General features: G+C 60.0%; 94 protein-coding genes and 1 pseudogene (2 of these 95 running past the window's edge). 65 read left to right on the top strand and 30 right to left on the bottom strand.

The genetic code is table 11. From position 1 onward, the window contains the following. The 3 genes from CXQ94_RS12195 to CXQ94_RS12180 form a co-directional block, all read left to right on the top strand. On the top strand, window positions 1-539 hold the 3' portion of the coding sequence (locus CXQ94_RS12195; protein ID WP_104090458.1) for a response regulator transcription factor. Its footprint begins 106 nt before the window's first position; only the last 539 of its 645 coding nucleotides appear in the window; its start codon lies off the left edge, out of view; the stop codon is at window positions 537-539. Between the two features lie 447 nt (window positions 540-986). Continuing rightward, window positions 987-1,676 carry an SDR family NAD(P)-dependent oxidoreductase gene (locus tag CXQ94_RS12190; RefSeq protein ID WP_104090455.1) on the top strand — a complete coding sequence of 230 codons (690 nt, stop codon included), beginning with the start codon at window positions 987-989 and terminating at the stop codon, window positions 1,674-1,676. A 532-nt stretch (window positions 1,677-2,208) separates the two neighbouring features. Beyond that, window positions 2,209-3,804 (top strand): fatty acyl-CoA synthetase, encoded by a 1,596-nt coding sequence (locus CXQ94_RS12180; RefSeq protein WP_258067049.1) that lies wholly within the window; start codon window positions 2,209-2,211, stop codon window positions 3,802-3,804. Between the two features lie 333 nt (window positions 3,805-4,137). Here the strand turns inward: CXQ94_RS12180 and CXQ94_RS12175 are convergent, their stop codons facing one another. Beyond that, window positions 4,138-5,121 (bottom strand): proline racemase family protein, encoded by a 984-nt coding sequence (locus CXQ94_RS12175; RefSeq protein WP_104090449.1) that lies wholly within the window; start codon window positions 5,119-5,121, stop codon window positions 4,138-4,140. 262 nt (window positions 5,122-5,383) lie between these two features. Between CXQ94_RS12175 and CXQ94_RS12170 the strand changes: the two genes are divergently transcribed. From CXQ94_RS12170 to CXQ94_RS12120, 11 genes are all read left to right on the top strand, one after another. Then, window positions 5,384-7,153: an ABC transporter substrate-binding protein gene (locus tag CXQ94_RS12170; RefSeq protein WP_104090447.1), complete on the top strand. Its 1,770-nt coding sequence runs from the start codon at window positions 5,384-5,386 to the stop codon at window positions 7,151-7,153. Window positions 7,154-7,223: 70 nt separating this feature from the next. Further along, the gene (locus CXQ94_RS12165; protein ID WP_104090444.1) at window positions 7,224-9,110 is read left to right on the top strand and encodes an ABC transporter ATP-binding protein; all 1,887 of its coding nucleotides are present in this window, start codon (window positions 7,224-7,226) and stop codon (window positions 9,108-9,110) included. Then, a complete protein-coding gene (locus tag CXQ94_RS12160; protein WP_104090441.1) occupies window positions 9,107-10,075 on the top strand; it encodes an ABC transporter permease in 969 nt (322 codons plus the stop codon). The genes CXQ94_RS12165 and CXQ94_RS12160 overlap by 4 nt, the downstream gene beginning before the upstream one ends. Continuing rightward, the gene (locus tag CXQ94_RS12155) at window positions 10,072-11,037 is read left to right on the top strand and encodes an ABC transporter permease (RefSeq protein WP_104090439.1); all 966 of its coding nucleotides are present in this window, start codon (window positions 10,072-10,074) and stop codon (window positions 11,035-11,037) included. The genes CXQ94_RS12160 and CXQ94_RS12155 overlap by 4 nt, the downstream gene beginning before the upstream one ends. Then, on the top strand, window positions 11,034-12,347 hold the full coding sequence (locus CXQ94_RS12150; protein WP_104090436.1) for an alpha/beta fold hydrolase: 1,314 nt from the start codon (window positions 11,034-11,036) through the stop codon (window positions 12,345-12,347). Before CXQ94_RS12155 ends, CXQ94_RS12150 begins: the two co-directional genes overlap by 4 nt. Before the next feature lie 143 nt (window positions 12,348-12,490). Beyond that, window positions 12,491-13,204, top strand: coding sequence for a GntR family transcriptional regulator (locus tag CXQ94_RS12145; RefSeq protein WP_258067048.1), 714 nt, complete (start codon window positions 12,491-12,493; stop codon window positions 13,202-13,204). Between the two features lie 715 nt (window positions 13,205-13,919). Continuing rightward, entirely contained in the window at window positions 13,920-14,924 is a 1,005-nt protein-coding gene (locus CXQ94_RS12140) for a LacI family DNA-binding transcriptional regulator (protein WP_104090430.1), read from the top strand. A gap of 206 nt (window positions 14,925-15,130) precedes the next feature. Continuing rightward, window positions 15,131-16,453, top strand: coding sequence for an extracellular solute-binding protein (locus CXQ94_RS12135; protein WP_104090427.1), 1,323 nt, complete (start codon window positions 15,131-15,133; stop codon window positions 16,451-16,453). A 74-nt stretch (window positions 16,454-16,527) separates the two neighbouring features. Further along, window positions 16,528-17,466 (top strand): carbohydrate ABC transporter permease, encoded by a 939-nt coding sequence (locus CXQ94_RS12130; protein ID WP_104090424.1) that lies wholly within the window; start codon window positions 16,528-16,530, stop codon window positions 17,464-17,466. A gap of 3 nt (window positions 17,467-17,469) precedes the next feature. Beyond that, window positions 17,470-18,372 carry a carbohydrate ABC transporter permease gene (locus tag CXQ94_RS12125; protein ID WP_104090421.1) on the top strand — a complete coding sequence of 301 codons (903 nt, stop codon included), beginning with the start codon at window positions 17,470-17,472 and terminating at the stop codon, window positions 18,370-18,372. A 51-nt stretch (window positions 18,373-18,423) separates the two neighbouring features. Further along, a complete protein-coding gene (locus CXQ94_RS12120) occupies window positions 18,424-19,962 on the top strand; it encodes an alpha-N-arabinofuranosidase (RefSeq protein WP_104090418.1) in 1,539 nt (512 codons plus the stop codon). A gap of 106 nt (window positions 19,963-20,068) precedes the next feature. Here the strand turns inward: CXQ94_RS12120 and CXQ94_RS12115 are convergent, their stop codons facing one another. Continuing rightward, on the bottom strand, window positions 20,069-21,319 hold the full coding sequence (locus CXQ94_RS12115) for a D-arabinono-1,4-lactone oxidase (protein ID WP_104090415.1): 1,251 nt from the start codon (window positions 21,317-21,319) through the stop codon (window positions 20,069-20,071). A 144-nt stretch (window positions 21,320-21,463) separates the two neighbouring features. Here CXQ94_RS12115 and CXQ94_RS12110 point away from each other — a divergent pair, with 144 nt between their 5' ends. From CXQ94_RS12110 to CXQ94_RS12090, 5 genes are all read left to right on the top strand, one after another. After that, on the top strand, window positions 21,464-22,447 hold the full coding sequence (locus CXQ94_RS12110; protein WP_104090625.1) for a LacI family DNA-binding transcriptional regulator: 984 nt from the start codon (window positions 21,464-21,466) through the stop codon (window positions 22,445-22,447). 161 nt (window positions 22,448-22,608) lie between these two features. Beyond that, the gene (gene araB, locus CXQ94_RS12105) at window positions 22,609-24,369 is read left to right on the top strand and encodes a ribulokinase (protein WP_104090622.1); all 1,761 of its coding nucleotides are present in this window, start codon (window positions 22,609-22,611) and stop codon (window positions 24,367-24,369) included. Continuing rightward, complete coding sequence (locus CXQ94_RS12100) at window positions 24,366-25,046, top strand: L-ribulose-5-phosphate 4-epimerase (RefSeq protein ID WP_104090412.1); 681 nt, start codon at window positions 24,366-24,368, stop codon at window positions 25,044-25,046. The genes araB and CXQ94_RS12100 overlap by 4 nt, the downstream gene beginning before the upstream one ends. Window positions 25,047-25,076: 30 nt before the next feature. Then, window positions 25,077-26,600 carry an L-arabinose isomerase gene (gene araA, locus CXQ94_RS12095; protein WP_104090619.1) on the top strand — a complete coding sequence of 508 codons (1,524 nt, stop codon included), beginning with the start codon at window positions 25,077-25,079 and terminating at the stop codon, window positions 26,598-26,600. Continuing rightward, window positions 26,597-27,487 carry an aldose 1-epimerase family protein gene (locus CXQ94_RS12090; RefSeq protein ID WP_104090410.1) on the top strand — a complete coding sequence of 297 codons (891 nt, stop codon included), beginning with the start codon at window positions 26,597-26,599 and terminating at the stop codon, window positions 27,485-27,487. The genes araA and CXQ94_RS12090 overlap by 4 nt, the downstream gene beginning before the upstream one ends. Window positions 27,488-27,921: 434 nt before the next feature. Here the strand turns inward: CXQ94_RS12090 and CXQ94_RS22190 are convergent, their stop codons facing one another. The 7 genes from CXQ94_RS22190 to CXQ94_RS12060 all read right to left on the bottom strand — a co-directional run bounded on the left by CXQ94_RS22190 (window position 27,922) and on the right by CXQ94_RS12060 (window position 35,524). Then, complete coding sequence (locus tag CXQ94_RS22190; RefSeq protein WP_146070295.1) at window positions 27,922-28,095, bottom strand: TetR/AcrR family transcriptional regulator; 174 nt, start codon at window positions 28,093-28,095, stop codon at window positions 27,922-27,924. 361 nt (window positions 28,096-28,456) lie between these two features. Continuing rightward, the gene (locus tag CXQ94_RS12085) at window positions 28,457-30,118 is read right to left on the bottom strand and encodes an ABC transporter ATP-binding protein (RefSeq protein WP_104090406.1); all 1,662 of its coding nucleotides are present in this window, start codon (window positions 30,116-30,118) and stop codon (window positions 28,457-28,459) included. Next, on the bottom strand, window positions 30,111-30,638 hold the full coding sequence (locus CXQ94_RS12080; RefSeq protein ID WP_104090405.1) for a GbsR/MarR family transcriptional regulator: 528 nt from the start codon (window positions 30,636-30,638) through the stop codon (window positions 30,111-30,113). Before CXQ94_RS12080 ends, CXQ94_RS12085 begins: the two co-directional genes overlap by 8 nt. Before the next feature lie 86 nt (window positions 30,639-30,724). Next, window positions 30,725-31,615 (bottom strand): ABC transporter permease, encoded by an 891-nt coding sequence (locus CXQ94_RS12075; RefSeq protein WP_104090402.1) that lies wholly within the window; start codon window positions 31,613-31,615, stop codon window positions 30,725-30,727. Next, window positions 31,615-32,541 (bottom strand): ABC transporter permease, encoded by a 927-nt coding sequence (locus CXQ94_RS12070; RefSeq protein ID WP_104090400.1) that lies wholly within the window; start codon window positions 32,539-32,541, stop codon window positions 31,615-31,617. Before CXQ94_RS12070 ends, CXQ94_RS12075 begins: the two co-directional genes overlap by 1 nt. Next, entirely contained in the window at window positions 32,538-33,950 is a 1,413-nt protein-coding gene (locus CXQ94_RS12065; RefSeq protein ID WP_104090398.1) for a M14 family zinc carboxypeptidase, read from the bottom strand. The genes CXQ94_RS12070 and CXQ94_RS12065 overlap by 4 nt, the downstream gene beginning before the upstream one ends. Next, on the bottom strand, window positions 33,947-35,524 hold the full coding sequence (locus CXQ94_RS12060; RefSeq protein WP_104090395.1) for an ABC transporter substrate-binding protein: 1,578 nt from the start codon (window positions 35,522-35,524) through the stop codon (window positions 33,947-33,949). Before CXQ94_RS12060 ends, CXQ94_RS12065 begins: the two co-directional genes overlap by 4 nt. A gap of 724 nt (window positions 35,525-36,248) precedes the next feature. On the opposite strand from CXQ94_RS12060, the gene CXQ94_RS23320 reads away from it, so the two are divergent. The 8 genes from CXQ94_RS23320 to CXQ94_RS12010 all read left to right on the top strand — a co-directional run bounded on the left by CXQ94_RS23320 (window position 36,249) and on the right by CXQ94_RS12010 (window position 46,895). Further along, window positions 36,249-36,695, top strand: a complete 447-nt coding sequence (locus CXQ94_RS23320) for a DDE-type integrase/transposase/recombinase (protein ID WP_104090392.1) — start codon at window positions 36,249-36,251, stop codon at window positions 36,693-36,695. A 1,227-nt stretch (window positions 36,696-37,922) separates the two neighbouring features. Next, window positions 37,923-39,542 carry a CdaR family transcriptional regulator gene (locus CXQ94_RS12040; protein WP_181034194.1) on the top strand — a complete coding sequence of 540 codons (1,620 nt, stop codon included), beginning with the start codon at window positions 37,923-37,925 and terminating at the stop codon, window positions 39,540-39,542. Window positions 39,543-40,804: 1,262 nt separating this feature from the next. Beyond that, window positions 40,805-41,650 (top strand): M55 family metallopeptidase, encoded by an 846-nt coding sequence (locus tag CXQ94_RS12035; RefSeq protein WP_104090386.1) that lies wholly within the window; start codon window positions 40,805-40,807, stop codon window positions 41,648-41,650. Window positions 41,651-41,712: 62 nt separating this feature from the next. After that, window positions 41,713-43,275 (top strand): ABC transporter substrate-binding protein, encoded by a 1,563-nt coding sequence (locus tag CXQ94_RS12030; RefSeq protein ID WP_104090383.1) that lies wholly within the window; start codon window positions 41,713-41,715, stop codon window positions 43,273-43,275. Between the two features lie 52 nt (window positions 43,276-43,327). After that, on the top strand, window positions 43,328-44,263 hold the full coding sequence (locus CXQ94_RS12025) for an ABC transporter permease (protein WP_104090380.1): 936 nt from the start codon (window positions 43,328-43,330) through the stop codon (window positions 44,261-44,263). Further along, window positions 44,260-45,156, top strand: coding sequence for an ABC transporter permease (locus CXQ94_RS12020; RefSeq protein WP_104090377.1), 897 nt, complete (start codon window positions 44,260-44,262; stop codon window positions 45,154-45,156). The genes CXQ94_RS12025 and CXQ94_RS12020 overlap by 4 nt, the downstream gene beginning before the upstream one ends. A gap of 53 nt (window positions 45,157-45,209) precedes the next feature. Continuing rightward, on the top strand, window positions 45,210-46,088 hold the full coding sequence (locus CXQ94_RS12015) for an ABC transporter ATP-binding protein (RefSeq protein ID WP_181034192.1): 879 nt from the start codon (window positions 45,210-45,212) through the stop codon (window positions 46,086-46,088). 3 nt (window positions 46,089-46,091) lie between these two features. After that, a complete protein-coding gene (locus tag CXQ94_RS12010) occupies window positions 46,092-46,895 on the top strand; it encodes an ATP-binding cassette domain-containing protein (RefSeq protein WP_104090371.1) in 804 nt (267 codons plus the stop codon). Window positions 46,896-46,982: 87 nt separating this feature from the next. Here CXQ94_RS12010 and CXQ94_RS12005 read toward each other — a convergent pair whose 3' ends face one another. The 5 genes from CXQ94_RS12005 to CXQ94_RS11985 all read right to left on the bottom strand — a co-directional run bounded on the left by CXQ94_RS12005 (window position 46,983) and on the right by CXQ94_RS11985 (window position 52,941). After that, window positions 46,983-47,828, bottom strand: coding sequence for a M55 family metallopeptidase (locus CXQ94_RS12005; protein ID WP_104090368.1), 846 nt, complete (start codon window positions 47,826-47,828; stop codon window positions 46,983-46,985). Window positions 47,829-47,910: 82 nt separating this feature from the next. Continuing rightward, window positions 47,911-48,780, bottom strand: a complete 870-nt coding sequence (locus CXQ94_RS12000; RefSeq protein ID WP_104090365.1) for a hypothetical protein — start codon at window positions 48,778-48,780, stop codon at window positions 47,911-47,913. A gap of 146 nt (window positions 48,781-48,926) precedes the next feature. Beyond that, window positions 48,927-50,531, bottom strand: a complete 1,605-nt coding sequence (locus tag CXQ94_RS11995) for an ABC transporter substrate-binding protein (RefSeq protein ID WP_219817038.1) — start codon at window positions 50,529-50,531, stop codon at window positions 48,927-48,929. 125 nt (window positions 50,532-50,656) lie between these two features. Beyond that, entirely contained in the window at window positions 50,657-51,556 is a 900-nt protein-coding gene (locus CXQ94_RS11990; protein ID WP_104090363.1) for a serine hydrolase, read from the bottom strand. After that, a complete protein-coding gene (locus tag CXQ94_RS11985) occupies window positions 51,553-52,941 on the bottom strand; it encodes a serine hydrolase (protein ID WP_104090361.1) in 1,389 nt (462 codons plus the stop codon). Before CXQ94_RS11985 ends, CXQ94_RS11990 begins: the two co-directional genes overlap by 4 nt. A gap of 251 nt (window positions 52,942-53,192) precedes the next feature. On the opposite strand from CXQ94_RS11985, the gene CXQ94_RS11980 reads away from it, so the two are divergent. The 5 genes from CXQ94_RS11980 to CXQ94_RS11960 all read left to right on the top strand — a co-directional run bounded on the left by CXQ94_RS11980 (window position 53,193) and on the right by CXQ94_RS11960 (window position 60,349). Then, complete coding sequence (locus tag CXQ94_RS11980; RefSeq protein WP_219817037.1) at window positions 53,193-54,176, top strand: ABC transporter permease; 984 nt, start codon at window positions 53,193-53,195, stop codon at window positions 54,174-54,176. A gap of 3 nt (window positions 54,177-54,179) precedes the next feature. Continuing rightward, entirely contained in the window at window positions 54,180-56,168 is a 1,989-nt protein-coding gene (locus tag CXQ94_RS11975) for a dipeptide/oligopeptide/nickel ABC transporter permease/ATP-binding protein (protein ID WP_219817036.1), read from the top strand. Beyond that, window positions 56,165-57,154: an ABC transporter ATP-binding protein gene (locus CXQ94_RS11970; protein ID WP_104090357.1), complete on the top strand. Its 990-nt coding sequence runs from the start codon at window positions 56,165-56,167 to the stop codon at window positions 57,152-57,154. The genes CXQ94_RS11975 and CXQ94_RS11970 overlap by 4 nt, the downstream gene beginning before the upstream one ends. Further along, the gene (locus tag CXQ94_RS11965; protein WP_104090354.1) at window positions 57,151-59,151 is read left to right on the top strand and encodes a S9 family peptidase; all 2,001 of its coding nucleotides are present in this window, start codon (window positions 57,151-57,153) and stop codon (window positions 59,149-59,151) included. Before CXQ94_RS11970 ends, CXQ94_RS11965 begins: the two co-directional genes overlap by 4 nt. Before the next feature lie 85 nt (window positions 59,152-59,236). Then, complete coding sequence (locus tag CXQ94_RS11960; protein WP_104090352.1) at window positions 59,237-60,349, top strand: mandelate racemase/muconate lactonizing enzyme family protein; 1,113 nt, start codon at window positions 59,237-59,239, stop codon at window positions 60,347-60,349. Window positions 60,350-60,648: 299 nt separating this feature from the next. Here the strand turns inward: CXQ94_RS11960 and CXQ94_RS11955 are convergent, their stop codons facing one another. From CXQ94_RS11955 to CXQ94_RS11945, 3 genes are all read right to left on the bottom strand, one after another. Beyond that, a complete protein-coding gene (locus tag CXQ94_RS11955; protein ID WP_146070294.1) occupies window positions 60,649-61,470 on the bottom strand; it encodes a hypothetical protein in 822 nt (273 codons plus the stop codon). Window positions 61,471-62,023: 553 nt separating this feature from the next. Next, window positions 62,024-63,700 (bottom strand): CdaR family transcriptional regulator, encoded by a 1,677-nt coding sequence (locus CXQ94_RS11950; RefSeq protein ID WP_104090347.1) that lies wholly within the window; start codon window positions 63,698-63,700, stop codon window positions 62,024-62,026. Window positions 63,701-63,799: 99 nt separating this feature from the next. Then, on the bottom strand, window positions 63,800-65,014 hold the full coding sequence (locus CXQ94_RS11945; RefSeq protein WP_181034191.1) for a serine hydrolase: 1,215 nt from the start codon (window positions 65,012-65,014) through the stop codon (window positions 63,800-63,802). A 631-nt stretch (window positions 65,015-65,645) separates the two neighbouring features. On the opposite strand from CXQ94_RS11945, the gene CXQ94_RS11940 reads away from it, so the two are divergent. From CXQ94_RS11940 to CXQ94_RS11920, 5 genes are all read left to right on the top strand, one after another. Then, window positions 65,646-67,739 (top strand): ABC transporter ATP-binding protein, encoded by a 2,094-nt coding sequence (locus tag CXQ94_RS11940; protein WP_104090341.1) that lies wholly within the window; start codon window positions 65,646-65,648, stop codon window positions 67,737-67,739. Window positions 67,740-67,886: 147 nt separating this feature from the next. Next, on the top strand, window positions 67,887-69,764 hold the full coding sequence (locus tag CXQ94_RS11935; protein WP_181034190.1) for an ABC transporter substrate-binding protein: 1,878 nt from the start codon (window positions 67,887-67,889) through the stop codon (window positions 69,762-69,764). A gap of 49 nt (window positions 69,765-69,813) precedes the next feature. Next, the gene (locus CXQ94_RS11930; protein WP_181034189.1) at window positions 69,814-70,764 is read left to right on the top strand and encodes an ABC transporter permease; all 951 of its coding nucleotides are present in this window, start codon (window positions 69,814-69,816) and stop codon (window positions 70,762-70,764) included. Further along, complete coding sequence (locus CXQ94_RS11925) at window positions 70,761-71,630, top strand: ABC transporter permease (RefSeq protein ID WP_104090334.1); 870 nt, start codon at window positions 70,761-70,763, stop codon at window positions 71,628-71,630. The genes CXQ94_RS11930 and CXQ94_RS11925 overlap by 4 nt, the downstream gene beginning before the upstream one ends. A 71-nt stretch (window positions 71,631-71,701) precedes the next feature. After that, window positions 71,702-73,303: an amidohydrolase family protein gene (locus CXQ94_RS11920; protein WP_104090332.1), complete on the top strand. Its 1,602-nt coding sequence runs from the start codon at window positions 71,702-71,704 to the stop codon at window positions 73,301-73,303. 235 nt (window positions 73,304-73,538) lie between these two features. Here the strand turns inward: CXQ94_RS11920 and CXQ94_RS11915 are convergent, their stop codons facing one another. The 4 genes from CXQ94_RS11915 to kynA form a co-directional block, all read right to left on the bottom strand. Further along, the gene (locus CXQ94_RS11915; RefSeq protein ID WP_181034188.1) at window positions 73,539-74,981 is read right to left on the bottom strand and encodes a serine hydrolase; all 1,443 of its coding nucleotides are present in this window, start codon (window positions 74,979-74,981) and stop codon (window positions 73,539-73,541) included. Between the two features lie 344 nt (window positions 74,982-75,325). Continuing rightward, on the bottom strand, window positions 75,326-76,126 hold the full coding sequence (locus tag CXQ94_RS11910; protein ID WP_258067047.1) for a PaaX family transcriptional regulator C-terminal domain-containing protein: 801 nt from the start codon (window positions 76,124-76,126) through the stop codon (window positions 75,326-75,328). A gap of 41 nt (window positions 76,127-76,167) precedes the next feature. After that, a complete protein-coding gene (locus CXQ94_RS11905; protein WP_104090611.1) occupies window positions 76,168-77,412 on the bottom strand; it encodes a kynureninase in 1,245 nt (414 codons plus the stop codon). 41 nt (window positions 77,413-77,453) lie between these two features. Beyond that, window positions 77,454-78,323 carry a tryptophan 2,3-dioxygenase gene (gene kynA / locus CXQ94_RS11900; RefSeq protein WP_104090326.1) on the bottom strand — a complete coding sequence of 290 codons (870 nt, stop codon included), beginning with the start codon at window positions 78,321-78,323 and terminating at the stop codon, window positions 77,454-77,456. Between the two features lie 673 nt (window positions 78,324-78,996). Here kynA and CXQ94_RS11895 point away from each other — a divergent pair. Continuing rightward, a complete protein-coding gene (locus CXQ94_RS11895) occupies window positions 78,997-80,094 on the top strand; it encodes a M20 family metallopeptidase (RefSeq protein WP_104090608.1) in 1,098 nt (365 codons plus the stop codon). Window positions 80,095-80,182: 88 nt separating this feature from the next. Here the strand turns inward: CXQ94_RS11895 and CXQ94_RS22620 are convergent, their stop codons facing one another. Then, window positions 80,183-80,410, bottom strand: coding sequence for a hypothetical protein (locus CXQ94_RS22620; protein ID WP_181034200.1), 228 nt, complete (start codon window positions 80,408-80,410; stop codon window positions 80,183-80,185). A gap of 208 nt (window positions 80,411-80,618) precedes the next feature. Here CXQ94_RS22620 and CXQ94_RS23315 point away from each other — a divergent pair, with 208 nt between their 5' ends. Further along, on the top strand, window positions 80,619-81,059 hold the full coding sequence (locus tag CXQ94_RS23315) for a response regulator (RefSeq protein ID WP_181034187.1): 441 nt from the start codon (window positions 80,619-80,621) through the stop codon (window positions 81,057-81,059). Between the two features lie 38 nt (window positions 81,060-81,097). On the opposite strand, the gene CXQ94_RS11880 is transcribed toward CXQ94_RS23315, so the two are convergent. Next, window positions 81,098-81,508 (bottom strand): VOC family protein, encoded by a 411-nt coding sequence (locus CXQ94_RS11880; RefSeq protein ID WP_104090318.1) that lies wholly within the window; start codon window positions 81,506-81,508, stop codon window positions 81,098-81,100. 59 nt (window positions 81,509-81,567) lie between these two features. On the opposite strand from CXQ94_RS11880, the pseudogene CXQ94_RS23050 reads away from it, so the two are divergent. The 6 genes and pseudogenes from CXQ94_RS23050 to CXQ94_RS11850 form a co-directional block, all read left to right on the top strand. After that, window positions 81,568-81,714, top strand: a pseudogene (locus CXQ94_RS23050) (IclR family transcriptional regulator); the annotation flags it as partial. Window positions 81,715-81,731: 17 nt separating this feature from the next. Continuing rightward, on the top strand, window positions 81,732-82,475 hold the full coding sequence (locus tag CXQ94_RS11870) for an MFS transporter (protein ID WP_104090315.1): 744 nt from the start codon (window positions 81,732-81,734) through the stop codon (window positions 82,473-82,475). After that, window positions 82,475-83,668: an alpha-hydroxy acid oxidase gene (locus tag CXQ94_RS11865; RefSeq protein ID WP_104090313.1), complete on the top strand. Its 1,194-nt coding sequence runs from the start codon at window positions 82,475-82,477 to the stop codon at window positions 83,666-83,668. The genes CXQ94_RS11870 and CXQ94_RS11865 overlap by 1 nt, the downstream gene beginning before the upstream one ends. Continuing rightward, complete coding sequence (locus CXQ94_RS11860) at window positions 83,665-84,123, top strand: thiamine pyrophosphate-binding protein (RefSeq protein ID WP_181034186.1); 459 nt, start codon at window positions 83,665-83,667, stop codon at window positions 84,121-84,123. Before CXQ94_RS11865 ends, CXQ94_RS11860 begins: the two co-directional genes overlap by 4 nt. A 63-nt stretch (window positions 84,124-84,186) precedes the next feature. Next, window positions 84,187-85,173 (top strand): thiamine pyrophosphate-dependent enzyme, encoded by a 987-nt coding sequence (locus tag CXQ94_RS11855; protein WP_146070293.1) that lies wholly within the window; start codon window positions 84,187-84,189, stop codon window positions 85,171-85,173. Window positions 85,174-85,575: 402 nt separating this feature from the next. Continuing rightward, window positions 85,576-86,130: an AAA family ATPase gene (locus CXQ94_RS11850; protein WP_104090305.1), complete on the top strand. Its 555-nt coding sequence runs from the start codon at window positions 85,576-85,578 to the stop codon at window positions 86,128-86,130. Window positions 86,131-86,591: 461 nt separating this feature from the next. On the opposite strand, the gene CXQ94_RS11845 is transcribed toward CXQ94_RS11850, so the two are convergent. The 3 genes from CXQ94_RS11845 to CXQ94_RS11835 all read right to left on the bottom strand — a co-directional run bounded on the left by CXQ94_RS11845 (window position 86,592) and on the right by CXQ94_RS11835 (window position 88,599). After that, window positions 86,592-87,143 (bottom strand): YdeI family protein, encoded by a 552-nt coding sequence (locus tag CXQ94_RS11845; protein ID WP_104090302.1) that lies wholly within the window; start codon window positions 87,141-87,143, stop codon window positions 86,592-86,594. Continuing rightward, on the bottom strand, window positions 87,140-87,508 hold the full coding sequence (locus CXQ94_RS11840) for a hypothetical protein (protein ID WP_219817034.1): 369 nt from the start codon (window positions 87,506-87,508) through the stop codon (window positions 87,140-87,142). The genes CXQ94_RS11845 and CXQ94_RS11840 overlap by 4 nt, the downstream gene beginning before the upstream one ends. A gap of 170 nt (window positions 87,509-87,678) precedes the next feature. Continuing rightward, entirely contained in the window at window positions 87,679-88,599 is a 921-nt protein-coding gene (locus tag CXQ94_RS11835) for a PaaX family transcriptional regulator C-terminal domain-containing protein (protein ID WP_146070292.1), read from the bottom strand. Window positions 88,600-88,677: 78 nt separating this feature from the next. On the opposite strand from CXQ94_RS11835, the gene CXQ94_RS11830 reads away from it, so the two are divergent. From CXQ94_RS11830 to CXQ94_RS11810, 5 genes are all read left to right on the top strand, one after another. Beyond that, on the top strand, window positions 88,678-89,451 hold the full coding sequence (locus CXQ94_RS11830) for a VC0807 family protein (RefSeq protein WP_104090296.1): 774 nt from the start codon (window positions 88,678-88,680) through the stop codon (window positions 89,449-89,451). A gap of 601 nt (window positions 89,452-90,052) precedes the next feature. Then, window positions 90,053-90,964, top strand: coding sequence for a LysR substrate-binding domain-containing protein (locus CXQ94_RS11820; protein WP_104090290.1), 912 nt, complete (start codon window positions 90,053-90,055; stop codon window positions 90,962-90,964). A gap of 100 nt (window positions 90,965-91,064) precedes the next feature. Beyond that, complete coding sequence (locus CXQ94_RS22615) at window positions 91,065-92,534, top strand: alpha/beta hydrolase domain-containing protein (protein ID WP_181034185.1); 1,470 nt, start codon at window positions 91,065-91,067, stop codon at window positions 92,532-92,534. Window positions 92,535-92,601: 67 nt separating this feature from the next. Then, a complete protein-coding gene (locus tag CXQ94_RS11815; RefSeq protein WP_181034184.1) occupies window positions 92,602-93,957 on the top strand; it encodes an MFS transporter in 1,356 nt (451 codons plus the stop codon). A 121-nt stretch (window positions 93,958-94,078) separates the two neighbouring features. Next, window positions 94,079-94,651, top strand: a complete 573-nt coding sequence (locus CXQ94_RS11810; RefSeq protein WP_181034183.1) for a carboxymuconolactone decarboxylase family protein — start codon at window positions 94,079-94,081, stop codon at window positions 94,649-94,651. Window positions 94,652-94,716: 65 nt separating this feature from the next. Here the strand turns inward: CXQ94_RS11810 and CXQ94_RS11805 are convergent, their stop codons facing one another. Continuing rightward, on the bottom strand, window positions 94,717-95,637 hold the full coding sequence (locus tag CXQ94_RS11805) for an alpha/beta hydrolase (RefSeq protein WP_104090283.1): 921 nt from the start codon (window positions 95,635-95,637) through the stop codon (window positions 94,717-94,719). 104 nt (window positions 95,638-95,741) lie between these two features. On the opposite strand from CXQ94_RS11805, the gene CXQ94_RS11800 reads away from it, so the two are divergent. The 11 genes from CXQ94_RS11800 to CXQ94_RS11750 all read left to right on the top strand — a co-directional run bounded on the left by CXQ94_RS11800 (window position 95,742) and on the right by CXQ94_RS11750 (window position 108,141). Further along, entirely contained in the window at window positions 95,742-97,331 is a 1,590-nt protein-coding gene (locus tag CXQ94_RS11800; protein ID WP_181034182.1) for an NAD(P)/FAD-dependent oxidoreductase, read from the top strand. 10 nt (window positions 97,332-97,341) lie between these two features. Beyond that, a complete protein-coding gene (locus CXQ94_RS11795) occupies window positions 97,342-98,013 on the top strand; it encodes a TetR/AcrR family transcriptional regulator (protein WP_104090279.1) in 672 nt (223 codons plus the stop codon). A 59-nt stretch (window positions 98,014-98,072) separates the two neighbouring features. Next, on the top strand, window positions 98,073-98,378 hold the full coding sequence (locus CXQ94_RS11790) for a putative quinol monooxygenase (RefSeq protein WP_104090276.1): 306 nt from the start codon (window positions 98,073-98,075) through the stop codon (window positions 98,376-98,378). A 370-nt stretch (window positions 98,379-98,748) separates the two neighbouring features. Further along, window positions 98,749-99,039, top strand: coding sequence for an MFS transporter (locus CXQ94_RS11785; RefSeq protein WP_146070291.1), 291 nt, complete (start codon window positions 98,749-98,751; stop codon window positions 99,037-99,039). A 505-nt stretch (window positions 99,040-99,544) separates the two neighbouring features. Then, complete coding sequence (locus CXQ94_RS11780; RefSeq protein ID WP_104090270.1) at window positions 99,545-100,645, top strand: LacI family DNA-binding transcriptional regulator; 1,101 nt, start codon at window positions 99,545-99,547, stop codon at window positions 100,643-100,645. Between the two features lie 151 nt (window positions 100,646-100,796). Then, a complete protein-coding gene (locus CXQ94_RS11775) occupies window positions 100,797-102,458 on the top strand; it encodes an ABC transporter substrate-binding protein (protein WP_104090267.1) in 1,662 nt (553 codons plus the stop codon). 3 nt (window positions 102,459-102,461) lie between these two features. Further along, window positions 102,462-103,442, top strand: a complete 981-nt coding sequence (locus CXQ94_RS11770; RefSeq protein ID WP_104090265.1) for an ABC transporter permease — start codon at window positions 102,462-102,464, stop codon at window positions 103,440-103,442. Further along, complete coding sequence (locus tag CXQ94_RS11765; protein WP_104090262.1) at window positions 103,439-104,356, top strand: ABC transporter permease; 918 nt, start codon at window positions 103,439-103,441, stop codon at window positions 104,354-104,356. The genes CXQ94_RS11770 and CXQ94_RS11765 overlap by 4 nt, the downstream gene beginning before the upstream one ends. Further along, window positions 104,353-106,056 carry an ABC transporter ATP-binding protein gene (locus CXQ94_RS11760; RefSeq protein WP_104090259.1) on the top strand — a complete coding sequence of 568 codons (1,704 nt, stop codon included), beginning with the start codon at window positions 104,353-104,355 and terminating at the stop codon, window positions 106,054-106,056. The genes CXQ94_RS11765 and CXQ94_RS11760 overlap by 4 nt, the downstream gene beginning before the upstream one ends. Further along, on the top strand, window positions 106,053-106,928 hold the full coding sequence (locus CXQ94_RS11755) for an alpha/beta fold hydrolase (protein ID WP_104090256.1): 876 nt from the start codon (window positions 106,053-106,055) through the stop codon (window positions 106,926-106,928). Before CXQ94_RS11760 ends, CXQ94_RS11755 begins: the two co-directional genes overlap by 4 nt. Window positions 106,929-106,959: 31 nt before the next feature. Then, window positions 106,960-108,141: a glycoside hydrolase family 1 protein gene (locus tag CXQ94_RS11750; RefSeq protein WP_104090254.1), complete on the top strand. Its 1,182-nt coding sequence runs from the start codon at window positions 106,960-106,962 to the stop codon at window positions 108,139-108,141. A gap of 91 nt (window positions 108,142-108,232) precedes the next feature. Here the strand turns inward: CXQ94_RS11750 and CXQ94_RS11745 are convergent, their stop codons facing one another. Continuing rightward, window positions 108,233-110,167, bottom strand: a complete 1,935-nt coding sequence (locus CXQ94_RS11745; RefSeq protein WP_104090602.1) for a glycoside hydrolase family 5 protein — start codon at window positions 110,165-110,167, stop codon at window positions 108,233-108,235. 347 nt (window positions 110,168-110,514) lie between these two features. After that, window positions 110,515-111,855 carry an amidohydrolase family protein gene (locus CXQ94_RS11740; RefSeq protein ID WP_104090252.1) on the bottom strand — a complete coding sequence of 447 codons (1,341 nt, stop codon included), beginning with the start codon at window positions 111,853-111,855 and terminating at the stop codon, window positions 110,515-110,517. A 141-nt stretch (window positions 111,856-111,996) separates the two neighbouring features. Between CXQ94_RS11740 and CXQ94_RS11735 the strand changes: the two genes are divergently transcribed. Beyond that, window positions 111,997-112,812 carry a hypothetical protein gene (locus CXQ94_RS11735; RefSeq protein WP_104090250.1) on the top strand — a complete coding sequence of 272 codons (816 nt, stop codon included), beginning with the start codon at window positions 111,997-111,999 and terminating at the stop codon, window positions 112,810-112,812. Here CXQ94_RS11735 and CXQ94_RS11730 read toward each other — a convergent pair. Then, window positions 112,809-113,441 (bottom strand): hypothetical protein, encoded by a 633-nt coding sequence (locus CXQ94_RS11730; protein WP_146070290.1) that lies wholly within the window; start codon window positions 113,439-113,441, stop codon window positions 112,809-112,811. The two genes, CXQ94_RS11735 and CXQ94_RS11730, sit on opposite strands and share 4 nt — an antisense overlap. Window positions 113,442-113,713: 272 nt before the next feature. On the opposite strand from CXQ94_RS11730, the gene CXQ94_RS11725 reads away from it, so the two are divergent. The 3 genes in view from CXQ94_RS11725 to CXQ94_RS11715 are tightly spaced (at most 48 nt apart) and all read left to right on the top strand, a layout consistent with a single transcriptional unit that may run on beyond the window. Beyond that, complete coding sequence (locus tag CXQ94_RS11725) at window positions 113,714-114,127, top strand: SgcJ/EcaC family oxidoreductase (protein WP_104090246.1); 414 nt, start codon at window positions 113,714-113,716, stop codon at window positions 114,125-114,127. Between the two features lie 48 nt (window positions 114,128-114,175). Continuing rightward, complete coding sequence (locus tag CXQ94_RS11720) at window positions 114,176-114,511, top strand: YciI family protein (protein WP_104090244.1); 336 nt, start codon at window positions 114,176-114,178, stop codon at window positions 114,509-114,511. Further along, a protein-coding gene (locus CXQ94_RS11715) for an RNA polymerase sigma factor (protein ID WP_104090241.1) crosses the window boundary here: on the top strand, window positions 114,511-115,343 show its 5' portion. 418 nt of this gene lie beyond the right edge of the window; only the first 833 of its 1,251 coding nucleotides appear in the window; the start codon lies at window positions 114,511-114,513; its stop codon lies off the right edge, out of view. The genes CXQ94_RS11720 and CXQ94_RS11715 overlap by 1 nt, the downstream gene beginning before the upstream one ends.

The following is a 115,343-nucleotide window of genomic DNA, read 5'->3' as shown; positions in this document are numbered from 1 at the left end:
ACCTCAATCGTGATGTGGATACACCAGTCCATATCACGCTCTACGATACTTTTGCCGCGACCCCAGGAGACGGCACAGATGTACACGAACTGGCAAACAATCCACTGGCCGGCAAGGTAGTTGTCTATTCCTGGGACCTCGATGAAATGCGGGTCAAGGCGGCACTGGCCAACGGGGCCAGCGGATATCTTTCAAAAGGGTTGCCCGCAGCCCGACTGGTCGCTGCGCTCCACGAAATCCACCGGGGAGAAGGAGAGGTCTTCCAAGGATCCAGCAGCCAAGCGCAATCCAGCCTCGGCGATTGGCCCGGCCGTGAAGAAGGCCTCACTCAGCGGGAGGCAGAGATCCTCGCATTGATTACTCAAGGTTTAACTAATGCCGAGATCGCCGACAGGGCCCGGTTATCCATCAACACCGTCAAAACATTCATCCGGAGCTGCTATCGCCGCATCGGGGTAACTGATCGCTCCAACGCCATCCTCTGGGGCCTAGCGCACGGGTTCTTTCCTGACCACAAACGCGTCAAACCGCGCCAATGAGCGCCTGTCATTTCCCGAAGCTAAGTCCACAAATGTTAGACGTCGTCTTCACCCGTCTGAATCTTCACGTGTGCTCTGCTCGGAATTTCAGAACCCGGCAGCACCGCCCTCCCCATCCCGCAGCGGAAGCTCCTGCTGGACAGTGGGGCTTCACTTTGGGTCGGGCACCCTACGAAAGGCTGTAGTTCAACTAGACCGAGGACCATGGGGTGACGAAATAGAAAGTTCCACTTTCATCATGATCGGCGTCATCGTGACAATCGGATTGATTGGCGCGGGCTTCTTCGCGAAAAAGAAGAATCGAGACTAGTCAGTTCACTTGCACTTCCGTGGATGTGTTAACCCGAGCTTGGCAGAGGGGCCGGCGCCACGAATCAGAGTTCGCAGGGGAACGCTCTGCGGGAGGCGATTCGTCTAAATTCAACGTGGACGATTAGCCTCATGAGTATGAAGAGACTGGCTGTGGTCACGGGTGCGAGTCGAGGCTGGGGGAAGGCTCTTGTTGATGAGTTCTCAGCCTCTGGCTGGAACGTCATTGCGGTCAGTCGGGCGCAAGTCGGACTTCAGGTTTGGAGCGGGTCTGGCGTTGTTGAGGCCGTGGAGCACGACGTCCGGGGCAACGACTTCAACGAGCTCTTTGCCGTCATTGGCGAGCGTCCGGTTGACCTGCTGATCAATAATGCCGCCCAAGGTGCAAACCATCAACGGCTAGGCTCCATTTCCCCGGAGAGCGTGACAGACGCCGTCGAAGTCAATGTAGGAGGGCCGCTGCGCCTGGTGCAGGCGCTCCTGGCGAACCTATTGGCAGCCCCGGACCCGCTCATCATCAACGTGACCTCGCGGCTTGGCTCCGTTTCGGCCCAAGCAAGGGGAGATTTTTCTGATCTTTCAACCAGTTACGCCTACAAGATCTCCAAGGCGGCGCAGAACATGCTGACGGTCTCTCTCGCTCAGGACCTGCAGGGGCAGGTCAGGGCGTGGGCCGTCCACCCTGGGAAGCTGGCCACAGGCATGGGCCAGCCGGATGCATCCAAGGATCCTAGGCTTGCAGCTCGGCAGCTACGGGAGCTGGTCGACTCGGGCGATTCGACCTCGCCGCGATTCTGTTCACTAGGCGATGACGACCTCACCTGGTGATGCCCCCACACCGGCCCTACGACCTAGTGGCGGGTGACCCGGAACTATCAGGCGGGTGCGTTACCTTACGACGCGTTCCCCTTGGGGACCTTGCTTGACAGATTCAGCACCTTTTCGCCCGTGAGCCTGCCTGTCACCCTGACTTTGCTCACGCTACTTCTGAAGAGATTACAGAGGAGAATGGTCAGCAAATAGGTGTGATTGGAGATCGCTTATTCATGATTTGGTGGGTCGAAGGTGCACGTCGGTAATGTTCCAAAGGGGAACCCTAACGGGCAGTCACTTCTGAAGTTCAGCCCATCGCTCGTGTTGATGGACGACGGCCGCATTCTCGAATCTGGAAACCCGCGCGAGGTGCTCGCCAACCCCGGGCATGAAGCCGCTGGATCTAAGTTCGTAGCAAGTGTTGCGTTGATTTGGCTGTTGTTTGTGGCAGGTTGAAGGTATCAGATTGTTCAGGAACACTGTGCGGCTCATGATCGGAAGATTCCATGCCGCGGTCCATCGCATTGACGAAAGGAACATGAACACCATGAACGCAACACCTTCGAAGTCCGAAGCTTCAATCGATGGTTCGACCAATGTGGGCCGCGCCGACACGGTCGGAGCGCTCTTGCGCCGTACTGTCTCACGTAACGGTTCAACGGACGCCGTGCTGTTCGAAGACCGGCGATGGACCTATGACCAGCTAGAGATGGGTGTTGATCGGGTCGCACGCCGGCTCATGGGCCTTGGGCTTTCGAAGGGTGCCAGAATCGCTGCCTACGGCGCGAACTCCGATGCCTATCTCCTGCTGTTCCTTGCGTGTGCCAAGACCGGATTGGTCCACGTGCCCGTGAACTTCGCCCTGAAGGGAGACGAGCTCAGCTACCTGCTCAACGACTCGGGCGCGAGCCTGGTGGTGGCTGATCCCGAGCTGCTGCCGCTGGTTGGCGAGGTGGGCTCTTCGGGCCGGGCACCCGCCGTCGTACAGGTGTGGTCCATGTATCCGGGAAACGACTCAAGCGAAGCATCACTTTTGGAAACCGCCCTGAGTGACGACCTGGATACAGGCACGGCCGAAGTTGCGGTGGGGGAGCATGATCTCCTCCAGCTGCTCTATACCTCTGGCACAACCTCGGCCCCTAAGGGTGCGATGATGACCCACGCGGCATTGATCGCGGAGTACATCTCTTCCATCATCGCGCTGGACTTCACCGCCGACGACCGACCGCTCATCGCCATGCCGCTGTACCACTCGGCGGCCATGCATGTCTTCATGTTGCCCTACCTTTCACTCGGGGCCACCATCCGGTTGATCGCGCGCCCAGACGTCGGAAAGATCCTTGGCTTGGTCGAAGAGGAACACCTCGGCTCACTCTTCCTGGCACCCACGGTCTGGGTTCCGCTGAGCAATCATCCGGATCTGGCCACACGGGACCTGTCCTCCTTGTCCAAGGCGCAGTACGGGGCCTCCATCATGCCCGTCACGGTGCTGGCGCGCCTGCGCTCCCGCTACCCCAACATTGGCTTCTACAACTGCTTCGGCCAGTCCGAGCTCGGCCCGCTGTGCACAGTGCTTCGCCCCGAGGAACACGAAACCCGTCCGGCTTCTTGCGGCCGTCCCGTCTTCTTCGTCGAAGCACGCGTCGTCACCGCGGACGGCAGGATCGCAGCAATCGGGGAGCCGGGGGAAATCCAGTACCGCTCTCCGCAGCTACTTACCGGGTACTGGAACAAGCCTGAGGCAACGGCCGAGGCCTTCATTGATGGCTGGTTCCGCTCAGGCGATCAGGTCACCCAGGACTCGGAGGGCTTCATCGAAGTCGTGGACCGGATCAAAGACGTGATCAACACCGGGGGAGTGAACGTTGCGCCACGGGAGATCGAGGACTGCATTTACGAACTGCCCGAGGTTGCGGAGGTGGCCGTGGTTGGCATCGCCGACGATCGCTGGATCGAGGCCATCACTGCCGTTGTTGTCCTCAAGGACGGTGCGTCCTTGAGCGCCGAGACTGTGCGGACCCACGTCAAGAGCCGGCTCGCAGACTACAAGGCGCCCAAGCGCGTTGACTTCGTCGCAGAACTTCCCCGCAACCAGTCGGGCAAGCTGCTCAAACGAGAACTACGGGCAGAGCGGGCTGGCTAGACCGCGGAGGCGGATGTTGTTGCGGCCACGCCAACCGCGGTGATGGTGCCCCGGGTAAAGTCGCCTACGAAAAATGACAGGGGCTGAAGTTGCCCAGGGCATTTTCACCTTGGGCAAGCAATTTGAACCTGTGCACGGAATGAGCCTGGGGAACACCATGGGATTCCCTGTGGGTTGGATCGACCGGCCTTGGCCCTGAACTCATGTAGCTTGGCCCGCATTGGGCAGGCTCGTATGCGCCTGGTGCCCTGCGAAATTACGCTTTGGCTACTTGGCGGATCAGTGCCTACTGCGGGGGAGTCAGGGCTTCAGGCGGTCATCCTATGAGGTGAATCATCGCAGGCTGAATCCTGCTGACAGCGGATCGAGCGGGTCAAGTTCGAAGTTGCACGCCCCTACCCGGTACGCCTGGCCTGTGATTTCAGGAATGATGCCAATCTCAGTGGTCTCGGCCACACGAGCGAGGAAACGGGTTCCGATGATCGAGTCATGCGTTAGCGTATCCCCTTCTCGCAGCACTCCGCTCGCGGCCAGTTGAGCTATCCGCGCAGCCGTTCCGGACCCGCACGGGCTGCGGTCGACTTGGCCGTCGGCGAAGACGGTGACATTGCGTTGCCATGGCCCGGCATCATTTCGGCCGAGGTCGTCGTGCAGGATCGTGCCGTACACGCCTGAGAGACGGTTGTCCGCGAGCTGAGCCGCCGGATGCGCGTTGAGCGCCCATTTAATCTCTCGGCCCAACCGGATGAGCTCTGGCGTGCACTCTGGCGTTACCTCGAGTCCGAGTGCGCTAGCGTCCACGGTTGCGTAGACCGCGCCACCGAAGGCAAGGTCAACGTGGACTTCGCCGAGACTCGTGTGGACAGGAATACCGGTAGCCAACACACGCGATTCAACATTGTGGAACACAACGTTCGTGGTGTGACCGTGCTTACGTTGGACAGTTGCCCGGACCCGGCCGCTCGGTACGTCGATAGTGACCGTGACTTCCCCGTCGTCGGGTGCGGCTACTAGGCCTCGGTGCACGGCCCAGGCACCCAGGGCCATCGTGCCGTGTCCGCAAGCGGTAGAGAACCCGTCCTTGTGCCAGAACAGCACCCCGAAGTCGGCCCCATCGTCGTCGGGCGGTGTGATGAACCCGCCGTACATGTCGTCGTGGCCGCGTGGTTCCAGGCTTAGGAATCTCCGGACATTGTCAGGGGCGCCGGTCATCGCGTGCATGCGCCGCTCGCCGACAGTGCTGCCCTCGGTGGCGACATTCTCGACGATGCGGAAAGGTTCGCCTGCCACATGCCAGTCCTCAGTTATCCAATGCATGACTAGCGTCCTTACTGTCGTGGGTCCAAAAGCACTTCGTTGAGGGGCAAGCACGAGAACCTCATCCGAGATCGCTCTCTACAAAACGGGGTTTTTGGCGCGCGCCATGGGCGCTGACTAGCACCCCGGGATCTTCCGTCGTCGGAGATCCCAGGTGTGAAAATTCAGCACAAATGCAATGTTACCAATATTACAATGTGATGTGTACCATTGCACTCATGCCGTCGCGATGACGCATAGAAAACTACAGATGAGGTGACACATGAATCGCTCCCTCTTTAAAACAGCCGCGGTCCTCGGTGCCGTGACGGTCCTGGCCACGAGTGGATGCACAGCAACACCGTCAGCATCCAGCGGTGGGCCGAAGACCGGCGGCGTGCTCAAGGTACTGGCGAAAGGCGACGTCGACCATCTCGACCCGCAGCTAGTGGCATATGTCCCGACGTATGGCGTGATGCGCTCACTGTCGAGGTCGCTCCTTAGCTACGCCGCCAGCTACGCCGCCAGCAACGATGCCGGCGAACGCATCAAGCTACAGCCTGACCTCGCAACCGAGGTACCGACCCCTACCAACAACGGATTGACCTACACCATCACGCTCCGTGACGGCATCACCTGGGATGCCCCCGGTGGTGCGCGGCCGATCGTTTCAAGCGACGTTGCTCGCGGCATCAAGAGGCTTTGCAACCCGAAGATATCCGGTGCGCTGGCGGGCTACTTCACTGACCTCATCCAAGGTATGGGCGAGTTCTGCGACGGCTTCGCCAAGGTCGCACCCGAGGCGGCACCCATGAAAAGCTACCTCGAGAGCACCCCAATCCCGGGGATCGCGACTCCCGACAGCAAGACCGTGGTGTTCACCCTGACCTCCCCGGCCAGCGACTTCCCCTCCATGCTCTCCCTGGACGCCGCCGATCCAGCCCCGATTGAAGCCCTGGACTACATCCCGGACTCACCCGAATACCGGAAGGCATTCGTTTCCTCTGGCCCCTACAAGGTCAAGGACTACACGCCCGATGCGAAATTGGTCCTAGAGCGAAACCCGTCCTGGAAAGCAGACAGCGATCCGTTGCGCAAGGCCTATGTAGACGGCATAGAGATGACGATGGGCGTCGATGGCGATGCCGCGATGCAGCAGCTGCAAGCAGGCTCTGCGGACATGCTCTTCGACCTCACACCGAGCTCCACAAACATTCAGCAGCTCAAGGCACAGAACGACAAGAACCTCTCGACAATTGAGAACGGTGGCATCGACCAATTCATGTGGATGAACACCAAGTCATCCAACAACGGCGGGGCACTGCAAAAACTCGAAGTGCGCCAAGCGCTCCAGTATGCCGTGGACAAGGCTGCGGTGGTGCAAAGCATGGGCGGCACTCAGCTTGCCGGCGTCACAAACGGCATCTTCGGATCCGGCATCCTCGGGTACGAAAGCTACGATCCGTACCCCACTGACGGCTCCAAGGGCGATCCCGAAAAGGCTAAAGCGCTGCTGGCAAAGGCCGGCTACCCCAACGGGTTGACGCTGAAGATGCCCTACCGGAACGTCGGTTCCCAGCCGAACATCGCCCAGACAGTGCAGGCCAGCCTGCAGAAGGCCGGGATCACTGTTGAGATGACCCCGGTGCCGCCAACGGACTACTACGCGAACTTCATGACCAACCGCGACAACGCCGCTACCGGCAAGTGGGACATTGCCCTTGTCGGCTGGTCACCTGACTGGCAAGGCGGTGCCGCGCGCAGCGTGTTCCAGCCGCAGTTCACCTTCAATGGGACACCGCAGACGTATAACTACGTCGACTACAACAGCGATAAGGCCAACGAACTTGCCAAGCAGGCTCTCAACGCCCCGAACGCTGATGAGCAAGGCAAGCTTTGGCACCAGGTGGACCAGGCCGTCATGGCTGACTCGCCCATCGTCAGCATCGCCTACCGCCTGAAGACGAACTACCATTCCTCGCGAGTGGGAGGCTTCGCCACCTACGCGCAGAGCCAAAATGGCGACTGGACCAACGTCTACCTGACCAAATAGCACTTTCGGGACCGATGCGTATCCGGCGGCCGAGCCACTTCGGCCGCCGGATATTCAGAAGAGGAAACTGATGACCATTCTTGACGTAAGAAACCTCGTAGTAGACATCCCGAGCGGGGACGGGACGATACATGCGGTGCGAGACGTGTCCTTCCAAGTACGCGAAGGCGAATTCTTTGGGGTGGTGGGGGAGTCCGGCTCCGGAAAGTCCGTCATGGTGCAGTCGATCATGGGACTGGTACCCCGTGCTCGAATTAGCGGCAGTGTAAAATTCCGCGATCGCGAGCTGCTGGGCATCTCCCCAGCCGAGCTCCGCGGGGTGCGTGGCCGCCACATCAGCATGATCTTCCAGGATCCGCTGTCCAGCCTTCACCCGCAATACACCGTTGGATGGCAGATCGTGGAGCAGATCCGCGCGCACGAACCGGTAAGCCACGCAGCAGCCAAGGCACGCGCCATCGAGCTGCTCAAGAAGGTCCAGATCCCCGACGCAGCTTCACGATTTGACGCCTATCCGCATCAGTTCTCCGGTGGCATGCGCCAACGTGTCATGATCGCGATGGCCCTGTCCCTGGGCCCCGGGCTCATCATCGCCGATGAGCCGACCACGGCACTGGACTCGACGGTGCAGGCCCAAATCCTGGACCTTCTCGGCGAAATGCGAAAGGAATTCGGCGCAACAGTACTCATGATTAGTCACGACCTCGGCGTACTGTCGCGGGTCGCTGACCGTGTGATGGTGATGTACGGGGGACAGATGATGGAGGTGGGGGCCAGTCAAGAGGTTTTGGGGGCGCCCGCCCATCCCTACACTGCGGGCCTGCTGCGCTCCTCATCCTTCAACCGGGAACCGGGCACGCCCCTTATCTCAATCGGCGGGCGGCCGCCGAGCTTGCTCTCCCCACCGGCCGGATGCGTCTTTAGGGAACGCTGTCCGGACGCAATGGATATTTGCGGAACTGCCCCGCCCATGCGGCTCTACAGCAACGGGATCGAGGCTGCCTGCTGGCTGGAACATGAACCCAGCGAGCCGGCCGCACCCACTGTCCCCAGCGACGTTAGGACGGTCGAGAGCGGCCCGGAGTCCCACATTGTCCAGACGGAGAACTTGAAGCTCGCCTTCTCACAGCGTCGCGGTCCCGAGCGGGTAGTCCTTGATGGTATTACCCTCGACGTCCGCCGGGGCGAGACCCTGGGCCTGGTCGGAGAGAGTGGATGCGGAAAGACCACGCTGGCGCGAGCCATCGCAGGCCTTATCGAGCCGACATCCGGAACTGTGCACTTCGACGGCAGCCCCGTGTCCGGGCTCAGTCGCGCTGGCTGGCGCGAGATGCGCCGGCGCGTACAGGTAGTGTTCCAGGATCCTTTCGGATCGTTGAATCCCAAGCGCAGAGTCGGCTCGATCATCGGCGACCCTTTCCGTATCCACGGCATTGCCTCTGGTGCCGAGCGCCGGGCGCGCGTGGGCGAACTGATGGAGCTTGTTGGCCTCAGCCCCGAGCACTACAACCGGTTCCCCTCGCAGTTCTCGGGCGGGCAACGCCAAAGGATCGGGATCGCCCGCGCGCTTGCCCTAAACCCTGAGTTGGTGATTCTTGACGAGCCGGTGTCGGCTCTCGATGTTTCCATTCAAGCGCAGGTGCTAAATCTCCTTGATGAACTGCAAAGAACACTGGGACTCACCTACCTATTCATCTCCCATGACCTGGCCGTTGTCAGGCATGTCTGCGATCGGATTGCTGTCATGGAAAACGGTCGAATTATTGAGCTCGGCGATTCAGATGACATTTATCAAAACCCGTCACAACCCTTCACGAAGCGTTTGCTCGCTGCCGCGTCACCGGGCACAGCCGGGGGACGTCCACTACGGCAACACGGCAGTGTCTTCCCGGTTGGCCCCCTTGTTGCCCGTCCTGAGGAACCAGTGCGCGACTCAGGGATGAAGGTGACCCGATGAGCGGGCCGCGGAGGGTCGCGCTTTTAACGCCCAAGAGTGCCGGGCGCGTTGCGCAAAACGCCTCCGACGTCGAGCTGCGCAGTTCCATGTCACTCATGTGGGCTCGCCTGCGCCGCGACCCGGCCAGCATTGTGTCCATGCTAGTGATTGTGTTGGCCGTGCTCTTCGCCATCTGCGCGCCCCTCGTCGCCGCATGGACTGGTCATGGTCCCACGGAGCAGTTCCGAGACACCGGACTCACTCCGGAGGGAATGCCGGTCGGTCCCGGTGGCCAATTCATATTCGGCACCGACCAACTCGGCCGCGATGTGCTGGTCCGTTTGGCCTACGGCGCCCAGGTCTCCCTGCTAGTTGGTGTGGCAGCCTCGATCGTCGCGTCGCTGATCGGTGTTCTGATTGGCACTGTTTCAGGCTTCTTGGGCGGCATCGTTGACACCATCCTCAGCCGTTTCACGGATCTCGTCATGAGCGTGCCGTTCCTCCTTTGCGCGATTGCTTTGGTTTCCGTCGCTGGGCCGAGCCTTGGCCTGTCGATTGCGGTCATTGTGTTCTTCAGCTGGACTGGACTGGCCCGCGTTGTCCGCGGCCAAGTGCTCGCCCTGCGACACCGCGAGTTCGTCGAAGCGGCACGCTCACTGGGCGCCTCGCAATGGTCCATCATGTTCCGCGACATCCTGCCGAACTTGGTGGTTCCCATCATTGTCTACACCACGCTTATGATCCCGTCCGCAATTGTTTTCGAGGCCACGCTCTCGTTCCTGGGCCTTGGTATTGTTCCGCCGACACCGAGCTGGGGAAACATGCTCGCCGACGCCGCGAACGGGTCACTGTACATGTATGCCTGGTGGCTGGTCGTGGTGCCAGGAGCGGCACTTCTGGCGCTGACCCTCAGTTTCAATCTCCTCGGCGACGGGCTACGGGACGCCCTTGATCCGTCCTCATCGAAAGGAGGCAAGTCAGCATGACAAGATTCATTCTGCAACGCATCGGCTTTGGCCTGCTGGTACTTTTCCTACTCAGTGTTTTTGTGTTTGTGCTCTTCTACGTGTCTCCTTCCGATCCGGCGAGGATCATCGCTGGCGACAAAGCAACCGAGGCGCTGATGGCGCAGATCCGCGCCAATCTAGGGTTGGACCAACCAGTCCTGGTGCAGTACTTCCACTTCCTCGGGAGTCTTCTTCGCGGCGACTTGGGCTACTCCTACCGCTCCAGCCTGCCTGTAGCCGATCTGGTCCTGCAGCGCATCCCCGTGACGATGTCGCTTGTCTCTGGCGCCGTGGTGCTCTGGCTCGCCATCGGCATCCCGATCGGCATCGCTTCGGCGAAACACCCCGGCAGTGTTCGCGATCGACTTGGTCAGGGCTTCGCGATCGTCGGCATTAGCTTCCCGACATTCGTACTGGGCATGGTTGTCCTGTATCTGCTCTACTTTCTTCCTTCAAAAGCTGGCGTGAATCTCTTCCCGCCGTCCGGATACGTACCGCTGCTGGAGGATCCGCTGCAGTGGGCGTGGCACCTGCTGCTCCCGTGGACCACCCTGGCACTGGTAGTCGCGGCCGTTTACGCCCGGCTGACACGAGGGCAAATGCTTGAAGTACTTGGCCAGGACTACATCCGTACGGCCCGCGCGAAGGGCTTGTCCGAACGACGAATCACCTACGTGCACGCATTCCGCAGCGCCATGCCGCCCCTTGTCACGCAGCTGGGGATCGACATCGGACTGATGCTCGGTGGGGTGATCATCATCGAGCAGGTCTTCGGCCTTCTCGGCGTCGGGAGCCTGGCAGTGTCAAGCGTCGCGATGCAGGACCGCCCAGTGATTATCGCCATCGTGCTGCTTGGCGGGGTGTTCGTCGTCGTCGCCAACCTTATAGTGGACACCGCGTACGGCATGCTTGATTCACGAGTAAGGACAGCAAAGAAATGACCACGGGGTATCTCATTGGCACCGACATTTGGGCACGCGACATCTGGACGGATGTGCCACGCGACTGGGCAGATCCTGAGGGTGAGACCATCCGCATCTTCGCGCGAGAACTCGTGGACGCCCGACGCCGGGACGAAACTCTGCCAGTACTGATCTACTTGCAGGGCGGCCCCGGAGGGAAATCGCCTAGGCCCTTGGGACGTGAAGGATTTCTGGGCGAGGCATTGGAACGCTTCCGCGTCGTCTTGCCAGATCAGCGTGGCACCGGCCGATCCACTCCGCTCACCGGCGATAGTATCGGTGCACTATCGGCTGACGCTGCGGCACGTAGATTGGCCATGTACCGGGCGGACTCGATCGTGCAGGACTTCGAGGCAATACGCAAAACGCATTACAACGGCGAACCATGGTGGACGCTCGGGCAGAGCTATGGCGGCTTCTTGACACTGACCTACCTATCGATGGCACCCCAGGCAATTGTTGCCGCCGCAGTCACGGGCGGGCTGCCTAGCCTTGACCCATCGCCGGACGCGGTTTACGAGCACACCTATCCGCGAGTGCGCCTGAAGAACGAACAATTCTTCGCACGATTCCCGCATCTCGTCCAAAAAGTGGCGCGGATTGCGGATCTGCTTGAGGCCGAAGAAGTCATGCTGACCGACGGCGATCGTCTGACAGTGCGGAGGCTACAGACCCTTGGTCTTGATTTCGGCATGGGGCCAGGCTTCGACCGGGTGCACTGGCTGCTGGACGAGGCGTGGGCGGATGAACAGGAGACCCGCTTGAGCGAGACGTTCCTTTCGGCTGTTGGACAAGCAACCGCATTCGATCGGAATCCGCTCTTCATGGCACTTCAGGAGAGCATCTACGGCCCGGGACCAACGTCGTGGGCCGCAGAGCGGGTCCTTCACGCAAACCCTGACTTTGCCGCAACCACGCGTCCGCTCCGCTTCACCGGTGAGATGGCATACCCGTGGATGTTCGAGGAAATCCGTGCCCTGAAGGGGTTCAAAGCGGGAGTAGACCGGCTCGCCGCTGGACATTGGCCCATAGAGCTGTACGACGTCGAAAAGCTCGCCACCAACGAAGTGCCGATCGAGGCCGCCGTGTATCTAAACGATATGTATGCCGACGTGGCGTTCCAAATGGATACTGCCGAGAGGGTGGGTGCTTTGAACACATGGGTGACGAGCGAATTCGAACATGACGGCATTCATACCGGGAAGGTGGCCGGCCGGCTGTTCGATGCCCTTGCAATACGACTCGGCTGCGGTGAAGGCCCGTTGAATGCTGCCACTGGGGGCCGGTGATAGTCGGGGACTCTCAAACGGCAGTGACCATTGGGCGACGCTGACTGGCTGCGGTTCCGGCGGGCCTGCCTGTATGTCAGTATTGGGGTGGCTTGGGAAGACCTCGTTACTGCCGCCATGGTGTGTGAATGAGGCGCCCCGCCGTGACGACCGTACAAGGAGACCACACCGTGTTTGCCAACAATGAAGTCCGGATAGCACCGCTGGGGCGCCAGTACAGCCTGCGCGAGTCTGTCACCGAGTCTCTGCGCACCGCCATCATTGCGGGCACCATTAAGGAAGGTGCGCTGTACTCTGCGCCCGTCCTGGCTGCTGCGTTCGGCGTCTCTGCCACACCAGTGCGCGAAGCCATGATGGACCTCACCCGTGAAGGGTTGGTCGAGACGATAAAGAACAAGGGGTTCCGAATCACGAGCATGAGTGATCGTGAGCTCGACGAGATCACGGAGATCCGGCTGCTGCTTGAACCTCCCGTGATAGCCGACCTTGCCGGGACGATTCCACCTTCAGGGATCACCGAGCTCCGCTCGATGGCGGACGCAATCGTCAAGGCCGCCCGTGACGGGGACCTGGCCGAGTTTTTGGCCGCCGACCGCGGCTTCCATGCCAAACTTTTGGGCTTCGCCGGCAACGGCCAGCTCGTCGAGCTCGCGACAAGTCTTCGCGCACGCACCAGGATGTACGGTCTCAAATCGCTGAGCGAAAGCAACAAGCTTGCCGACTCGGCCCAGGAACACCATGAGTTGCTGGACCTCATCGAATCCGGCGAAGCGGATGCTGCCAGGGAACTAATGCGTCGGCACATAGGCCACGCCCGAGGCGTCTGGGCGACAGGTGAGAACGAAGAATCGCGATAGGAGTGACGGCCGCTAACACGGCCAGCGATGTTCTCTTTATTGTTGTCGGCCCGGCCACCGGGACGTCGCCACGCTCGAAGTAAACGTCCCCACCCCGGGCAAGGAACTCGGCCCCGAACTGAACCGATACGTCCTCGATCAAGCATGAAACGACAGGCACAGCATTGATGTCTGATTTGCTGTATTCACGGCCGCGAAGCTGTCGCACGAGAGTTCCCACCGGGTCATACAGAACTCATCCGAGGCAGTGCACAACGGGGAGCATTTAGTATCCCCATACTGCTGCAAGTCAACTATGCAGGGGCAGGCCAAGGGGCCTCTTTTCAGCCTCTTCATGCGCCTGCCGGTCCAGGAGAAGATCGGGTGAGCTGAGGGCAGAATGAACGAGCTCACTACACGGACCCTTCATAAGGTTTCCGGTTGCCTGAGTATGGCATCTAGCCTTGCCTCTGGCAGTGGTGTATCACTGCGCTCGATTGGGCAGGTTGCGGGCGTTAGCATTCAGTCGCAGACCGCGGGGTGCCAATGATTGTGAGCAGGCAAAGTGCGCTTCTCGGTTCAGTTCCCGTAACTGTCCCCTCCCGACAAAACGATGCCCCAATTCCTGCAAATAGGGCAAATCTCGCTATGGCTGACAGGTAGTCTAAAAGTTGACGCTCCAATGTGGCGGCGGTTCGCCGTAGCGCGAATGACGAGTCTTGGAAAGGGCGGGGCCATGCGTTCCACTGTTAAAGACGTCGCCGCAAGGGCAGGCGTGTCGCCAAAGACTGTCTCAAATGTTGTCAATGGGCTGGTCCCCGTGAGTGAGCGGACCAGGGTGCGGGTGGAGGCAGCTCTCGCCGAGCTAGATTACGTCCCCAATTTATCGGCACGCGGGTTACGTAACGGGCGGACGGGTGTCATTGCCCTGGCCCTTCCCGATCTGGGCACCCCCTACTCTGCCGAACTGGCGCACCACATCGTCGAGGTGGCACACGAGCAGGGATGGAGCGTGCAGCTTGAGGAGACCGGGCCGGACCCGCAACGCGAATTCGATCTCGTGTCCAAGGCCCGTTCCAACCTCATCGACGGGCTCATCCTGAACCCCGTAGCCCTGGACGCCAGTGCAATAGGCGTTGATGGAAACTTGCCTCCCATGGTGATGCTGGGTGAAGTTGCCCAGCGAAGAGTGGACCACGTCGGTCTTGACAACGTGGCAGCTGCTCGGGAGATGACACTCGCGCTGGCACAGGGCGGACGACGTCGGATAGCTATCCTGGGTGCCACGAAGACTCGACGTACCGACACCGCTGAAGTTCGAACTCGCGGCTATCATCGGGCGCTGGCTGAGCTTGGCATCGACAGGGATCCCCGCTTGGAGATTCCCTGCGATGAGTGGACACCACGGGGGAGTGCGCAGGCTCTGACCGAGTTTCTGTCGTCCAACGATCTTCCGGACGCCATATTTTGCTTCACGGATTCCATAGCGATTGGGGCCCTGAGTGTGCTGGCGGCCGCGGGCCATCGTGTGCCCCAGGACATTCTCGTCGCCGGCTTCGACGACATTGACCACGGGCAATATGCCGTGCCGGCGTTGACCACTATCTCCTTTGACAAGCGCGCCCTCGCGGAAGAAGCACTACGGCTCTTGACGGAGCGGATGGCGGACCGAAACCGGGATCCCGTGGAAGTTACCTTGCCCTACCGGCTCATAGTCAGAGGCAGCTCAAGCGTTTCCTGATACTGGAGAAGGCCGTGCGGCGGCCCCGGGAGAAATACCGAAAACAAATCTTGTGCGCGCTAACAATTTCTCTTGTGTATGCCATTACAACGATGTAATCTGTGGAATAGATCACGTTTTATCGATCGCTGCCACTCCCGAATCAGGATTTTGGGGGAGGGGTGCGACCGGACCAGGCAGTGTAATCGCGTCCAAAGGAGTGACCGATGAATGAACTTAACAGCGTGTCTAGGCGGCAGCTACTTCGCGGTGGTGGGATAGCGCTTTCGGGTGCCCTGGGCGCGGCCTTGTTATCCGGCTGCGGCGGTTCCGCCCAGGCTGCGGGCGAGGCGCAATTGCGCTTCTGGCACTTGCTCTCCGGTGGTGACGGAATCAAAATGCAGGCCATGATTGACACGGCCAATGCCTCGCAGCAGTCGTACCACGTCAACCCCACAGTCTTGGCATGGGGCGCCCCGTACTACACGAAGCTTGCCATGGCGTCGGCAGGAGGCCGGCCACCAGAGGTCGCCATCATGCATGCCTCACGCGTCACCGGATATGCTCCGGGAGGGCTCCTTGACCCGTGGGACGTGGACCTCCTGGCAAAAAATGGGGTCACCAAGAACGACTTCTCGCCCCGGATCTGGAATAACAGCCTCCAGGACGGCAAGCTCTTCTCCATCGCCCTCGACTCGCACCCTTTCATCCTGATGTACAACACAGAAGTGGCGCAGAAGGCCGGTGCGCTTGCTGCCAACGGACAGCTTGAGATCGTCACCAACTCGGACCGGTTCAAGGAAATGGCACTGGAAATGGCCAAGGTCACCGGCAAGCACGGTCTCTCGTATGGATATCTCGGTGACGGTGCACAAATGTGGCGCCTGTTTTACACCTTCTACAAGCAGCACGGCGCCTCCATGGAACTGGTGCAAGGGCAAAAGGCCGTCGTGGACCGTGATGTAGCCATCAGCGTGCTGGAGTACATCCACTCACTCCTCGACGACAAGATCGCCACGGCCAGCGGGGACGGCGGAACTGCCATCGCCGAATTTGCCGCCCAAGATTCAGGCATGTTCATGAGCGGCGTCTGGGAGCTACCCACCATGCAAACGGCAAAGGTGCCATTTGACGCCATGCCGATTCCCACGCTGTTTGGCACCCCTGCCGCTTATGCCGACTCGCACGCGTTTGTGCTGCCTCATCAGCTGAACCTTGATGAACAAAAACGCAACGACGTGTATGCCTTTGTGGCGGACATCCTCAAGGGATCCTTGAACTGGGCAAAAGCCGGGCACATCCCCGGATTTCAACCGGTAGTGCAATCAGCAGAATTTGAAAACCTCCTGCCACAGGCTCACTATGCCGGCGCAGCGGACATCATCAACTATGACCCCCGAGCCTGGTTTACCGGGTCCGGTTCGGACTTTCAGTCATTCTTCGCAGAAAACGTGCAGAACGTTTTCCTGGGCCGGACCAAGGCCAAGGATGGTTGGGATGCGTTTGTGGAACGGTTGGACACGTTGCTGTCCAAGCCGAATCCCGTGTAGGGCCCCTACCGCGGCCAAGCACGCCCTGTAGTTCATCTTTGGGAGAGTCATTTTGCGGCAAGGGAGCCAAAGCAATGAGTACGTCCACCATTTCGAAAGAGTCATCTCAAGCACCAATCCAAGCACCAGAAAACACCCATGCAAGCAGACTGCGGCGGGACCGCAGGCACGGGTGGGGGTTCATGGCACCATTCCTGGCATTCTTTGCCGTGTTCCTCATCTGGCCCCTGATCTACGGCGTCTACATGAGCTTCACCGGGAAATCGCTCACAGGAGCCAACGGTTCATTCGTCGGTTTCGCCAACTATGTTGAGGCCCTCGGCGATGCCGACATGTGGCATTCGATGGGAAACACACTCTACTTCACCGTCATCAGCACCGTGCCACTCGTTGTGGTGGCCCTGGCCATGGCAGCACTTGTCAACATGGGATTGCCTGCCCAATGGCTGTGGCGCCTGTCGTTCTTTGCGCCATATCTCTTGGCATCCACGGTGGTATCGCTGTTCTTCGTGTGGATGTACAACCCCCAACTCGGCCTGATCAACGAACTGCTGGGCAAGGTGGGAATCGCCCCCGTTGACTGGCTAAACAATCCCGAAGTGGCGATGTGGTCAATTGTGATCGCCACGCTGTGGTGGACAGTTGGCTTCAACTTTCTGCTCTATCTGGCCGCCATGCAGAACATTCCACAATCACATTACGAGGCGGCGCAGTTGGACGGTGCCGGTGGGTGGCGGCAATTCTTCTCCATCACGTTGCCCCAGATTAACCCGACAACCATCATGATCGTCATCTTGCAAGTACTGGCCTCCCTGAAGGTCTTCGATCAGGTGTATCAGATGACCGCCGGAGGCCCCGCCGGATCCACGCGGAGCGTCGTCCAGTACATCTTCGAGACCGGCTTTACCGGATACCGGCTGGGCTACTCGGCTGCCATTTCCTACATCTTCTTCGCCATCATCGTTGTCGTCTCGATCTCCCAGTTCGTTCTCACCCGCAAGAGGAGTGCATAAGCCATGGCATTGTCGACTCTCACCTCACGCGCAAGCACTACTAGTGCGGCATCCAAGCCTCCAACGTTGCGGCGCAGAAAACGGATCTCGGCCAGCCGCGTTGCGGCCACAGTGATCGTTGCGGTCCTGTCAATCACGTGGCTGATCCCGTTCGCCTGGGCCACCATCACGGCCTTCAAAAGCGAAACGGAAGCCGCAGCCACACCCATCACGATCGTGCCGAAATCGGGATTCACCTTTGGCGCGTTTGCCAAGGTGCTCCAGCAAGGCAACATTCCCCAATGGACGTGGAATTCACTTTTCACCTCCGCAGCCATCACCATCATCACCCTCGTCATCTCGACATTGGCGGCCTATGCGCTGTCGCGCATCGATTTCAAGGGCAGAAAGGTGATGATGACAGTCATCGTCGCCTCACTGATAGTGCCACCGCCGGTACTGATCATTCCGTTGTTCTACCAAATGGTCTCGTTCCACATGATTGACGCGTACTGGGGCATCATCTTGCCGCAGGTGATCGCACCAGCGATGGTGTTTGTGCTCAAGAAGTTCTTTGACCAAATTCCTCGGGAACTAGAGGATGCCGCATTGGTGGACGGGGCAGGAAGAATTCGCATCTTTTGGCAGGTAGTGCTGCCACTCTCACGCCCCATCTTGGCCGCCGTCGCCATCTTTGTCTTCATTGGCGCCTGGAACAACTTCCTGTGGCCCTTCATCGTCACCAATGACAGTTCCATGCTGACGTTGCCCGTTGGCCTGCAAACCATCAAGAGCGCCTACGGCATCCAATACGCCCAAAACATGGCCTCCGCCTTGCTGGCTGCCCTGCCCCTGATAGTGGTGTTCCTCTTTTTCCAACGCCAGATCATCAAGGGCATTTCCACCACCGGCCTTGCCGGAACCTAAATTTTCCACCCCGCCACCTCTCAAGACCTCAACAACAGGAGAATCAGTACTATGTCTCGTGCACGGATTAGCATTGACCGCGACTTCACCATCTCAGAGGTGCCACGGCGTCTTTTTGGTTCATTTGTGGAGCACATGGGCCGGTGTGTCTATACCGGCATCTACGAACCCGGCCACCGTGAAGCTGACGAGCAGGGCTTCCGCAAGGATGTCCTGGCGTTGACCAAGGAGCTGGGGGCCACCGTCATCAGGTACCCCGGCGGCAACTTTGTCTCCGGGTACAACTGGGAAGACGGTATCGGCCCGGTCTCCGGCCGGCCGCGCCGATTGGATGGGGCCTGGCACACGCTGGAAACCAACGCCTTTGGACTCCACGAGTTCGTTGACTGGTCGGCGAAAGCTGGCACCGAGATCATGGAGGCCATCAATCTGGGCACCCGTGGTGTGGATGCTGCCCGGGAGATCGTGGAGTACGCCAACCATCCCGGCGGCACCTACTTCTCAGACCTGCGGGCCAAGAACGGCCACAAGGATCCCTTTGACATCAAGTTGTGGTGCCTGGGCAACGAGATGGATGGTCCATGGCAGATCGGCCACAAGACCGCCACCGAGTACGGTCGCCTGGCGCAGGAAGCCGGCAAGGCGATGCGTCTAGTAGATCCGAACATTGAACTGGTTGCCTGCGGCAGTTCCGGCTCGTCCATGCCAACGTTTGGTGCCTGGGAGCAGACTGTCCTCACCCATGCTTATGACGAAGTGGACTACGTATCCTTGCATGCCTACTACCAAGAGCACGACGGCGATGCCGCCAGTTTCTTGGCCAGTGCCGTAGACATGGACTACTTCATAGAATCCGTGGTCGCCACAGCTGATGCCGTGAAGGCCAAGGGCAAGCACAAGAAGAACATCAACCTTTCCTTCGACGAATGGAATGTTTGGTACCAGACCGGCCTGGACACCGAGGATCAGCCGCACCGGGTGAACGCCTCAGGCTGGCGTGAGCACCCCCGGGTGATCGAGGACAAGTACAACGTCACCGATGCAGTGGTGGTGGGGACACTATTGAACTCGCTGCTGCGCCACGGCGACAGGGTCAAGATCGCCAATCAGGCACAGCTGGTCAACGTCATCGCCCCGATCCTGGCCGAGGAAAATGGTCCGGCCTGGCGCCAGAGCATCTTCTACCCGTTTGCCAGGATGGCCGAATTGGCCAAGGGGCAGATCCTGCGCACCCATGTTGACTCTGACAAAGTCCAGACGGCCCAATTTGGTGACGCAGACCTGGTGGATGTCAGCGCCACTTGGGATGAGGAAAGCGGGCGCATGGCCCTGTTCTTCGCCAACCGCGGCCTGGAGGAAGCAGCCGATGTGGAGGTCGCATTGCGCGGCTTCGACGCCGGACGTGTCACCCGCGCCGAAGTCCTCCAAACTCCCGAGGGCAAGGACCGCTTCACGAAGAACACCCTGGCCCAGCAGGAACAGGTAGGCATGACCTCCCTTGACGGCGTCAAGGCGGCCGGAGACGAACTCAAACTGACACTTCCGGCCCTGTCCTGGGCCGTCGTCGAACTCGAAGTCACCAAAAACTAGCACCGCTATGAAAGATGGCTCGGTCCGTGGGGAAGTTTCCCCCGCAGGCCGAGCCATCTGGCGTTGTTCCGGCCCGGGTTGGCGCGGACCAACGCGGGCGAAAGTGTCAGTGGTTGAAAAGCACCTTGTTCAGGTAGTCGTTGCGAAACTTTCCGGTGGGATCATAGTGCTCTGCCATGGCCCGGAAGTCGCCAAAGTGCGGGTACAGGCCAGCGAGGTCCGCTGCGTTGGAGGCAAACAGCTTGCCCCAATGCGGCCTGGCGCCATAGGGGGACAACCTCTCCTCGATGACGGGAAGAACCGATTCCACTTGCTCCTGAAGCGGTTTCCAGGTCAGGTGCAGGGCAACATTGTCATGGTGGTAGCTGGGGCTGAGCCAAAAGTCATCGGCGGCAACCGTGCGGATCTCCGAGATGAACAGCAGCGGGCCAATGAGCCCTGACAGTTCACGGAGTTCGCCCAAGGCGGCTCCTGCATGTTCACGGGGGAGCAGGTACTCGCTCTGCAGCTCGTTACCGTTGCTGGGGGTGAACTGCAGTTGGAAGTGCGGCAGCCGGTCAAGCCAGGCGCCGGGAACGTTCAGCTGGGGTGTGCAGTTCTCCGCCGACATCCCCGGCAGCGGGTGCAGCGGCACTGTTGCAGGGCGGGCACCGTGGAAGTCCTCCGGCGTTGCCAACGGCGACTGCTCGTGACGGACCTTTCGCCAAACTTGAGGAATGTTGCTGCCCGAATAGTCGGTGAACAAGCTGACGCTGTAACCGTCGGCGGCAATGGCGTCGTAGTCGTCCAAGACGCGGGACCACGGCAAATCCTGGAATACCTGCTGGCGGATTTGGAAGGACGGTTCGATGGCCAGTTCCACGTGCGTGATGATCCCCAAGGCGCCCAGGCCGACGACGGCGGCACGGAAGTCATCGCCGTCGTCCGCGGTCAACCGCACCAGGGCACCGGAGGCGCGGACCAGCTCGATCGCCGTTACTGCCGTGGCGAGCGAGCCGTTGGCAATCCCGGAGCCGTGCGTTCCCGTCTGGATGGCGCCCGCCACCGAGATATGCGGCAGCGAGGCAAGGTTGGGCAGGGCAAAACCGTGCTTTTCCAGATGTGCGCCGAGTGTCCCGTAGTTGAGGCTGCCGGCGACGCGAACAGTGCGCTGGACGGTGTCGATCTCCGGCACGGCACCCAAATTTTCGAGAGACACGTGGATGCCATGGGTGTCGGCAATGGTGTTGAAGCAGTGGCGTGAGCCAAGGGCCTTGACTGCTATGGCGCTGGAAACTATTTCCTGTAGCTCCTCCGTGGACCTGGGACTCAGCAGGCTGTTTGACCGGTATTCTAGATTTCCTGCCCAGTTCTTCATGTTTTCCTTTGGGTGCACCGCGAATTTGAGGACTCCACGCCAATGTTAGCGCTAACAACATAGTATTGGTCAAGACTACGCATTTCTTACGTTGAAAGGGTTCCCGTGACGCCAATTTCCGAAGGCCAGAACCGCGCTCCAGTGATGGAAGACGTGGCCAAGTTGGCCGGCGTGTCGCACCAGACCGTCTCACGGGTGCTCAATGGAAACCCCAATGTCAGTGCCCGCACGCTGGAGAAAGTGCAGGGCGCCATTGTCGAACTGGGTTACCGGCGCAACACGGCCGCCCGCAGTCTGGTGACGCGGCGCTCGAACACCATTGGAGTTCTTGCCAGTGAAATGTCCCAATATGGACCCTCCAACACGCTGCTTGCGCTCCAACAGGCGGCGCGGGAGGCGGATTACTTCGTCAGCATCGCCGGACTGGCTGAGGTCACTCCTGAAACCATTGAAGAAGCGATGTTGCGGTTCCTGGACCAAGGTGTTGATGGCATCATTGTCCAGGTCCCGCACGCTGGCATCTTCGAAACACTTGTAAAGCTCAATCTTGACCTTCCGGTGGTTGCCATCGGCGCGGCCGGAACGAGCGGCCTGAGCGGCGTCGCCATCGACCAGACCGCAGGCGCGCGCCAGGCCGTGGAGTACCTCATTTCGCTCGGGCATCAGCGGATTGGCCATGTGGCCGGCCCTGCCGGGTGGGTTGATACGCAGGCGAGGATTGGCGGTTGGCGCGCCGCCTTGGACCATGCGGGTTTACCGGAAGGGCCCTTGCTTGAGGGGGACTGGAGTGCAAATTCGGGGTTTCGCCTGGGCCGGGAAATTGCCCGCATTGGGGACGTTACGGCCATTTTTGCCGGCAATGACCAGATGGCGTTGGGCCTGCTGCGAGCGTTTGCTGAGGCGGGCATCAGCGTCCCCGGCGACATATCTGTGGTTGGTTTTGACGACTGGCCGGAATCTGAATTCTTCTTGCCGCCGCTGTCCACGGTCCGGCAAGACTTCCAGGAGTTGGGCAAGCGGTGCATTCAAGCCCTGCTGGCCGAGCTCGACGGCGGCGCCAGGGATGGTGCGTCCGTTCAGGTTGTGCCGGAGCTGGTAATTCGCGGGACCACTGCCGCCCCGCACTGAGATAGTTGCTAGACGACCTCGGTGGCCGGGTCTTGACAAGATCAATTGTTAGCGCTCACAATTGCTGTATCAATCCTCCTCGACCCTCAGCGGTACCGAAGGAGTCCACGTCTTTCCCATCCGCAGACCCGGCAATGATGCTTTGCCGGATGGAGGTCTTCATGAGCCAGTCCGAGTTTCAGCCAGCCGCGCCCAACATGACTGTTGCGCCCCAGTACGTCGTCGGAGTTGACTACGGAACGCTCTCTGGCCGCGCAGTGGTGGTTCGCGTGGGCGACGGTGCCGAGTTGGGGTCCGGGGTCTTCGACTATCCGCACGCGGTCCTTTCCGAGAACCTGCCCTCAGGGGCGGCCCGCCAGGTGCGCCTGGGGCCGGATTGGGCACTGCAGGTTCCCAACGACTACCGCTTGGTGTTGCAAAACGCGGTTCCGGCGGCCATCCGTGATGCCGGCATCGACCCGGCGGACGTCATCGGCATCGGCACGGATTTCACCGCGTGCACCATGGTCCCCACCTTGGCCGACGGCACGCCGTTGAATGAACTTGAAAGGTTCGCCAACAGGCCCCACGCCTATGTGAAACTGTGGCGACACCACGCGGCCCAACGGCAGGCGGACAGGATCAATGAACTTGCCGCGGCCCGCGGCGAAGAGTGGTTGCCGCGCTACGGCGGGCTAATTTCCTCCGAGTGGGAATTCGCCAAGGGACTCCAGCTCCTGGAGGAGGATCCGGAAATCTACGACGCCATGGATCATTGGGTGGAGGCAGCCGACTGGATCGTGTGGCAGCTGACGGGGCGCTACGTGCGGAACGCGTGCACTGCCGGATACAAGGGCATGCTCCAGGACGGGCGCTACCCGTCGGCCGATTTTTTGGCTGCGCTGAATCCCGACTTCGCCGAGTTTGTTTCGTCCAAGGTGGACCACCGGATCGGGCGTCTGGGTGAGGCCGCCGGCGTGCTCAGCGCAGAGGCTGCCGCATGGACCGGGCTGCCCGAGGGGATCGCGGTGGCGGTAGGCAATGTTGATGCGCATGTGACATCCCCGGCCGCCCGCGCCGTGGCGCCCGGGCAGATGGTGGCGATCATGGGCACCTCCACCTGCCATGTGATGAACGGGCGCGAGCTCCGGGCCGTTCCTGGGATGTGCGGGGCTGTCGACGGCGGCATTATCGACGGGCTGTGGGGATACGAAGCCGGCCAGTCGGGGGTCGGCGACATCTTTGGCTGGTTCGTCAACAACGCCGTGCCGCCGAAGTACCACGACGACGCCGCCGCCCGGGGACTTGGCATCCACGAGTACCTCACTGAGCTCGCTGCCTGCCAGGGAATCGGTGAGCACGGTTTGATCGCACTGGATTGGCACAGTGGAAACCGTTCCGTGTTGGTGGATCACGAACTATCCGGGGTCGTGGTCGGTCAGACGCTTGCGACCAGGCCCGAAGACAGCTATCGGGCATTGTTGGAGGCTACGGCGTTCGGCACCCGCACCATCATCGAGGCCTTCAATGACTCCGGCGTCCCGGTGACGGAGTTCGTCGTCGCCGGAGGGCTGCCGAAGAATCGTCTGCTGATGCAGATCTACGCCGACGTGATCGGCTTGCCGCTGCGTACTATCGGTTCAACCCAGGCGCCCGCCCTGGGCTCGGCCATTCATGCCGCGGTTGCCGCCGGCGCCTATGCCAACGTGCAGGACGCCTCGGATGCGATGGGTGCCCAACCGGCCGACCTCTACCACCCCATTCCCGAGAACGTCGCCGCTTACAGCGTCCTCTTTGCCGAGTACAAGGCCCTGCACGACTACTTTGGCCGCGGGACCAACACCGTCATGCACCGGCTCAAGCACATTCAGAAGGCAGCGCTCGGTGCCCGGCCGGTGGAAGCCGTCAACTCCGTCAAAACAGCGGAAAGTGTTTCCGCATGAACGCGCTACTGGAGGCCATAGAGCGGATTCGCGCGGAAGTGTGCGCTTTGCATGCCGAGCTGACCCGCAACGGACTGGTTGTGTGGACGGCGGGGAACGTCTCTGCCCGCGTTCCGGGACACGATCTCCTAGTCATCAAGCCATCGGGTGTCTCCTATGGCGACCTCACGCCGGAATTGATGGTTGTCACGGACTTGTTCGGAACCCCTGTGGATGGTGAGTGGGGCAATCCCTTGCTGGCGCCGTCGTCGGACACGGCTGCCCACGCCTACGTGTATCGGCACATGCCCGAGGTGGGGGGAGTGGTCCACACGCACTCAAGCTACGCGACAGCCTGGGCGGCCAGGGGCGAGCCGATCCCATGCGTGCTGACCATGATGGGCGATGAATTTGGCGGGGAGATCCCGGTGGGCCCGTTTGCGCTGATCGGCGACGACTCGATAGGCCAAGGCATCGTTGCGACGTTGCAAGGCTCAACGTCGCCCGCGGTGCTCATGAAGAATCATGGCCCCTTCACCATCGGCAAGGACGCCCGCGCCGCCGTCAAGGCAGCCGTCATGTGCGAGGAAGTCGCCAAGACCGTGCACCTATCCAGGCAACTGGGGGAACCCCTTCCCCTGGATCCTGCCCTCATCGATGCCTTGTATGCGCGCTACCAGAATGTTTACGGCCAATAGGCCACCAACCCTTAAGGAAGATTGCTCATGATGAAGAACTCTGCAGCGTCGGTTTCCCTGGACCACTATGAGGTGTGGTTCCTGACAGGCAGCCAGCACCTGTACGGCGAGGATGTCCTCAAGCAGGTGGCGGCCCAGTCCCAAGACATTGCCGACGCCTTGAACGCGGCATCCAACATTCCAGTGCGAGTCGTTTGGAAGCCCGTGCTTACCGACTCGGAGGCCATCCGCCGCACGGCACTGGAAGCTAATCTGGCCGATCACGTGATCGGAGTGAGCGCCTGGATGCACACCTTCTCGCCAGCGAAAATGTGGATTCAAGGCCTGGATGCCTTGCGCAAGCCCTTGTTGCACCTGCACACACAGGCGAATGTGGAGCTGCCGTGGGAGGACATCGACTTTGACTTCATGAACCTGAACCAGGCCGCTCACGGTGACAGGGAATTTGGCTACATCCAGTCCCGTCTGGGCATTCCCCGGAAAACTGTTGTTGGTCATGTTTCCAACCCGGAGGTGTTGCGCCAGGTGGGCATCTGGCAGCGCGCTGCCGCCGGGTGGGCGGCCATCCGCGGGCTGAAGTTGACCAGGTTTGGCGACAACATGCGCAACGTGGCCGTCACCGAGGGCGACAAGACCGAGGCGGAGCTCCGCTTGGGCGTCTCAGTGAACACGTGGAGCGTCAATGAACTCGCCGACGCCGTGCACGCCTCCTGTGAAACCGAGGTGGATGCGCTCGTGGCCGAGTTTGAGGAACTGTACGACGTCTCAGCTGAACTCCGGCGCGGAGGGGCACGCCACGAGTCCCTCAGGTATGGGGCAAAGATCGAGATCGGCCTGCGCCGATTCCTGGAAGCAAACGGTTCGGCCGCCTTCACCACCTCCTTTGAGGATTTGGGGGAGTTGCGCCAACTTCCGGGCCTTGCCGTGCAACGCCTCATGGCCGACGGCTACGGTTTTGGTGCCGAGGGTGATTGGAAGACGGCACTGTTGGTCCGCGCAGCCAAAGTGATGGGCGCGGGCCTTCCCGGCGGCGCGTCCTTGATTGAGGACTACACCTACCACCTGGTCCCGGGCGCGGAAAAGATCCTTGGTGCGCACATGCTGGAAGTGTGCCCGTCGTTGACCACTTCGAAGCCGCGGCTGGAAATCCACCCGCTGGGCATTGGCGGCAAGGAAGACCCCGTACGCCTGGTCTTCGACACAGACCGTGGTGCCGGCGTCGTCGTTGCACTTTCGGATATGCGCGACCGATTCAGGCTCGTTGCCAATGCCGTCGATGTTGTGCCGCTGGAGCAGCCCCTGCCCAACCTTCCCGTGGCCCGTGCTTTGTGGAGCCCGAAGCCGGACTTTGCCACGTCCGCCGCCGCCTGGCTGACGGCTGGCGCGGCGCACCACACCGTCCTGTCAACCCAGGTGGGGGTGGAGACCTTTGAGGACTTCGCCGAGATGGCGCAAACCGAACTTCTCACCATTGACGAAGGCACCACCTTGCGTGAGTTCAAGAAGGAAATCCGGTGGAACCAGGCGTACTACAAACTGGCAGGCGGGCTATGAACGGGACAGACCACCTAATCAAGTCTGGCGACTACACGGCACGGATTGCAGAGCAGGGGGCGGCGCTTCGCGAACTTCAGTACCTTGGCCGGGACTTGGTGGTCCCCTTTGAACTGGGTGCCCCCATCCCCGACTACCGGGGGATCATCGCGGCACCCTGGCCAAACCGGATCGCCGATGGCGCGTACCGCTTCAATGGGGTTGTTCAGCACCTGCCACTGAACGAACCAGACCGGGGCAACGCCCTGCATGGCCTTGTTTTTGATGCGCTGTGGGAGGCAGAGAGGATCGAAGTCGACTCAGTGACAATGACGTGTGCGGTGGCAGCCTCCAAGGGGTACCCCACGTCCCTGGACCTGAGAGTCACTTATCGCCTGGATCCGGAAGGGCTCCATTGCACCGTGGAGGCAACCAATTCGGGTTCCGCCGAGGCACCCTACGGGGTGTGTCCACACCCCTACCTTCTCGCCGGGGATTCCCTTCTGGATGACTGGGTTCTGCAATTCCAGGCAACGTCCTACTTGGCCGTAACTCCGGACCGCTTGTTGCCGCACTCGCTGCGTCCCGTAGACGGCCACGAATTCGACTTCAGGGTTCCCAGGGCCATCGGGGCCACGATGATTGACCACGCATTTACAGGGCTGGGCCCTGCGCCGAGGCTGGTCCTGAGCGACCCTTCGGGAACGCAGGTGGGCATGAGCTGGGACGGAGGCTGTCCCTGGCTGCAAATCCATACCGCCGACAAGACTGACGGCTCCGCCAGTCGGCTGGGTCTTGCCGTTGAACCGATGACCTGCCCACCGGACGCCTTCAACTCGGGCAAGGACTTGATTGTCCTTGCGCCCGGTGCCACACATGCGGCGCGCTGGTGCATCTTCGGTGCGTGATGCACTTCTTCCAGCCCTTGGCCATGCAAGCTGGCTTCTTCCACCGCCTCGATAGGCCTCTCCTGTGCAGGCTGTACCAATTGTGCAATTGGCAATGTGAAGATGGCCGCTATTTCGGGATGGGAGGGCAGCGCCGAACTTCCACGAGTATGGACTGCATCGAAACCAACGGTCGTCGGTTTGAAGCCGGCTTGGGGTCGGGAGGGTCCCGCTGACCTGCAGCTTTGCTTTGGCGGGGAGGAGCCCCGAGGTGCGCCGTTCCGACGCGACTCATTGGATTGACTTCCTGCGGGGGTCTGTATCCGGGTTTTCCAGGGGCTCGGACGAGGCAGAATCTTCGTACTGGTGGGCGGGCGACCAAGCGGGTAGCAGGCGCGCCAGCTGGTCTAAGAGGCTTTCTATGGAGCTGGGACGTTCTTCATTTAGGCGGGATTCTATGGCGCCGGCAATTCCGTGGGTGAGCCTGAATGTTGATAGAACGTTGACCTGTTGACGCCGGCCACCGCCACTATGTCATTGACGGGGATGTCATCAACGCACCGAATGCCCGCCAGTTCGAGTACGGCCTTGTTCAGTTGTGCTCGGCTGCGGGCCGTGCGCGGATGCACGAAATCATTCCTCTATTGCCAAGGGCAACCCTAGCCGACGGGGAATTGGGGTCTGTTCATGACGAGGTGCCGGTGCTTGCTACAACCGTCCTATCCAACACTTGTTGGACAGTTGCTCGAGGGTGGACAGCAACATTGGTCAAAGGAGTCGGTGAAGCATGCAGGCCCGGCAGGCTCTGGTCGTCGTCGAGCATGATGAGTTCGATGGTGAGCCCTTCCGCATGGATAGAGTGCTACGGATTGACCCCAGGTAGACCGTGTGCCTCCAATGCGACGTATAGACTCCTTGCTGCGACTAAGATGGCCGCGTCCGGTTACCGGGCGGCGTCATCTTTCGACGTTGATATGTCTGTCTGGTTGCTCAGCTTGCCCTTGCCTGCCGGCGGGCACGCTGAGCGATTGGATCCGGCAGGGGTGCGGCGTTCAGCAGTTGGCGGGTGTAGTCGGTTATTGGCGAGCCGAACACTTGCGAACGGGAGCCTTGTTCAACGACGCGACCTTGCTGCATGACGGCGACACGGTCGCTGAGTGAGTCGACCACGGCCAGATCGTGGCTGATGAACAAGCACGCGAAGCCAAGCTCCTTTTGGAGTTCCCGGAAGACGTCGAGCACGCGTGCTTGGACCGAAACATCTAGAGCACTTGTCGGTTCGTCAGCGATAAGGACGTCGGGCTTGAGGGCCACGGCACGCGCTATCGCGACCCTTTGCCGCTGCCCACCGGAGAGCTCGTGCGGATACCGTTCACCCCACCCTCCGCCCAGTCCGACGTTGGCGAGCAACTCGTCGACGACGTCGTAAAGTCCGCGGCCGCGCATTCCTCGATGAATTCTGAGAGGTTCGGCTACCGCGTTCCTGACCGTAAATCTGGGGTTCAACGATGTTGCGGGATTCTGGAACACCACGCCGATGCGTTCACGGAGGCTGCGCAGTTCACTGTGCCCTGAATCCGCGAAGGATTTTCCGAGAATACGGACGGTTCCGCTGGTGACCGGGGCCAGCCCAATGGTTGCTAAGGCTGTGGTGCTTTTTCCCGAGCCTGACTCGCCGACTATGGCGAGTATCTCCCCAGGTTGAATGGACAGATTTACGCCGTCTACTGCCTTGAAGCCACGGCCGCGGCGCCGGTACTCGACGACAAGGTCCTCGACTTCCAGTACTGGGCGAGGTTCAGGGGCGTTCGGGCCCTGTTCTTTCGAGGTTCTCGCTTTTGTGGTGATTGCAGATGGCCGTTTGCCTATCTGGGGGACGGCTTGGAGGAGTTCACGGGTGTAGTCGTGGGTGGGGGTGTGGAACAGTTCGTCAACAGGCGCCGTTTCCATGATCGCGCCCTGCCTCATCACGATGACACGGTCGGCGATGTCGGCTACGACGCCCATGTCGTGGGTGATCAGCAGGATGCTGCTGCGCAGGCGGTTGCGCATGCGTCGCAGGACATCCAGGATCTCGGCCTGCACGGTGACGTCAAGGGCTGTAGTTGGTTCGTCGGCGATTAGCAGGTCGGGGTCTCCCGCTAGGGCCATGGCGATGACCACACGTTGGCACTGACCTCCGGATAGCTGGTGGGGGTAGTTCGTGATCTTGTTGGCCGGGTCCGGGAACTCCACGAGAGCGAGTAGTTCTAGAACACGCTGGTGTGCTTCGGCCCTGCTGAGTCCGGGTGTATGCGAGCGGACGGACTCTGCTAGCTGGAAGCCGATGCTGAACAAGGGATTCAAGGCTGCGGCAGGGTCCTGGAAGATCATCGCTGCCGATGATCCCAGGCGTTGTTTCCGCTCAGTATCGCTGAGACCGATCATCTCGGTTCCGTGTAGTGTGGCGGAACCGGTGATGGTGGCGTTGCGGGGAAGCAGGCCCAGTAGGGCCATGGCCGTCACGCTCTTTCCGGAGCCGGATTCTCCAACGACGGCTAGGACTTCGTTGACGGCGATATCGAAAGAAATGCCAGGAACAACGGTCTGGGGGGTTCCATCGATGTCGAACGTTACCGATAGGTCATTGACGCTGAGAAGTGTTTCAGTCATTACTGAGCCCTTGTTCCTTCTTGTAGGTTTCCCATTCTTCTGTCCACCGACGGTGAGTTTCCGCCAGCCACACCATGTGGGCGTGGCCGAGGCGGAGCTGCTGCCGTGTCTCGCCATTCTGTGGTTCCACTAGTGCAGTGCCGCGGTCCATCAGGGCCTGCATGCGACCGAAATAGGCCAGAGATTGATCCAGAGTTCCGCCCCAGGGGTCTGATGCCAGGCGGAAGTAGTGGCTGCGGTCTCCGGAGACAATGTGCCGTCGAATGTATCCGACGTCGAGCATCCGACGCGTTGCCAGTGAGACGGAACTGGGGCTGGCTCCAAGGTCGGCCGCCAGTTTCCCCGAGGAAATGTAGGGTTCGTCCATGATGAGTAGGTATCCAACGACCCGCCCGTCCATGGGTGGAAATCCCCGGCTCTCCCACAGCAGGCCGAATTCCTCGGCGAACGCCCGCCGTTGACGGTCAGCCTCGGTGTTGACGACCTCTGTGGTGTTTTCGGTCTCTACATACTGTGTCATCGGTGTACTTGAATCCCTTCGTTGCTCGACGTAAGTGTCTATTCGTAGCCTATTGGATGTGTTAACAATGGACGGGCGTTGATGGATCACCGTTGCCTCCTTGGATCCAGAGCCGATCGGAGGGTATCTCCGAGGACGATGATGCTGATAATCGTTGTTGCGAGGAACAGAGCCGGGAAGACGAGCATGTGCGGGCTCCTGATGAAATGGGCGGAGCCGTTGGCAAGTTGAAGGCCCCAGGAGATCGTCGGTGGTTCCAACCCAATGCCCAGATAAGTCAAGGAGCTTTCGGCGATGATCACGGATCCAACCGAGATTGCTGCGATAACCAGAACGGGAGTGATGGCGTTGGGAAGAATGTATCGGACAAGGATGCGGTAAGTCGGGACACCCATGGTGATTGCGGCTCGTACGAAGTCGGCGCCCCTCACCGTCCTGGTCGATGTCCGCATCAACCGGGCCTGAAGGGGCCAGCTGAAAAGGGCGAGAACGAGTGAAACCGAGACAATGGTTCGGGACCCAATTGTGGTCAGCACAACGATGGCACCTAGGAGGAAAGGAAAGCCTAGGAAGACGTCGGTGAGCCTGGACAGGACCCAGTCGACCACTCCGCCTCTGTAGCCGGCGATGATGCCGACCACCACCGCGACAGTTGTGGACATGACTGCGGTCAGTAGCCCGACCCCAAGGGAGCTCTGCGTTCCAAATATGACGTTGGCATAGACATCGCATCCCTGCAGATCGAACCCGAAAGGATGACCTCGGGTGGGGCCTTCAGCACTGCTTCCGAGATCGCAGAAGCGTGGGTCACCATTTCCGAAGAAGCTTGCAAAGAAGGATGGAAACAGCGCTATCAATGCCAAGATCACAATGACGGCGGCGGGGGCAATGAATCCGACGCGTCGAACGGCGCCTCGCCATGGCGTGCGGCGTTGGGAGTCGAGCAGCTTCATTGCAGGGTCTCTTAACTGTGTCATCAACGGATCCTTGGGTCGAGAAGGTAATGGAGCGCGTCCACGACGAGGCTTGTAATCAAAAAGATCAGGATGAGAGCAACCGAGACCCCGACAATTGTTGTGCCTTCATGTGCGCGGATCGCGTCGAAAAGGAGGCTGCCCACGCCAGGTAGGTTGAAGACGCCTTCGACAACAATTGTGCTTCCAAGCAGGGACCCTAGGTCGGTGGCGAGGTACGTCACTGCCGGAACCATCGAGTTGCGCATGACGTGGACACCGACGATCCGTTGCCTACTCAGTCCTTTCACACGCGCAGTCCGTACATAGTCAGCCCGGAGGTTATCGATCACCGAGTCCCTCATGAGCCTCGAGATGGCGGCTAGGCCGAACACAGCTAGGACGAGAGCCGGAAGCATGTAAGACATGGGCCAACCGGCTTCAATTCCTGCAACGGGGAAAAGTTTCAGTCTCGCACCGAGAACCAGTTGAGCCGTGACGGCCAATACAAAGACGGGGACCGCGCCGAAGATGATGGTTGACCAAAGGACCGCTTTGTCGATCGCTGTGCCGGCCTTGAGAGCAGCGAGCACGCCAAGGAAGATCCCGACCACCAGTTCGATCGCCCAGGCCGTAAGAGCGAGGGCAATGGTGACTGGCCACCGTGCGGCCATCTGGTCACTGACGGAGCGGCCGCGGAAGTCGAGCCCGAAGTCACCTCGGAACAAGCCCAAAACGTAGTCCATGTACTGTTTCCACAGAGGTGCGTTTAGGTTGTATTTCTCCCGAAGTGTTTCCACAACATTTGCGGGAAGTGGCCTGTCACCGCCGAGGGCGCGTATAGGGTCACCAGGCAAGGCGAAAACGAGCAGGTAAATAGCAAGGGTTACTCCGAGAAAGACGAACAAGAGTCCTGCGAAACGGGCGCCGAGTCCCGCTACGAGTCTCATTGTTCACGCTCCTGAAGGACGAGGGCCCCTGCGAGGGTTGCAGCATACTGGGCCCCGGCCAGGGTCTGAATGGCTACAGCCTGCGCGTTGTCCGCCCGAGTGGCCATGGTCTCCCATGTGACGTAAGTGCTGAGTGCCAGGGCGAGCAACTTGTGTACCTTGGGGTGGGCCAGTCCCGCCTCGGTCTCGGCCTTCAGTGCGCGCATTAGCATGCCGCCGTACCGGAGCCGGAAGCAATGAACCACGTCCTCCCGGCCAAAGCGTTCGGCCACAGTTGCCGGGCGGACCGCTGCCTGCAGTTCGGCCCTCCTCAGGTCTGCTTCGATGCTGGCTTCGAATCTGGGCAGGAAGTCTTGGAGAGCGGTCAGGAACGGGGTCTTCAGCGTCAGGAACGGCTCGGCGCTCTGCAGCAGATCCTGGAGGATTCGGTGCAGAACCTTCGATTCCTTAGCCGTACGGAGGAGGAGGGCCCGGTAGGTCTCGTCGGTCGGAGTCTGGTCGTCGGAGTCCGGGTGGATCCAATACGGTAGCTCCGCGACAAGGGAAAGCGTCCCATGGCGGCTGGCGTATTCGCTGGAACTTGATCCGGAAACTGCCGATAGTGGATCCACTCCTAGGGCTTCGTAGAAGTCGTACGCTTCTGCGACCGTGCCCATCCCAAAGATAGCTGGTGCATATTCTTCGAGGTGTGGGGACTCAGGTTCGCCGGTGTCCAGAGGCAGGCCGAGATGTGCCGGGATGGCGTGCAGGGCCCCATGCAGTTCTTCAACGGGACGGGAGAGGTAGTAGTAAACCCCGCCCATTTCTCCATTATGAAGTGCCACATAGAGGTCCGGTTTCACCTGGTCGATTGCCCGCATCAATGCCTGGCTTTCAGGGATTACATTGTCGAAATAGGCCTGTTTGTAGTCGGTTGGAAAGGACCATTCAACTTGTTCATCCCGTGCGGGACGATAGAAATGCCGGCTGTAGAAGCAACGATCATCGGGACGTCCGAACCAATGTTCATTCAGCCGAGCCCCGTCCGGGTCGATGCAGGGGACGATGTGCCATTGTGCGTCCAAGACAGCGAGGAAGGGATCGTCTTCGATCAAGGACTGGGCGAGGTGCAGGGCCGTGATGGCACCAATTGGTTCGTTAGGGTGCACTCCGGCGACGATCAGGTGGTTCATGGTTCCGGTGCCGAAGGAGTACATGGGGATCGACTCACCGAGTCGGCTGGTTCCGATGCGGCTGCGGTGGACCAAATCTGGCCGGCGTGCTGCGAACGATTCGAATCGCTCGATCAGTTCATCGACGCCTGGGAAAATATCCGTCGCAGGTAACGATGCGCCCTTTTCAAGCACCACTTCCAGCCACGGGGGGCTTTTGGCCGTTGATCCCGGAAGTTCTTGCTGTGCGTGGTTCATTTCTTTGCCACTCCGACCTTTGAAAGCAGCACGTTGCCCGACACCGAGGGAAGGCTGGTGATCTTCTTGGACGTTGCGTAAACGAAGGGGCTGGAGAACGTGGGCACTGTGGGGAAGTCGTTAAGGATGACTTCCTGCGCGGCTGCGTAGCGTTCGTTTGCCTGTTCGAAGGATGTCGCGGCGTCACCCTCGGCGAGCAGGGCGTCTACCTTCGGGTTGGTGTAGAAACCAGTCGCGCGGGCGCCCTTTCCACCTTTCGTGAAGAGGTTCCTCAAGGTGTTCTGCTGGCTTGGATACAGTGCACCCCAGTGACCCCTGAACGGGCCAGCGACGGTGTGCTTGTCCAGAGCGTCGAAGAACTCGGCCCAGTCTGTGGTGGGTGCGGCGACAACTTCCTTGATGCCGAGATTCTGGCGGATTTGGTTCGCGTAGGCCTCGAATAGTGAATCGTATCCGTTGCCTCCCGGGAAAACGAGTTTCATTGTTCCTTGGAAACCGCCGGCCTCTGCCAGGAGTTTGCGGGCGGCCTCAGGATCGAACTTGCAATACTTCCCACAGGCATCGGCGGGCGTACCGGGCATACTTGGCGCTGTGAGGGCGGTTGCCGGCTTGTACAGGCCGCCGAAGATGGCCTTATTCACCGCGTCGCGGTCAATTGACATGGAGATTGCCTGGCGGACGCGGATGTCGGCGAACCGAGGGTCACCTACTGGGAACCCGAGCCAGTCAACGGCAGGGGCTTCGAGTGCGTGAACGCGGTCGCCGAAGTCGTCCTGGGTGCTGGTGAGCTTGTTGTCCGGGACGGCCAGAAGGTCCACGTTTCCTGCAAGAGCGTCCGTGTAGGCGGTGTCCATGTCTTTATACGAACGGAAGGTCACGCGGTCAAGACTGGGTGCTGTACCGGCGTAGTCTTTGTTCGCGCTGACACTGAATTCGGTGTTGTCCTTCCACGCCTCGTCCATTTTGAAGGGACCGTTACCGATGGGCATTCGATCGTAAGCGTCGAGATCTTTGTAGGCAGCCTCGGGCATGGGGTAGAACGCCGTTTGGGCATTGCTCAATTGGAGCGGAAATTGTCGGTCCGGCGCCACGAGCTCGACTCTCAAGGTGAGATTGTCGACGACGGTGAGTCCGCTCATCGTCGTCGCCTCAGGTTTGCCTTGCTTCGGATTTAGATCCGAGTACCCAACGATCGATGCAAGCTCGCCAGAGTTTTCCCAGGCGTGGGGTCCGTAGGCCGTGTAGTTCCAAGCATCCGCGTAACTCTTAGCCGTGACCGGTTCGCCGTTATGGAACGTCCAGCCAGCTCTCAAATGAATGGTCCATGTTGTTGCGTCTTCTGAGGTGACTGACTCGGCCTGGACATATTCAAGCTCGCCGTCGTTCTTGATGGAAACGAGCGGGGCGAAGATGCTCATGGCCTGGTCGTAGGCAAGTGTCTGACGGCCTGGAGTTAGATGGTCCGGCTCCCACGTTGCGAAAACAATGCCATCGGTGACCTTGGTGTCGTTGCTTGCCGGGGAACACCCGGTAAGGAGAAGAAGTGCCACCGACACGGCGGCTGTAAGGGTCATATGCTTCAAGAGGTCCTCCTTTGGACACGTGGCCTATCGGCCTGACTGCTCATCAACATCCTAGTGATACATGTCATGCTGTGCATAGTGTTCGTGCAGAATTTATTAAAAGTTCGAAAAGTAGTTGGCCTGACGGTTGTTGCAGACGTGTCGTTTGATTGCCGATGGGGCGGACGTGGAGCTGGCAAGTCGTTGGCGCGAATTTTTAGTGGCGGTCGGCTTGCAGGCCCGGCGCTTTCGGTGCGTTCCGGTGTCTTCTAGTCATGGGGCTTAGTGTGAGGGTCGTGGAACTTGTCGGGGATACGGGCTAAGGCGACGGCAGGGAGATTCAGGTGGCCAGCGGGCGGGGTTCAAAGCCGATGCTGTCGCACTAATTGATTCCTTCGGCCGCCCAGTAGCTCTCGTGGCTGCCGAACTCGGCCTCTCCCTGACCGCCCTCAAACGCTGGGTGACGCTCGACCATGACGTTTCAGGGAGAGTAGCTGGAACGTCTGACCGGCCGGTGAATGCCGCGAAGAACAAGGCTATGGAAGTCCGGCGGCGAGAGATCGAAAGGGGGAACGAATTCCTGAAAATGAGTGTCGGCGTTTTTCGCCAAAGAACAACGGTAGATACCAGCTCCGGTCGTGTCCAACAGGAGGAGTGCGCCGCAGGACAAGTGGCCTGGATGTGCCGCCAGCTAGGTGCGCCAAGATCCTCGTATTGCCGTTGGAAAGACCGGTGAATGCAGGCTATCAAATGCCCCACAATCCCCTGTAATCCGGACAAGGTCTTCAAAGATCGGACAGGTCGGGACTTCACTGCCGAAACGCCTGGCACCCTGCTCATTCGGGACATTGCGTACCTGCGCTCCTGTGAAGGATGGCTGTACTTAGCCACCGTCATTGGCCTGTGCACCCGCACGATTGTTGGTTGGGCGACGGCGGATCATATGCTCGCGTCGTTGCGAACCAGTTCCTTGGAAAGGGCCAAGGACAAGGGGCATCCGGGTGTCAACGCAATGTTCCATTCGGACCATGGAGCTCGATATACGTCCCATGAATTGGGTACTTGGTGCACCGGAAATAACTTCCACCAATCCATGAGATTAGCTGGTGTTGGCAAGGCCAACGCCGCGCCCGAGTCCGATTTTTCGACCATCAAAACGAAACGAGCTGTCCCAGATTCTTGACACACCTCAGTGCTCGGAGGGAAGTCTTGCATCTAGCATGAGTGACCGCTTCCCATGGATGCTAGCCCTAAGCTCAAATGACCGGGAACTATGTGCGAACGATATATTGACAGCGGCTCGCACCTCTTTCGCAACGAACCAGCCCCACTTGTTCATTGCGGAACTCACGTCGTGGCGTGAAACTGCGACCGCCATCGCAGCAGGTCTTGGCCAGGAGGCCGTGGAAGGGCTTGACGGCTCTGAAGCTGTCGAGCGTCCCTAAAGTATCGAAAGAATTGAAAAGGTTGAACGGCCAACGAAGATAAGCAAACATGAACTTCGATTCGCATCGATGCAGGCGAAACGACGCTGGACTGACATGAAAGGTACCACCAGGGATTCTTTGACTGATGCGTGAGACTTTCTGACCAGAAAGCCACAGTCCTCAACAACCACCAACTACCGCCTTGAGGCGAACTGGATGTTGTGACCTGAGACGGTTCTGCCCATGAGCGATGACAGCAGAAACCAACACGCAAAGGTGACCTGCGGATCTGGTTTTACGTTGTGGATCAAGTGGTTCATCTTCAGAAGGTGCCTACGAGACACCCCCAATGAGACCAAATAGCGGCGGCGGCAAAGTGACTTCCGTGTTTGCGGCGCGGAGAACGGTATGTCGAGTTCCGGCGGGATTTACCGCTGGCGCACACTTGAAAAAGAGAGTGTTGACAGTGTCGACACTTTTCTTTCCGGACTGCAACGTACGGAGCCAGTTTGGGCAGGTGGTTGCCGTGTTCTCGTCGTGTTCCCAGGTGGTTTATTCAAGGAAGTCGTGATGTGCTGCGTCCGTGGTCTCCGCCACTGATTTAGCAGTGAATTCGTGGCGGCTCCCTACAGACCGGGCTAGGGATACTTTCCCCTTCAGACAGTTCATGGCGCATGGGGCGGCACACGCCGTGACCAAAACGTCAATCCCACTAGCTCCAAAACGTCGATCCGGACATCGAGGCGATCGGACCGTGAATGTGCGGTCGCATTACCTGGATCGGCATGATGGAAGGCGTTCCCTCCGCACTGGGTTTGGGCTCTCCGCCCCGTGACAGTGTCCGGTAGTCGGGGGAGTGTTGCGGAAACAGCCGACACGGTAGCCGCCCGATGACCTCGGCGCTGCGGTGCCCTCTGGTAACCTCAGTACACCCGCGTCCGCGGCACACCATTCTATCCATCGGGGAGAGGAAACTGCCGTCGATGAACTCAGCTGACCAAGTCAACGATGTGTCGATGCCATGGGATGGCATTACCGTCGGAATATTGCTCGATAGCCTGGGTCCCGACATCGTGCGCCCGTTGGCGTTGCCAAACGGGCCTTCGGTAGCCATCGGTTCGCCGCTGATCCATGATGCAAACCAGGCTCACGTTGACTTGACCGATGCTGTGTTGCTGGTTCCTGGCCACCCGAGTATTGCTCTGCTCGATTTGGCTGTGAACGCGCACGTCGCAGCAGTCGTGATACGTGCCGGTTCCGTAGATCCTGAATCATTGTCGACGGCAGCCAATCGCGCCGGTGTGACGCTATTGGAGTGCAGCGAAGAACTGTCCTGGGGCCAGCTCTACATGCTGATCGATGCGCTGCGCGCGGTGACCGGTCCCATGCTCGAAGAAGTCGATGGGGCAGTCGACCTTTTCTCACTCGCCAACGACATAGCCGTACGGGCAGGCGGTGCGGTGGCTATCGAGGACCTGTCCATGCGGGTCCTGGCTTACTCAACGATTCCAGGCCAAGAGGTAGATGACCTTCGTCGGGACGGTATTCTCGGGCGCCGGGTACCGGATCATCCCACCAATGCAGAGGACTATTCCGCTGTATTGCGCGCTGGAACAGCGATCTGGATCCGGGACCAGCCCGATTTCCGTCCCAGGCTGGCCATTGCTGTCCGCGACGGCGGCGAACCGCTGGGCAGCATCTGGCTAATAGAGGGAGAGAAGCCTCTGGGGGCCCAAGCCCCAGACGTGTTGGCAGAAGCCGCTCGCCTTGCTGCTCCGCACTTGGCCAAACTAAACGTTGCCGCAGACGTAGACCGCCGGCAGCGTGCGGACCGGTTGGGGCAGATGTTCCGCGGAACCGGACCGAGAAGGCGGATTGCGGAGTCGTTTGGGCTGCGTTTTGATGCCGCTGCGACCGTAGTTGTCATCGGAAGGGATGCGGACCCAACGACCCATTCGCGGGGGATGTCGGCGGCATCTGCCGCTGTACATGCCAGCGTTCTGCTGCGGATGGCGCTGTCCTCCTATCGGATACCAGCCGCCGTCGGGTCCCTCGAGGGGCAGATGGTAGCTGTCATCGGAACAGCAGCGGACTCTCCGGTATTGCAATCAATCGCCACCACGGTTTTGGCCAGATCTGAGGAAAGTATCGGAGGTGCTTGGCGGGCAGGTATCAGCCGGACATTGGCCAGCGTGGCGGACGTGCCTGTCGGATTCGCACAAGCGAAACAAGCGCTCGGGGTGGTGCGAGGACCATTCGGTCACGGTGCGATCGGCAAGCATCAGGATTTGGGCGCGTCATTGTTCCTGCTTGAGGTTTTCGACGCACTTCAATCCGAGTCTGCCCTGGACGCCGAACCGCTGTCCGTGGTTTCGGACCACGATGATCGGCAAGGCACTGACTACGTCCGCACGTTGAGCAGCTGGATTGCGGCCCACTACGACGTCGGCCACGCGGCAGAGGCGCTGGTTTTGCACCCCAACACCTTGCGGCACCGATTGCGCCGATTGGCTGAGGTCGTTGACATCGAAGACCCCGACGTTCGCCTGGCACTGGCTTTGCAATTGCGGCTGCAGGAGATCAACACAGAATTGATTAGCTGACACCGGTGGCTTTTGGCCGTCGCTTCACTTGTCGGCAGATGCCAGCGAAGGAAAGTATGGGGCCGAAGCCTAGGTCCTGACAACGTTGAAGTGGGTTTTCCACGGCGGCAAGGAAAATTCCCGGAAATTGCCGTGTAGCCCACCAGGAAACTGTTCAGTTTAGCTTTTTCAACGTCGAGACCGCGGCGTTACACGCCGGCGCCCTCTGTCCCGAACCTCAACGTCGTGGAAGCAATCACTTTGACCGTAGGGTCGGTCACGCGGAGTCCGGGAATCCCAGAGGCAAGTCGTGCTGCCCAGAGTGATGAGCTGTCCCCGGCATCGACCACCATTTGGCGTGTGGTCACCAGTGTCCCAGATGCCATGCCGAAGTTCTGTTCCCCACCTCGGACCCCAACATTCCGTAGAAGTTAACGGTCGTGGCAGGTCAAGGCCGTTTGATTTCCGCCGCGACGAGCGGCGATGTTTGTAGCCCTCGAATGAGGGGCATTTCGGGTGCTGTATGGGCGAATTCAGTGGATACTAAGCGACCGTACTTTTTCGTGTTCAGACTAGTCTCCGCGCCAGGCCCGGATGGTTTGCCGGGAAGGGGATAGGGGCCCGGGGATCGTCGCCGGGGTCCGTGAAGACTGAGGGGCCCGGGGATCGTCAGTCTGCACCGTGCGCGGGGAATCACGTTGAGCAAGACGGCAAAGCCGTCTGTCCTTCGACAACGGCCGTCAAATATTGCGGCAAAGTCTCGGCGCGCGTCAGCCTGCGATCCGAACGCCTTTGTCGAATAGGACGAAGAAATAGCTCACACCTCATCCTTCAGCACTAAGCCGGCGCGTTGGACGCGGCGTAATCTTCGATAGAGACATCAAGAAGTTACGCACTTATGGCAAGAGACACCCCGCGTACATCGGCAGGGTAGAAAGTCAACAGCAACAACAAATTGCGAGCCGGATACAGGACTTGGTCGGAATTGATGCAGTCCCTTTCTCCACGCGTGGGATGGTACCGCGCTCAATGGCTAGTAATGCTTCACCATGTAGTCCCACGAGGACCAAATAGCTGTCCGCGACCTCGTTGATTTCGGGGGCGTCCATCCCTAATCCGCCTTGGACAGGTGGCCGCCTATGCCGCTTGCAAAGGACCTGTTTGAGGGTTTGGACGCTGCAGCACCTATCTCCAACTCCATCTCGTCAAGGGGCGGCACCGGTCGAAGGGTCGACTGAGAGCATCAGCAACGCGGCTGCGGCCAATAAAAAAGGAGACTCACTTTGAAGGTTTACATTTCGGTCGACATGGAGGGAATCTCCGGCATTGCGACCTACGACCAGATCATTCGCGGAGGAAGCGGATATTACCGGGCCCAACTACTCATGACGGCAGAAACCAACGCTGCCATTGAAGGTGCATTCGACGGCGGTGCCACAGAGGTCCTGGTCAACGACAGCCACGGGACCATGGACAACCTCCTCCATGAGCAACTTGATCCGCGTGCGCGTGTCATTTTTGGTTCGCCCAAGGCGTTTTGCATGGCCGAGGGTCTTACTCCCGATTTTGATGTCGCACTGTTCGTCGGCTATCACGCGCCCGCCGGCTCCGAAGGCGTCTTGGCGCATTCCTTTTCCGGCTACTTCGCCAGCTTCCACGTGAACGGAGTTGTCGCATCCGAGGCATCGGTAAATGCGATGTTTGCTGCCACGAGGGGAGTGCCCGTTGGGCTAGTTACAGGCGACGATGTGATCTGCCGTATTGCTCAAGGTACGTTCCCCGGTGTCCGCACGGTACAGGTGAAGGAAGCCCGCGGCGTAATGGCTGCCAACTCTCTTTCTCCACACGAGGCTCGAAAGCGGATCCGAGAAAGCTCTGCTGCTGCTGTACGTGGGGTCGGAGGATTGGGTCTTCTACCGGTACCGGACGGTCTTCATCTCGAGATTGGTTTCCAAACAGCTCTGGCGGCTGAACTTGTAGAAGCAGTTCCAGGGGTAATTCGCACCAGCAATCTGTCGATTTCGAGGGAGCTGAATTCGGCTGAGGACCTGCTCGGGATGATCGCGACCAGTTATCAGCTCGCAGGTGTCGCGGCCAGAACGCTCTACTCCCTCGTTAACAGGACCTGACCAGCCGCAGACCTGATGACCTATTCCACCATCGCACTCGTGTCCCCTATAGAGGAGAAACAATGATTCCAAAAAAATGGCTGCCAGCGTTGGCCGCCTCGACACTCATCGCATCCCTGCTTCTGGTCGCATGCTCCCCGGATCTGTCCTCATCCTCTGACGGGATGGGGACGCCCCAGGCTGGAGGGCATCTTGTGATGGCTAGGGAAATGGATGTGACGACTTTGATGCCCGCCGATGCTACCGACAACCAATCTATTTGGACATCAGAAGAAATCTTTGACACCCTCGTCGTTCCATCGGTAAATGGTGAGGGCCTCAAGCCGTCCTTGGCCACGGACTGGGTTCAATCTTCGGACAAACTTGCATGGACGTTCACTCTCAGGCCGGGTACTACCTTTTCCGACGGAACCGCTCTCACCTCGGCGGATGTGAAATTCTCCCTGGATACCGCCTCGGATCCCAATCTGCCCTCAGGATTTCTGAATGAGCAGATTGCCGCCGTCGAAACTCCTTCCCCGGACACCGTGGTAGTCAGAACGAAGACGGCATGGTCGCCCCTGCCGTCGGTACTGGCTCTTTATGCAAATTCCATAGTCCCGGCGAATTACGGCGGCAAATCCAGGGAGGAGTTCGCCAAAGCCCCGGTGGGGTCGGGGCCGTTTAAGGTGAAAAGTTGGACCATTGGGCAGCAGTTGGAACTGGTCAAAAATACGTCTTACTGGGGTGCTGACCGGCCGTATCTCGATGCTGTGACTTTCGTTGCCGTGGGCGATGCGAATACCCGTGCGACACAGCTACAGGGTGGGCAGATCACCGTCAATGAGACGCCTGCGGCGAGCAGCTTCGCGGCGCTATCATCAACGCCGGGACTCAAGGCTTCAGCATTCGATAGCAGCTACACCAGTTTCCTCTCGCTTAACAACACTAGGGCTCCCTTCACGGATGTCCATGTGCGGCGGGCTATCGCTCATGCCATTGACCGAGAGGCGATACTGAAGGCCGCGTACTTCGGGCAGGGGACTGCCGCTGGTTCGTTCCTCAGCCCTGCCTATTGGGCCTATGACGCGAACGTGAAGGGCAGGCAATTCAATCTCGAAGAAGCAAAGAAGGAGATGAAGCTGTCCTCAACGCCACAGGGATTTAGCGCCGACATCTTGGTGGCAAGTGGCAACGCAACCCAGTTGACCACTGCACAAATCCTGCAAGGTGAGCTTTCAGATATAGGTATAACCCTGACCATTAACCAGATGGAACCGGGGGCGCTACGGGCCACCAGGAAATCGATGGACTACGACATGGCGATCAGCTATGCCACCACAGACATCACGGACCCGGACGAATTGGTGAGGTTCATCGCAGTTCAATCAGGCGGCTCCAACGCCTTGTACACGGGCTATGACAGTCAAGAGGTTGCCGACCTGGCAACGAAAGCGGCAAGCCTCAGTGACCAGGCTGAGAGGGCAAAAATCTACTCCACCATCCAGCAAAAGGTCAATGATGACCAGCCCCTGATACCGCTGCTTTACCAACCTATGCTCTATAGCTACAGCGACAGGGTCCACGACTTCCAGCCGTCCATGACCGGCAACTACAACTTGGTGAACACATGGCTGTCGAAATAAGCCCGGGCAACCAGTCTCCTTCAGGAAACCGCGCCAGATCGGGTGGGGATAAATGACCCGGTTCTTGGTCCGCCGGCTGGGCCTCCTTGCCCTCGTCGTCTGGGGAGTCGTCACGGCGACCTTTGCCCTTGTCCATGCCACTCCCGGCGATCCCGCCCGGGCAACCTTGGGCGATAAGGCTCCCGAGTCGGCCGTTCAAGCACTACGCGCCGAGTGGGGGTTGGATCAGCCGTTGGGTGTGCAGTACTGGCATTTCTTGACTGATCTAGTCAGCGGCAACTTGGGAACTTCGTTCCAATACCGCTCGCCCATCACCGCGCTGCTCGCCGAACGGCTGCCCACCACGCTCCTACTAATGCTCATGGCGGTAACTTTCGCCGTCGTAATCTCCCTTCCCCTCGCAACCTGGGTTGCCGTCCGGGGGCGGGGTGGAAGCGACATTGGGGTGCGCATTTTCGGTGCAGTGGCCCAAGGAACTCCTACATTCCTGATCGGAACTCTGCTGGTAATCGTCTTTGGTCTGAAGCTGCACTGGTTTCCCGTGGGCGGCTACGGCAGGACGACCGCGGAACACCTTCATTCCCTCGTCTTGCCAGCCATGACAGTCGCCTTGGGAATCGTGCCCATGCTAGTTAACAGCCTGAGGGCCTCTTTGACGGACGCACTTCAAAGCGACTTCGTCGCTTTTGGCCATTCCAAGGGATTGAAGCCAGCCACCGTGTTGGCTGCCTACGCCATCCGCAACGGCAGCATTTCAGGGGTGACCATCCTGGGAATCCAAGCCGGCGTCCTAGCCGGTGGGGCCCTGGTGGTGGAAAAGGTCTTTGCCATTCCGGGCATGGGAAGCCTCATGCTGGCCGGCATTCTCGGGAGGGACTTTCCCGTGGTCCAGGCGACCACCCTCGTCTTTGCGGGAATCGTTGTTGTGGTCTATCTCATTACGGACCTGTCCTATGCCCTACTTGACCCGAGAGCGAGACTGACATGACCCAGACGCTTCTTCCTCATACTTCAATCAAATCTGGACTCGGTGGGAGTAAACCTTCGTGGCGCTCACGGATACGGCCATGGGGCCATGGATCCAACGTCGAACTCCTTATCGGCGGCGTCATCTTCGGAGCAATGGTCATGGCGGCGGTTTTTGCCCCCTTTTTAACTCCCCACGACCCGACGGCCATGGACTTGGCAAATACCTTGTCGGGGCCGACGGCAGCACACCCGCTGGGAACAGATAATCTGGGCCGGGACACCTGGAGCCGGCTTCTTTTCGGTGCCCGCAGCGACTTGGGCATTGCAGCACTCGCTGTCGTCTTCCCCTTTGTGCTGGGGACGATTGTGGGAGCGTTGTGTGGCTACTTCGGTGGCTGGTGCGACACGCTGATAATGCGCATTGCCGACGTGGTTTCTGCGTTCCCGTTCTTCGTGCTGGTCATTACCTTGGTTTTCGTCTTTGGTAACGGGCCCATGAGCATCTTCCTGGCGATCAGCCTTGTGAGCTGGGTATCCTACGCGAGGATAGTGCGTGCCGAAACGCTCGTGGTCCGGGGCAGGGACTTCATCCAGTCCTGCGAGACCGGTGGACTTGGGAAGGCCCGCATCGTGGTCCGGCATGTCTTGCCCAACACGATAACTCAAGCAGTAGTTTTCGCCATGAGTGACGTTGTGTCCAACATTGGCGTGATCGTAACGCTGAGCTATTTCGGGTTGGGCATCGTTCCACCAACTCCTGATTGGGGACAAATGATCAGTGACGGCCAACAGTTCCTGGCTTCCGGAAATTACGCGCTTGTGTTGATTCCAAGTGCAGCTGTTATCCTGGCCAGCCTCTCCCTGACATTCCTAGGCGACGGAATCGCCAACGCGCTGCGAGCAAAGAGATGAGGGGGGCAACTGTGGGCCAGCCACTCCTGAAAGTGGAGGGATTATGCGTTGATGTGTCTATCCAAGGTGGCGAGTATGCGGCCCTGAAGGACGTTTCCTTTACGGTCCAACGGGCAGAAGCCCATGGACTCGTAGGGGAGTCAGGTTCCGGGAAGAGTCTGGCCCTTCGGTCGCTCATGGGTTTGCTGCCCTCCAACGCCCGCGTCAGCGCAGGAAGCGCCTACTTTAATGGCACAGACTTGTTTGCGAACAACGGCCGGAACTTCCGGAAGATCCGTGGCACAGGTATGTCAATGGTGTTCCAGGAACCCGCGGTGGCACTGAATCCTATTGCCCGCGTTGGCACTCAGATAACGGATGGTATTGCCCAACGGAAGGGATGGAGCCGAAAGCAGGCCCGGGAGTACGCCGTCCATATGATGCAGTTAGTGGGGATACCCCATCCGGAATTGCGGGTGGACGCCTATCCATTTCAATTGTCCGGTGGTATGCGGCAGCGGGTGATGATCGCCGCCAGTGTTGCCTGTGAACCCGAGCTGATTCTCTGTGACGAACCAACAACTGCACTCGATGTGACCGTGCAGGCACAGGTCCTGGCCCTGTTTGACGGACTACGGACGGAGCTCAACGCTGGGATTCTCTACGTCACTCACGACTTGGCTGTTGTCTCCGAACTCTGCAGCACCATCAGCGTCTTGTATGCGGGTCAACTGGTGGAATCCGGTAGCGCAGCAGAGGTGTTGGGAAATCCGAGGGAAGAATACACGCGCGCACTCCTGGCCGCAACGCCGCGAATTGATGAACCTGGTCAACGGCTTCGATCGATACCCGGGACCACGCCGGCCCTTCGAGACAGGCCAGCCGACTATTCGTTCGCGATGCGGATGGCGGACCATGCGCCGGATTCCCTTTCGATCCCTGAGGAGCATTAGCACATGTCCACATTCCAGCTGGCTCAGCCGGCTTCCGAAAATATTCTCGAGATGCGGGATATCCGCGTCGAATTCTCTACAGGCCGGGGAAACGACCGGCGCAAAATCGTTGCTCTGAACGGCGTCGATCTCAGCGTCCCCCGGGGCACGATCCACGGGTTGGTAGGTGAGTCAGGCTCTGGCAAATCCACTCTGGCCCGTGTTCTGACAGCTTTGGAGCGTTCTTTTACAGGCACGGTGGTGTTCAATGGTGACGAGTTGCCCGTCCGACGGACCAAAGAGCAGAGGCGCCACATCCAGATGGTGTTTCAGGATCCATATTCGTCGTTGGATCCAAGGATGACTATTCGTCAGTCTTTGGCCGAGCTGTTGCGGGTTCACCGTATTGTTCAATCACGGGACATTGGCACGAGGTGCCTTGAACTGATGGACCAAGTCCAACTGCCGGCCAGGGCGCTGGATAGCTACCCGATTTCCATGTCTGGTGGGCAGCGCCAAAGGGTGGCCATCGCGAAAGCCCTCGCACTGGAGCCTTCGTTGTTGGTTGCTGACGAGGCCGTTTCTGCCTTGGATGTGTCCGTGCAGGCCGGTATCGTCAATCTCTTGGCAGACCTGAGGGACGAACTGGGGTTGTCTGTTTTGTTCATTGCCCATGATTTGGCAGTGGTCCGCAACCTTTGTGAGAACGTCGCCGTGATGTACCGCGGGAACATCGTGGAAGACGGAGACACGGAAAGGCTCTTCACCGAACCCCGGGATCAGTACACCCGGACGCTTCTAAGCTCGATTCCGCGGATCCGATACTAAGTCCTGAGCCGTTTCGGTTGGGATGTCAAAGGCCTCTGCAGGAGCTGAATCCAGCTCCTGCAGAGGCCTTTGACGTAGTGCGCCTCCCTATCTCAGGGATTCACGGAGAAACATTGTTTTCGAGGCAACTGCTGCTAATTCGTACGTAGTACCAATCATCCCCAAAAGATCCTCGGCAGATTCGACTTCTCTGGCGATTACAAGGTTGCTGACCCTCGACACACCGGGAACGGCTTCCAATAGCTCGGCGGCCAAGGGGTTCTGGAAGCCGATCTCAAGCCGAAGCCTGTCCGGCACGGGTACCAGGCGAGTTTTCTGGATGCCTTGCACGGCAGCACGCGCACTCCTGCGGATGGCTGCCCGGGCGTACGTGGGTGAGAGGCTATTGGCGGCCTGGAACCCGTGGGCAATCTTGACTGGAACGGTCAGCACGCCCGGGAACTCGCGTTCGGCGATGCCGCAGATGACGTCGTCGCCTGTTACTAAACCGACGGGGACACCGCGGGTAGCTGCGAAGAGGGCGTTAATGGATGCCTCTGAAGCGATCTCGCCGTTGAGTTTGAAACTGGTAAAGAGCGCCGAAAAACTATGGGCCAGCAGGCCTTCCACGCCCGCGGGTGCGTGATATCCGATGTAAAAGGCGATATCGAAGTCTGATGTCAGGCCTTCAGCCATGCAAAATGCTGTGGGATCTCCGAAAATGACGCGGGCGCGGGGATCGAGATCCTCGTGAAGGAGGTTGTTCATTGTCCCGTGGCTGTCATTGATCAGGACCTCCGTTGCCCCTCCCTCGAAGGCTCCTTCCACGGCCGCGTTGGCCTCTGCCGTCATCAAGGCTTGGGCCCGAGGATAGCCGGTTCCACCCCGAATAATTTGGTCAAAGGTGGCCACCCCTGAGATGCCCTCCATGTCAACAGAAATGTATACCTTCATGCGGTCTCCTTCGTGGCCGCTGCGCATTGGGCAGCGGTGTTTGGTCGGTGCGCGGCATGTAGCGCAACGGTACTGAATTCGGTTACTGGCTGGTTGTTGAGGAAGGCGTGAGCTTGTACCAGCCAGTCCGGGTGACTCCCGAGGCAATGTAGCCGGATGCGAAAGCGGACTCCAGGATTTCGCGGAGCTGCGAACGCCACATCGCTGCTTCTTGGGGGTCTGATTCCCGCAGGGCGAGGATGTCATGCGGTGCCCGGCACCACAGGTTGCCGTCCGATCGGACGAGCGCGGGCTGTGCGTCGGGCCCATATTCAATGACATTGAGCAGTGCGCCCTGGGGGAGGTTTACCTCGTCCACCAGGCCTTCGCTGCATCTGAGACTCCGCTCCGAGGACAGCGGCCAGATGACCACCAGCCTGTCCGATTCGTCGTTGGCGTTTATCTCGTCCTCCATTAGGCCGTAGAAGTTTCTCTCATACGTGGAAGTGGCGGCACCAAGTTTGGACAGATTGAAGCGGGCGTTCCGGCTAACCAGGGGATCGAAAGTCCATGTCATGGTCTCTATACCGCGTGCCAACGACCAAGCTCGTTGATGTTGCTTTAGAGCGAAACCCACACCCTTGTCAGCAATGCCGGGGAGCACCCCGGCTATCAGCGAATATGTGAGTCCTTCGGGCGCGACAATGGCGACCGCGGCACCACAGAGAACTCCTTCCGGGGTATAGGCCGCGGAAACGTTACATCCGGCGTGCGAAATGCTTCGGAGCAGGTCAAAGGGAATGGGGGCTCCGTGGGGAGACATCCCCCAGATTGCCACCAAAAGCCCTTCGATGTCCTGAAGCCTCTCACGCTGGTGCTCGTCGACAATTCGGACGTTGGCCGAGGCTGCTGCAGCGGCAGCAGTGGCGTGGGCGCGCTCAGCAGAAGAGTGGGCGTCGAGAATGAGTGACATGATCTAATCCTGGTTCGATTTTGAGCTTTTGACTTTGGCCGCGAGGACCAACAGTTGCCGTTCAGATTGTCGTGGAAAACTTTCGGTAGAAATGGGGATGCTCCGTCCCGCCGTCGGCTGGACGGAGCATCCAATGAGCGAAACTGTTAGCGCACCATGCGGACCGAGGCAGGGGCCAACTGTCCGTCGGACAGTTCAAAGGTTGCCCCGGCAGCGAAGGTCGGAGTCACCGAGTTGACGAAGGGCACCACGTCGACGTGCTTGAATAGCTCCCGTTCGGCAGCTGCCCAAGACTCGCAACCGGCTTCTGCAGTGGCGCTCATGGCCTTTTGCACGTTCTCCGAATAGCCAGGGTTGCTAATGAAGGCAAAATTGCCGCCGTTTGGCGGGGTAGGCCCGGACACGAGAGGTACAAGCTCGTTGGGTAGGGACACTCCGATGGGAACGAAAGCGGCGTTCCAACCGCCTTCTCCGCCCAGGATCAATGAACTGCCCTCGGCATCCGTGACTGGCCTGAGGAGAACGTCAACGCCGATCCCTGACCAAACTTCCTTGATCAGCTCGGCGCCTGCAGCAAAGGTCGGTCCCATGGTGCTGGGGTAGAAGAATTCCATTTTCAGAGAGTTCCCATCCTTGCTGCGAATACCGTTCGCACCGATCTTCCATCCGGCAGCATCCAAGGTGGACTTCGCAGCCTCGAGGTCGTGTTCGGGGAGGTTGCCACTGAGTGTGTCTTGTTTGCAGGGACTGAGAACCGGCGCTATGAGACCCGTAGCGGGTTTGCCGTCTCCGCTGGTCACCACCTGCCCAAGTTCGTCGAGATTTAGTGCCTGAGTCAAGGCGCGCCGCACCTTTTCATCCGAGCCGGGCAATCCCGGTTTTTGGTTGAACCAGATTTGACCCAGCGGCGTTACCAAGTCTCGCTGGAATGTTTTCTTGGCTTGAAGCCTCTTTTTGTCGGGCCCGACTATGGTGGCTGCGTTGACTCCTCCGGATAGGAGCAGGTTCGCTGCGGTGGTCTCGTTGGAGATGACTTTGAGGACAACTTTGTCTGGCAGGCCTTGCTGTTCGGTCTTCCAGTCGCCAGGGCCCCATGCGTAGTCCTTGCGGCGGGTCAGGGTGTAGTGGTCGCCCGCAGTCACCTCTGTGAGCGTGTACATGCCTGTGCCGTCGGCCCCTTGTTTAAGCAGTCCGCGGTCCTTGCTACCTGCAGCGCAGACTATGGGCAAGTTGCCTATATTCCGGATCAGGAAAGGTTCCGGCGATGGTGTGTGCACCGTGACTGTTCCTTGTTCGTTGTCCGCCGTCGCCGTAGCTCCGGGCGCAACGGAAATGCCCGTACGGGTTGAGTTGTTTTCGGGATCACCGACGAAGTTGATATTGGCCGCAACAATTTCCGGTGTCAGCGCACTTCCGTCTGAACACGTGACGTTTTTGCGCAATGTGAAGGTGGCTTCAGTGGGTGTGCCCTGCCATTTCTGTGCCAAGCCGGCCACCATGTTGCCGTCCGGATCAAGGTTCACGAGCGAGTCGTAAAGGAACCTGGCGGTTTGCTGGGTCACGGAATTTGACGCGAAGAGGGGGTCCAGGGATCCGGGGTCCACGCTCAACCGCAGGGTGAACGTTTTGCCGTTCTCCAATTCATTGCCACCTGTAGTGGCTGTAGAACCGGAACAGGCGGCCATCGTCAGTGATAGTGCGCCAACAGTGACGGCGCTTAGAGCCGCCTTGATCGTGCCTTGTATTTTCATGGTGACATTCTTCCGGCATATGTGATCCACTCCATTGGCTAAACCGACAATTGCGAGGATCAAGGTTTGGTGGACAAGACTATGAGTGCCCGTAGGGATCGGATCCCTGGCACTCCCGGCCTTAGCTAGTCGCCCCGAAGCAGGTCAACGGCCAAGCGGGCCGCTTTGCCGATCGAGGCATCGATTGCCGGCTGCGGATCGGCGAGCGTCGCCGCCTTCGTAAAGACCGCGACGGCGTAGTGGCGGCCATCGGGGTACGTCACCACGCCTACCTCGTTGCGGATGGCCGGAAGAGTTCCGGTCTTGCCTGCCACCAAAACGTTGCCATCGAAACCGGTCGCCATCCGATGCCGCCAGATTTGCTGGGCCATCATGGAGCGCACACGCTCGCACGTCTCAACGGAGCCAGCAGCGTTGGTCCAGATGGCGTCGAGCAAGGTGACGATGTCCCGTGGCGTGGAAGAGGGCGTCCTTGCTGGATCTAGGATCCCCAGCGACCAAATCTGTTCGGGGGTTGCCGCTCCCAACAGGGCTTCGATGTCGGGCGTCGCAGCGCCCTGGTCAAGGCCGAGGTCGGCCATCATCTGAATGTCCATGTCCTCACCGCAGCCGATGATCGTGGTGTGCTTGAGCTTCAGATCATCCAAGACGGCGTCGACGGCGGCCTGCCCTATCCGGTGGAAGACGACGTCGGTGGCGGCGTTGTCGCTCATGGTCATCATGAACTTTGCAAGATCCCGCCAGCTCATTTCGACGTCGTCGTCGCAACCGGCAGTTCCCAAACCCCCCACCCGGTACCGGGGGGTTACAGTGGTTCGACCCGTCTGTTCCAAACGGCCTGCAGAGACCTCGCGCGAATAGGCAACGGCGAACGGTACCTTGAAGACGGAGGCCAGGACCACCGGCTCGTCAGGGTTCAGTGAAACCGTGGGACCATCGGGCACTCCGATCTCGCGGGCATGTACGAAGCCGGTGGCTCCTGCCGCGGTGAAAATGTCGGCAAGCTGGTCAGATCCTAGACTCATGCGTCGACCCGGCGATCGGCCCGGCCCGTGTGGAGGAACAGTGCGTGGCCATGGCCATCGTCACCAACGAATACATGGGGCATATGCATGCCGAATTGCTTTTGGGCCGGCAACAGTGCGTCTCCCTCCGTGGCCACCAACTCAATCCTCTCGGGCCTGTCGCCGACCTCCGCGTAGGCTCCCTTGGGCGTCTTCTCCAACCAAATTCGCCCCTCTGTGTCTTGACTCACCACCGCGGTGCCAACGCGGGAGGAGTACTCGCCTAAGTACCGTGAAGCATCGACGGGCGCTGGGGATTCGGCCGGCGTGGGCAGCTCCGGCAGCTTGAGGCCGGCAAATTCACCGAGCACACGTGCGGCGATTTCGGTAAATACCGGAAGGGGCTCGCCTCCGTTGCAGAAGAGTGCAATCGAAACATCCTGCTCCGGACAAATCCGCAGAAAAGCGGTCTGACCGATAGTGCCGCCATCATGACCGACAACCGGGCCGCCGTCGTACTCGAAGAGCGAGAAGCCGAGGCCCCAGGCGTCGCCCATCCAACCCAACTCTGGAAGCTTCACCTGCGGTTCCAGCATGGCCGCGGCCGAACCAGTGCTAAGTATCTGTTGTCCAGCAGGCCCCCTACCCGAATCGATGTGCATCTGAGCGAACTTCAGGAGGTCGCGGGGGCGCATGTTGAGCATGGAGCCCACAGGGGCCGTCGACCGGCTAAGTGCCCAGATGGGGCTGGGCTCCGGCTCGCCATCGTCTTCGTTCACAATGTGTCCGACCGCTGTACGGAAGAGAATCGCCTCGTAGGGCCCATTGGCCGCGTGGGTCAGTTGAAGCGGTGTGAACAAGTACTCCCGCAGGCATTCATCATAGGATTTGCCGCGCAGCACTTCCACCAATCTGCCCAGCACTACGTAGCCTGCGTTGTTGTAGGAGAACATCTCGCCGGGTGCGAACAGTTGCGGAACATCAGCTAGCAGTTTCACCAGCTTGGCGATGGCGTCATCGCCCTGTCCGGTGTCTGTGAAAATGTCTCCCTCGAACCCAGCAGTGTGGCTCAGGAGTTGACGGGAGGTGATAATGGCCGCAGCCGAGTCGTCTTCTAGACGGAATTCGGGTAGATAAAGCCGCACCGGAACGTCCAGATCCAGCTTGCCCTCGTCCACCAACTGCATGATCAACGTGGCAGTCCAGAGTTTGGTAATCGACCCGACTTGGAATAGTGAGTCGACGGTCGCCTCAACACCGGTGCTCTTGCTGAGTACGCCGGCCGCGGCGTCAATCACTTCGCCCCTGACGGAAACTGCTATGGCGGCGCCGGGAACCTTGTGTTCAGCCAACAGCGACGGGAGACGGCCTTCCAGCCACGTGCGGAGTTCGTTTAAGTTCATCATGCGCTAATGCTACGGCCCTCGCAATGGGGTGATTTTGTCTTTCAGGATGACATTGGCCGGTGATCGTAGTCCGATACGACAAAGGCTTCTCTCGCCATCAGTCACTACAGCAGGCGTTGTTCGATTCGACCATATTCGAGCCCACAAGTGATGGTAAAGAACAAAGCGTGATCGCACGGGTGCATCTGATAATGGATGATGCCGGTCTCGTGGAGGTCCAGTGAGATCTCTCAAGAAGCAGGAGTAAGAATTTGAGCATTGCAACACGTTTTGTCGCGGATGCAACAGTCAGCCCGTGGACGGGCTTTGTGGCGCGAAGGATCGGTCGCCTGGTTGTCTCCCTCTGGGTGCTTGTCACTGCGTCTTTCCTCATGATCCACCTGATTCCCGGGGATCCGGTCAGGGCGGCACTGGGCAGTTCAGCCCCTGGCGCCCTCGTTGAGGCACGTCGCGATGCCCTGGGCCTCAACGACCCGCTGTGGCTGCAATACGCCCACTATCTTCAAGGCTTGTTCAGCGGGAACCTCGGAACGTCAATGACGTCGGACTTGCCGGTGGCGCAGGTGATCGGTGACCGTTTTCCTGCCACCTTTGAAATGGCCGGCCTCGCGTTCCTGCTTGCTGTTCTGATCGCCGTGCCGGTCGGCGCATTGATGGGAGTCCTGACCCGGGGTGGCCGTCGCCGTCCAACCGAATTGGCTTTCACTTCCACCTCTATTGTCGTGGCAGCCATACCTGAGTTCCTGCTCGCTGTCGGGTTGGTATACCTCTTCGCCATCCAGCTGGGCTGGTTCCCCGTCGCTGGTCGCTCCGATGCGAACTCCTACGTTCTTCCCGTGGTATCCATGGCCCTCGGCTCAGCCGCCATGCTGTCCCGGATCGTGAGGGTGGAAATGCTATCGGTGCTCGGCACTGACTACATCCGGACTGCCCGAGCCAAGCGGCTGCCGAACTGGATGATCTATTTCCGTCACGCGTTGCCGAACGCGCTGACTGCCACTTTGACAATCGGAGGCCTGATGCTGAGCGCCATGGTGGCAGGCACGGTCCTCGTGGAAAACGTCTTTGCGTGGCCTGGCTTGGGTAGCACCATCGTCGCCTCCATTCTTGCCAAGGACTACCCCGTGGTTCAAGGTGTGGTGCTGGTATATGGGATCGGCGTGCTGCTAGTGAACCTTTTGGTGGACATTGCACTGGGCATGCTCGATCCACGTTCAACAATCAAAGAGAGCTGAATTATGCGCACTTCAAAGACAGGAGCCGCATCAGGAATGGCGGCCCGATGGTTGGCGGCCCTGAAGACGCCCGCTGGCGCTGTGTCGGCTGCCATGCTCTTCCTAGTTCTCGCCATGGCCGTCATTGCACCGATCCTATGGACCGGTCAAGCAGAGGAAATCAACACCAGGGCCATCCTCCAAGGACCATCGCCAGAACACCTCATCGGCACTGACAGCCTGGGACGCGACCTGTTCTTCCGACTTCTGGTCGCGACAGGGCTTTCAGTCAAGCTCGCGCTGGCCGCAACGGGAATCGGCGTTACAGCTGGACTGGTACTCGGCGTGGTCCCCTCGCTCCTGAGCCGGAGGATCGGCAGGCTGGTCACGGCTTTCGTCAACATCGCGGTAGCCTTCCCAGGTCTGCTCCTGGCCATGTTCTTCGCAGTGATCTTCGGAGTAGGCCAGACAGGGGCCGTTCTGGCCATTGGCTTGGCGACAGCGCCATCGTTTGCCCGGTTAACCCAGAATCTGGTGGCCACACAGTCAGAGCGGGACTACATTGCGGCAGCGAAGCTGGCCGGCGTGGGCAAGGTACAGAGGCTGCTTCGCCACATCCTCCCCAATATCGCCGAACCACTGGTGGTCACAGCGACGATCGGGGCGGGCGGATCGCTGTTGGCCTTCGCCGGGCTGTCATTCCTGGGCCTGGGCGTTCAACCCCCGGCTTACGACTGGGGACGGCTCCTTAACGAGGGTCTGAATGATATTTACGTGAACCCGCTTGCGGCGCTGGCTCCTGGGCTTGCAGTGGTCATTGCAGGGCTGGCATTCAACCTTGTCGGTGAGGCCGTAGCCGAGACCCTTGGGACACCAATGCCAGTATCTGGCAGGGGTGCAGCGCCCCAGCGCGTGCCGCAGGCGAGCACCGCCAAGCCTTACACCGCCGCAGAACCTTCCACGGACGGCGCGGACAGTAAGGCCGTGCTGACTGTTCGGGATCTTTTCGTCAGCTTCCCAGGTCCCGCCGGACCGATCACTCCCGTTCGTGGCGTTAGCTTCAGCCTGGCTCGGGGCGAGGCAGTAGGTGTGGTGGGCGAGTCGGGTTCAGGAAAGACTCAGACCGCCCTGGCGCTGGCGCAATTGGTGGAGCATCCAGGTAACGTCAGTGCTTCACGCCTTGAATTCCTAGGACAGGACCAACTGTCCAGCCCTTCTCGGGCCCGCCGTCAACTGCTGGGGACATCCTTTGCCATGGTGTTCCAGGACCCCATGAAATCGTTCAATCCCACCATGCGGATTGGCGTGCAACTGGCCGAAGTGGCACAGCGGCACCTGGGCATGAATCGTCGACAAGCGCTGGCGCGCGCAGCGGACCGGCTGCGGGCAGTCAGAATACCGGCCGCGGAACGCCGCCTCAGACAATACCCCCATGAATTCTCCGGTGGTATGCGACAACGGGCCATGATTGGGATGGGGATCATGGGAAACCCAGACCTCATTGTGGCCGACGAGCCTACTACAGCATTGGACGTGACCGTCCAGCAACAAGTGCTGCGGCTACTCTCGTCGATCAAGGAGGAGAACCACGTCGCGATCCTCCTGATCAGCCATGACCTCACACTGGTTGCCCAGGTGTGCGAACGTGTCCTGGTCATGTACGCCGGCCGCATCGTTGAAGACCTACCGGCGTCAGACCTGGCTGGAAGGGGAATGCACCCCTATACACAGGCCCTGCTGGCAGCGGTCCCGGATATGGAAACAGATCGGGATCGTCCTCTGGCAGTAGTTCCCGGACGCCCTGCTGACCCGTCTCAAGTCCCGGTGGGCTGCGCTTTCGCGTCCCGCTGCCCGAAGGCGGATGACCAATGCACCCGCGAGGATCCACAACTCGTTGAACGGGAGGACGGGCATCGAGTGGCTTGTTGGCACCCTTCCCGTGGAACTGGCCGTGAACGGGTTTCGGTCGAACTCAAACTACATGCTGTGGCACTGCAAGGAGAGGCATCATGAGCGAACTTCGCTTCGAGCAGGTATCGGTACGATTCGGTGGTCGTCACGGGATGACTGCTGTCGACGGCGTTGACCTCACTGTACCTACGGGACAAGTGGTTGGCCTCGTGGGTGAATCAGGCTCCGGAAAATCGACGTTGGCACGGGCTGCGGCAGGGCTTACGCCGTTGACCGGCGGGCAAATCCTGTTCAACGGTCAGCCGCTACGGCCCAAACGGGGTGAGCGCCGCCCCCTGCAGATGGTCTTCCAGGACCCGCACTCTTCACTGAACCCTCGCATGAGCATTGGTGAATCGATAGCGGAAGGCATTCCGCGTGCTGGCAGGGGAGGCGCTGCAGGCCGCCGCTCCGAGGTGCAACGGTTGCTGGGCTTGGTGGGCCTGGATCCGCAGCGGGCCTTCAGCTACCCGGGACAGATGTCCGGGGGGCAGCTTCAACGTGTCGCCTTGGCCAGGGCTTTAGCCGGACAGCCGGAAGTCATCATTGCCGATGAGATTACTTCTGCCTTGGACGTATCTGTCCAAGGGACGGTTTTGAACCTGGTGAGGGACCTGCAAAGGGAACTGAACCTGTCCATGTTGTTTATTTCGCACAACTTGGCGGTGGTCAGGTACGTCGCCGACGCCATCGCCGTGATGTATCTGGGCAGGATCGTTGAACAAGGGCCCGCTGAACAGATCCTTTCCGACCCGCAGCATCCCTACACCAAGGATTTGCTGGCGGCTGTGCCCAGCCACCGAAGTCCTAGTCTCACTCCGGTCAACGCCGACCCAGCCGTGCAGGCCGTCAACGATGCTGAGCCAACGGACCCTCATCACCTACCCAGCGGATGCCGATACCATTTGCGCTGCCCGATAGGGCCGCTCGTGCTACCAGGACGCGACATTTGCAGAGAAGTCGACCCTGCGTCCGATGGAAACCGTCAGGCCGCAGCATGTCACTTTGTCGGTGAATTACTGACCTCTGGCAAGGCGGGAATCCTATGACCCGCAGGCTCCGCATCGAGGACTTGCTGGACATCACTGTCCCCGAACAGCCCGCCCTCTCACCTGACGGTCAGTGCGTTGCCTATGTGCTTCGGAGCCTCGATGCCGTCGCTGACAGCACCGAACGCAACATCTGGTTGGCTGACAGTACGGGCCGTTCCGCCCGGCAACTTACGTTCGGCAACGCCGATTCGTCACCAGTTTGGTCACCTGATGGAGAACATCTTTCATTTCTACACGAGTCCGATGGTCAAGTCAGTCTCCGCATCATGACCCTTGAGAATGAAAATGTGGAACGCCTCGGCAACTTGCCATGGGGGGCTAGCAAGCCGACGTGGAGTCCTGACGGGAGCAAGCTCGCATTCGCTGCCCTGGTCTGTGTCATGGACACGGAAGACGGGGCAGCGTCGTCCGTGGCGCACCACACCGATGCGCCAGTGGTGGCAGACGGCAGGGACTACCAGTCTGACGGGCTTGGCTTGCTGGGGGAGATGAGACGCCAGCTTCATGTCTTTGAATTGGAGACCGGGAAATATTCTCAGCTCACTCATGGCGACTGGCATGTGCGAGACCCGCAATGGTCGCCGGACGGCCGGCATCTGGCGTTTGCTGCCGGCCCTGCAGTCGACAACGATGCCAGTTTGGCCGCCCCCGCACATATCATCGCCATTGGTGTTCCAGACGCTATGCCGACTCTGGTGGGTGCCGCTGACCAGGTGGTAAGCGCCGTAGGGTGGAGCGCGGAAGGGGATGCCCTATTCGCGGTGACCAGCCGGCCGGTTGGACACGCCCATTTGGAGTGGCTCCCGCTGGATGGCAGTCCCACCAGGAATCTCACTCGTTCGCTGGACCGAAACGTCATGGCAGGGGCTCCGGCCTACCCCGGGGCACCGCCGCAGCTGAGCGATAGCGGCAAAGGGTTGCTTTTCTGCGTGCGGGATCGTGGTTGCACACACCTTTACGAGGTGGACATTGATGGTGGCGAGCCCCGCCCGGTCCTCCGGGGTGATGGCCTGGTTGTCTCGGAGTTATCCGTTGCAGGCGACACGGCGGTCATCGTACTGAAGACGCCTACTTCCTTTGGCGAGATCGTGAGCGTGGATCTTGCCGACGGGACTACACGTGTTTGGACTCACCATGGATCTAATTTTGCGGATGTGGAGCTGTTCCCGCGATTGGAACGGGCGTTCACGACCTCAGATGGCACCGTCGTGGTGGGGTGGCTGATTCGTGACCCGGAACGTTCAGGACCACAGCCCCTCTTGCTGGACATCCACGGCGGCCCCCACAACGCATGGAACGGTGCCGCTGACGACGTGAACCTCTATCACCAGGAACTGGTTGCGCGCGGATGGACCGTGCTGTTGCTCAATGTCCGGGGCAGTGATGGATACGGCGAGCAGTTCTACAAGGCAGCCTTGGGCCGCTGGGGCGACGCGGACGCCCCAGATTTCCTTGAGTCACTGGACCAACTGGTGGCTGAGGGAGTAGCAGACGCGAACAGACTAGCCGTGACTGGATACAGCTACGGCGGATACATGACCTGCTATCTGACAAGCCGCGACCAACGATTCGCAGCTGCCGTCGCCGGCGGGGTTGTCAGTGATCTCCGGAGCCTTGCCGGAACCTCGGACAGCGGCCAGCTACTCAGCGAGCGTGAACTCGGTGGTCCGATGTGGACGGATCCCCGCAGGTACGAGGCCATGTCCCCGCTTTCCATGGTTGAACACGTGACAACGCCGACGCTTATCCTCCACGGTGCCGATGACCTGCGGTGTCCGGTAGGCCAGGCAACGCAGTGGCATAACGCCCTGTGCGAACTGGGTGTGGAGAGCCGACTGGTCCTCTATCCCGGAGGGTCCCACCTCTTTACCGATGTTGGTCAACCGTCGCACCGGATCGACTTCAATCGCCGCATTGTGGATTGGGTGGAGGAACATGCCAACGCCGTCGACTCGGTTCCGGTGCCGTTTCCCTCCAGCCAGCCGTTGAAATGATTTTGAATGACTGGTAAGCGTCCCCGCGCCAGCCTTGGCCGCCATTCAGCCCGCCACCCCCGTACTAGTGGATAGGAAGCCACGCATGAAAATCTCTCGCGCAACCATCACCTTGATCGACCTTCCGCTGGTGGAACCCTTCGTGGTCTCGTACGCGTCTTATCCGTCGATGCCCAGCGTCATCCTTACCTTGGAGACCGACGACGGGCTGGTTGGCTACGGCGAAAGCGTGCCCGACGGGCACATTACTGGCGAGACGCCGACCGGTGTAGTCGAAGCCCTCAAAACTGAACTGCTTCCCGCTGTTCTGGGTATGGATCCGCAGGACATCACCGCCGTTCACCAGCGCCTAAATGCGGCGCTAAAGGGCTGTGGAGCGGCCAAAGCAGCTGTCGATATTGCCTGTTGGGATCTTGCCGGCAAAGCCGCCGGGCGTCCTATTTACTCATTGCTGGGTGGGCGGCGGCCCGAACAGCCAACCATCGCTCGCGTCATGAGCATTCTGGCCCCGGAAGTACTCGCGGAGCAAGCAATCCAAGCCAGACGCGAGGGCTACCGCCACCTCAAGATGAAGCTGGGGGGCGGTGACGGGCAGGACATTGAACGGGTGCGAGCCGTCCGCGCTGCCATCGGGAACGACTTGGGAATACGTGTTGATGCCAATCAAGGCTGGGGCGACCCAGCCACGGCACGCACCATGATCCGGGCCCTGGAGCCGTTTGATATCGACTGGGTGGAACAACCGATCTTCGCCGATGACATCGATGGCTTCCGTTTGATCCGGCAAAATACCGGGATGAGGCTGATGGCCGACGAAGCCGTAGTAGACGCCCAGGATCTTGGCGCCTTTGTTCGGGACCGTTCCGTGGATATGGTCAACCTCAAGTTGATGAAGAGCGGCGGCATAACGCCGTGTCATCGTCTGGCAACGCAAGCGGAACTCGGGGGACTCAAGGTTCAGATCGGTTCCATGCTGGAGACCAGCATTGCCTCTTCCGCGGGTTTTCATCTGGCTCTCAGCCACCCAAATATCGTTTCCACCGAGCTCTCGGGCCCTCTGAGGTTTGCAAAAGAGCCGGGCAATTTGACGTACGTGATTCCGGAGGTGAGCATCACAGAAAAACCGGGTCTGGGCGTGGACGTGGACGCTGACGTGCTCAGGGAGCTCACTGTCAGCGAATGGGACGTTTCAGCGTGAACTAAAAGAGAGAAATCTTCAATCCAAGCCTAAAGCTGACCGCCCCCGAAGCGGTTCTGGCGGCTGTCTCGGGCAGGATCTGTTCCATCCGGAAAATGCACTCATTGCCACCTTCATGGGGTTGGACGGCATTATGAAGACCGGGACCGCATTCCACGGAGAAGCTTTCCTCGACATCAACAAATGGCCTGCGTATCTACGCACAGACCCCCCGGAAGCTACCTGGCTTCCGGGGGGTCTGTGCGTAGATACGCAACGTCCTTAACTAACCACGAACAAAAGTTCGCTTCCGGCCTCTGTCATCCGGTGGGTCCTTTTGACACTATGTAGGCACCGGCGCGCTGATCGAAATCTTCCACCTGCCCGCCGTCTAGGAGCAATGTTCCCAAGACCTGGCGCACCACCAGACGCCATTCAGAGGCAAGGCTCGGATCTGAATGGCGTAGGGCCTCGATATCGGTGGGCACGGCCACGGTGACATGAGCCGCGGAAGAAGCGTGTACCGACGGCTGGCCAAGAGGTCCTCTCGAAACAACCGATTCCGATGGCGCCAGTGTGCGGTTTCCTTTCTCCAGAGCAGCGCGGCTTATGGCACGCGGACTCTCCAGGACCCATTCGAGCTTGAGTCGGTCAGATTCATCGTTGCCATTGAGATCGTCGAGAATCGTCCCGTAATGGTTGACATGATAGACGCGGGCGATGCCTCCTAGCTTGGAAAGGTTGAAGTGCGCGTTCCTGCTGACTAAAGGATCGAACGTCCACGTTATGGTGGTGATGCCGCGCTCCAAAGCCCAGGCCCGTTGATGAAGTTTGAGGGCGAACCCCACATCCCTGCCCCGGGCGCTATCTGTGACCCCAGCAATGTGGCTGTGCAGCGACAGTGCGGAGGGTTTGCCCCACATACCCACGCATACACCCAGCATCAGCTCACCGGCAAAGGCCCCGCAGATATAGGTTTCGGTACCGGCAAGGGCCTGAAGAACCTCGACGTTCATAATTGAGGATTCGTCAGTTGGCCGCCAAATCGCGTTGATGAGTTCGACACACTCGCGCATGTCCCCGATGGAGGTCAGGGGGCGGATTCTCACACCGGATCGATTGGCCGCTTCTTCGGCGGCCATCGCGGCAATCCGCGTCATTTCACTTCGGGGAGTTGTTCGCGATTCGTCAGCAAAGGTTGTCATGGCTCGATAATGGCCCATTTATGGGACTGGCTGACTGTCCAATTCAACTATTTCATTGGCACTTGTTTGTCCGGCGACACGGGAGCCCTCGGCCGGTGTATCAGCCACGTCAATGAGCAGGCTTCGCCTTGAGATCTTCTGGGGGTGAGCGTGGTCGTTTCCGCCTGGGTGTCTCCGCCAACGCCTCCCGGACCATCAAGGGACCGTGTTCCAAGTGCCACACTTAGATTGTCACCGGATCCTCCCGCGCTGGCTTCTGGCACAAGCGCGGCAGCGACCTCCTGCAAGGGCTGTTCAATCAGCGCGCGCAAGCTCGCAGAACGAGTCTCTTCGTTGCTGGTGAGGAGCATGGCAACTGATGCAGTTCGATCAATGGCCGCGTAGAAGGCCAGGGCGACTCCAGTATTCACTCCCAACGTCCCAGGTCCCGGTATGGCTCCGTCTGCCATGCCGTCCGCCCTGCTATTCCCGTCCCGCAGCGGTGTAGAAGTCATCGATTCTTGGGGGCGTGCAGGGGAGCAGCCACCGATTCCAGAAGACGTAGCTGCAGCATGGCCGCGAACCGTTGGTGCGAGTCAGTAAGGTCAAGACCGCTGACCGCTGCAACTCGACGCATGCGGTAGCGGAAGGTGCTTGGGTGAACAAAGGCTTCCTTGACGGCAATGCTGACGTCGCCGAATGCATTGAGCCAGCAGCGTAGGGTTTGCACCAGTTGGGCTTGGTGCTTGTGATCGTAGGCCAGCAGCTGCGCAATGGGTGGTGAAATTGCGTTGCCCCGTGCGGCAACAAGGTCAGAGAGATCGAGCAGCAATGAGTCGATGTAGGCATCTTCGGCGGTGACAACACGACGTTTTCCCGCCTCGTACCGCAGTACTCGTAGGGCCTGATCGGCGCCGTGCCGGGCACGAGGAAGACTCCCGGCATCCATGGCGAGTGGGCCGATTCCGATGACCGCCGAAAGGTTCTGACCGGTTCGGTCCAGAAACCCTTGTGCCATTCGATGGGCCTGTTTGGCCTGATCCGCAGGGTGGCCTAGGAGTGGGACTGTCGCATATGCCCGGTCGCCAAGAACCGCCACGGCCGAGCCTGGTTGTAGTGCCGAAAGGTGAAGGGCGAAGGCATCGGCGGCACGTTGCAGGCTGGCCGCCTGAGTTGGCGCCGTGCCCGCCGCGCCAACGTCTTCGGTCCAGTCCAAGCCCAGTGCTAGGACGGCGACTGGCCGCCCGACAAGGCCTAACCGCCCGGAAGCCTCAAGCGCCGACGGACCACCTTCTAGTGCCGTGCTCACCAAGTCGGCCCGAAGGCGTCGCTCCACATCGCTTCCGGCACGAAATCGCAGCATATGAAGCGCAACTAGTTTCGCGGAATCCGCGAAGGCCTGAGTTCGTTCGTCGTTTAGAGGCTGCTGCACGGCGGCCCACATCGAGCCAAGAATCTCCTCGCCCGCGCGAATGGCAACGGCGACTCGCGCTACCGAGTGCTCGTCGTCGTCGAGCGCCCAGCCCGGAAGGTAGACCGGAGCGTCGCTGCGCTGGAGTTGTTGGAACTCGCCACGCGTTTCCTGGGCGCGAATGTAACGTTCCGGCACCCGGCGGCCCAGAATCGTCTCAATACGGGAGGGGTCAGCCTCCTCCTGACGTCCTGAGAAAGCGAGAACATTTGAGCCTTTGTCCTCGATCGTGATTGGTGCGTCTATCAACGCGGCAATTGCGTTGGCGAGTGAGAACAGATCACCAGAAGGCATCCCGCCAATGAACTCGGCCGCGGCGCCGCCGACATCGTCTTCAGCGAGCAGGGTGCGCAGCATGGCGGCCAACTGCGTCCAGGATGCTCCTTCTGCCAGGCCGAGCAGTGCCACCCCCGAGCGCTGAACCGCGCGCCTCATCGTTTCACTCACGATGATTGGCGCGCGAACAACCAGCGCTGCGGCGTTTCGGGGACCGAGCCCGCGCAGCAGCCGCACGATCCCGTCGTGATCGTGGATTCCGACGCCGAGCACGATCGAGCGCTCTGCTATGGCCAGATCGTCAGCGGAGTCGTAAATGACTACGCCACCGAGGGACTGGTGGTCCCTGACGGACCCTTCTAGCTGTTCGAGCAGTGTCGTGCCGAGATGATTCAAAATCCGGGCAAGACTGCGGTTGGTCGTGGTCATTGAACTGGGCATCCACACAGCGTAGCTGTGAAGTGGATCATAGCCATTGTCGAGGATTACATAAATCGATCCATGTATTCGTCGGATCCGACAGGTCGGGGCTACCTTGCGTTAGTCCCGGCTCGACATGAAATGGTCTGCGCAGACTTCCGCAAGCGTGTTCCAAATCGCCCCGGCCGGTGTTTCAACCACTGCGGCATCGTGGGTACTGTCGATGGGAGTAATGGCGTTTGCAATTGCGACCAAACTGACACCGGTGGAATTTTCGCTGGCACCCATGGTGGTGTACCCACCGTAAGAGCCGCTATGACCCTGCCACACACTGCCGGCCAGCTTTGTGCGAAACGTTCCCATGCCGTAGCTATTGATCCGGGCCGGCTCCGCGGGACCGGCCATCGCCTGCGACGTGGGGGTAACCATCTCCTCGAGCAGAGCCGTTCCCAGAAGTGTCCTGCCGACGAACAAGTTGTCGAGGACCTGGGCTGCCCCAATTGCGGTACCAGCGAACAAGCCGTCACCAAACGGTAAGCCGAAAAGGTCGAACGGTATGGTGGACTCTCGCTGTGCTTCATAGGTGCCGTGGAACGAACCATCGGAGAGCCGCTGGTAGCCGTGTGCCATCGACTCTGCCATGTACAGGGAGCGTCGAAGGGTTAGTATGTCGTCGTTCATTGGGTGGGTGCCGCTGGCTGAGTGAACGAACTCCGAACAGGCGCGTTCCATCTGTTCTTCCCCGCCAAGCGCCTTCACCAGAATTCGAGCAAGCAAGATATAGCCCGTGTTGGAATATGACCAATGCTGGCCTTGATCAACGGGAGAACCAAGCGCCTGCGCGAACATCGACCAGGTGAACGGCTTGTTCGAGTCATAGGTGTTCTTCCCTGCAGAGGCGGGTGCGGCGGCCCCAGGCAATAGTTCCGCCAGGCCGGGGGGTAGTAGTTCGCTCATCTGAGCCGATGCATAGATATCGGGGTATCCCGCCGTGTGTGTAAGCAACATTCGCACGGTCACGGTGTCCGCGCCGGGAACATCATCACCGAGATACCTCGCGATCGGTTGATCGAGATTGATCCGGCCCCGCTCAACCTGGTGTAAAGCGCATGCTGCAAGGATCAACTTTCCGAAGCTGGCCAGGCAAAATGGCGTCCGATCTGTGACGTGGACGGTTTGGTCTATCCTCGCCAGGCCATGTACGCCCGTCCAGATTAGTTCGCCGTTGCGCACCAATGCTGCCTGGGAGCCTGGTGCCGCCGCCAAGCTCCCCGCCCGGCTCATCGCGGCGTCCAGTTGGTCCTTGAGCGGGGTGCAGAGCGTTTCTGTCGGCATTGCGACCATCCTTAGGTTTGGGGGAGTGAATGCTTCTACCTTGATTCTCACGGGTTGCGGGTTAAACATTGTGGTCTGACTGCGCTAATCCCAACCTGGTTATTCGTGCGGTGGAACTGATCCTCGAGCGGCAGGCGGGCACCGCGGAGTCGAGGCCGCACGGGTCGACGCGGCGTCGTGCGGCGATATCACCGGCTTTCTCCCCAACCCCTTGTTCTTCATAGGGCGACGTCAACCGTTGGGGCCATCAAGATTGACCGATGGAGATGTCGGCGAATACTTCCTTCAGAATTTGTTCGTCCATTCCACTCCTCCTCACTCTTGGCGCTCCGGGGTGATCCGGATCCAACACCTCAGTTCCGCCAGAGAATTCCGAGTCCCATAGCTCATCCTCATACTCTGGTGATCGAGACGAATCGGGCAACGCGATCGTGTGAGCCTTGAAACGCCTGGAAGAAGCAAGTCGCGAAATGACAGGGGGAATACTTTCACGGCCAGTCTTTTTGAGTCGTGCGCGTCAATTCCGTGCCAAAGCGGCGAAACGGACCTGTCCTGCAGGACAGAATTCTTTGCGCGATATCGTTCCTGGCGACTAACACGCCTCCCGGGTGTGCGACGCTACGATCGGTCTATGATTTTGGACAGCGACGCCGCGCAGAAGGCAGATACCTTGGGTAGTCCTCACCGTGAGGATCCCGATCTATTGGCGATCCGCGATCTCTCGATCGAGATCCGGAGCGGCGATCGAATCGTACGGCCGGTCTCGAACGTGAGTCTGCGGCTGCGTCGTGGGGAGACCCTCGGGGTGGTTGGCGAATCCGGCTCCGGAAAGTCGATGACAGGTCTGGCGATTATGGGTATGTTGCCGGCTGGAGGAATCGTGACAAGTGGCTCGATCACCATGGACGGCAAAGAACTCATCGGCATGCCGGAGTCAGACTACAGGGCTGTACGCGGCAATGACATCGCGATGGTCTTCCAAGACTCGTTGTCCGCATTGAACCCGACCCGTCGGATCGGCGATCAGGTCGCTGAACCGATACTGCTCCACTTGGGCGGGAGTAAACGAGCTGCGCGACAAAGAGCCGAGGAGGTACTGGCACTGGTCGGACTGCCCAGACCTTCCGAGAAGATGAACGACTATCCGCACCAGCTATCGGGCGGTATGCGACAGCGAGTGATGATCGCCATGGCGCTGGCGTGCGAGCCGCGCGTCGTCATCGCCGACGAGCCGACCACAGCCCTGGATGCCACGATCCAGGCCCAGATCCTGGACCTGCTCAACGACCTGAAGTCACAGCTGGGCATGGCGATGATCCTGGTCTCCCACGACATCGGGGTGATCGCTGGGCATGCCGACCGGGTCGCTGTGATGTATTCCGGACGTGTGGCAGAGACCGGTCTGACTCCCACGCTGTTCGGCGATATGCGCCACCGCTACACACAATCGCTGCTTGCTTCCATTCCCACGATCACCCACGACAAAGCGGACGAGCTCTTCAGCATTCCCGGTTCGCCACCGGATCTGGCGATGCCGCAGGTGGGTTGCCCCTTCGCGCCGCGCTGTGCCGCCGCCACTGATCTCTGCCATGAGGCTGCTCCGGGATTGACGCTCGAGGCTGCTGGACACAGCTATTCCTGCTGGCATCCGGCCACCGGGCCAAGCGCCCCGATGCGATCCCGGATCGCGACAGCAACTGCCACTATTGCTGGGCCGGAGGCGACACCACGGCTAAGCGTCCGAAATCTGGTGCGTGAGTACCCAGTGGGTGGATCAACTTTGTTCGGTGGAAGGAAAACCGTCAAGGCAGTTTCCGGCGTCAGCTTCGACGTCGCAGCTGGTGAAACTTTCGGACTCGTCGGAGAGTCCGGTTGCGGAAAGTCGTCACTTGGGCGGATGATCGTCGCGTTGGACCGACCGAGCAGCGGTGAAGTGTTGCTCGCAGGCGACTCGGTCACCCGGATGGGTTCGCGCGAACTTGGCCGACGTCGCGCTGAACTGCAGATGATGTTCCAGGACCCGCTGGCATCCCTCAATCCCAGGATGCGGATCGAAACGATTCTGCGTGAACCACTGGACATCCAAAACATCGACACGCGAGGGCAGCGGGCCATACGTGTCCGGCACCTGCTGGACCAGGTCGGCCTGCCTGCGGGCGTGATGGAACGCTATCCGCACGAACTGTCCGGGGGACAACGCCAAAGAGTAGGGCTGGCCCGCGCCCTCGCCCTCAATCCGTTGGTGCTTGTCGCCGACGAGCCGGTAAGTGCCCTGGACGTTTCTGTGCGCTCGCAGGTCCTGAATCTAATGCGCCGGACCCAACACGAGCTCGGTCTCAGCAGTGTGGTGATCTCGCATGATCTTGCGGTCGTGCGCTATTTGGCTGACAGGGTCGGCGTCATGTACCTCGGCAAGCTTGTGGAGGTCGGCACGTGCGATGAGGTTTACTCGACGCCTGCCCACCCTTATACCGCCGGACTGCTCGCCGCAGTCGCGGACACCGATCCCCTGGCCGCGGACCGTGAAAATGGTACAGCTGTTCGCGGCGATCTGCCCAGTGCCATCACTCCACCGAGTGGATGTCGTTTCCGGACTCGATGCTCGCAGGCCTCCGAGCTGTGCGCAGTAGTGGAGCCGCCACTGGAGTCGATCAGCGGAACCCATCAGGTTGCCTGCCACTTTCCGCTAGTCCCCAAGCAGATCGCCAGTCCCACCACGACCTGAGGTCTGTGCGTGGTGACGAAAATGAAGCCCGACAGTTCGTGTTTTCCGATCAACTCGGTGGACACAGGGCACCATACGCTGAAACGACCGAGAGCTTTTTTGGGCGCGGCGAGACCTGCCCCATATTCACCAACTACAGGAGCAAAAATGACTACTTTCATCACCCATCGAGCGCTACGTGGGGTAGTTGCGCTAGCAGCGGCATCGTTGTTGATCGCCGGTTGTTCCAGCGCGGAGCCCGCCGGTTCCGGCCCCACGGGAGCAGTTTTTGGTTCCCTGCCCACCTCGGCCGGGGAACCAAAGGCTGGCGGCGTCGTCACTGTTGCACAAGCGGTGGGGCTCGCGCCCAATAACTTCTATCCGAATCGGGCCAGTTCAGATTCCCCTTTTTCGGCACAGCAGGCCATGTTCAAGTACCTTTACGCTGCGGCAGATGTCGGCTCAACACAGTCCATCAACGCGGACCTCAGCCTGGCCGAGCTTCCGAAGGCCAGCGACGAAGGGAAGACCTTCACGATCAAGATGAAGGATAACTACAAGTGGTCGGACGGCAAACAGGTCAATGCCGCTGACGTGATCTTCTCAATCGATCTAATCAAGGCTGCCATCGCCGAAAGCCCGGCCAACTACTATGGCTATGTCCTCGGGGGTTTCCCCGAAAACGTGGTCAGCATGACAGCCACCGACACCGACACCCTTGAGCTCACGCTGAAGGATTCCACGAATCCCGACTTCTTCTTGAACAACGTGGCCTCGACGCTGATCCCGCTGCCTTCGACCGCATGGAACATAGCCGCCGCTGGCGGGGAGCACCTGGACTCTACGGTGCCGGCCAACGCCACGGCTATCTACAATTACCTGTCAAAGCAGGGACGTGAGCAGTCGACCTTCGCTAGCAACCCGCTGTGGCAAGTAGTCAACGGCCCGTTCAGGCTGCAGAACTTCGAGGCAGCCACGGGTGGATACACCCTGGTTCCCAACGACAAGTACACAGGACCGAGCCCTTCCAAGGTGGAAGCCATGAAGTTCCTGCCGTTCACCTCTACGTCTGCGATGATGAACCAACTCAAAGCCGGTGCGCTGAGTGTTGGTGCCTTGGATGCAAGTTTCGCCTCCGAGGTGACTGCTCTTAAACAGCAAGGCTATAACTCCTACGGTCGGCCTGGTCCCACACAGTTCAACCCGGTAGTGATCAACTTTAAAAACACCACAAACAACTTCGACAAAGTCATCGCCCAGCTCTATGTACGCCAGGCGCTGCAACACCTCATTGACCAGCCCGGTTACATCAAGAGCCGCGGGATCTACGGTGGAGCAGGGGCTCCTTCCTACACTATTGGGCAAGTCGGTACGCGCTTTGCCCCGTCGTTTGGCGACAAGGCACCGTACCCGTTTGATCCGGCCGCGGCTGCGAAGCTGCTAACTGACAATGGTTGGACCGCTGGTTCGGATGGAAGCCGGACGTGCACCAGTCCCGGCACCGGCACTGGCAACTGCGGTGCTGGAATCCCCGCTGGACAGACCCTCAGCTTCAACCTGCTCTACGCGAGCTCACCTGAGGCGATCGCCAACCGGAACACCGCGTTCATCTCCGCTGCAAAACAAGTCGGCATCACCATCACTGGGGAGGCCAAATCACTGAACTTCCTGTATGAGAACGCTGACAATAATGCCGCGCCGGCGTTCAAGGACCAGTGGGCCATGGCAGACGAGGGCAGCTTCAATGCCAGCACTTACCCCACAGCGAGCAGCTACTTGAAAACCGGCGCCTCCTTCAACCTAGGTCAGTATAGTGATCCGCGGGCTGACGCCTTGATGACGGCCTCCGAGAGGTCCAGTGATCCAAATGCGCTCGTGGCCGAGACCACCTACTTGGGCGAGAACTTGCCTTACCTGTTTATGCCAAACCCGGCCAACATCGCCGTGTGGAAATCGGACATTTCAGGCCCGCCGGCCTCGTTTGCGAACATCACCCGCTACGGGCTCGGACTTCTGGATCCACAGCTTTGGTACTTTCAAAAATAGTCCCCTCACATAAACCGTCCGTGAACACTTGAGAATGGAAGGCAACAACATGGCCTGGTATGTGCTTCGGCGCCTGGCGATCTCGATACTGGTGCTCATTGGGATCACCGCGGTGGTGTATTTTCTGCTGTACTTTGTTCAGGGTAGTCCAGGGCGGGCCGTGTTAGGACAACGGGCTTCACCAGAGTCGGTGGCCGCGTTCAACACCGAACACGGTTTTGACCGCCCGGTTCTGGTGCAATACTTCAGCTACCTGGGACAGTTGCTCAGCGGAGATTTGGGACAGTCTTACAAACTCAACCAGAGCGTAGCGACTCTGCTCGGGCAAAACGCTGCCCGTAGTGCCATGCTCTCCTTGGCCGCGCTGGTATTAGCGCTTGTCATCGCCATTCCGCTGGGAATCTGGCAGGCTGTCAAACGCAACACCGTTGGCGACCACCTAGCTACTGCCGCGTCGTACACCCTGTATGCGACGCCACAGTTTCTGCTGGGATTGATCCTGATAGCAATCTTTAGTCAAGCAATTCCCCTGTTTCCGTCCCAAGCCTCGCAATCGCCGTCGCCCTGGGTGATCTTCACAGATCCGCGCTCCATGACGTTGCCTGTCATCACCATTGCGCTGACCAGCATTGCTGTCTTTGCTCGTTACCAACGAACCGCCACCCTGGAGCAGCTGGGGCAGGATTACATCAAGGTGGCACGGGCCAAGGGGCTGCCTGAGCGGATGATCCTAACCCGGCACCTACTACGCAACTCCTGCCAACCCCTGATCACACTCGTGGGGCTCTCAGTGCCGGCATTGCTGGCCGGCAACCTGATCGCCGAGACCGTATTCAACTACTCGGGACTCGGTCTATTGTTCCTGAATAGCTTGCAACGCGAGGACTACCCTGTGCTCCTTGCCTACACACTTATCGGCGGAGCCCTGACGGTCTTCGGAAACTTTCTGGCCGACGTCGCCCTGGCCATCACTGACCCCCGGATCGAGCTATCTGCATGAGTAACACTATGGAAGCGCCCGTGAAAGTGGCGCCACTGCGTAAGAAAATGCGGGGGCTACGAGCATATCCGCTCGGGCTTATTGGATTGTTGACGCTCTTGGTGCTGGCCGGTTTTTGCTTTCTGGGACCGTATCTGTATCCCACCGACCAGACCTATGTGAATCTCGTGGACGCTGCACTGCCGCCATCAGGTGAACATCGTCTCGGTACCGATGCGAACGGATTTGATACTCTGGGGCGCTTGATGAAAGGCGGGCAAGTCTCGCTTCAGATCGGACTGCTCGCCGCGATCACCGCCACCGTGGTGGGAACGCTCTACGGAACCATCGCGGGGCTGGCCAGGGGAGTCCTCGATGGCGCTATGATGCGCCTGGTAGACATCTTCTTGTCCGTGCCGTTCCTGTTCGTTGTGCTGATCTTGTCCGCACGATTCACTGCCAGCACCGTGTCCCTTGGCCTGATCATAGGGGCCTTCTCATGGCTGGTGCCCTCGCGCTTGGTTCGCGGGGAGGTCCTCTCGCTTCGTGTACGGGAGTTCGTCCTGGCTGCCAGGGTGATGGGTGCGTCGCGTCCCCGGCTCATCCTGAGACATCTGATCCCGAATGCCCTGGGCGTGATCATCGTCAACATCACCTTCCAGGTTGCCGACGCCATCCTAATCGTCGCCACCCTCGGCTTTTTGGGATTCGGGCTATCCTACCCCGCAACCGACTGGGGCGGCCAACTATCAGGCGGTGCCACGTACATCTCTGACGGCTACTGGTGGTTGGTCTACCCCGTAGGTGGGTGCATCATTGCCACCGTGTTGGCCCTAAACCTACTCGGAGATGCACTTCGGGAAGTTTTCGGGCGCCAGAACAGCTAACCCGAGTCACCGCGCATCGAAGAACATTCAAGTGGGCAATGCCCACAGAACTCAAGTCAAAGGAACAAAATATGAAGATCGATCTCGTGGTGCGCGGTGGCATGGTTGCCGACGGTACCGGCGGGCCACTTCGCCGGGCCGACGTCGCTATCAGCGGTGATCGGATCGTCGCAGTCGGTGAGGTTCCCCCAGCCGACGCCGCGGAGCTTTCTGCCGCGGGTGCTGTTGTGGCGCCTGGCTTTATCAACGTGCTTAGCCACGCCTACGGGACGCTGCAGCAAGATCCACGCGGGCTCTCAGATCTATATCAGGGAGTCACCACGGAGGTCTTCGGGGAGGGGTTCTCCCTAGGGCCGGTCAGTGGCGCGATGGGGAAGGTCATCGACGCCGACCCACAGGCGCCCGGCGTGCGAATGAACTGGCCGCGATTGAATGATTTCCTCGATCACATGGCCACGACTGGGGTGGGACCGAACATCGCCAGTTTCGTCGGGGCCCACAACCTTCGCATGATCCATGCAGGAGCGGAGGATCGTGCCCTTTCCAAGGATGAGCTGGCTTCGGCGTGCCAAATACTCGACGACGAGCTCGCAGGAGGCGCCTTGGGCGTCGCCTCCGCGCTGATCTACTCTCCAGGGAGTTACGCGAGCACGGCCGAGCTAACCGCCTATGCGCACGTCCTTGCCAAACATGATGCGCTCTATATTTCCCATGTTCGCAACGAGGCAGACCGGTTGTTGGACGCTGTCGAGGAGCTCATCGAGATCGCGCGGGTGACATCGGCGCGCGCAGAGGTTTACCATCTCAAGGCGTCCGGGCGCCAGAACTGGCCGGCGATGACCAAAGCGATCGAGAAAATCCAGCAAGCACGCGACGCGGGTCTGAGCATCAGTGCCGACATCTACCCCTATGAGGCAGGGGCAACAACGCTTGGAGCCTGCATACCGCCACAGCTTCATGAGGGTGGCCGCGTTGAGTTGTTGGCCCGTCTTTCTGACCCTGAAACCCGCGCCGTCATCAAGGCCGCGATTGCCCACCCGGGTGCGGACTGGGAAAATCTGTACCTAGGTTCGGGCGGTGCCAGCGGTATCCTGCTACTCGGAGGGATCGAGCCGGACGTCAGTGGACTCACCTTGGCGCAGGTGGCAGCCGTTCGTGGAGACACCGATCCGATCGACACCCTCCTGGATCTCGTTAGCGCTGACCCAGATCTGCTGGCGGCCTACTTCGAGATGACTGAGGAGAACATTCATCTGGCCCTCCAGAGCACCTGGGTTTCCATTTGTTCCGACTCAGAAGCCATGCCCGCGCAGCCGCCGTTCACCGAAAATCCCACCCACCCCCGGGCATATGGCGCGTTCGCTAGGATCCTGGGCCCCTACGTTCGTGGCGGTATCCTCACCCTGGAAGATGCCGTCCGGCGCATGACCAGCCTGCCCGCGAAGAACCTTCGGCTGCTCGATCGTGGCCAGATCCGCGTTGGTGCCTTTGCGGATCTGGTTGTCTTTGAACCGGATGAGGTTGCGGATCTCGCCACGTATCGGCAGCCACACCGTTACGCAGCAGGGATGCGGCATGTCCTTATCAATGGGACGATCGCATTCCAGGATGGTCAGCCTACCGGCCGACTTGCTGGCAGGGCCCTGCGCCGGGGGACATCACAGGGCGAATGAGGCGACAACCCGCCCTGCTCCCATGGCGGACAAGGAAGCTCAAGGAGATCGACCGGCCGGCCAACGCCGTTGCCTGTTTCTGGTAGTAGTCCACCGTCGGTACGCGTAACGACGGTGGACTACTCGGCGTCCATATCCCGCGTCATTGTGGCAATCGCCAGTATGACGCCCACCCCTAGCCGTCGACCAGGGTATTTAGGCGCCAACCGGTGCTAGCCTCGACTGTGACTTCCTCCTAGAGCGATGGTCCTTCGTATCTCTCGGCGGGCCACATGATCGAGCGACCGAATTGGATCCTCCGGACACTGTCGTCGGCGTTGCGGACCACTGTGACGGACTCTCCGGCACTTGCAAAAACCGAAGCGCCCACGTTGCGCAGCTCACCGGCAGAAACCACCTCATACCGTTCCGCGCTTGCTATCGGATCGAGTGCATCCGGGGAGATACCAAGCAACTTTCCTCCGAGGGCGGCCAGATGGTATTCATCAATTGGGTCTACATACTGCCCAGCAAAGCGGGACAACTCGTCTGCGCTGAGCTCTAGCGGCTGTGTAGGAATAACGCGCGGCACCAGCCCGACGCCGGCAGGATCGGTAGGATCAGCAGCGCCGGCATACAAAAGGCTCAGCACGCCACGCACCAGTTCGCCGACCGGCGAGCCGAACCCATTGGCCAGTACGGAGACAATGAGACCAGTATCGGGGTCGAAGACTGTTTCACTGACCTGACCTGCTGGGTGACCTCCGCTGTGACCAAGTAAGGTGTGTCCGCGGAAGTTTTCCCGGGCCATCCCCAAACCGTAGCGGGCAGCTGCTTGGTCATCCGAGTTGGATGACCAAGCAGCGTGCTGTTGAAGTCTTTTGCTATCGTCATTTAGTAGTCGTTCGTCACCCATCAGATGCGCGGCGTAGTAGGCGGCGAGGTCCTCGGCCGTGGAGTAGAAACCACCACAAGAAGCATTGGCGCGCGATGTCATCAGGGGCAGAACAGCTTGTGGGGATCGGGCGTGGGGGCCCGCGTGCCCATGCACAAAGTCACTTACCCGGTCGAGGTCAAGATCAGGTCCAGTATTCTTCAACCCCAACACTTCGACGATGTTTTCTTTGACGAAGGAGTTGTAGCCCACTGAGCTGATGCGCCCGACAAGAATGCCCAACAAACTGTAGCCGACGTTGGAATACTTCAAGGTGGCGTTCGGTGGGAACACAAATCCATGCTCAATTACCGTCTTCAGTACTTGATTCTCGTCGGGAGTCGGAGCGAGAACCTGGTCGATTGCAGCATTCGGCACATCGCGAACGATTCCGGCAGTGTGGTTGAGTAGATCACGAACGGTCACGCTCGCTACGTTGCTTCCAACAAGCTCGCAAATGTGGCTGCTGATCGGGTCATCGAGGTGCAACAGGTTACGCTCCGCAAGTTGCAAAACGGCAACCGCGGTAAAGGTCTTCGACTGAGAAGCTATCCGGAAAAGGTGTCCCCGTGTCACTGGTTCCTCAGTGTCCAAGTTGGTGACGCCGTACGCTTCAGACAGCCGCACCGAACCTCCGAAGTGGACGGCGATCTGCATGCCCGGGATGGCATGACGATCAAACTGGGATTGCAGCCAGATCCGAATGTAGTTCAGGGACGCATCCATACGGGCAGTAGTGATGTCTTGTGCGGGGACATGGTTCATGAATACTCCAGTGTTGGATCGTACGAAGTGGGGCCCAGGGGTCCGCCTACATGGTTGCAAGAAGCTCGGTGAGTCGAATGGCCGCCCGTGCTTCGGGTCATAGCGGAACTTCATACGGGCTCGTCATGGAACAACCATAGGTGTGGGTCAATGCTCTGCATTAGTCGGCTGTGACGAATCCGGTGACCAGTATCGATTTGATCCGACAGAGTCAGAGACCAACAGTATTAGCTCAGATTCGAGGCTTCCTTTGATCCCGTATCTCGTATAGGCGGGAAGAAGGGGTGCTTCGGAAATACGCACGGTGGGCGGCCGGATCCCCCTGGATGAGTCGGCGGCACATGTTATTCCTTCGTAAGGCTTACCGGCAACAAGGAGCGCACAAACTCCAGGCTGGGGAGCTCATGTGAATTGCGGATGTCCTGGAATAGTACGGTGCATCTTCCGCCCGGCCAGTCATCTGGGAGGCATGACTTGGGAAGACCCGGGTCAACGTAGGGGATGACCCGCCACCGGTCAACGCACTTCACGTAGGTGGCGAATGTTTCCGCGTTCGACGGTACCGATCCTGTCTCCACGGCACCGTATTCTGCGGCAAATTCCTTGTGAAGCTCAGCGAGGTATTCGAGGTCCCACCATTCATTGACTGTTGCCCGAAGGTCACCGGCTACTTCTGGTGTCTGTGTGGTGAACAAGACGGCATGATGCTGCAGGCTGAGTTCCTGAAGTATTACTTTGACTTCCTCCCGCAAGAAATCCGGGCAGATCCATAGGCCTGGAGCGACTGTTCCGCAGCCAATCCAGCTGAGGTGGCGCCTAAGCTGATGTCGGCGCTCTCGCTGAGACTCCGGTAGGGAAAATGAGATGAGACACCAGGCATCGTCTGGCCGCATGTTGCGGGGAAAGTTGATGCGACGATCCCCTCGAAAGAACATCAGCTCTGCTGCGTCGGTCAGTGCATATCCCTTCTGTCCTGCGTTGACCTCGGCAGTTAGAACGCCCTTTTGTTTTAGACGGGTTAGCGCAGTTCGTGTGAGCTCCACTGGAACGTCCAGGACCTCCATGAGATCTGTCAGCGACTTGGCGGGCATCCACCCCCCGCACTGGCGCAGGTAGAGCCCGATGGTTGTTCGGAGCAAAGACACGACGCTACCTGGCCGTGAGGAGGTGTCATCCAAAATCGGCACTATAGGACCTCGGTGAGGACTTCGCGAACGGCGGACATGCCTGCTTCAAGTTCGGCAAAACTAGTGCTGAGGGGTGATAGGCCAATGCGCAGTCCGTGGGGTGGACGGAAGTCGGGGATCACGCCGCGCTCCCAAAGCCGTGCAGTTACTTCCGCGAACTTTGGATGATTGATTGTGATGTGGGAGCCTCTCTCGGTAGGTTCTCGAGGACTGACCATTTCAGCCCCAAGTGGTGCCAGCCACCGGTCGGCCAAAGTGACCGCATGGGCGGTAAGTGCAATTGACTTCGCGCGGATTGCGGGCATACCGGATTCGGCAATGAGTTCAAGCATGTGTTTTAGGGGCTGCATCGCGAGGACTGGCGGCGTCCCAGTGATAAACCTACGAATTCCTGCCGCCGGTTCATAGTTTGCTGACATGCCAAAAGGCTGGTTGGCGCCCATCCAACCCCAGATCGGCTGCTGCAGACGGCCTTGCAATTCACTCCTGACGTAAGCAAACGCCGGTGCCCCGGGACCACCGTTGAGGTACTTGTAGGTGCAACCAACTGCGAGATCCACGCCCCATTCGTCCAGGTGCAGGGGGACCGAGCCAGCCGAGTGGCAAAGATCCCACAGCATCAATGCGCCTTCGGCTTTTACGAGTGAGGTGATGGCGGGCGCGTCGGCCAGGAAACCCGAGCGATATGCCACATGGCTAAGAACGACTACGGCCGTCCGTGGTCCGAGGACACCGGCCAGGTCCTCGGGGTGAACCCCTGTGGCTGCATCGGGCTCAATCCATCGGATTCTCGCTCCGCATTCGGCGGCGATTCCTTCGACGATGAATCGGTCCGTCGGAAAATTTTCCCGATCCACGATTATCTCGTCTCGACGGGAACGAATCGATCCGTCCATGGCTGCTCTTATGAGCTTGTAGAGCAAGACGGAGGTGGAGTCCCCAATGACGGTCTGACCTGAAGCGGCGCCAAGCACTATATCGCCTAACGTATCGCCGACCCTAGTCGGTTCGTCCATCCATCGCTCATCCCAGCTCCGGATGAGCCGCGCACCCCACTCGTTGTCGATGAAATCGGCCATTCGCCCTTTCGTGGCAGCCAAGGGTCGACCCAAGGAGTTTCCGTCAAGGTAGGCAACGATCTGATCTTCTGCGGGGGCCACGAAATAGTCTCGGTACCTCCGTAGGGGGTCGGACTCGTCTAACAGGGACGCAATGTTTGCAGTGTGCTCGGATGTGGAAGTCATCGTGCCGTCTTTCATGTTCCGTAAGAGGTTTCTTGGAAGCCTTAGTTGCCGATTTCAGTCCGTACTGCGTACAGCTCTGGGAAGAACGTTAAATCCAATGCTCGCCTGAGGAAATCGACGCCCGATGATCCGCCGGTCCCCGTCTTAAACCCGATGGTCCGCTGAACCGTCCGCAGGTGTCGGAATCGCCATGCCTGAAAGTTGTCTTCAAGATCGACCAGATCCTCGCACGCCTCGTAGTATCCCCATGGCGTCTCATCCGATTCGTAGATCTTCTTGAAAACGGGAACGAGGGACTCCTGAAAGACCCAGGGCAAGCGGACATCTCGTTGAAGGATTTCCTCACTTACCTCGTACCCCTCCCGCGCCAAGGCTCGCAGGAACGCGTCGTAGACAGTCGGTTCGTTCAACAGCCCGGAGAGCAGTTCGTGAGCTTCGGGCTCACTCTCAAAAACCTTGAGCATCTTGGCGTTCTTGTTGCCGAGAATGAACTCGACCGCTCGGTATTGGTACGACTGAAATCCCGATGAGCTCCCCAAGGCGCCCCGGAACTGGGAATACTCGCGTGGCGTGAGTGTCCCGAGTACAGACCACTGTTCCGTCATTGTTCGTTGAATCGCCTTGACCCGGGCCAGACATTTCAATGCTTTGCCGAGATCGGATTCGTCCATGAGTCGCCGTGACTCCCTGAGCTCGTGCAAGACAAGTTTCAACCACAGCTCGCTCGTCTGGTGCTGGATGATGAACAATAGTTCATCATGATGTTCGGGCTTGCTCAGTGGATGTTGGGAAGTGAGCAGTCGGTCGAGATCCAAATATCGACCGTAGGACATGGTCTCGCGGAAGTCGGTCCGAACGGATTCTTCTATGTCCCGAACAGCAGTGTTAGTCGTGGTTGTGGGGGTCGTCATGCCGAAAGAATATCATTCATATGACGGCCGTCAAGGTATTGAATGTTTTTATTTAGCGCCGAAAAACTTCTTCACGCGCCGAGGTTGCAGCTACCCGATGGAAAGCTCAGAAAGTCGCCTCGTGGCCGGGCATATCCGTTGGCTGTCATGGGAGGAACGCAGCTTTGCCTTCGATGACCTATTCAGGAAATGCAACAGAATGAGCCCTCCAACGTAACCGTGACACAGTCCTGGTCGGCGTGACCGGACGGCGTCACCTGGCAGCGTGAATAACGTGGTTCAGCACCAATTCTCACTAGTAGTGAGACTACGGGTGGAGTTCGACCACAATGCACCTTTATCGTCTCAGGGGACGAACTGGGCCCTTCAGATTTTCCTCAGGCGACGAACGGAAACACTTCCACAACGAACATACTTGCCATGGGGGAGGAGCCGGTCAGCGTCACGGAACGGCCTGTCGACAAAAGAATCACCATCCGGTGATGGTTGGTGAGCGCCCACCACGTTCGCCACAACTCTCTCGGTGGGGCGGGTGTTCTCGGGCACGCCGCAACCGCTCCCTGTACAGCCACGCCGCCGCATTTGCACTTTCGCCTTTCCATTCTCAACGACACGCCGAGGAGCCATCATGAACGCAGAACTAGTAGCGGGTTTCACCCGAAGACTTCCGCAAATGTTAGAAGATGTTCGCGCACTGGTTGAGTGTGAGTCGCCCTCCGAGGACTTTTTGGCCGTGGCTGCGGGAGCCGAGGTCGTGGCGACGCTGGGTCGCCGGATCTTGGGCAAGGAGGCCGAACGGATCGTAATCGATGGTCGCACGCATCTTCGGTGGACGCTCTCGGATGATCTGCCCCGAGTACTCATGCTGGGCCACTATGACACCGTGTGGCCGGTTGGTACATTGGATTCGATTCCATTCTCGATAGGCGAAGGAATTGTGCGGGGGCCAGGTTGCTTTGACATGAAAGTCGGCGTTGTTATGGCCCTGCACGCTGCTGCCGCGCTCGGGACAAGAGCTCCAGTCTCGATTCTGATCACCGGGGATGAAGAAATCGGCTCAGGCAGTTCCCGGCGGCTGATCGAAGAGACCGCTAGAGGAACACTGGCAACGTTGGTCATGGAAGCCTCGGCTGATAATGGAGCCCTAAAGTGCGCTCGGAAAGGGGCATCCCTTTATGAGGTCTCGGTGGCTGGCCGTGCCGCTCACGCCGGGCTGGAACCGCACCTGGGCGTCAACGCCGTCGTCGAATTGGCGCACCAGATAACCCGCATCGCCGCGCTCGGATCGTTGGAGTTGGGGACAAGCGTGGTGCCAACTGCCGGGCGCGGCGGCACAACGACGAACACTGTTCCTGCGGAGGCAAGTGTAGCTGTGGACGTCAGGGCATGGTCGGCCCCGGAGCTGGCAAGAGTGGACCGGGAACTTCGGGCACTCTCGCCGCTTCTGTCCGGTGCCCGGGTAAGCGTCAGCGGCGGGCCGGATCGTCCGCCCATGGAGACGACATCCAGCCAGGAACTCTTCGCCCTTGCCCAAGTTGTGGCAGACGAACTCGGCTTGGAACCCCTCACCAGCGCTGAGGTCGGCGGATGTTCGGACGGCAACTTCACCGCCGGCATCGGAGTCCCCACCCTTGACGGACTAGGCGCAGTCGGCGGCGGGGCCCACTCAGACGACGAACATGTTCTTGTCTCCGAGATTCCACGTCGAACGGCGCTGCTGGCAGCACTTGTCGCCAGGATCCTAGAGGTAAATGAAACGAATGGATTGTGAGGAAATATCCGTGTCCGAAGACGATGGGCTTTGTGGTTCCCTGTTCTTGGCGAATGGGCGAAGTGGGAATGAACGGGCCAATGCGAAACTACGTTTTGGTGGCTGGGGCGGCGGACAAGATCGCAGCAGACCACATGCCAGAATCGTTGGACCGGGGTTCGATGCGGGAATTGTCGCGCTCAGAATATTCGGCCTCCGGTCCGTAGGGTGAGTCGTAAGTTGCATGGAAGTCCACCTCCTGCGCGCTCAGGCCCACGGTTTCGCCAACAAGCCCCACGTGATTTCCGGGCTGCTTGAACTGGGCCGCGTGAGGCACGCAGTTTCCTTCATTTCCCATGAACGCGGTGGCGGCGCCCTAGCTGCAGTAACCGGGCGGACGGGGATCCGCGAGCTTGATAGTCCGGTGCGCGTCGGGCAGCTCACGGGGCCAGGATTACTGTCACATTGCCGCTCGGCAGCGGGGATATCGTCGTTGCCGAGCCTGCTGAAGCATTCATTGGAGGCCTGGGGTTAGGACGCTTAGGGTGTTCATCGTCGAGGATGACCTTGGCGTAGCTCAATTCAACCGCGAATTCGTGGCCTCGAACCCAGGATTCACAGTGGTCGGCGAGGCCCACTCGGGCACAGAAACAGTGGGCCTGATCGACAGTCTGGCGCCCGACGTCGTGCTCCTGGCCTTCTACCTACCCGACTTTTCTGGACTCGAGGTCCTGGCCCAGATCAGGGGTGACCAGACAGTACGACACCGTGCGCAGGATATCCGGTGGCAAACTACTCGACCAGCGCAGCGTCGACGCGATCATAGCCCGCACTGGTGGCCGTCATGCCCCACCGCCGAAGGGGCCTTCCGAGGTGATGTTACGGCGGCGGGGGCCGACCGGAGAATCCCTACAAAAGCTTGCCCTAGGATCGCAATCGCGGTCATAAGATGGGGCCCTACCCTGATTTGCTTGACCCCCGACTGACCAGGCCTCGATGCGCACTAAGGATGAAGCAGACTCTTTCAGTCCGGCGGTGAAGCCGCCGTGACCTGCCAAACATGGCCGTCAAGATCGGTAAATGTGCCCGCATAGCCCCATGGCTGTTGCGTGGGATCGGTGACGATTGTGGCTCCCGCCTGCTGGGCCTTGCGGACCAGCTGATCAACCGCCGATTCGCTACCGGCTGTGATGCTGATGAAGCACTCGCTCTGGCCACTTTGGGCCACTTCGCGGTTGCCGACAACCCGCCCAAAGCCTCCGGCAGGAATGAGCATGAGCCGAATTCCGTCATTGAGCTGGAACTGCAGTGGTTCAGGGACACCGTCGTCGGCTGGCTCGCCCACGGCCTGTAGTCCAAGTCCAGCGCTGTAGAACGCGAAGGCCTTGCGGCGATCTGCGATGGGCAGGCTGATGATTACTGGTGGAGTTGTCATGCTCCCATTATGGACCTCGGGGCTGCCACATCCGATGGACGCGGCAGTAGTGTTCTACTATGCAGAAATTGCCCTTGCAGAAAAAGCCCAACTATCCCATTGAGGCGGTAGATAACGCCCTGCACTTGCTTGAGCACCTCCGAGACGTGGGCAGCCTGCGACTCAAGGATGCCGCCGTCGAACTCGGCGTTGCGCCGTCCACCGCACCCTCTCCTACACCCTCATGCTGTCCGGTGTGCCGATCGGTGGCGTCATCGCCGCTCTGTCCGCGCTCGTGGTCATCCCACACTTGGGCTGGCGCTGGGTCTTCTTCCTAGGCATCGTCCCGGTAATCTTGGTGCTGCCGGTCATCCTGTCCAAGCTACCCGAATCCCTGATCTTCCTTGATGCCACCGGCCGCACCGAAAAGGCCGCAGCCTTGCGCACCAATCTGGGCCTGCCCGCGACCCCGGCCGCCGTCGTCCATTCCGCCGCAGCCAGCCGCGCAGAAGCGGCCGACGACAAGCGCCTGAGCGGCATCTTCAGCCGCCCCTACGTTGCCGCGTCCATGATTTTCGCCGGTTCCATCCTGATCGCCATGGCCACGGACCGCTGGGGCAGCAAGAAGATCGTAGTCCTGACATTCCTTGGCATGGCAGTGGCCCTGACCGCCCTCATGATCAAGATGCCCCAGCCGCCACTCCTTCTGGCCATCGCACTTGCCGGGGTTGGCGGACACGGCGGGCAAATCCTCATCAACCGCTTCGTCAGCCGTTCCTACCCGGCCCGCCACCGTGCCAGCGCTCTCGGCTGGAGCCTTGGTGCGGGCCGCATCGGCACCATCTTCGGCCCGATCATCATCGGCCTGATCGTCTCCGGCGGCAGCCCGCTGATCGGTTTCGCGTTCTTCGCCGTTTCCGCCCTGTGCGCCGCGGTCTTGCTGATGCTTATTCCGCGCACCCCCGCCTTCAACCATGAGGAAGAATAATGACCCGCATCATCAACCTTGACGACCTCCGCCTGGCGGCCAAGCGCAAGCTTCCCCGCCTGGTCTTCGACTTCATCGACGGCGGAGCCGAGGACGAACGCACCATGCGCTCCAATAGGGAAGCGTTTGGCAAACTCACATTGGCGCCACGCCTTCTAGCCGGAGGAGCCAAACGGGACCAATCCATCACTGTTGCGGGGCAATCGTTCCGTACGCCCGTTCTGCTTGCACCAACCGGACTGTCCCGGCTGGCCGGACGCCAGGGCGAGCTAGCCGCGGCTCGCGCCGCCGCCAGCCGCGGGACCGTTTCGATCGTCAGCTCGGCATCCAGCATGTCCGTGGACGAGGTGGCCCGCGGCGTCGACGCCCCGCAGTGGTTTCAGCTTTACCCGTGGGGTGACTGGGACCTGACCAAAACCCTCGTTGACCGCGCCCGCAATGCCGGCAGCGACACGCTCGTGGTTACCCTGGAAGTGCCCGTGACCGGCGCCCGTGAACGTGACTACCGCAGTGGCATGACCATCCCTGTTCGGATCAATCCTAATACTGCCCTCGACGTCATGAGCCACCCTCGGTGGTTGCTGGACTTGGTGACCAGCAAACCCATCACCATGGCCAACTTGGTGGGGTTGCGAGTGGGCCGCAGCAACTCCGCCGCCTCCCTGGCCCAGCTCAACATGGACTTGCTCAACCCTGCCTACTCCTGGGACGACGTCAGCCGGCTTCGGGAGGAATGGAAGGGCAAACTTCTGGTCAAGGGCATCATGAGTGCCGCCGATGCCAGGATCGCGGTGGACAGGGGAGCCGACGGCGTCGTCGTCTCCAACCACGGCGGCCGCCAAGCCGACGCGATCCCCGCCTCCCTTGACGTGCTGCCCGAAGTGGTTGCGGCCGTGGGCCACCAAACGGACGTCGTGTTCGACGGCGGCATCCGCCGCGGCACCGACGTCGTCATGGCCATGGCACTGGGCGCCAAGGCCGAACTGGTGGGACGGCCGTGGATGTACGGCCTGGCCGTGGGTGGCGAGTCCGGTGTAGCCAAAATGCTGGACATTCTCAGCGAGGAAATTGACAGAACGCTGGCCCTGATCGGGGCACCCTCCGTCGCGGCACTGAACCCAAGCCTTATCCGGGGAACCGCCGTCCCGGTCTCGAGTTCCGGAATCTTGGACGCCTTGGAGGCATCGCTGTGAGCCCCACCGTTCGCGATGTGGTGCACAGCTTTCTGGCAGAACAGGGGGTCACGAAGATCTTTGGAAACCCCGGATCCACGGAAATGCGCTTCTTCCGGAACTGGCCCGAAGGGCTGGACTATGTGCTGGCACCCCAGGAAGCCTCCGTCCTTGCCATGGCCGACGGTTACGCCCAAGCCAAAGGCCAGGTGGGCGTGGCAATGGTCCATTCAGCCGCGGGCCTGGGACATGCGCTCGGCAGTCTCTATACCGCCGAACGCAACCAGACGCCCCTGGTAGTGCTGGCTGGGCTACAAACCCGCGCACTGTTGGCCAACGAGCCGTACTTGTTTGCGCGCTCCGCCGCGGAATTCCCGCAACCGTATGTGAAGTTCAGCATTGAACCGGCCACCGCCGCGGATGTCCCCGCCGCAATTGCGCAGGCGTTCTTCATGGCCCAGCAGGCGCCGGCCTGACCAACGTTTGTCTCGATTCCGGAGGACGACTGGGACCAGCCGGCTGAGCCCCTGGTGCAACGGGTGGTCAAGGCAGGTGCGTCGGCGTCGTCGGCGGAGTTGGCCAGGATAGCGGCGGTACACGATGCCTCGGTGCGGCCTGCACTGGTGCTTGGCGCAGAGGTAGACGCCGACGATGGCCGGTTCGCCGCCGTCGCCCTCGCGGAGAAGCTGGGTGCTGACGTCCTTGTGGTGCCGTTGTCGTCGCGGTGCAGTTTCCCGGAGGACCACCCGCGATTTGCCGGGTTCCTGCAGCCCGTGGCCGAACTGTTGAACCATGAGCTCGGCAAATACGACACCGTCCTGGTGGTGGGTGCGCCGGTGTTTACCCTGCACGTTTACACGCCCGGGCCGGTGGTGCCCTCGGGAACTACCTTGTTCCACATCACGGCCAATCCGGGGCAGGCAGTCTCCGCCTTGGCGGGGGAGAGCCTTGTTTCCTCGCCTCGCCGGGCGTTGGAAGCATTGGCGCAGATAGTGTCCGGCAGGCCCGCGAAGCGACGGGCGGCAGGCGCCTCAGAGGCTGTTGCCCCCGTCGAGTCCATGAGTCCGGAATTCGTGCTGCAGACTCTTGCCGGGCTATTGCCGCACGACGCCGTGTTCGTCGAGGAAGCACCAACACACCGCAACGCCATGCACACACACCTGCCCATCATCATGGGTCAGCGCTTCCATGTTGCCGCCAGCGGCGGGCTCGGCTGGGGGATGCCCGCCGCCGTCGGCATGGCACTGGCCGATCCCGGAGCCACAGTGGTCTGCATCATTGGCGACGGATCCAGCCTGTACTCGATCCAGTCCCTAAGGACGGCGGCACAGCGCGGCGCCAACGTGGTGTTTGCCGTGCTGAACAACTCCGGATACGCGGCCATGAAAGCGTTTGGCCGTCGGCTCGGTGTGCCCAATGCACCCGGCCTTGACCTGCCCGACATCGACCTAACGCAATTAGCCAGGGGCTTCGGTGTTCCGGCCGACCATGTCACGGAAGCATCCGACGTTCACGGCGCACTTTAAAAGGCGCTGCTGCGGCCGGGGCCGGTGCTGCTGGACATTCATGTGGGGCCAGCCGGAGGTGAGTTGTATTAGGCACAGTCGAGGAGCGTTCAAGTCCCGTCACTAATGGCCCCGATGTCTGATACCTGTGACCAATCCACACCACCACCTGCTGTGCAAAAGTCGTCCAGTTCATAGGCAGCCATGATTGGCCGCACTGCCACATAATCCTCCCGAGACTTGAAGGAAAAGCAAATGCGTGGGAGACCCACAGAACAGGTCCTTCCATTGGCTGACGCAATTTCAAATTGATACTCCATCGCGCTCAATGAAACTCTGGCATGCCGGGTGACACGATCAGGCACTGCAGCGACGTAGCCGATCTCGCCGAGGTGTTTAGTCTTGCATGCAAGAATTTCAGGAATGAAACGATCGAGAATCCATGTAACGGGGGCTAGCGGTTCCGGCACGACGACTTTGGCTCGTTCCCTTGCAAACCATTGGTCAGTGCCTCATGCCGACGCCGATGACTATTTTTGGCTACCGTCAGATCCGCCATACGTGAATATGCGTCCCGAAAATGAGCGCTTGAATCTGATGCAAAGGTTGTTCGTTCCGGGGGGAGCTTGGGTCCTCTCGGGTTCAATGCTCGGTTGGGGCGAAAGCGTTGTTGATCAATGTGATGCTGTCATTTTCCTGTCGCTCAATTTTGAGGAACGGATGCATCGGCTCGAAACCCGTGAGATCACACGGAGGGCCGGAGGCGAATTCGACGAGGTCGCTTGGGGACAATTCCTTGAATGGGCACAGGGCTATGACGATCCGATATTCAAAGGAAGGAGCCGTGCCCGTCACGAGAAATGGCTTAGGGGCCTCAACAAGCCCGTGCTCCGGCTCGACGGTGCCCAGACTCGGGAGCAACTAGTTGCCGCCGTTTTGAACTGGCAACCCAGCGTGAGGCGGAACCAATCCGTCTGATGGGAAATGTTCCATGTGGGAAAACTTGGGCCGGACAAAAAAGCCTTTGTCGGCCAGAGCCATGACTGGGCTGAATAGTAGGAAGCGCATTAGTTCCCGGCTGTTCATCGGCCAACTATGGGCATCCGTCCGTCGCGTTTGGCGCGGGAAGTTGATGCAGGAGGGTTTGCCCCGCACTCCTTGCAGGGCCGCAATCCAGCCTCTATCTGGACAGAGGAATCCCCGGACCAGCGCTTCGCGGGCGCTCTGCTGTAACGGATCCTCAGCCGGATCGGTCCTAAGTGAATTCTCCGAATTGTTGTTGAGGAGCGAACAGTGTCCTCAGCGTTGGGGCTTGGGAATCATCCGGATTCGTCGCCGATGCGCTGGACCACCAAACGCGCGATGGCCAGGCTTTGTGACTCAGGCCTGTCCTGGCCCCAATTTCGACGGCGGTCATTACGACGGTGTTGTCCGCGGGGCTAAATTTGGGTGGTTAGCCGCGTCATGATGCGGGTGAGAGTGTTTGTGCGAGCCTCGGGCGTGTAGGCCTTCAGCAACGGCAGGAAAAGGGTGTATTGACCCGATCGGCTGAGACGTTCGAAGGCGGCCAACGCCGAGGGGTTGCCTTCCAGCGCCGCCGTCAGCTCTGCGGGCACCCTGGCGGTGCGTTGCGATTCGTAGGCGGCTTCCCATCGTCCATCGGTCTTGGCCTCTTCGATCTCCTTTAACCCGGGAGGTCGCATGCGACCAGCCTTGATGAGTAGTTCGGCCCTCGCCACGTTGACCTTTGACCACGAACTCCCGGGCCTGCGCCGCGAATACCGTTGAAGAAATGACACTTCGTCGCAGGCCTTGCGCTGACCGTCGATCCACCCGAAGCAAAGTGCCAATGCGCCTGCCTCAGCAATCGTGACGAGCGGGATACCCGCATGGCGTTTGCCGATCCGCAGCCATACCTCGGTCTGTTGCTCGTGTTGGACTGTCAGCCATGACTCCCATCCGGCTGCATCGGAAAACTCCAGCGCATTCATGGCAAGGCCTCAATTGATGTTGGGAGTGGTTGACGATACTGGGGGCCGGGCATGACGCCCAAAAAACTGCCGAACGGATCGACCAATGACTGCTCCGATGCTGCTGGCGATGGGTTACATCGGCTATCGATGATGCCAAGCTCATGCGGGAAGTCACTCAGGGGAAACCCGGTGTAGGCAAGGTTTTCCTCCGGGCCAGGCCGCTCGAAAAAGGAATCCAAGCCCAGGAACTGGGCATACCGGGCGGTGGCTGCCGCAACATCCGGGGCCCAGAAGTTGATCGTACTTAATCCCCGCAAGTTCATGCTTTGCACCACTTCATGGATTGGCTGCTTCTTTCGGTCAGCATATTCTGAGTTGCGCATTTCTGGTTACTAGTAAGCCGTCGCTGGGGCGGTAGAACTGGCCGCCGCCAACCACGTCCTGTGAGGGGGTGGCCCAACGGCACGGCACCGTTGACGCCATCGCTGACACTTTTGCGCCGGAGGCCGGGCTATTGACCCCATTAGAACCGCACCTTGGACACAAGTGCCAATCACTGCGGGGGTGGATCAGCAGTGCCTGCGGCAGAGGAACTTGACGTTGAGGATGCGGCGACTTGCGTGTGTCCCTCCTTCTCGCTGCGGGGGGTGCGCGGCTCCAGCTCGACCAACGTGGTAGCAGCGGCCTCATCGATCACGGCCTGGGTGTGCTGCTTCGCCAACGGAAGCAACACAGCATTGACCTGGTACACCTCGGCCCGCATTTCGGGCAGATGCCACTCTTCCGGGTACAGTTCGGCCGGGAGTGATGGAGTCTGTATCTGGATTCGTACGAATTCCTGCCAGAGGTCATAGAGGTTCGTGAGAGCCTGGTGGTTGGTGAGCTGCCGATTGTGCACGCGGCGGCCGATGAGCTCGATCCGGTCCCTGAAAGCTTCGATGTCGGCGGCGATTTCCGCTAGGCCCCAGGCCTGGTCGGCTAGTCGACGCGCGGTGTCAAGATCGCAGCCTAGGCGCACCCGTTCCACGGCTAGGTCCTCTCGCTTCAGCCAGGTATCTGCCCACCGGTCGGGATCGGTGACCCCGATCAACAATCCGGACCGGGGTGCCCCGAACCCTGCCGCGAACGCCCGCTCGCGCAGCCGGTTTCTCTCGGCCCGGTGGACCTCGGGGATGTCGTAAAGTATCGCGTCGAACGCTCCGGACCAGTTCGCTGTTTCGCCACCGAACGTAATCCCCTGATACTGCGCCAAGTATCTACCGGCGAGCCGGTAGATGGCAACACGACCGATGCGCTCAGCGGACAATGATCCTGCCTCACGCATCCGGTGCAACAGGGTGCGAGCGGCCGAAACTGACATGCCCAGATCTGTAAGGAGCGGCACGAGAACGGTGCCTGGAACCGCTTGGGCGCCGATGGTACCGAACAGGTAGCCGACCGAGGCCAGGCCGGGCGCAGTCCGTGCCGGACTCATGGCGGCGGCACCAATTCGGAACAATTAAGCATGTTGTGCAGTCTTCCATCTTTACGTAGGGAAATGTAAAGTAATGCCATGGCGATCATAGTAGACGCTGATGATACGCGTCGAGAATTCAGCAAACGCTCTCTATTCGCAAGCCTGGCACTCACGGTGGTTTTCGACATCGGCTTGGCAATCCTTGCGTTCTCCGTCGCACAAGCACTGGGGGCCTCAGACACCGTGGCCTACCTGATCGCGAGCGTCGGCCCACTGACTGGCATGTTCGCGAACTGGTTTCGCACTCACAAACTCGGTGGCGTGTCCATTATCATCTTGGTCACGATCCTGATCTCGGCAGCGGTCAGCCTGATCGGCAGCCAGGATGCCCGAATCCTGCTGCTCAAGGATTCCGCTCTGACCGGTGGATTCGGGTTGGTGACCCTGATCTCGGCCCTCCCGATCTTTCCGAAACCGCTGATGTTCTTCTTTGGCCTCAAGTTCGGCACGGATGGAATGCGTGGTGGCATTCAGGAGTGGTACGACCTGTGGGACAAATACCCGGTATTCCGCAAGGGGCAGTACTTGATCAACACGGTATGGGGCGTATCGTTCCTGCTTGAAGCCCTGATCAAGGCCTTCAGCAGCTTGGTACTGCCCTACTCTGTCGCTTTCACGGTCAACCAGATCTTCCCTTTCCTTGTTCTGGCCGCCGTGATCTTCTGGACCATCCAGTACGGCAACAAACAGAGGCAACAGGGTGAGGAACGAGCCGCACAGGCGCAGCAACAGGAAGCACGACTCCGTGCGCCGAAGCCCACGACCCTCGACGAGCCCGGCCCCACCGTCGGCTCCGGGCGGAGTATGTAGAAGATCCGCGCTCCGAATCGAGAGACCCCGCCAAAACCAGCTCATACCAGCACCTGTGCATCCGCCTCCATGTCGATAACAAGGAAGCTCCCGCGAGACTCTTCGGATTCCACAGCAGTCCCAAGACATGTAGATCGCCGCCTGAACGAAATTCCTTCGTCCGCCTTGACCTACCTGCAATTCCATTACTTGGTGGTGGCCCGGGGGAGATGTCTGCTGGTGACCGAACGAATCTTTGTCCTTACTATGAACAGGGTTTATTCGTGGCAAGCCAGGGGATTTCTGCATTGAAAATTGGCCGCCGGGCCTGCCCCAGGCCAATGAAGGCCACATGCCCGGAGTTGAATTTCGGTTGGTACCCAACCTTCCATGGTGCCCCCATTTGAAAGGTGAGGATCAGGCCAGCAGACAAGACTTTGACCAAATGATTGGCCGCGCCCAAGCTCCTATAGGTCATGCCCGGCGAAACACCGGAAACCAATAGCAACGTCCCGTACTGGCAGTACGCCTCGTGGGCTAGTCGAAAAGACCGTGCACATTTGCGGGTTTGAAAGTGGGGCTGCCGCGCGTCACCGGGGCTGGGCCGTTTACCCTTGGGTCTATGGAACTTCGCTGGATGCGTGCTTTTGTTGCTGTGGCAACTGAACTGAACTATGGTCGTGCCGCCGTCCTCCTGCACATCAGCCAACCGGCAGTTAGTCAGCAGATCCGCAAGTTGGAACAGGCTGTTGGCACTCAACTGTTTGAACGGAGTTCACGCGCCGTGCGCCTCACCTCGGCCGGTACGGCGTTCCTGCCGTCTTGCCTTGAGACGCTGCGAGTCGCCGATTCAGCTGTGCGCGCCGCCCTGAACGCCGTGGATGCGGATCAAGGCGTGGTCCGCGTGGGTTTTGCTGGAGGCATGGCAAGCCGGGCTATCTCAGCCCTCACGGGTGAAGTTCGAAGGCGGTTTCCCGGGATAGATCTGCAGATTTCAGCATCCCTGCACACAGCCGGGGTCTTGGAAGAGCTTGCAGGCAACAAACTGGACCTGGGGTTCATGGCCGAATCGCGCCAAATGCCTGGAATATCGACGCGCCTAATCTCTGCCGCAGCCCTGTGCGCCGCCGTGCCGCTAAACCACCCGGCGGCGAGTCTGAGTCAGGTGGCATTGGCCGCCTTGGCGGAGGAACCGTTTGTGTTGATTGCGAGCAAGGCGGCCTTGAGGCTCGGCGATATGGCCGTGGAGGCATGCCTTGACGTAGGTTTTTCGCCCAGGGTGGTTCAGGAGGCTCCGGACACTTTCACCATGTTGGCATTGGTTGGTTCCGGCGTAGGCATCTCCGTCATGCCCAATCCGATGTTTGAGATGTGGTCAAGCGGAGTGGCGTTCGTGCCACTTTCCGATGTAGACCGCCGACTTCGATCTGTCCTCGCGTGGCGGAATACCGAAGGGTTCGGCGCGCTCCTCAAGGTCCTTGAGGTGGCTGGTGAGTTGTTCCCGACACCTGCCATAAATAAGCAAACGTTATAGTTCCAATCCAAGACTTGTATTGGACGGTTATGGCAACCGAGTGCCAAAGTGGTTTTACACGATGTGATGTGTAACACCATCTTGATTGCAAGGACAAACGATGCTCATTTCCGACGATCCCCGCTCCACCTTGGCGGATGTGCCGATCTTGAAGGGACCGCTGCCGGTCACCTCCGTCAGCTATCCGTTTTCCACCATGGCCCGTGCCATCGAACCAATCGATCTTGCGGGGGCGGGTTACCTCGAGGAAGAGTATTTTGTCTCTGGCACGGCCAATGTTTATGCGGCCGACGACAACGGGAAACCCTTGGTCGATGAAGCCGGCGTTCCGTACGTCAATCGACTGCTGGTCCGCCGTCCCGCTGACGACTCTAATTCAAGTGGCGTTGTATGGGTGGACATCCTCAATGCCTCAAATGGTTTCGACGTCGAAGACCACTGGCGCCGAGCTTGGAGTCACTGGATGGGGCGCGGGGACACTTATGTCGGCGTCACCTCAAAGCCACTCAACGTGGACGCGCTGAAGAACTTTAATCCTGACCGCTACGGCGAACTGAACTGGGATCTGCCTGACGCCGCAGCCCGTTCAACCATCAAGGCAGTGGAAGGTTCGTGGAACCCGTTCCAGGAGTTGCCGGGGTCAGAAGAAGGGCTTGCATGGGATATTTTCACCCACGTGGGCACTCTCTTACGCAGTCCCGCCGGGCAGGCTATCACTGGACCCAAGGGTCCCGGGCTGGTATTTCTGATCGGCCAATCGCAGTCCGCCATCTACTTGAACACCTGGATTGACATGTTCCACAGGCCGTCCAGCGTGGCGAACGGCGCGCCCCTCTTTGACGGGTACCTGGCCACCGCAGGGGGAGCCCTAATACGGCCCTTGCGGCAGGGAATCCCGGCAGCCGGGCCGTCACCCTTCACGGTCGCCGAGTACGCCCGGCCTGAGCTGGAGGTACCCCACATCACCGTCACGTCCGAGGGCGATGTTGCCCTCTTTGGGGCCGGAGCCGGGCTCCTGGAACCGGGGTTCCTTGATGGTCCGCTGCGACGCCATTACATGGTGGCAGGCACGCCCCATACTGACCTGCGCTCCACAGTGATCCCGGCCGCAGAGGAGATCCGCCGGGCAGGACGTTTGCCGCGCACCATGGACCACGGATTCCTGGATTCACTGAACCTGTTCCCGCTGGAACCGGCAATAACCGCCGCCATGGACGCCCTGGTGGCCTGGGCAGGGCAGGGACAAGAGGCGCCGCCCTCGGTCCACTTCGACACGGCACCCGACGGCTCCCTGGCCCGGGACACCGACGGTAACGTGCAAGGTGGCCTTCGCTACGGACTGATGGTCCGCCCGATGGCCAGTTTCGCTGGATCCAATGGGGGAGAGGTCTACGGAACCATGTCCCTCTTCCCCCCGGAGCGGGTGCATGCAGCATTTCCAACCCGCCACGACTATTTGGCGGCCATGGCCGAGCACGATGGCGCACTCCGTACAGCCGGGTACCTCAACGACGACGGCGCCCGACAACTTGGCAATATCGCCCGGGAAATTTGGGATCGGCTGGCCTAAGGCTGGCCCGAATCCCATCCACCCACCAGCGCTCGATCCGATTCACAGCGAAGTGAAAGGCCCCACCATGACATCCTCCCCCGCGATTCGTCCCTCGAGGAAATCAACCAAACAGCCCAACATGGCTCGCCGGGCCGCCGTGAGCGCCTTTGCCGGCAGCACTATTGAATACTTTGATTTTGTCATCTTCGCCACTGCCTCCGCACTGGTCTTCAACAAGGTCTTCTTTGCCGGACTTGGCGACCAGGCCGCGCTTCTCGCCTCACTTGGCACCTTCGGTGTCGCATACATCGCTCGGCCGCTGGGCGCCGTCGTCCTCGGAGGGCTAGGTGACCGGATCGGCCGCAAAGCAGTCCTGACCATCACACTTCTGATCATGGGTGGCGCCACCTTCATTATTGGCCTGCTGCCCGGCTATGACGTCCTCGGTGCTGCGGCACCTATCGCGTTGATTGCCATGCGCGTGCTGCAGGGTGTCTCCGCCGGTGCCGAGCAGGCCGGATCCAATACGCTGACGGCCGAGCACGCACCCAAGGAAAAGCGTGGGCTGTATGCCAGCTGGACCATGCAAGGCGTTGTGGCAGGATCCCTGCTCGCCGGGATATCGTTCATGCCCATCACGGCAGCAGGCCAGGACTTCCTTTTGGGCGGCGGCTGGCGCATTCCCTTCCTGATGGCGGGACCGTTGATGTTGGTTGCCGTTTGGATCCGTTCCCAGGTGGACGAGCCTGAGGTCTTTACCGTGACCCGGGACGACACTCCTGCGGTCAAGGTCGTCCCCATTCTGGACGTTTTCCGCTACCACTGGAAAAACCTCATCCGTGTCATCTTCTGCAGCCTTTTCGCCCTGAGTGGTTCCATCATCGGCGTCTTTGCCCTGGCCTACGGAACGAAGACCGCCGGCGTGGATGCCACGACGCTCATCATGATCAGTGCGCTTTCAGGAATCGTGGGCCTGGTTGTGCAGCCGTTCATGGCCATCCTCTCGGACAAGATCGGCCGCAAACCGGTTTTCATCAGCAGCGTGCTGTTGATAGCCGTCGGCTTTTTTGCGATCTTCTCGGCCCTGAACACCGGCAACGTTGCCCTGATTCTCGCCGCGTTCTTGGCCGTACAGGTCGTTTCCGTGGCCGGAAATGTGGTGCAGGCGTCCTTCTACACCGAAATGTTCCCCACCGAGGTCCGCTACACAGGTGTTGCTGTCGGTACGCAATTGGGCCTGGTCCTGGTCGGATTCGCCCCGGCCATTGGTGCCGCCATCCAGCGGCCCGGACCCGACGGATGGGTGCCAGTGGCCATATTCGGTGCCATGGGAATGGTCCTGGCAGCCATTGCCGCCGCCACTGCCAAGGAAACCCGAGGCATGGATTTTGCTTCGGCAGACCAAGAAAGCCCTTCCCCAACGAAAACACTGGCAGGCTAGGCCGACGCCGAAAATTCGGCCACTGATCCCGATCTTTCCCCTTGAAATACCCACCCAACCCGCTGGAAACCTCATCCGCCTCACGGTGGTGGGGCCCGGCGTCGCACACTAGGAGATGAGCATGAACGAACGATTTACACCCCTGACAAGAGAGCAACTCGACATCAAACAGGCGGCACTCTACGACAGTTTGGCCACAAGTGCGGCGGGGAAGCAGGACTTTTCGCTGGTGGATTCCAAGGGAGCCTTGGTGGGGCCCTTCGGGCTCATGTTGCTCGATCCGGAGCTGGGTGTCGCCATCCAGAACCTTGGTGCGGTGTTCAACTCCGGTTCGCCACTGACCCACCGCACGCGTGAGATTGCCATCCTCAGGGTGGCAACCCTTGAAGCCAGTGATTTCGAATGGTACGCCCACGAGCCCATCGCACGAGCGATTGGATTGAACGACGTCGAGATAGCCGCGATCCGCGCCGGCACCTTCGCTGTGCAAAACGCCGAAGAGCAGGCCGCATTTGATTTGATGGGCACGTTCCTTGGCGACGGAATCTTATCCGACGCCGAGTTCGCCAGGCTCCAGGACGCTGTTGGAGCCCGGGCCCTCTACGCCCTCATTGGCCTGGCTGGGTATTACCGGATGATTGCGCAGTCCATGCGGGCCTTTGGGGTTGGTGTGCCGGACCCGGTGGCCGGATAGTCCTGGCGGTATATTCCAGTACCCAGCGGCCTGGACCAGCATTCCTGGCCAGGCCGCTGCGGCGTTTAGCTGACGAACTTTCCGCAGTCCGCGACTTCCCGCAGGCTGGTGCCCAGGTGTTCAAGCGCCGCATCTGCTTGCGGGAGAAAGCCGGCCTGCAGATGGAAAACATGCCAAAGGCCGGGGTGACGACGATGCCGAAATACCTCATCTGACACCCCAGCGCCGCTAAGAAGGTCCTCAAGTAAGTCGGCATCGGCGCCGATGGGGTCATCGCCAGAGGACTGCATAACGATGGGTGGCAGGCCGCTCAGGTCTCCATAGACGGGGGATACCAGCGGATTGTGCACGTCCCCTGTCCCAACATAAGGAACGAGCCAGTCGCGAATCATGCCCGTCTCGATCAAGGGGTCGGTCCGGTTCATGCGCGTCCCGTTTGAATCGCTGACAAGATCCATCCACGGACAGATTAGCCCGAGTGCGGCCGGGGCCGGGCACGACTCATCCCGTAGGTACTTGGCGAGTGACAACGCCAGTCCGCCACCGGCCGAGTCGCCAGCAATTACTATTCTTTTCGGATCTCGGCCGCTGTCCACGAGCGCCATGAACACATCACGTGCCTCATGCAGGGCAGTGGGGAACTGTGCTTCCGGAGACCGCGAGTAGTCCACGGTAATGACTTCGAATTGACCAGCGATTGCCAGCCGCGCCGCGATGCCGCGGTATCCGCGCGCACTGCCCAGCGCATAGCCGCCGCCATGAAGATAAATGAGTACACCGGCCGGTCCGCCTCCGGGAGGCGTCAACCGCTCCACCGGCACATTCGCGAGCCGATATTTGACGATTGGTACTCCGCGTGGGGGACGGCTGACGCCGCCGATGACATCGACCACCCGACGTTTGACTCCGATAGAGAGACGCTCGGTGGCGAACATGGGACGTACTGTCCGCAGGGCCCCACGCAAGACGGCGGCTGGAATTTGCATCGCAAAACCTCTCGACATGTAAGTAAGTACTTACTACGCTAGGGGACAGCCTGCGCAACCGCAATAGAAATTGCGCAACGTCTTCAACGATGAAGGAGCTCGAGATGGCAGCAAATGAGTCAACCAAAAACAGCGACGCTGCTGGCCTGGAGCGTGAAAGCGTTCAGCCGCGCAGCGTAGAGGTCTTGATTCTCGGTACGGGTGTTTGCGGTATTAGTGCAGCGGTGGGCTTGCATCGTGCGGGGATCGATGACTTCGTGGTCATTGAGCGCTCGGATGAGATCGGCGGCACCTGGCACCGCAACATCTACCCAGGTTGCGCCGTCGACATTCCCTCGCACCTGTACTCGTTCTCGTTCGCGCCAAACAACAAGTGGTCGCGGGTATTTGCCCCGCAGGGTGAGGTTAAGGACTACTTGGTCGAAGTTGCCGAGATGTTCGATATCCGCCGCCGCATCCAGTTTGGTGTCGAGTTGCTCGACGCAAGCTGGATTGAGGGAGAACAACATTGGCGCATTCAGACAAGTTCGGGCATCTACCTGGCGCGGTCCTTCGTCACAGCAGCCGGCCCGCTCCACGAACCGGCAATACCTGATCTTCCCGGGCTTTCGGAATTCACCGGCGAGATGTTCCACTCGACAAACTGGCCAGAAGACCTTCACCTGCGGGGGAAAAAGGTCGTCGTCCTTGGTACCGGAGCCTCCGCGGTGCAATTCATCCCGAGGATCCAGCCGGAAGTAGAGTCCTTGACCGTGTTGCAAAGGACGCCGTCATGGGTGATGCCCAAACCGGACTGGAACGTCACGGGCGTAGAGAAAGCGCTCCTGCGAAAATTCCCAATCCTTAGCAAAATTTCCCGGTACGTCTTGTGGGCACCGATGGACGTGTTCTTGCTCGCGGCGACTCGCCACCCGAAGATCGCGCGGGCCACCGGCGTGGTCGGAAAGTTCCACATGCGCCGATTCATTAAGGATCCCCAGCTTCGCGAGGACCTGACTCCCAGCTACGCGCCAACCTGCAAGCGCCTCGGGCTGTCCAATGAATACTTCCGGGCCATGGCCAAGGAGAACGTCAACCTGGTCACCTCGGCGGCAGCATCACTGGGCGAGTCAAGCGTGACTACCAGCGACGGCCAGACTTTTGAGGCCGACGTCGTCATCTTCGGCACCGGATTCCAGACCATTCAGCACCACCCCATCAACTCCCGGATCCACGGGATCGGGGGGCGCAGCCTGGAAGAGACCTGGCAGGGCAGCCCCCGCGCCTACTTAGGATCTTCCGTTGCCGGCTTCCCCAACGCGTTCACGATGTTTGGACCAAACATCGGCACCCTGTCGGGATTTGTCATGGCCGAGGCCCAGACCGACTATCTGGTCGGAGCCATCAAGGCGTTGCGGACGAACGGCCTGGCCAGCCTCGAGGTCACCCAGCAAGCCCAGGATGAGTTCAACGACATCTGTGATCAAAAGTTGAAGACCTCCACCTTTGTTCTGGGCGGGTGCTCAAGCTACTACCTCGACGACAAGCACGGCCGGGCACCGCTGGTCTGGCCATGGTCCATGGCATGGATGCGGATTCGGCTCCGCAAATTCGATAAAGGACCGTACCGTGCGGTCCCCTTGGCCGACACCGGTTGGGGCGCTATTGACACGAGCGAGCCGGTCCGGGGATCCGCAACGGCGGCCAAACGATAGAGTTGCACGCATGCCCCCTCAATCACCACAAGCCGCAAAAGCGATCCCCAAAGCCAAACTTGAGGAGTCGAAAAGGCGGGTGCCATCGGGTGAACGCCGGGCCCTGATTTTGCTGGCAGCCCGGAAGGTCTTCGTTGAGAAGGGGCTGGACGGGGCCCGCACCCGCGACATCGCGGCGGAGGCCGGCATCAATGAAGGGCTGATGTACCGGCATTTTTCCTCGAAGGAAAGCCTGTTTGAGGCGGCCATCAGTGCACCGCTTGAGGCCGCGGTAGCCCACCTCGTCGAAGCTTCCGGGACGCCGCCGGGAGAGTTCGACGAGTCGGGTGGTGACATGAGGGAACGCACCAGGCTGTTCCTTGTGGATCTCATCCGTGCCATGGATGAGATCTCCGAGATGCTCGGCGTCGCATTGTTCCGGGAGTCGGAACAGGCTGCCGCCTACTACCAGAGCCGGATTGCCCCGAACTTGGCGACCGTGGAATCTGTGGTCCTTGCCAATCTGAGCCACTGGAGCCACACCAACTTTGACACCGGCCTTACAGTGAATTTCGTGTTTGGGGCGGCATGGTTCCATGTGACGGCTTCGAAGCTGGAAGGCCGCACCACTGACCCGGAACGCGTAGCAGCGTACCTAGTTGGGTTGCTGTTCGACGGCCTGTTCCGCCACCCGGGCAAGTGACCGGTTAGGGTTGGTCTGAATCGCGTCGCTTCACACGCCTACGAGCAAGGAAAGCCCAGATGCCAGAGTCATTCTTTCAAGTAGTAGTCCGCTACACCGTCAAGCCAAGTGAAATAGATACCGTGCTCGGTTTGCTGGGCGAAATGGCCGCCGCCACTCGTGCGGAGGAAGCGAACATTTCTTACGACTTCTTCCAAAGCGCGGAGGACCCAGCTCAGATTGTGATTCTGGAACGCTACACCGATGCTGCCGGATTTGCCGCGCACCGCGGTTACGGGCACATTGACCGGATAGGGACGGCCCAGATCATTCCGCGGCTGGCCGGTCGGTCCATCCAGACCTTTGAGAACGCCACCGATTCATAGCGCCGGGGCTCAAAAGGATTACTCCTTTGGAGGTAGTCGGAGTTGAGGGCGAAATGGGAGAGCTGCAGATCGTCTGAATCGTCCGGGAAAGTCCTGGATATGGTTCCCCGATGGTTTTCGGCTAAGCCACACGTCGAATGGGGCCTGGGGGATTGGGCTCGGTCGGCGCCCCAGGCCCTCGACAGTCGATTCTTCAGGTCAGACATCCAGCCCCGAATTGTGTAGTGCACTGGCGGCAGGCCAGTAGTCAAAAGCCTGGTGGGGTCCTTGGGAGTCGCTCGAGAGATCAGTTCACGATGTTCAGTTTGTTTATTTGTACTGTTCCGGCGGCGGTGGGTTACTGTCCGCAAATAACGGTGTGGCTAGCGCGGTGAAAACTTCTTGGTTGCTAGTGATTGTGGTGGTGCTGGAAAAAATCCAGGCGTCGTTCGCTGTCAATTCGTTGACGGTTTGGATGGCAGGGATTATCCGTGACCTAGACACGCCAGCGACGTCTGTGGGTACTGCTATGACCGCAGGAACGTTTTCCATGGCGGCATTCATCTTGCTGGGCGCCGAAGTTGGTGCGCGCTTTGGGATCCGAAAGGTGTTTCAGATGGCGGTGGCCTTCCACGCATTGGCGACGGTCCTTCGCACTCACGGGGGCTTTCTTCGCCGCTGAATCGAATATTCTGCTCAGTTTTGGCTTCAGGTTCCGAGCTCGCGTTGGTCGCCTGCATGGCCGCTATGTTGTTTATAGGCACTGCAGCAAACTTCCTTAACAATGAGCAGGCCAAAGATATCCTCTCCGATCGGGCCCACGGCGCGGAGCTTCAGGCCGCAATTGAAGTCAACGAGGAGGCGCGTCTGCAGGCCCCCAAATTTCACTCCTCGGCTTGGCAGCCCTAGCACTGCTCGCCGATGCCGGACAGCACCCGCCCACAATCCACCCCATAGCGGGATGCGCTCAGCATTGGCTTTCAAACAAAGCCAGGACAGCCCCTAGTGAATGCGTTTTCGTGGTGAAATCTGCTGGTGCCATGGACGGTGGTGCTTGGGGGGAAGATGTTCGACGGCGACGCCCACACCCCTGATAGGCCTCGCTCATCTAGTATTGAAGCTGCCGCTCTCCTTCCCCGTGGCTTACGGGGCTGATGAGGGCTCATGATCAGGCGAGGGGACAATCAGTGGCCAAGGCTCCTACCGTTTACGATGTTGCTTCCGACGCCGGTGTTTCGATAGCGACGGTATCGCGGGTGTTGAGGCGTCCTGCAGACGTTCGTGAATCGACTCGCGAGCGAGTCATGGCCTCCGTCCGGGAACTTGGCTACGTACCAAGCGGCTCGGCCAGAGGCCTCGCGGCACGGCGTACTGGTGCCCTCGGACTTTACTTTCCTGGCTTTGACGCCATGGATGATCTAGACGAAATCAGCGACCTCTCGGCCAATGAATCGCCGGGGTACACACTCATTGACGACGTGGGTGGTGCCCAGGATTCTCACCAGTTCAATCTCTACTTCGATGAGGTCCTGCGCGGTGCCGAACTCGAAGCGTGGCGCCGCGGATTTGCTCTCACGGTCGCCGTAGGTCGGGGCGGATTGGCCGCAGACGCGGTTCGTGACATGGCCGGCCGCGTCGATGGCCTGCTGGTGCTTTCCCAGAGTGTTCCCGACGACGCGCTTGAGCAACTCGCCCGACGCATCCCCATCGTCGTGCTCGCCAGCAAGGCCGAGGGAGGGCCGTTCGACAGTGTGACGGTGAGCAACCGCGAGGGGATGCATGCTCTCGCCGCGCACGTCATCGGTGACTTGGGCAGCGGTGACATCGCCTATGTAGCGGGGCCCCTCGATTCGCCCGACGACACTGATCGCTGGGCGGGCTTCGTATCGGCTCTGCGTGAGCGCGGCATGGAGCCCGGAGACGTAAGGCTGCGCCGCGGTGAATTCACCAGGGCTTCGGGGCGCCGCGCCGGCGCCGATCTGTTGGCATCCGGTGACCTGCCCAAGGCAATCATCTGCGCCAATGACCAGATGGGACTTGGAGTCCTTGATGCCCTCAACGGCTCCGGAGTTCGCGTTCCCGACGACGTGGTCGTTACGGGCTTTGACGGCATCGAGGCCGCCAACCTTTCATCACCGCGACTGACCACAGTGCATCAACCGATGGAGATGGTTGGCCGTGCCGCCATCCAGCTCATGCAACGCAGACTCGACGATCCGGAGGCCGAGCCCGCCAGTATGCGACTGCCCGTTAAGGTGCTCCTTCGCGAGAGTTCAGAGCGCAAATAGTCATCCAAATCGTTCATGATTGGGCCTTGCGGGATAGCAATGTATGCGCATACACTCAAGGGAGACCAGAGGATGCTATGGGCATCCCGGCGCAGCGCAGTCCGTACGGACTGCCTCGTGACAGCGAAGACATGAGGAAACAAGAGTGTCAATGACGAACTCGAAAACGCGAACTAAACGCATGTCGGTGATAGCCGGAATCTCTGTTGTAGTACTGCTTATCTCCGCGTGCAGCATCCAAATCAAGAGCGAGCCAGATCCCTCGATCCCTGACGACACCATGCTCATTGCCGCCGACAAGGGTTCGCCCATGTTTGAGAAGATCTTCAATCCGTATCTCTTCAATAAGCGCATTGCCGCAAGTTACATCTACGAGCCGCTTACTGCTGTCAACGTACTCGACGGGACGCAGACTCCCTGGCTTGCCGAGAAGGTGGCCCTCACTGATGCCCGCACCATCGACTACACAATTCGCCGGGGTGTCACCTGGAGCGATGGCGAGAAGTTCACGCCGGACGACGTGGCATTTACCTTTAACCTCATCAAGAAATACCCGACGCTAGACATCAAGGGTGCCTGGCAGCACATTGAGAGTGTCGAGACCGACGGCGACCACGTTATCGTGCACCTCAAAGATGATGACGCGCCTGCTGCCGACGTTATCTCGCTGACGCTCATCGTCCCGGAGCACATCTGGAAGGACGTGGAGCACCCTGACACGTGGCGCGATGAGGACCCTGTGGGGACAGGGCCCTTTACGCTTGGCAATTTTTCGTCCCAGCAATACACGTTGGACAAGAACCAGAACTATTGGCAAGCAGACAAGGTCCAGATCCAGCATCTCGTGCTTCCAGCGGCCACGAGCGAGCTGGACATCGTTACCAAAGGCTTTGATTGGGCCTATTCGTTCATGAGTAATGTCGAAGGCACCTGGGGTGCGGCCAATCCAGATAATAAGAACTGGTTCCCGCCGGGTGGAGTGATCAGCCTGGTACCCAATCTTGACAAGGCCCCGTGGGACAACGTCGATCTACGCCGGGGCATCGCCCTCGCCCTGGACAAAGACAAAATTGCTGATGCCGCCACGGAGGAGTACATGAGCAAAGCCGGTCAGACCGGTCTCATGTTGCCCAACCAGAAATCGGAGCTCAACCCCGAGATTCCCAACAGCGGTGTGATCGAACAAAACACTGATGCGGCGCTGGCCTCGCTGGCGAAGGCCGGCTACACCCTGGTCAACGGCACCTTGGTGGATGCCAACGGCAAACCGTTTACCTTTTCGGTGACCACAGCCAATGGGTATACCGACTGGCTGCGCGCCATTCAAGAGGTTCGTAAGCAGCTCAGCGCGATCGGCATCGACGTGACGATCAAGCAGCCCCAGCCGGCTGGATACCAGCAGGCTATTCAGAACGGTGACTACGAGGTGGCGATGGGAGGCATGGGTGGTGGAAACGTCTTCCAGGCCTACAACAGCCTGCTCTCAAGTGAGTTCCACGTGAAGAACGGCGAACTGGCCCCGAGCAACTTTGAGCGTTATAGCGACCCACAGACCGATGCGCTTCTGGCAGAGTACAAGGCGACCATCGACCCGGCAAAACAGCTGGAAATAAGCCACCAGCTGCAGCAAATTGTCTACGATCAACTTCCCGTGATTGGCCTCTACTACGGCGGGCTATGGGGTCTGTACAACACCTCCAAGTTCACCGGATGGCCTACCGCCGAAGACCCGTACGCCCCACCGCAAACCTACGACTCGAGCCCGCTACTCATTTTCACCAAGCTCAAGCTCGCCACCAAGGACGGTGAATAGTTCATGGCCTTCGTACTTCGCAAGATCGGCCTGTTCCTGCTGACCCTATGGGCGGCTGTCACCTTGAACTTCCTCCTTCCTCGCATGATGCCCGGATCACCCACCGATGCGGCGATTGCCAAGCTCGCTCAGAACGGGCCGGTCACCGACGCGACACGGAAGGCCATCGAGGCCCAGCTTGGTGTGCCAGATGGCAACATCTTCGAGCAGTATCTCGGTTACCTCCACCAGGTCATCACTCTCGACTTTGGTGTCTCCTATACCTTTTATCCGCAGTCGGTCTCTGAGATGATTTGGCAGGCTTTCCCTTATACGGTCATTCTCGTCGGGTTCGTGACCATCATCGCCTTCGTGCTCGGAACCCTCATCGGTGTTCTCACCGCGTGGAAGCGCAATACCTGGCTGGACGCCCTTCCCACCTTGACCGGCAGCTTTGCCAGCACGTTCCCGTACTTTTGGACGGCGCTATTGCTGCTGTTCTTCGCCGGCTACGTCTTTCACCTGTTCCCCACATCCGGCGCCTTCGGACCAACCGCCAGCCCGGCGATGACCTGGGAGTTCTTTGTGGACGTGCTCTACCACGCAGCGCTTCCGGCACTTACGATTCTCATTACCTCCCTTGGCGGGTGGATCATCGGAATGCGCAACGCAATGATCAATACGCTCGGCGACGACTACGTGACATTTGCCGAAGCCAATGGCCTCAAGGGCCGCACAGTTGCCATCCGCTATGCGGCACGCAACGCGATCCTGCCAAATCTGACCGGCTTCGGACTGGCCCTGGGCGGTGTGGTCGGTGGCTCGGTACTCGTCGAGCAGGTCTTCGGCTACCCGGGAATCGGATATCTGCTCTTCAACGCCGTTATCGGCCAGGACTACCCGCTGATGCAGGCCCTGTTTCTGATGATCACCGTCAGCGTGCTCATCGCAAACTTCCTCGTTGACATCATGTACGGGGTACTCGACCCAAGGACACGACGATGACCACCACACAGAACGTCACGAAATCCACGGAAAAAGCGATGAGGCCACCGCGCAGACTCGCCTTCATCACCCGATTGGCCGCAACCCTGTGGGCCAACTGGAAGTCGCGCCTAGGGCTCATCATTCTCGCCTGCTTCATCTTCGTTGCAATCTTCGCGCCGCTCCTAGCACCGTACGGCGCCTCACAAGACGGTTTCGAACGAAACGCTGACGCGAGTGCGGCGCATTGGTTTGGTACCACGGCGGCGGGCGAAGACGTGCTCAGCCAACTGATCTACGGATCGCAGATCAGCGTCTCCGTCGGATTCATCGCCGGGCTACTCTCCACGATCGTTGCCATTGTCATCGGCCTGAGCTGGGGATACATCCGTGGGTTCGGTGCCGACGTCATCAACTTCATCGTCAACTTGTTCCTCGTCATCCCCGGCCTGCCGCTCATGATCGTAATCGCCGCCTACTTGCAAAACGGTGGCCTCGTCATGATCGTGGCCGTCATCGTCATCACCGGGTGGGCGTGGGGGGCGCGTGTCCTGCGGGCACAAACACAAACGCTGCGCTCCCGAGACTTCGTCACAGCGGCCCGCTTCTCAGGGGAGCCGGCATGGCGCATCGTGTTCAAGGAGATCCTGCCCAACATGACCTCAATCATCGCCGGCGGCTTCTTCGGCGCCGCAACCAGTGCAATCCTTGCGGAGGCCGGGCTCGAGTTCCTGGGCCTCGGCGACTCAAGCATTGTCAGCTGGGGCACCATTCTCTACTGGGCACAAAACTCCAACGCCCTCCTAACCGGGCAGTGGATCCTGCTTTTCGCTCCCGGACTTTGCATCGCGCTGCTCGCTCTGAGCCTGACGCTCATCAACTTCGGTGTCGATGCGATCAGCAATCCACGCCTCCGCGAAGGGAAGTCACGATGAACCACATTCTTGAGGTCAAGGATCTCTCGGTCGTCTACGAATCAAACGGGTTCACAGCTTTGCAGGCTGTCGATCACGTGTCGTTTGTGCTCGAGGCCGGGGAGTTCGTCGGCCTGGTCGGCGAGTCTGGCTCCGGCAAATCGACGCTCGGGTTTGCCATCACCCGATTGCAAAAGCCACCCGCCCGCACCAACGGGGGACAGATTCTCTTTCGGGGGAAGGACATTCGCGAGCTCGACGTCGAATCGTTGCGTCAACAGCGCCAGGGTGGCTTTGCGATGGTGTTGCAGTCCGGCATGAACGCGCTCAACCCGGTGCGCACCATCCGCAATCATTTCATCGACATCTTCCGAGCACATGGGCATGTTGAAAAATCCAGATGGGACGCCCGCCAGATCGAGCTCATCGAGAAAGTGGGGCTCTCGAAGGAAGCCCTCGCGCGGTTCCCAGGCGAGCTCTCGGGTGGAATGCGCCAGCGGGTGTCGATAGCCCTGGCGCTATCGCTCGAACCGCAGCTGATGGTCTTTGATGAACCGACCACCGCACTGGACGTGTTGGTGCAGCAGGCCATCATGACAACTATCAAGTCATTGCAGAAGTCCGAAGGCTTCACCGCCGTTCTCATCAGCCACGACCTCGGCGTGGTGCTTGAGTCAACGCAGCGGGTGCTGGTCATGCATGAGGGCCGCATCGTCGAAGATGCCTCCAGTGCCGAAATTCTACAAAACCCGCAGGATGAGTACACGCGGATGCTGCTGAGCCACTACGCCGACCCGCGCGCGGAGGTTGTTGAGCTTCCGGGCTTCACGGAACGGGCCAGTCGCGACGGGGCAGGCGCGGGCAAAGCCTCCGGCACCACCGCCGCGGGAACCACCGCATCCCGGGAGGGCCGTTCGGCTGACTCCGCGATCGTCGTCGACCAGGTATCGATGGTCTACCCGCCGCCACGAAGGGGCGAATCAGCCATCACAGCCGTCGATGATGTCTCGTTCACGCTTGAGCCGGGTGAGTCTCTCGCCCTTGTTGGCGCATCCGGAAGCGGCAAATCGACCATCGCCAAGCTGATCACCGGCATTGAAAAGCCGACGTCGGGCACGGTCAAATTTGGCTCGCTCGATGTTGCGCGACTTGGCCGGGGTCAGATTCGCGAGCTGCACAGAAACGTCCAGATGATCTTCCAGGACCCATACTCCGCCCTCAACCCGCTGCACACGGTGGAATACACACTGACTCGTCCGGTGGTGAACTTTGGCGGCCTTCGCGGACCGCAGGCCAGAAGACGGGTACTGGAGTTGCTTGAGACTGTGGGATTGGCGCCCGTGGAGCAATTTGCCGCCAAGCTTCCCCACCAGCTTTCCGGTGGGCAGCGCCAACGAGTGGTGATCGCCCGTGCGCTTGCCAGTAACCCGCAGGTTCTGATTGCAGACGAGCCGGTATCGATGCTCGACGTGTCGCTTCGGGCCGGTGTTTTGGCGCTGTTGGAAGAGCTGCGCGAACAATGGGGCGTGAGCATGCTGTACATCACTCACGACCTGCTCAGCGCCCGGCTGGTCACCGAGAACATCATGGTACTCAACGGCGGCAGGGTGGTTGAGCGCGGCAACACCGCCCAGGTGCTGCAGCATCCGGAAGATGATTATACGATCCGCTTGCTAGATGCCGTGCCCAATCCGGCCCGGGCCTGGGGCGCTGCCGTATGAGGCTCACGCAGATAGCCGCCTTCGGGGCACCCGCCGTGCCCGACGGCGTCGCCGTAGTTGGTATCCCGGCCAGGATCGGCCAACTCACTGCCTACCATGCCGAACCGGTAGGGGAGTCGCGCGGAACTGTCCTCCTTGTTCCCGGATTTACCGGGTCAAAGGAAGACTTTCGCAACTTCCTACCCCTCATCTCTGCCCGGGGCTGGGACGTCTGGGCCTACAGCCAGCGTGGCCAGGGCGATTCCGTTGGACCTGCTGGGATCGAGAACTATGCCCTCGGACTCCTCGCCTCCGATGCACTCGAAGTGGCCGAGATCGTCGGCAAGGGAGATCCCGTACATCTGCTCGGCCACAGCTTCGGCGGCATCGTCGCACCGGAAGCTGCGATCGCCTGCCCCGAGGCGTTTCTGAGCCTGACCGTTCTTTGCTCTGGGCCGCATGGTTGGCCAGGCCGGCACGAGGACACGAGCCGGGCCGTTGCTGCCGGTGGCAGCATCGGGCTATGGAGCCGCGACAACCCGCATACGCTCGGGCTGGCCGACGATTTGTTGACGCCGGAGGAAGCCTTCCTGCGACTGCGCGCGGCCCGTACGTCGAGCGACAGTTTGCTGGCGGCCGCGCAGATACTGCGCACCCATGCCGACAGGGGCGCCGAGATTGCCGCGACAGAGCTTCCCGTCCTTATTGCGCACGGCGAGCACGACGAAGCGTGGCCCATCGAGTGGCAGCGCGCCATGGCCGGGCGCATCGGCGCGGACTACGCGGTGATACCCGCCGCGGCACACTCGCCGCAGCTGGAAGCACCCGGGGCAACCGCCGTCGTGCTTGACAAGTTCTGGGCGAAAAATGACTCATTCAACAGCAATTCATAGCAACAATCCACACCGCAATTTCAGGAGTACCATGCTCACCTTTCCCGATGGCTTTCTATGGGGCGCCGCAACGGCTGCCCACCAGATCGAGGGCAACAATGTCAACAGCAACTGGTGGAAGATGGAACACGCCGCAGGATCGAACATCGTGGAACCAAGCGGCGACGCGATGGACAGCTACCACCGCTACCGGGAGGACATGAGGCTGCTGGCCGACGCCGGGCTCAACTCCTACCGCTTCAGCATTGAGTGGGCACGCATTGAGCCGGAGCGGGGATATGTATCGCGGGCAGAGATCGACCACTATCGCCGGATGGTGGATGCGGCCCACGAGTTTGGGCTCAACCCGACTGTGACGCTGATGCACTTCACGGTGCCGCAGTGGATGCACGACGACGGATTTTGGCGCGCCGACGATGCCGCCGATCTGTTCGCCCGGTACACGGAATCGATTCTTCCGATCGTTTCTGACGGCGTCGACCACGTCTGCACCATCAATGAGCCAAATATCGCGGCGATGCTGGCCGGGGGAGAGGATGCCGCGAATCTCGTTGCTTTTGGACTGCCGAACCCCGATCTGGGTGTTGCGGACGCTCTGCTTGAGTCGCACAAGCGCTCCCGTGAGGTTCTCTCGAGCGTTTCGGGCCTTAAAACGGGATGGACCGTTGCGACGCAGGCCTTCCACTCCACTGGCGAGCCGGGTGCGGACGAGAAGCTCCACGAGTATGGTTACCCGCGCGACGACTGGTACCTTGAGCACTCAGCCGGTGACGACTTCGTTGGCGTGCAGGCCTACACGCGAACCTTCATTGGGCCAGACGGCCCGCTGCCCGTAGCTGACGACGTGGAAACCACGCTCACCGGCTGGGAGTTCTTTCCGCAGGCCCTCGAGCTCGGTGTGCGCAGTGCATGGGATCTGAGCGGGGGAGTCCCGGTGATTGTCACGGAGAACGGCATCGCGACCGCAGACGACACTCGCCGTATCGCCTACACGGAAGGGGCACTGCGCGGCCTGCATGCAGCAATGGCTGACGGTGTTCAGGTGCTGGGCTACCAACACTGGAGTGCCTTGGATAACTACGAGTGGGCCAGCGGATTCCGCCCGACCTTCGGGCTCATCGCCGTGGACCGTGAGACGTTCGTGCGGACTCCCAAGCCCAGCCTCGGCTGGCTGGGAAACGTTGCGAAGGCCAACGGACTGCCCAGCGCCTAGAAGAGCAGGGCATGATGCGCTCAATTCGATGCTGATTTAGTCAGCTTGAGGGTCGGGGACGCTATTTGTCCCCGACCCTCACGCGGTCAACTTAGGTGAGTGGCTTGCACAGCAGCGCGTCCGGCACGCCCCCGTGGTTCCATTTCCATGTGAAGGCGACACCGGCGAGGTATTCGTTGTCGGCGCACTGGCCCTTGAACTTTCCTGGCGCCCAGTCGCTCGACGTCGAACCCCCGCCCGCAGGCCTGTTATCGCCGGCATCGAACCAGACCACACGGCCCTGGCTCGCCGGGAGCGTTGTTGAGGTCGGCGCGCACAGTAGCTTCGACGTTGAGTACTTGTTCACGGTGCCGATGGTCAGGCTGTAGCCGACAGCCATTTGGCCCGCCGCGCACTGAAGTTTGTTATAGCCGGAGGCCCAATCGTTTTGCACGTTCGCCTCATTTCCGACCACGTTGCGCACTGTGGTGAGCGCTGGCTGTAGATTATTGGTGCACAGGGCCCGGTTCTGGCCGCGCGCAACCCCGGCTAGCCTTTCGCTGTCGGGGCAAAAACCTTTCCATTGCCCGGCGTCCCAGTCCGGCCGGGCCTGCATGAGTGCGGAGGCATTCGTGTCGGGGGATTGGCTGTCACTGCCGAGCATGTTCCAGCGGGCAGAGGCTGTCACTGGACCCGTTGCTACAGAGGTGTTCACGATCTTCCGCCACCCTGGGTAACGCCAGTCATCGGCAATGCTTAGCTTCGTGCCGTCCGCCTTGTAGGCAAGGAGGGCAAACTTGTCGGAGAAAACGCCGGAGTCGCTTGCCTGTGTCACCAGCGGCCAAGCCGCGAAGTCGGTGTCGTTTGCGGCAAGGATGTCAGTGAAGTTCGTCCACCAGGCAATTTCCTTGGCATCCGTCTGGCCCGTGCCGGTGGTGCCAAACTCACTGACCCAGACCGGTGCGGTGTAGTGCTGTCCGGGCTTGTACAGGAACAAAGCCTCTTTCTGGACTTCGGCGGCAAGTTCCGCTGCGCTTAGATCGCGGTAGCGCGGATCAGTGGTCTCGCCCAGCCCGGTGGCCCCAGTGTGCCGAGGCCCGGTGAAGCCGTAGACGTGCGCCGAGTACACCACCTTGTTGGGGTAGAGGATGGTGTTGGAAATGTTGGCGACAGGTTTAAGTTGCGGCCTGTCATGGAACGTGGCATCGGTGGGGATGCCCTGCCAGTTGATCCCTTCCATCACCACCAGCACGTTTGGATTGGCCTTCTGGATGGCAATCCCGGCCAGCTGATACGCCTTGTACAGGTCGTTGCCGTCGCCGAGTCCCCAGTTGGGGTCGTCCCAAATGTCGCGCCGGACCTCGTTACGCAGGTCCATGCCCACCACGCGGGGGTTGTTCTGGTAGCGAGTCGCCAGCATGACCCAGTCGCTGATCCACTTGTCCGTGGTCTGACTGCTGTACCACTTGGAGTTTCCGTCATCGGCGCCACAGCACCAGCGGGAGGTGGTGGTGTGGTTGTTCAATATGACCGCGAAGCCATCGCCTGTGAGGGCATCGACGACGGCGTCGAACACCTGCAGGGGGGTTTTCCCCTTCAGCGATGGGTTTGCCGTCACTGCGACGTCCGGCACCGATGTGGTCATCCCGAGCATCTCGTTGGAGAAGGGGAGCCGGATGCTGTTGATGCCCAGCTTGTGGAAGTCGCTCATCAGCGTCGGGAGGGCCACGCGGTCCAACCCCATGGGGATGTCGTAGCTCATGCCGCTGTTGCTGTTCGCCGGATCCGCAGCCTGTCCCGATCCGTTCCAGTGCCCCTGTGCGCCGTCCCAGTTGGCGGATTTTAGCTTGAACCTTGATCCGTTGGCGTCGACGATGTACCGACCGCTGGTGCTCAGTGGTGCCGCCCATGAGGCGGCGAGCTGGGCCCCGGTTAGCTCGGGAATAGGATCGTCGGCGGGTGACGCGTTCGCCGGACTGACCAACGAAATTGCCGCCAGGGCGATGGCGCTGAGCCCCACTGCGGCGCGAGTGATGTGACCTTGCATGTTTGAGCCCTCTTCGTTTAAAGGTGTGCCGTACTCGGCCACACAACGGATGACCGATGGCACCTGACGACCTCATGCTAGGAAGTGGAGATTAGAAATGTCAACGTAAACATTTTGGTATTATCCGAATGGACAGGACACTCCCCGGTGACGTTTTAAGCGATTTTGGCACGTGCTGGCAATGGAAAAGGTGCCCCGTGGCGCCGGGTTGGTACGGTTTTCTACATCAGGTGCCAAGTCTCGGTGATGGTACGAAAGCGCCCAATCTAGTTCCACGAGATGCGGCAGGGGAGCAAGGAGTTGCCCCATGGGTTGCCTTCGACTTGAATCTTCATGGACGCCAATCCTCACGTAGCAGAGGCATTTCTCCGGGAGAAGCCTGACCTGCGTTCACGCACGGCCGCCACCACCTTGGCGATCTGGGCGTCGAACGCCTCGAGCTGCTGCGTTTCGGCGGCACTGGCTACGGACGCGCGTCGATCGCAGGCTATTCCAGCCCGCCAAATTCGATCGATGGCGCGGGTTGCGGTGATGTCCACTAGCGGGTCACCGGTGACGAGAACCAGGTCAGCGCGCAGCCCGGATCCCACGCGTCCTCGATCGTTGAGACCGAACACTCGTGCCGGGCCGGAGGTGGCAGCGGCCAGGGCCTGCGCCGGACTCAGGCCGCACCGGACCAGAAGTTCCAGCTCCCTGTGCAGGCTTGCTCCGAACACGGTCCCGGGGTTTGGGGCATCGGTGCCGGCCAGAACAGTGACCCCCGCATCAGCCAGTCGGCACACATTCTCCTCGGCCCGTGAGTACGGTGGCATTACACGGCCAGTCAGTACGGTGGTATCCGAGGCTAGCCGACGTACCCAAGCCTCCCCGAGCACGTCTGCGAGCCGGGGATCCCCGGCCACTGCCGCGCCACCCATTTCACCGAGGGTGTTTTCGATGGTGGCCAGTGTAGGGCCGACGGCGATGCCAGCCCTAGCCATCCGGTCGACAAGGTTCTGGGACAACTCGGCGTCGGCGGGGACATGGGCCAGGACATCGACACCGGCAGACACCACCTCCTCAACACCGGCAGTCGAGCTCACATGAGCGACGACGATCAATCCTCTGGCATGCGCGGCGATGACAAGGGCCCTGATGGTTTCGGAACTCAGCGACGGCCACAGGCCCCCGGTGCCGGAGAAGATCTTCAGATAGTCCGAACCTTCCGAGATCCGCTCCTCGACGAACGGTTCGGCCTGCTCGGCATCGGTCAGTGTCGGGAATGGTGCGTACATGACCGAGGGGTGTCCACCGGGTGCGGTGGCACCGATACCCGAGGAGAGGACATCGGCCACATCCTGGCGATAGCCGGCCTGCGCCTTTGACCTGGCCACCAGATCGGGTTTATTGAACATGTCCAGGACGGTGGTGACGCCGAAGGTCAACGATTGTTCGAGGGCGCCGGGAACGATGTGCACGTGAGCGTCGATGAGGCCGGGGAATACTGTCCCCCCGGCAGCGTCGATCACGTCGTCGCCTTCTTGGGCGGCGGAGGTAACCGTACACTCGGTGATCAGCCCGTCCACGAACCGGACTGAAGTCCATTCCCGCAGCGTCGTTCCGTCGAACACCTTTGCGTTCACGATCGTTGTTGCCTTTTTCAAGGGGTCCTCTCCGCTTACCCGACCAGTGGAAAGAGTGATGGCCATTCTCTTCCCAGACTACGAATCAACTTTATCTATTGGGCAAAAACCTTGGAGAATGCTGAGAACGCCGACTCGCGACCGACTGCCTTATATGCTGTCCATGCTCAACCCGCTCAATCCCACTACGAATTAGAGGTTCCGGCAATGCTGACGATCGAGAACGACCAACGGCTTGTCGAAATCATCGACCCTCGAAGCGATCAAGACTATCTTGGGACACGGTATTGCTCCGGCGGCTACATTTTTCAGGTCACCGACAAGGTGCTCGGCCCCTTGCTTTCCGGTCCAACGTTTCCCGATTCCTACAATGTTTTCGATGGGCAGGGCATCCCCGACTCGTTCAACCTCGCACCCTTGCGAGGCACCCAGGCCGGGCTCGCCCTGGTGCTCGGCGTTGGCGTTTGCGACCTCCTCGAAGATACTGTCCGTGAACCGTGCCTGTGGGACATTGACGCCACGACTCTATCCATCACCTTCACCACCCGACAGGCGTTCCAGGGATGGGTTGCGGAGATCGAGCGAACGGTCACCCTTGAGGGGCGCACGGTCCGCTCGAAGACGGAGGTGCGCAACGTCGGCGCCGATCGATTCCCGATCGTGTGGTTTCCCCACCCGTTCTTTCCACAGCTACCCGAAGGCTCCGACGAACTAATCAAGGTCAACCCGGCGGTGGACTTGCCTGACAACGAGGCGTATGGACTTTCCTCGAACGGATTCATTCATCGCAAAGGTTGGCCATGGACCGGGGACTACTACCAGGCCCTCAACGTGAGGGGGAACCGTGAGCTGGTGATCTTCCAGCGGCATCCGGCGCTCGGCCTAGTGAGCGCCAGCTGCTCCTACGCCCCCACCTACTTTCCGATCTGGGGAAATCGGCACACATTCTCGTGGGAGCCGATGGTCGAGCGCACCACCGCTCCCGGCCAAGTGGCAGACTGGCGGATCGACTACGACTTCTAGACGGCAGGCTCAGCCTCGGGAACACGCTCGTCAGTTTCGGCCTCAGTGCCAGAGTCGTCGTCGGCTACTGCGGACTGATCCGTTTCGGCGACCAATTCCTCATAGGGGAGGGAATCCGTGTCCGGTGCGTTCGCCACATTGAACTCCAAAACTGAGCTGCGATGGCGTCGGTTTTCAGCCAAATCGAACAGGCGTCTGGCCGCAGAAATGTCACCTTCTTGTTCTAAGAGGGCGCCAGCGGCCATCAGCGCTTCGGCCGCCACAGCATTCTCGCGGTAATCCAAATAGGCGCGCGCCACCGGCTCTTCGCTGATACCGGTGATCAGTGCACTTACCCGGTTGGCGTCAGCGAGGGAGTGTCCATGTCCGAGCTGGTAGACCTCATGGTAGAGGAAGCCGTAGTTTTCCTCCCGGAAGTCCATGGACTGATCCAAACGAGCCTTCAATTCGGCCTGCTCGGCGGGCGAGAGGTCGTCCACTTCGAGGCCAAGTCGTTGGGCAAACTCGCGTAGGTAGGCGGCGCTGGCCAGTGGCATTCCGCCCAGGGCGAGAGGGGCGTCGGATGTCCCGGGATCCGCATGTTGGGCGGAGGAAAACAGGGCAAGAAATTTTTGGATCAGGGAATTCAAGGGGGTCTCCATCGTCTAAAGCTGCCCTTCAATCTTCCCAGCCTCCGCGCAACGATCGCTCATGACGTCCAGTGATTCTCGCCTCAGGGGCGACAATTACATGGATTCGGCACTTCGCTGCGGCGGGCCCGAGGCAATCTGGTGGTCAGAGGCCGACGTCGAACATTTCTCGAATGCGTTGGTGGAAGTTGTCGATCTGCGCTGTTGCTGCGCGTCGTATTGGTATGGGCCCGGAAGGAAGGGCCTAGCGACAGCGATGAAAGGAACAAGTAATGACGGAAAACCAGCCCACCACTGACCGCTCCTCCGACGAGGGGGAGATTCGCAGCCTCTTCGAGACGATCTATGCAGCATGGGCGCAGAACGACGCCGATGCTTTCGTGGCACCGTATAGAGAGGACGCCACGGTGGTCATGCCGGGCGCCTTCCACCGCGACAGGGAGGAAATCCGGGTATCAATGGACGCAGGCTTCCACGGGCCACTAAAGGGTTCCCGCGCTGTAGATGAGCCCTTGAGTCTGAGATTCCTCGGGCCTCAGATAGCGATCGTCGTCAGCAAGGCCGGCATTCTCATGGCTGGCGAAACCCAGCTGCCAAGCGAGCGAGAAGTCATTGCCACCTGGGTGCTGGTGCGGCAGGATGGGCGTTGGCTCGTCGCCTCCTATGCCAATGCGCCGGCCCACTGAAAATTGCATTCAAAACCCAAGCCAACGTTCCCACCAAGGGAGTACCAGATGTCCAAGTATTTGATCATGATCTTCCAGGACGAAGTGGTGTCAATAGAAGACGCGGGAGAGAGTGTCAGTGCCGACTACGTGGCGTTCATGCAACGTCGTGGAGCGCATCTGCTCAACGGGGCAGCATTGGAGCCTCCGGAGACGGCAACCACCGTCCGGCGCGATGGGTCCGGTGGGTTCTCGGTGACGGACGGTCCCTTCGCCGAGTCGAAGGAGACCCTGGGAGGCTACTACCTGATCGAAGCCGCCGACCTCGATGAGGCGCTGGAGATTGCCAAAGAGATTCCAGCCGGCATCGGCGTCGAGGTTCGGCCCGTGAGGGTGGCCAGTTAGTGCCACCGGTCGCCAGCTCGGAGGTCGCTGCTGCGGTTGCGAACGCGCACCGTCATGAGTGGGCCTTCGTGCTGGCGGCAACCGTGCGAGTTGCCGGCGATATCGACACTGCCGAAGAAGCCGTTCAGGATGCTTACGCCAGCGCACTGGCTACATGGGGCAGTCGGGGCATCCCGGCGAATCCTGCGGCATGGCTCACCGTGACCGCGCGCCGACGCGCGGTGGACATTCGCCGACGTGCGGCGACGGCCCAGCGTGCGCTGCCCAAGCTCCTTGATTTACAGGAGTCGGACCACGAGCCGGCCCACGATGCGCAGGAAATTCCCGATGACCGGTTGCGGTTGATTTTCACGTGTTGCCACCCGGCACTTGCCTTAGATGCCCAAGTTGCCTTGACCTTGCGCCTGGTGTGCGGGCTGTCGACGGCCGATGTTGCGCGTGCCTTTGTGGTCCAGGAAGCCACGATGGCGGCCCGGATTACCCGGGCGAAGAAGAAGATCGCGTCCGCGCACATCCCCTACCGCGTGCCGGGTGCAGTCGAACTGCGCGAACGTGTCGACGGTGTTCTGACGGTGATCTTCCTGGTGTACACGACCGGTCACACGGCCCCCTCGGGGGCAAACCTGATGCGCCGGGATCTGGCCGAACGCGGCCATGAGTTGGCGAGAATGCTCCGCGTCCTGCTGCCTGGGAACCGCGACGTGGCCGGGCTGCTGGCACTCGTGCTGCTCACCGATGCCCGGAGTGACGCACGGGTTGATGAGGGCCATGACCTGGTGCTGATGCAGGATCAGGACAGGACGAAATGGGACCGGCCGGCTATCGAGGAAGG

The sequence above is a fragment of the Arthrobacter sp. GMC3 genome (assembly GCF_002929305.1).
Classification (GTDB): domain Bacteria; phylum Actinomycetota; class Actinomycetes; order Actinomycetales; family Micrococcaceae; genus Specibacter.
This window is presented reverse-complemented; position numbering and strand designations above follow the sequence as displayed.

Coding starts and splice junctions, on each gene's coding strand:
- CXQ94_RS11750 (WP_104090254.1), top strand. CDS start 106,960: ATGCTCACCTTTCCCGATGGCTTTCTATGGGGCGCCGCAACGGCTGCC.
- CXQ94_RS11755 (WP_104090256.1), top strand. CDS start 106,053: ATGAGGCTCACGCAGATAGCCGCCTTCGGGGCACCCGCCGTGCCCGAC.
- CXQ94_RS12160 (WP_104090441.1), top strand. CDS start 9,107: ATGAGCGGGCCGCGGAGGGTCGCGCTTTTAACGCCCAAGAGTGCCGGG.
- CXQ94_RS11955 (WP_146070294.1), bottom strand. CDS start 61,470: ATGGCCGCCGAAGAAGCGGCCAATCGATCCGGTGTGAGAATCCGCCCC.
- CXQ94_RS11950 (WP_104090347.1), bottom strand. CDS start 63,700: ATGCCCAGTTCAATGACCACGACCAACCGCAGTCTTGCCCGGATTTTG.
- CXQ94_RS23320 (WP_104090392.1), top strand. CDS start 36,249: ATGCAGGCTATCAAATGCCCCACAATCCCCTGTAATCCGGACAAGGTC.
- CXQ94_RS12085 (WP_104090406.1), bottom strand. CDS start 30,118: ATGACTGAAACACTTCTCAGCGTCAATGACCTATCGGTAACGTTCGAC.
- CXQ94_RS11895 (WP_104090608.1), top strand. CDS start 78,997: ATGTTAGAAGATGTTCGCGCACTGGTTGAGTGTGAGTCGCCCTCCGAG.
- CXQ94_RS12030 (WP_104090383.1), top strand. CDS start 41,713: ATGATTCCAAAAAAATGGCTGCCAGCGTTGGCCGCCTCGACACTCATC.
- CXQ94_RS11960 (WP_104090352.1), top strand. CDS start 59,237: ATGAAAATCTCTCGCGCAACCATCACCTTGATCGACCTTCCGCTGGTG.
- CXQ94_RS12000 (WP_104090365.1), bottom strand. CDS start 48,780: ATGTCACTCATTCTCGACGCCCACTCTTCTGCTGAGCGCGCCCACGCC.
- CXQ94_RS11720 (WP_104090244.1), top strand. CDS start 114,176: ATGTCCAAGTATTTGATCATGATCTTCCAGGACGAAGTGGTGTCAATA.
- CXQ94_RS11965 (WP_104090354.1), top strand. CDS start 57,151: ATGACCCGCAGGCTCCGCATCGAGGACTTGCTGGACATCACTGTCCCC.
- CXQ94_RS11840 (WP_219817034.1), bottom strand. CDS start 87,508: ATGCGCAACTCAGAATATGCTGACCGAAAGAAGCAGCCAATCCATGAA.
- CXQ94_RS12065 (WP_104090398.1), bottom strand. CDS start 33,950: ATGAACCACGCACAGCAAGAACTTCCGGGATCAACGGCCAAAAGCCCC.
- CXQ94_RS11880 (WP_104090318.1), bottom strand. CDS start 81,508: ATGACAACTCCACCAGTAATCATCAGCCTGCCCATCGCAGATCGCCGC.
- CXQ94_RS12120 (WP_104090418.1), top strand. CDS start 18,424: ATGTCTCGTGCACGGATTAGCATTGACCGCGACTTCACCATCTCAGAG.
- CXQ94_RS11790 (WP_104090276.1), top strand. CDS start 98,073: ATGCCAGAGTCATTCTTTCAAGTAGTAGTCCGCTACACCGTCAAGCCA.
- CXQ94_RS11930 (WP_181034189.1), top strand. CDS start 69,814: ATGGCCTGGTATGTGCTTCGGCGCCTGGCGATCTCGATACTGGTGCTC.
- CXQ94_RS12170 (WP_104090447.1), top strand. CDS start 5,384: ATGAATCGCTCCCTCTTTAAAACAGCCGCGGTCCTCGGTGCCGTGACG.
- CXQ94_RS11745 (WP_104090602.1), bottom strand. CDS start 110,167: ATGCAAGGTCACATCACTCGCGCCGCAGTGGGGCTCAGCGCCATCGCC.
- CXQ94_RS11800 (WP_181034182.1), top strand. CDS start 95,742: ATGGCAGCAAATGAGTCAACCAAAAACAGCGACGCTGCTGGCCTGGAG.
- CXQ94_RS12125 (WP_104090421.1), top strand. CDS start 17,470: ATGGCATTGTCGACTCTCACCTCACGCGCAAGCACTACTAGTGCGGCA.
- CXQ94_RS11850 (WP_104090305.1), top strand. CDS start 85,576: ATGAAACGATCGAGAATCCATGTAACGGGGGCTAGCGGTTCCGGCACG.
- CXQ94_RS12175 (WP_104090449.1), bottom strand. CDS start 5,121: ATGCATTGGATAACTGAGGACTGGCATGTGGCAGGCGAACCTTTCCGC.
- CXQ94_RS11985 (WP_104090361.1), bottom strand. CDS start 52,941: ATGATGAACTTAAACGAACTCCGCACGTGGCTGGAAGGCCGTCTCCCG.
- CXQ94_RS12140 (WP_104090430.1), top strand. CDS start 13,920: ATGCGTTCCACTGTTAAAGACGTCGCCGCAAGGGCAGGCGTGTCGCCA.
- CXQ94_RS12075 (WP_104090402.1), bottom strand. CDS start 31,615: ATGACACAGTTAAGAGACCCTGCAATGAAGCTGCTCGACTCCCAACGC.
- CXQ94_RS11870 (WP_104090315.1), top strand. CDS start 81,732: ATGCTGTCCGGTGTGCCGATCGGTGGCGTCATCGCCGCTCTGTCCGCG.
- CXQ94_RS12155 (WP_104090439.1), top strand. CDS start 10,072: ATGACAAGATTCATTCTGCAACGCATCGGCTTTGGCCTGCTGGTACTT.
- CXQ94_RS11940 (WP_104090341.1), top strand. CDS start 65,646: ATGATTTTGGACAGCGACGCCGCGCAGAAGGCAGATACCTTGGGTAGT.
- CXQ94_RS11865 (WP_104090313.1), top strand. CDS start 82,475: ATGACCCGCATCATCAACCTTGACGACCTCCGCCTGGCGGCCAAGCGC.
- CXQ94_RS12100 (WP_104090412.1), top strand. CDS start 24,366: ATGAACGCGCTACTGGAGGCCATAGAGCGGATTCGCGCGGAAGTGTGC.
- CXQ94_RS11905 (WP_104090611.1), bottom strand. CDS start 77,412: ATGACTTCCACATCCGAGCACACTGCAAACATTGCGTCCCTGTTAGAC.
- CXQ94_RS11795 (WP_104090279.1), top strand. CDS start 97,342: ATGCCCCCTCAATCACCACAAGCCGCAAAAGCGATCCCCAAAGCCAAA.
- CXQ94_RS12190 (WP_104090455.1), top strand. CDS start 987: ATGAAGAGACTGGCTGTGGTCACGGGTGCGAGTCGAGGCTGGGGGAAG.
- CXQ94_RS12010 (WP_104090371.1), top strand. CDS start 46,092: ATGTCCACATTCCAGCTGGCTCAGCCGGCTTCCGAAAATATTCTCGAG.
- CXQ94_RS11815 (WP_181034184.1), top strand. CDS start 92,602: ATGACATCCTCCCCCGCGATTCGTCCCTCGAGGAAATCAACCAAACAG.
- CXQ94_RS11920 (WP_104090332.1), top strand. CDS start 71,702: ATGAAGATCGATCTCGTGGTGCGCGGTGGCATGGTTGCCGACGGTACC.
- CXQ94_RS11990 (WP_104090363.1), bottom strand. CDS start 51,556: ATGAGTCTAGGATCTGACCAGCTTGCCGACATTTTCACCGCGGCAGGA.
- araA (WP_104090619.1), top strand. CDS start 25,077: ATGAAGAACTCTGCAGCGTCGGTTTCCCTGGACCACTATGAGGTGTGG.
- CXQ94_RS11765 (WP_104090262.1), top strand. CDS start 103,439: ATGACCACCACACAGAACGTCACGAAATCCACGGAAAAAGCGATGAGG.
- CXQ94_RS12090 (WP_104090410.1), top strand. CDS start 26,597: ATGAACGGGACAGACCACCTAATCAAGTCTGGCGACTACACGGCACGG.
- araB (WP_104090622.1), top strand. CDS start 22,609: ATGAGCCAGTCCGAGTTTCAGCCAGCCGCGCCCAACATGACTGTTGCG.
- kynA (WP_104090326.1), bottom strand. CDS start 78,323: ATGACGACCCCCACAACCACGACTAACACTGCTGTTCGGGACATAGAA.
- CXQ94_RS12115 (WP_104090415.1), bottom strand. CDS start 21,319: ATGAAGAACTGGGCAGGAAATCTAGAATACCGGTCAAACAGCCTGCTG.
- CXQ94_RS11925 (WP_104090334.1), top strand. CDS start 70,761: ATGAGTAACACTATGGAAGCGCCCGTGAAAGTGGCGCCACTGCGTAAG.
- CXQ94_RS12005 (WP_104090368.1), bottom strand. CDS start 47,828: ATGAAGGTATACATTTCTGTTGACATGGAGGGCATCTCAGGGGTGGCC.
- CXQ94_RS12060 (WP_104090395.1), bottom strand. CDS start 35,524: ATGACCCTTACAGCCGCCGTGTCGGTGGCACTTCTTCTCCTTACCGGG.
- CXQ94_RS11995 (WP_219817038.1), bottom strand. CDS start 50,531: ATGAAAATACAAGGCACGATCAAGGCGGCTCTAAGCGCCGTCACTGTT.
- CXQ94_RS11945 (WP_181034191.1), bottom strand. CDS start 65,014: ATGCCGACAGAAACGCTCTGCACCCCGCTCAAGGACCAACTGGACGCC.
- CXQ94_RS12080 (WP_104090405.1), bottom strand. CDS start 30,638: ATGACACAGTATGTAGAGACCGAAAACACCACAGAGGTCGTCAACACC.
- CXQ94_RS11970 (WP_104090357.1), top strand. CDS start 56,165: ATGAGCGAACTTCGCTTCGAGCAGGTATCGGTACGATTCGGTGGTCGT.
- CXQ94_RS11735 (WP_104090250.1), top strand. CDS start 111,997: ATGCTGACGATCGAGAACGACCAACGGCTTGTCGAAATCATCGACCCT.
- CXQ94_RS11805 (WP_104090283.1), bottom strand. CDS start 95,637: ATGCAAATTCCAGCCGCCGTCTTGCGTGGGGCCCTGCGGACAGTACGT.
- CXQ94_RS22615 (WP_181034185.1), top strand. CDS start 91,065: ATGCTCATTTCCGACGATCCCCGCTCCACCTTGGCGGATGTGCCGATC.
- CXQ94_RS12070 (WP_104090400.1), bottom strand. CDS start 32,541: ATGAGACTCGTAGCGGGACTCGGCGCCCGTTTCGCAGGACTCTTGTTC.
- CXQ94_RS12180 (WP_258067049.1), top strand. CDS start 2,209: ATGAACGCAACACCTTCGAAGTCCGAAGCTTCAATCGATGGTTCGACC.
- CXQ94_RS12130 (WP_104090424.1), top strand. CDS start 16,528: ATGAGTACGTCCACCATTTCGAAAGAGTCATCTCAAGCACCAATCCAA.
- CXQ94_RS11975 (WP_219817036.1), top strand. CDS start 54,180: ATGCGCACTTCAAAGACAGGAGCCGCATCAGGAATGGCGGCCCGATGG.
- CXQ94_RS12020 (WP_104090377.1), top strand. CDS start 44,260: ATGACCCAGACGCTTCTTCCTCATACTTCAATCAAATCTGGACTCGGT.
- CXQ94_RS11845 (WP_104090302.1), bottom strand. CDS start 87,143: ATGAATGCGCTGGAGTTTTCCGATGCAGCCGGATGGGAGTCATGGCTG.
- CXQ94_RS11830 (WP_104090296.1), top strand. CDS start 88,678: ATGGCGATCATAGTAGACGCTGATGATACGCGTCGAGAATTCAGCAAA.
- CXQ94_RS12025 (WP_104090380.1), top strand. CDS start 43,328: ATGACCCGGTTCTTGGTCCGCCGGCTGGGCCTCCTTGCCCTCGTCGTC.
- CXQ94_RS11740 (WP_104090252.1), bottom strand. CDS start 111,855: ATGGCCATCACTCTTTCCACTGGTCGGGTAAGCGGAGAGGACCCCTTG.
- CXQ94_RS11820 (WP_104090290.1), top strand. CDS start 90,053: ATGGAACTTCGCTGGATGCGTGCTTTTGTTGCTGTGGCAACTGAACTG.
- CXQ94_RS11935 (WP_181034190.1), top strand. CDS start 67,887: ATGACTACTTTCATCACCCATCGAGCGCTACGTGGGGTAGTTGCGCTA.
- CXQ94_RS11760 (WP_104090259.1), top strand. CDS start 104,353: ATGAACCACATTCTTGAGGTCAAGGATCTCTCGGTCGTCTACGAATCA.
- CXQ94_RS12040 (WP_181034194.1), top strand. CDS start 37,923: ATGAACTCAGCTGACCAAGTCAACGATGTGTCGATGCCATGGGATGGC.
- CXQ94_RS12135 (WP_104090427.1), top strand. CDS start 15,131: ATGAATGAACTTAACAGCGTGTCTAGGCGGCAGCTACTTCGCGGTGGT.
- CXQ94_RS11775 (WP_104090267.1), top strand. CDS start 100,797: ATGACGAACTCGAAAACGCGAACTAAACGCATGTCGGTGATAGCCGGA.
- CXQ94_RS11725 (WP_104090246.1), top strand. CDS start 113,714: ATGACGGAAAACCAGCCCACCACTGACCGCTCCTCCGACGAGGGGGAG.
- CXQ94_RS11835 (WP_146070292.1), bottom strand. CDS start 88,599: ATGAGTCCGGCACGGACTGCGCCCGGCCTGGCCTCGGTCGGCTACCTG.
- CXQ94_RS11915 (WP_181034188.1), bottom strand. CDS start 74,981: ATGAACCATGTCCCCGCACAAGACATCACTACTGCCCGTATGGATGCG.
- CXQ94_RS12165 (WP_104090444.1), top strand. CDS start 7,224: ATGACCATTCTTGACGTAAGAAACCTCGTAGTAGACATCCCGAGCGGG.
- CXQ94_RS11810 (WP_181034183.1), top strand. CDS start 94,079: ATGAACGAACGATTTACACCCCTGACAAGAGAGCAACTCGACATCAAA.
- CXQ94_RS12110 (WP_104090625.1), top strand. CDS start 21,464: ATGGAAGACGTGGCCAAGTTGGCCGGCGTGTCGCACCAGACCGTCTCA.
- CXQ94_RS12150 (WP_104090436.1), top strand. CDS start 11,034: ATGACCACGGGGTATCTCATTGGCACCGACATTTGGGCACGCGACATC.
- CXQ94_RS11770 (WP_104090265.1), top strand. CDS start 102,462: ATGGCCTTCGTACTTCGCAAGATCGGCCTGTTCCTGCTGACCCTATGG.